We start from the raw sequence: 114,431 nt of genomic DNA, 5'->3' as shown, positions 1-114,431 counted from the left end.
GCGCCGCAGCGCGGGTGAGCCGGCCGGCTGGCCCAGGACGGTGACCGTCCCGCTGGTGACGACCTGGACCCCGACCACCGCCCGCATGAACGTCGTCTTGCCGCTGCCGCTGGGACCCAGCAGCCCTGTGACGGCGCCGCGCGGGACGGCGCAGCTGATGCCGTCGAGCACCCGTCGCCCGCCCCGGTCGACGACCAGGTCGCGGACCGCTATCGCGTCGCCCATCGCGCACCTCCCACGAAACTCATCATCTGTTGAACTCAACGCTAGATGAGATACCGGTGTCTGCGCAATGGTTGACTTCGAGGGCACTCGAACTGGAAGCCTGGACGACGTGGACGTCAGCACCAGAGAGATCACCCTCACGGTCGGTGAGGCCGCCGAACGGGTCGGCCTGACCACCTACACGCTGCGCTGGTACGAGCAGGAGGGACTGGTCGCACCGGTCGGGCGGGACTCCGCCGGGCGTCGCCGCTACACCGCCGGCGACGTCGAGTGGTTGTTCCTGCTCACCCGGCTGCGCCGCACCGGGATGCCCGTGCGCGACATGCGCCGCTACGCCGAGTTGGCCCGGCAGGGCGAGCGCACCCTCGGTGCCCGGCGGGCGCTGTTCGAGGCGCACCGTGCCCGCGTGCTGGCCCGGATGGCCGAGCTGGAGGAGGACCTCACCGTGCTCAACCACAAGATCGACGCCTACCGCCGGGCCGAACTGAAGAACGGGCAGTAGCCTTCGGACCGGACACCAGGTCCGGCAACGGGCATTGCGCCCCGATGGGACGTACGGCACGATGACGCCGTGGGTCACCCTCCGTTACCGGACAGCGGGTTCCTCGAGGACTGGGCCGCGCGGTTGCGGCAGGCCGCCGAGCGGCCGGTCGTCGGCATCCTGCTGCGCGGCAGTCACGCCCGGCGGGCCGCCACCGCCCACAGCGACGTCGACCTAGACGTGCTGGTCGGCGGCGCCCCGTACGTCGCCCGACGGGCGTACCTCGCCGAGACCGCCGGCCGGCTCACCCACGTCTCGGTCGCCGCCCGGGACGTCCGCTCGTGGGTGCACCGGCTCGGCGAGCCGGCCGACTGGGCGTTCGGGCTGCCGGTCGCCGCGCCGGCGCGCCTGCTCTGGGCCGACCCGCACTGGCGGCCCCGCATCGACCTGCCGGTGCTCTGCCAGCCCGCCGAACCGCCCCGGCTGGAGGAGCTGATCGCCACGCTGGGTAAGGCCGCCGCCGCCCGGGCCGCCGGCGACCGCCTCGGCGTCCGGCTCGCGGTGGCCGACCTGGCCCGCCTCTGCCCCTCGGTGCTGCGCCCGGCCAACCCGTCGGTGCGGGTGTCCTCCCGCCGCGCCGCCTTCGCCGCGGCGCTGGAACTGCCGGTCGCCCCGCCCGGCTACCGGGAGGACATGCTGCTCTGCCTCGGGCTGCGCCCGGCCGCCACCGGGCAGCTCTGGGCCGCCGCCGTGCGGCTGGTCGCCGGCACGCTGCCGTTGGTCCGCCCGTACGCCGAGGAGATCGCCGAGGCGGCCGGTACCGACCTCGCCGACGCCCTGGTCGACGGGCGACTCGACCGCTACGTGGCCCAACTGGCCCGGCCCGCCGCCCGCCCGCCGCGGCCCCGTCGGGAGCCGTCGGCGGTGCCCGCGCCGCGTGCCGGACAATGGGTCACTGTGCCCGTACCTGACGCGCCGGTGACCGGCGTCCCCAGCGAACCGACCGGCCCGGCCGCGCCCGTGCCGGCCCGCCCGTCCCAGCTCGACCCGGCCATCGCGGCCCAGCTGCGCCGCACCGCCGACGGGCTGGTCGCCGCCGTCGTCCGTGCGCACGACTCCGGCGAGGTGCTGATGGTCGCCTGGATGGACGACGAGGCGCTGCACCGCACCCTGACCACCGGCCGGGCCACCTACTGGTCGCGCAGCCGTCGCGAGTACTGGGTCAAGGGCGCCACCTCCGGGCACCACCAGTACGTCCGCTCGGTCGCGTTGGACTGCGACGGGGACGCGCTGCTGGTGAGCGTGGACCAGGTCGGCGCCGCCTGCCACACCGGTCACCGGACCTGCTTCTTCACCGAGCTGCCGGTCAGCGGTCCGGAGGCACGGTGAGTGCGCGCAGTGCGGCGCGGCCAAGCCCCGCAGTCGCGAACGAGAGGCGAGCCCAGCCATGACCGACGGCGCCGTGAACCCCGACCTCGCCACCTTCACCGAGCTGGCCGCGCACTGGCGGGTCGTGCCGGTCACCCGGCGGCTCCTGGCCGACGCCGAGACCCCGGTCGGGGTCTACCGCAAGCTCGCCGGTGGGCCCGGCACGTTCCTGCTGGAGTCCGCCGAGCAGGGCGTCGGGTCGGCCGGCATGGCCTGGTCGCGGTACTCGTTCATCGGGGTACGCAGCAGCGCCACCCTCGTCGAGCGCGACGGCGTGGCGACCTGGCTCGGCCAGCCGCCGGCCGGACTGCCCACCGACGGCGACCCGGTGCGGGTGCTGCGGGAGACCGTCGCGGCCCTGGCCGGCCCGGTCGGCGACCCGTCCAGCGGGTTGCCGCCGCTCACCGGTGGCATGGTCGGCTACCTCGGCTACGACCTGGTCCGCCGCTTCGAACGGCTGCCCGAGCTGACCGACGACGACCTCGGCGTGCCCGAGCTGGGCATGATGCTCGCCACCGACCTGGTGGTGCTCGACCACTACGACGGCTCGGCGATCCTGGTCGCCAACGCGGTGCTGCCGCCGCTGGACGACGCCCCGGACCGCGCCGCGCAGGTCGCCGCCGCGTACCACCACGCCGTGGGCCGGCTGGACGCGATGACCACGGCACTGTCCCGGCCCATCCCGCCGATGATCTCCACCGTCGAACGCCCACCGGCCGGTGAGGTGCTCTGCCGTACGCCCGACGGCGGCTACCCGAAGGCGGTGGAGGCGGCCAAGGAGGCGATCCGGGCCGGCGAGTGCTTCCAGATCGTGCTCTCCCAGCGGTTCGAGCGGCCCACCCACGCCGATCCGCTGGACGTCTACCGGGTGCTGCGCACCAGCAATCCCAGCCCCTACATGTACCTGCTGCGGTTCGACGGGTTCGACATCGTCGGCTCGTCCCCCGAGGCGCACCTGAAGGTCACCACCGGCGCGGACGGGGAACGCCGGGCGTTGCTGCACCCGATCGCGGGCACCCGGCCGCGGGGCGACACCGCGGCCGCCGACGCCGGGCTCGCCGCCGAGCTGCTCGCCGACCCGAAGGAGCGGGCCGAGCACGTGATGCTGGTCGACCTGGGCCGCAACGACCTGGGCCGGGTCTGCCGGCCCGGCAGCGTGGAGGTCCCCGAGTTCGCCACCATCGAGCGGTACAGCCACGTCATGCACATCGTCTCCACCGTGACCGGCACCCTGCGTGACGACCGCAGCGCCTTCGACGCCCTCGCCGCGACCTTCCCGGCCGGCACGCTCTCCGGCGCGCCCAAGGTGCGGGCCATGGAGATCATCGAGGAGTTGGAGCCGGTTCGTCGTGGCCTCTACGGCGGCACCGTCGGCTACTTCGGCTTCGGCGGTGACCTGGACATGGCGATCGCCATCCGGACCGCGCTGATCCGCGACGGCCGCGCCTACGTGCAGGCCGGCGCGGGGGTGGTCGCCGACTCGGACCCGGCCGCCGAGGACCAGGAGACCCGCAACAAGGCAGCCGCCGTACTGGCCGCGATCGCGGCCGCCGAGACGTTGCGGCCGGCCCGATGAGCGACGCGACGCAACCCCACGACGGGTCACCGGCGGGGCGGCGTCAGTTGACGTACGCCGTGCTGCTCTGCCTGGCCGGCGCCGGCCTGGCGCTCTGGGCGGCGACCCGGAGCTGGTCGGTGGAGTTGACCGTGCGGCCCGCGCCGCTGCCACCGGTGCGCGACGCCCGCAGCGGCGCGGCCCTGCTGCCCTGGTTGCCGGCGCTGGCCCTGGTCACGCTGGCCGGCGGTGGCGCGGTGCTGGCCACGCGGGGACGGTCGCGGCGACTGCTCGGTGTGCTGCTCGGCGCGCTCGGCCTGGCCGTGGCGGCCGGCGGCGGGTACGGGCTGGTCGCCGACCTCGACGGGGTGGTGAGCCGGCAGTGGCCGGCGCTCTGCCTGCTCGGCGGCCTGCTGGTCGCGGTGGGCGGCGGGTGGACCGCGCTACGCGGTGGCGGCTGGCCGGCGATGGGTGCCCGGTACGAGCGGCCGGCACCGACCGTCACGCAGAGTGCGCAGGAACCGCCCGGTCCGGCCGGCCCCATGGCCGGGCGACGCACCACCGAGGCGTGGGACGCGCTGGACCGGGGCGAGGACCCGACCGCCCGCTGAGTGCCTGGCCGCCGGTGGGCCCGGTGGCTCAACCGACCGGCTGGCGCTCCCGCTGTTGGCGGCGGGCGGCGGCGGCACGGGCGGCGGCCAGTTCGGCCACCAGGCGGTCCAGTTCGGCGCGCCGGTCGGCGCGGGCCCGGTCGGCGCAGACCGCCTCCCAGGCGTTGCCACGTGCGGTGCGCATCCGTCCCTCGCCCACCACGGCCCGCTCCAGCGTGTGCACCACGCCGACGGCGAGCGACGCGACGGTCCGCGAGATGGTGGTCAGCCCGATGCTCGGGTTCGGCTCGGCAATGCTCATTGGTTCACCCCGCACGAGGAGTTGGCGACGGTCGGGCAGGCGCGCCATCGAGTCTGCCCGAGGACGATGCTGGCCGGCTGAGGTTTCGCCGGGGTGACCGCCCGGTCAACTGTCCCGCCTCGGCTCCGGCCGGACACCGGCCGTTCGGCCTTGAGCTTGCTCACAGAATCGACCCACATCACTGTCGTCCTGCGTCGATCCCGGACCGGTGGCATGATCGGTGGGTCGGCTCGGCTCGACCGGGCCCGCCCGGCTCTCGTCGGACGGCGGCGGCCGACACCGGAGGTGGCGCTGCGTGACATCCCGTTCACGGCAAGTCGGCCATTATGCCGCAGCCCTTTTCGTGAGCAGCGCCATACCCCCGGCTCCCGGCGTCGGCCGGCTGCCCCTAGCATCGGCCCATGACACCCGGAGAGGGGAGTCCGCTGGTGACTGCTGAGCATGCGCACGCGGAGGGGGACGAGGCCGGGCAGGCCGCGTCCGTAAGCGTGCTCGACGAGATCCTGGCCGGCGTACGTGAGGACGTCGCCCGACGCCAGGAACAGGTTCCGCTGGAGCGGATCCGTGAGCTGGCCGCGGCTGCGCCGCCGCCGCTGGACGCGTACGCGGCACTGCGTAAGCCCGGCGTGGCCGTGATCGCCGAGGTGAAGCGCTCCTCGCCGTCCAAGGGCCGGCTGGCCGAGATCGCCGATCCGGCAGACCTCGCCGTCGACTACGCGGCCGGCGGTGCGCGGGCGATCAGCGTGCTGACCGAGGGGCGCTGGTTCGGTGGCTCACTGGACGACCTGGCGGCCGTCCGGGCCGCGGTGACCGTGCCGGTGCTGCGCAAGGACTTCGTGGTCTCCAGCTACCAGGTGCACGAGGCGCGTGCCCACGGCGCCGACCTGGTGCTGCTGATCGTCGCCGCCCTGGAACAGAACGTGCTGATGGGTCTGCTGGAGCGCATCGAGTCGCTGGGCATGACCGCGCTCGTCGAGGTGCACGACGAGGAGGAAGCCGACCGGGCACTGGAGGCCGGCGCGCAGGTGATCGGGGTCAACGCCCGTGACCTGCGTACCCTGGAGGTCGACCGGTCGGTGTTCGAGCGGATCGCGCCCGGCCTGCCCAGCAGCGTCGTGAAGATCGCCGAATCCGGCGTACGCGGCCCGCACGACCTGATCCGGTACGCCTCCGCGGGTGCGGACGCGGTCCTCGTCGGCGAGGGCCTGGTCACCCAGAAGAGCCCCCGCGAGGCGGTCGCCGAGCTGGTCAACGCCGGTAACCACCCGGCAACGCCCCGGCCGGTGCGCTGATCCCGCGCCGGTGACGCCACACCGAGAGGATTTCCGATGAGCGCCGACGCGCTGGCCCCGGTGGCCGGCACGCAGCCCGACTCCGCCGGCCACTTCGGCCGCTTCGGCGGTCGGTTCGTGCCCGAGGCCCTGGTGGCCGCGTTGGACGAGCTCGACGGGGCGTGGCGTACGGCGATCGCGGACGAGTCCTTCCGGGCCGAGTTCGGGGCGCTGCTGCGCGACTACGCCGGCACGCCGTCGCTGCTCTACGAGGCCCGGCGGTTCTCGGCGAAGGTCGGCGCGCGGGTGCTGCTCAAGCGGGAGGACCTCAACCACACCGGTGCGCACAAGGTGCGCAACGTGCTCGGCCAGGCGCTGCTCACCAAGCGGATGGGCAAGACCCGGGTGATCGCGGAGACCGGTGCCGGTCAGCACGGCGTGGCCACCGCGACCGCCGCCGCCCTGTTCGACCTGGAGTGCGTGGTCTACATGGGCCAGGTCGACACCGAGCGGCAGGCGCTCAACGTGGCCCGGATGCGGATGCTCGGCGCCACCGTCGTTCCGGTCACCACCGGCTCGCGCACCCTCAAGGACGCGATGAACGAGGCGATGCGCGACTGGGTGGCCAACGTCGACGAGACGCACTACCTGATCGGTACGGCCGCCGGGCCCCACCCGTTCCCGGCGATGGTCCGTGACTTCGTCCGTGGCATCGGCGACGAGGCCCGCCAGCAGTGCCTCGACCTGACCGGCGGGCTGCCGGACGCGGTCACCGCCTGCGTGGGTGGCGGCTCCAACGCGTTGGGCATCTTCCACGCCTTCGTCGGCGACGCGGACGTGCGGCTGTACGGCTTCGAGGCCGGCGGCGACGGCGTGGGCACCGGCCGGCACGCCGCCAGCATCACCGGCGGGTCGTCGGGCGTGCTGCACGGCACGCGCACCTACGTGTTGCAGGACGCCGACGGGCAGACGCTGGAGTCGCACTCCATCTCCGCCGGCCTGGACTACCCGGGCGTCGGGCCCGAGCACGCGTGGCTGCACGACACCGGCCGGGCCACCTACCTGCCGGTCACCGACGACGAGGCGATGGCCGCGTTCGAGCTGCTCTGCCGCACCGAGGGGATCATCCCGGCGATCGAGAGCGCCCACGCGCTCGCCGGCACCGTCGCGCTGGCCCCGAAGCTCGCCGCCGAGCTGGGCCGGGAGCCCACCATCGTGGTCAACCTGTCCGGACGGGGCGACAAGGACGTGCACACCGCCGGCGACTACTTCGGCATCCTCGACAAGGAGCGGTGAGATGAGCCGGATCGGGGTGGCCTTCGACAAGGCGCGGGCCGACGGGCGGGCGCTGCTGGTCGGCTGCATGCCGGCCGGGTTTCCGACCGTCGAGGGCAGCATCGCGGCGATGACCGCCATGGTCGAGGCAGGCGTGGACGTCATCGAGGTGGAGATTCCGTACTCCGACCCCGTGATGGACGGGCCGGTCATCCAGAAGGCCAGTGACATCGCGCTGGCCGGTGGTGTGCGTACGGCCGACACGCTGCGCATCGTCGAGGCGGTCGCGGCCACCGGCGCGCCGGTGGTCACCATGACCTACTGGAACCCGATCGAGCGGTACGGCGTGGACGTCTTCGCCCGGGATCTCGCCGCCGCCGGCGGGACCGGCCTGATCACCCCGGACCTGATCCCCGACGAGGCGGACGAGTGGCTGGCCGCCTCCGACGCGCACGGGCTGGACCGCACCTTCCTGGTCTCGCCGTCGTCCACCGACGCGCGGCTGGCGATGACCGTGGAGCACTGCCGGGGCTTCGTCTACGCCACGGCCGTGATGGGGGTGACCGGGGCCCGGGCGCAGACCTCCGACGCCGCGCCGACGCTCGTCTCCCGGGTCCGCGGGGTCACCGATCTGCCGGTCGGTGTCGGTCTGGGCGTGGGCACCGGCGCGCAGGCCGGGACCGTCGCCGGGTACGCCGACGGGGTGATCGTCGGCAGCGCGCTCGTCCGCTGCGTGCTCGATGCGCCCTCCGAGGCCGACGGGCTGGCCGCCCTGCGCGCCCTCAGCACCGAACTCGCCGAGGGCGTCCGAAACCCCGTCCGCTGACGGCTCAGGCACGGGCCGCGAGCGGCGCGGGCTCCCGGCATGTCTGTCTTTTGGGCGTGATACCTGTGGGTCATATTTATGCCTCACAGGTATCACGCTCGACCTGGTGATGCCCGCCGGACCGGGCACCGGTCCAGTGTGGCCGCCGGACGGTCGCCCAGCGCTCAGGGGCGTAGCGAGGAGTCGGCCGCCACTTCGCCGCGTTGCTCCGGCGGCTGCGCCGCCCCGTTGCCCCCGACGGCCGACCGTCCGTCCGGACCGTCCGCCGGCTGGCCGTCGGAGTCGGCCGCGGGCTCGTCGTCGCCGGGTGCCCACCGGGCGTCGCGCAGCACCCCAGAGCGGCCGGCCACCGCATCGGTGACGGCGGCCCGGGTGAGCGGGGTGACGGCCTCGGGCAGGGTCGCGGGAGCGTGCCAGGACAGCCGGCAGCCCGGAAGGGGGTCCGCGGTCGGTCGGAGCCCGGCCGCGCGGGCCCGGAACACGTGCACGAGGACGTCCGGCAACGGGCCGGCGTGCCCGGCCGGCGTGGCCGCCACGGGGCTGGTCAGGTGGTAGATGCCGACCAGGTCGGCCAGTTCGATGTCCCAGCCGGTCTCGGCGCGGATGTCCCGCAGTGCCGCCCGGACCGGGCTCTCCGCCGGGCGCAGCCGCCCGCCGGGTAACGCGTACCGGCGCTCGCCCCGGCCCTGCCGGCAGAGCAGCACCCGACCGGCGTCGTCGGTGACGACCGCGGCGACCGCCCAGGTGAGCGCGCTCATGGACAAAGAGCCTACGGCGGCGCAAACCAGAAGTCACCGGCATGCGCCCGAAGCGGCCCGGGGTGCCGCTTCGGGGGTGTGCAGCGGTAGCGTGTGCACCCGTGAACCTCGCCTCGCTGTCCCCCCAGGCGGCCCTGCCCAGTCCCAGCACCGCCGTGTGGCAGCTCGGACCGGTACCGATCCGGGCGTACGCACTGTGCATCATCCTCGGCATCGTGCTGGCCTGCTGGGTGACCGAGCGCCGGCTGCGTGAGCGCGGCGTCGCCCCCGGCGCGGTGCTCGACATCGCCGTCTGGGCTGTGCCCGCCGGCATCATCGGCGCCCGGATCTACCACGTGATCACCTCGCCGGAGAAGTACTTCGGCGCCGGCGGTGATCCGATCAAGGCGTTCGCCATCTGGGAGGGCGGTCTCGGCATCTGGGGCGCGGTCGCCGGTGGCGCGGTCGGCGCCCTGATCGCGGCACGGCAGCTGGGCATCCCGTTCGGCGTGGTGGCCGACGCGGTGGCCCCCGGTCTGGCGTTGGCCCAGGCGGTCGGCCGGCTCGGCAACTGGTTCAACAACGAGCTGTACGGCGGCCGGACCACCCTGCCCTGGGGTCTGGAGATCCACCGGATGGATCCGGACAACCCGGGGCACGCGCTGCGCGACGACGCCGGCCAACCGATCCTCGAACCGGGCCTCTACCAGCCGACCTTCCTCTACGAGGCGCTGTGGAACCTCGGCGTGGTCGCCCTGGTGCTCGTCCTCGACCGGCGGCTGCGGCTCGGCCGGGGCCGGGCGTTCGCGCTCTACGTGATGGGCTACACCGTCGGCCGGTTCTGGATCGAGCTGATGCGGACCGACGAGGCGAACCAGATCCTCGGCGTGCGGCTCAACGTCTGGACCGCCGCGCTGGTCTTCCTCGGCGCGTTGATCTACTTCGTGCGGGTCCGTGGCCCCCGGGAGTACCTGATCCCGCTCGGCGCGGCGGCGACGCCGACCCCGCCCACGACGTCCGACCTGTCCCAGGTCGACCTCTCCGAGCGGGAGGCCGGCGCGAAGGCCGCCGCCCCGGAGGGCTACCGCGTGGTCAGCGAGGAGCAGTACCAGGCCTGGCGGGACAGCGGCGTGGTGCCGCCCGAGCCGGCCGCCGACGACGCCCGGCCGGGTGACGGCGAGCCGCTCGACGGGCGGGAAGCCGACGACGCCACGTCGGCCGACGACGGGGACGCCGACGGTACGCCGGAGACGCGCGCCGACCGGGCCGACGCCGCCGGCGTCCGCCCCGCCGACCGGGACAGCTGAGCGGGGGCGGCACCGATGCGAAGCGCGGTGGTGGTCGGCGCAGGAGTCGGTGGCCTCGCGGTGGCCGGCGCGCTGGCCCGCTCCGGGTGGCTCGTCACCGTGCTGGAACGCGCCGAGCGGGTCCGTCCCGAGCCGACCGCCGTGGTGCTCTGGCCCAACGGCGTCCGCGCGTTGCAGTCCCTCGGCCTGGGTGCCGGTCTGGCTGCGATCGCCACCCCGCTGCCCGACGGCGGGGTCCGCCGCCCGGACGGGCACTGGCTGGTGCAGCCCCGACCCGTCCCGGCGGACCGGATGCCGGTGGTGGTGCACCGCGAGGACCTGCACGACGCGCTCATCGCGGGGCTCGGTGACCGGGTGGAGCTGCGCACCGGGGTGACCGTGCGCCACGTCCGGGTCGACCCGGGCCAGCGCCCGGCGGTCGGCGACGGCCGGCACACCATCGAGGCCGACCTGGTGGTCGCCGCCGACGGCACGGACAGCGCCATCCGCCGCCAGCTCGCCCCCGAGTCGGGGGTGGTCAGCTCCGGCTGTGCCGCGTGGCGGGCCGTCATCCCCTGGTACCGGGCACCCCGGCTGCCCGCCGACCAGCCGATCGCCGGGGAGGTTCTCGGCGCCGGGTACCGGTTCGTGGCCGCCTCGCTGGGTGAGCGCGGCTCCTCGGGCGGCTCCACCCGGGGCGGCATCTACTGGGTGGCCACCGCCGCCGGCGCGCCCCGCCCGGAGCCTCCGGAGATCCAACTCGCCCTCCTGCGCCGCTGGTACGCCGGCTGGCCGGACCCGATCGGCGCGCTTCTCGACGCCACCGACCCGACCGACCTGGTGCAGCAGGAGGTCCGCGAACTGCGGCCGCTGCCGCGCGCGTACGGCTTCCCGGTCGGGCCGGGCGGGGTGGTGCTGCTCGGCGACGCGGCGCACGCCATGCCGCCGCATCTCGGCCAGGGCGCCTGCCTCGCCTTCGAGGACGCCGCCACGCTCGCCTCCCTGCTGCGCGAGGCCCGGCTGCCCGACGCCGTGCAGGCGTACGACCGGGTGCGCCGCCCCCGGGCGGCGACCGTGGTCCGGCAGACCCGGCGCATGTCGGCGGTGCTCCAGACGCGGGGCCGGCTGGCGTTGCGCGCGCGGGACGCCGCACTCGGCACGATCAACACGCGCCTGCTCTCCAGCGCCGCCGCGTCGGCCGCGCAGTGGCGCCCGCCAGCCTGACCGGTACGGGCGCGCCGACCGCGGCGACCGGTCAGGGGATGAGGGCCGCGGGTTCGGCGATGCAGGCGGTGCCGATGCGTCGGAAGCCGACCCGCAGGTAGACCCGGGCGATGTCCTCACTGCCCGCGGAGAGGAAGACCAGGTCGGTGCCGGCGGCGCGTAGCTCCCGGGCGAGGGTGGCGGTCAGCGCGGCGCCCAGTCCACGCCGCCGGGCGGCCGGCAGGGTGGCCACTCCGGCGATCTCCGCGACGCCGTCCACCCGCATCGCCATGCCGCTGGCCAGCGCACCCTCGGTCGGCGTGCCCGCCAGCGCGGAGATCCGCCGGCCGTCGGCGATCCGGGAGCGCTCCTCGTCGAGCGCGGCCTGCTCCAGCTCGGTGACGGCGGCGTCCCGCTCGGCCGGGCCGGCGTCGCCCCGCTCCGTACCGGGGGCGGCGAACGACACCGCCGCCACGGCGCGCCGGCCGGCCACGTCGGCGGCGAAGTCGGGTGAGTCCGGCGTCAACACCCGCACCGGTACGTCGGACAGCGTCGCCGGGTCGGGCAGGGCGGCCGGATCGAGCACCATCAGCGGCGCCTCCAGCACGTTCAGCCCTGCCGAGCGGGCCACCGCCAGCAGTTCCGGGGTGGTCTCGTGCACCCACTCGAAGGCTTCCGGCAGACCCAGCTCCCGCTGCCGCTCGCGGACCGACGTCACGTCGGCCAGTGACGGCGGTTCGACGGCGTCGATGCGGGGGCGGGCGTAGAACGGCCAGCCGGCACCGTCGCGGACGAACAGGACGAGCCCGCCGTGCTCCTCCGCACCGGCGACGTCGCGCGGCACCGCGTCGTAGAAGCGTTCCAGCCGGTCGAAGATATCCTTGTTGAGAGGATCCACCGCGCGAGACTACACGTCCCAGACTCTGGACGGTGTGATCAATCTTGAGTGGCCTTGTGCCGCCCGCCCTAACGTAGACTCAACAGACCCACGGGCCGACGTCGTCCCCACCATGATCCAACCTGAGTGACGACAGGAGGCCCGGTGGCCTTTCCGTACCCGCACAGCCCGCAAGCGTCCCCGACGCCCGGCCCCCGCCCACCCGCGCAGGGCCTGTACGACCCGGCCCAGGAGCACGACGCCTGCGGTGTGGCCTTCGTGGCGGATCTGCATGGTCGGCGTTCGCACTCGGTCGTCGCCAACGGGCTCGGCGCGCTCTGCCGGCTGGACCATCGCGGTGCTCGTGGCGCGGAGCCCAACACCGGCGACGGCGCGGGCATCATGATCCAGGTCCCGGACGCGTTCCTGCGCGCCGTGGCGGGCGTCGCGCTGCCCCCGGTCGGCGAGTACGCCACCGGCCTGGTCTTCCTGCCCGACGACGACGCGGCCGAGGCCCGCGCCCGACGGGTCGTCGAGAAGTACGCGCTGGTCGAGGGGGCTGACCTGCTCGGCTGGCGGGACGTGCCGATCGACCCGGACGGGCTCGGCGAGACCGCCCTGGCGGCGATGCCCCGCGTGCGGCAGCTCTTCCTGGCCGCGCACCGGCTCACCGACTCGCCCGCCGGGCCGGCCGGTTCCGCGTTGCGCGGCATCGACCTGGACCGCGTGGCCTTCTGCCTGCGCAAGCAGGCCGAGCGGGAGACCGCCGAGCGGGGCGTGCCGGCGTACTTCCCGTCGCTGTCCAGCCGGACCATGGTCTACAAGGGGATGCTCACCCCGGACCAGTTGCCGGCGTTCTACCCGGACCTGCGCGACGAGCGGGTGGACAGCGCCATCGCGCTGGTGCACTCCCGGTTCTCCACCAACACGTTCCCCTCCTGGCCGCTGGCGCACCCGTACCGGTTCATCGCCCACAACGGTGAGATCAACACGATCCGCGGCAACCGCAACTGGATGCAGGCCCGCGAGGCGCTGCTGGCCAGCCCGGACATCCCCGGCAACATCCGGCGGGTCTTCCCCGTCTGCACCCCCGGCGCCTCCGACTCGGCGAACTTCGACGAGGTCCTCGAGTTGCTGCACCTCGCCGGGCGGAGCCTGCCGCACGCGGTGCTCATGATGATCCCCGAGGCGTGGGAGAACGACCCCGGCATGCAGCCGGACAAGCGGGCCTTCTACCGCTTCCACGCGAGCCTCATGGAGCCCTGGGACGGGCCGGCGTCGGTGGCCTTCACCGACGGCGAGATCGTCGGTGCGGTGCTGGACCGCAACGGGCTGCGCCCGGGGCGCTGGTGGCAGACCGACGACGGGCTCGTGGTGCTCGGCTCCGAGGCGGGCGTGCTCGACCTCGACCCGGCCCGCGTCGTCGCCAAGGGGCGGCTCCAGCCGGGAAAGATGTTCCTGGTCGACACCGTCGCCGGCCGGATCGTCCATGACGAGGAGATCAAGTCGGAGCTGGCCGCCGAGCGACCGTACGGTGAGTGGCTGCACGCCGGGTTGATCGAGCTGGACGACCTGCCCGCCCGCGAGCACACCGTCTACACCCACGACTCGGTCCGTCGCCGCCAGCAGACATTCGGCTACACGCAGGAGGAGCTGAAGATCCTGCTCGCGCCGATGGCCCGCACCGGCGCCGAGCCGCTCGGTTCGATGGGCACGGACACCCCGATCTCGCCGCTGTCCACGCGACCGCGGCTGCTCTACGACTACTTCCACCAGCTCTTCGCCCAGGTCACCAACCCGCCGCTGGACGCCATCCGCGAGGAGCTGGTGACCAGCCTGGTGTCGACCATCGGGCCGGAGGGCAACCTCCTCGACCCGGGCGCGGCGAGCTGCCGGCAGATCGTGCTGCCGCACCCGGTGATCGACAACGACGAGCTGGCGAAGATCCTCTCCATCGACGAGGACGGCGACCTGCCGGGCTTCAAGGCGGTCCGGGTCTCCGGGCTGTACCGCATCCGGGAGGGCGCCGCCGGTATCAAGGCGCGGCTGACCGAGATCTGCCGGCACGTCTCCGAGGCCATCGAGGACGGCGTCCGCATCCTGGTGCTCTCCGACCGGGACTCCAACGCCGACCTGGCGCCGATCCCGTCGCTGCTGCTCACCGCCGCGGTGCACCAGCACCTGGTCCGTGAGCAGACCCGCACCCAGGCGGCGCTGATCGTGGAGTCGGGCGACTGCCGCGAGGTGCACCACGCGGCGGTGCTGATCGGCTACGGCGCGGCGGCGGTCAACCCGTACCTGGCCTTCGAGTCGGTGGAGGACATGATCTCCACGGGCGCGCTGGCCGGCGTCGAGCCCGCTGCCGCGGTCCGCAACTACGCCAAGGCGCTCGGCAAGGGCGTCCTGAAGATCATGTCGAAGATGGGCATCTCGACGGTCTCGTCGTACTGCGGTGCGCAGGTCTTCGAGGCGGTTGGCCTGGACAAGCGGCTCGTCGAGCGCTACTTCCGGGGCACCCCCAGCCGGATCGGCGGGGTGGGGCTGGCCGGCGTGCACGCCGAGGTGGCCGCCCGGCACGCGCTGGCCTGGCCGCCGGCGGGCACCCCGGCGTCCGATCGGCTGGAGGTCGGCGGCGAGTACCAGTGGCGCCGCGAGGGTGAGCTGCACCTGTTCAACCCGGAGACGGTCTTCCTGCTCCAGCACGCCACCCGCAGCCGGCAGTACGACGTCTTCCGGCAGTACACGGCGAAGGTCGACGCGCTCGCCGCGCAGGCCGGCTCGCTGCGCGGGCTGTTCACCCTGCGTACCGGGGTCCGACCGGCCGTACCGATCGAGGAGGTCGAGCCGGCCACCGAGATCGTCAAGCGGTTCGCCACCGGCGCGATGTCGTACGGGTCGATCTCCGCCGAGGCGCACGAGACGCTCGCCATCGCGATGAACCGGCTCGGCGGCAAGTCCAACACCGGTGAGGGCGGCGAGGACGTCGAGCGGCTGCACGACCCGACCCGCCGCTCGGCGGTCAAGCAGATCGCCAGCGGCCGCTTCGGTGTCACCAGCGAATACCTGGTCAACGCCGACGACATCCAGATCAAGATGGCCCAGGGCGCCAAGCCCGGCGAGGGCGGGCAACTGCCCGGCAACAAGGTCTGGCCGTGGATCGCCCGGACCCGGCACGCCACCCCGGGTGTCGGCCTGATCTCCCCGCCGCCGCACCACGACATCTACTCCATCGAGGACCTCGCCCAGCTGGTGCACGACCTGAAGTGCGTCAACCCGGCCGCCCGGGTGCACGTCAAGCTGGTCAGCGAGGTCGGCGTGGGCACCGTCGCGGCGGGTGTCGCCAAGCTGAAGGCCGACGTCATCCTGATCTCCGGTCACGACGGCGGCACGGGGGCGTCACCGCTCAACTCGCTGAAGCACGCCGGCACCCCGTGGGAGCTGGGGCTGGCCGAGGCGCAGCAGACGCTGCTGCTCAACAAGCTGCGCGACCGGGTCACCGTGCAGGTCGACGGCCAGCTCAAGACCGGCCGGGACGTGCTGATCGCGGCGCTGCTCGGCGCGGAGGAGTTCGGCTTCGCCACCGCGCCGCTGATCGTCGCCGGCTGCGTGATGATGCGGGTCTGCCACCTGGACACCTGCCCGGTCGGCATCGCCACCCAGAACCCGGTGCTGCGGGAGCGGTTCACCGGCACCCCGGAGTTCGTGGAGAACTTCTTCCTGTTCCTCGCCGAGGAGGTCCGCGGTTACCTGGCCGAGCTGGGCTTCCGGTCCATCGAGGAGGCGATCGGGCAGACGGAGCTGCTCGACGTGGCCCCCGCGCTGACCCACTGGAAGGCGCAGGGGCTGGACCTGGCACCCGTCCTGCACCTGCCGGAGCTGCCGGCCGGCGCCGCCCGGCGTGGGGTGCGCGCCCAGGACCACGGCCTGGAGCACGCCCTGGACAACGAACTGATCGCGCTGGCCCGTCCGGCGCTGTCCGACGGCGCGCCCGTGCGGGTCGAGGTCGCGGTGCGCAACGAGCACCGCAGCGTCGGCGCGATGCTCGGCGGGGAGGTCACCCGTCGCTACGGCGGCGCCGGCCTGCCCGACGACACCATCGAGTTCGTGCTGCGTGGCACGGCCGGCCAGTCGTTCGGCGCGTTCCTGCCGCGCGGGGTGACCCTGCGGCTGCACGGCGACGCCAACGACTACGTGGGCAAGGGCCTCTCCGGCGGCCGGGTCATCGTCCGTCCGGACGCCGCCGCGCCGTTCCTCGACAACGACGCCGAGCCGGGGCAGCGGGCCGAGGACCAGATCATCGCCGGCAACACCATCCTGTACGGCGCCACCGCCGGTGAGGTCTTCCTGCGGGGCCGGGTGGGGGAGCGGTTCGCGGTGCGCAACTCGGGCGCGGTCGCGGTGGTCGAGGGCGTCGGCGACCACGGCTGCGAGTACATGACCGGCGGGACCGTGGTGGTGCTCGGCGCGACCGGCCGCAACTTCGCCGCCGGGATGTCCGGCGGTACGGCGTTCGTGCACCGGCTGGACCGGGCGCGGGTCAACGCGGAGCTGGTCGACCTGGCGCCGCTGGGTGAGCAGGAGCAGACGCTGCTGCACGAGCTGGTCCAGCGGCACGTGGCCGAGACGGGCTCGGCGGTCGCCGAGGAGCTGCTCAAGCGCTGGCCGGAGGCGGTGGCGGAGTTCACCGCCGTGGTGCCCCGCGACTACCGCCGGGTGCTGGAGATCATGCGGGCCGCCGAAGCCGCCGGCCGCGACGTCGACGACGCGGTGATGAAAGAACTGACACCGTCGGCTCAGCCGGCGATGCCGGTGCCGCCCGCCCCGCGGGTGGCGGCCCAGGAGGTGGCACGTGCCTGACCCGAACGGTTTCCTGCGCTACGACCGGCGGCTGCCGGCGCGCCGCCCGGTGCCGGTGCGGATCAGCGACTGGCGTGAGGTGTACCCGCCGGCCGGCGAGGAACTGGTCCGCGAGCAGGCCACCCGCTGCATGGACTGCGGCATCCCCTTCTGCCACGACGGATGCCCGCTGGGCAACCGGATCCCGGACTGGAACGACCTGGTCCGCACCGGCAACTGGGACGCCGCGGTGGAGTCGTTGCACGCCACCAACAACTTCCCGGAGTTCACCGGCCGGCTCTGCCCGGCGCCCTGCGAGGCGGCCTGCGTCCTGGGCATCGCCGGTGGTCAGCCGGTGACCATCAAGCAGGTCGAGGTGGAGATCGCCGACGCCGCGGCGGCGCGCGGGTTCACACCCCGCCCGGTGCCGGCGCCGTCCGGCCGGTCGGTCGCGGTGGTCGGTTCCGGGCCCGCCGGCCTGGCCGCCGCCCAGCAGTTGGCCCGCGCCGGTCACGCCGTGACGGTGTACGAGCGCGACGACGCGATCGGCGGCCTGCTCCGGTACGGCATCCCCGACTTCAAGCTGGAGAAGCGGCACATCGACGCCCGGTTGGCTCAGCTGACCGCCGAGGGGGTGCGCTTCCGCACCGGGGTGAACGTCGGCGTGGACGTCACCGCCGAGCAGTTGCGTGCCGAGCACGGCGCGGTGCTGCTGGCCTGCGGCGCGTTGCAGGGCCGGGACACCCCGGAGACCCCGGGGCGGGCGCTGCGGGGCGTACACCAGGCGATGGCGCATCTGGTCGCGGCGAACCGCGCGGTCGCCGGCGGGCCCGGCGCCGCGGGCGAGGGCCGGCCGGCGACCGCGGTGCTGCCGGACGGCACCCCGATCGACGCGGCCGGCAAGCACGTCGTGATCATCGGCGGTGGTGACACGGCGGCCGACTGCCTCGGTGTCGCGCACCGGCAGGGTGCCGCCGGTGTGCACCAGCTCGACCTGTACCCGCAGCCGCCGCAGGAGCGCGACGAGGCGCGGGACCCGTGGCCGACCTGGCCGTGGGTGCTGCGCAGCTACCCGGCGCACGAGGAGGGCGGCGAGCGTGTCTTCGCCGTGGCGGTGCAGGAGTTCGTGGACGACGGCACCGGTCAGGTGCGGGCGGTGCGGATCGCCGAGGTGACCGTGGAGAAGCGCGACGGCCGGCGGGTGGTCACCGCCGTGCCCGGCTCCGAGCGGGAGCTGCCGGCGGACCTGGTGCTGCTGGCGATCGGCTTCGAGGGCACCGAGGAGCAGCCGCTGCTGGCCCAGTTCGGGGTTACCCGCAACTCCCGGGGCGCCGTCGATGCCCGCGACGACTGGCAGGCTGACACCGACGGGGTGTTCGTCGCCGGAGACATGCACCGGGGCGCCTCGTTGATCGTCTGGGCCATCGCCGAGGGGCGTGCGGCCGCCGCCGCCATCCACGGCTACCTCGGCGGTGCCGGGGCGCTGCCGGCCCCGGTCGCCCCGGCCGCGCAGCCGCTCGCCGCGCGCTGACCCGGGGCCTTACCTGACGGCTCCACCGGGTGGCCCGGGATGTCCGGCCGGTGCGGCAGCTTTCTGCCCGCCGGCCGGTTTCCCGGTCGGCGGGCAGCGGGCATGGCCGGTGAGGCCACTCACAGATGTGGGTAAATCGGTTTAAGCCGGCAAGACTTGCCGGCTGCGCCGTGTTGGGGCGTGTTGGTTCTGTCGTCAATCGCCCCGGGGGTTTGTCGTGGCCAGAGGTGCCACCTTCGCTGCGCTGCGCCACCGCAACTACCGGATCTGGGCATTTGCCGGTTTTGTCTCGGTCATCGGGACGTGGATGCAGGTGCTCGGTGTCAACTGGTACGTGCTGAAGGAGACCGGCTCCGCGACGTCCATGGGCTTCGCCGTGCTGCTCCAGGCGGCACCCACGCTGCTGCTCAGCGTCTGGGGCGGTGTGCTGGCCGACCGGCTCCCCGCCCGTCCGCTGCTGATCACCGCCCAGGTGGCCCACGCGGCCCTCGCCGCGGGGTTGGCGGCGGTCGCCCTCACCGGCGTCGGCGGCCTGCCGCTGATCTTCGCGATCTCGCTGTGCACCGGCGCCGTCTCGGCGATCGAGGGCCCGGTCATGGGGCGCTGGTCCTCCACCCTCGTGGACCGGGAGACCCTCGGCAACGCCCTGGCGCTCGGCTCACTCACCAACTCCGCCGGCCGCATCCTCGGCATGAGCCTCGGGGCCGTCGTGGTGGCCGCCGTCGGCCCCGCGCTGCTCTTCGGGATCAACGCGGCGAGTTTCGCCGCCGTGGTGGTGGCGCTGTTCGCCGTACGGGCGGGGAGCCTGCGGCACCAGGCGGAGGCGGCGCGGGACGGTGGTGCGACCCACGGGGGTGGTGCCCGGGCCGGGTTCGCCTACCTGCGGCGGCAGCCCGTGCTGCTCCTGGCCCTCGCCCTGTCGTTCGTGCTCGGCAGCCTGGGCCGCAACTACCAGGTGACGATGGCGGCGATGAGCGACGGACCGCTCGCCGCCGGGGCATCCGGCTACGGCTTCCTGTCGACCGTCTTCGCGATCGGGACGGTGGTGGGTGCGCTCGTCGCGGCCCGCCGGCGTGCCCTGGGCTACGGGACGCTGGTCGCTGCGGGCCTGCTGGCCAGCGGCTTGCAGATCGTCGCCGGTCTCGCTCCGGGGACCTGGAGTTTCGCCGCCGTGATCCTGCCGATCGCCGCCGCCGCCGTGGTCATCGACACCACCGTCGGCACCCGCGCCCAACTCGACACCGACGCCGCGATGCGCGGCCGGGTCCTCGCCGCGTTGGCGGTGACCGGCTCGGTCTCCGCCGCGGTCGGCGCGCCGCTGCTCGGCTGGCTCGCCGAACATGCCGGCCCCCGGCAGACGCTCGTCCTGGCCGGGTCCGTCGCGGCCATCGCCACGACGGCGGCGGCCGTGGCGATGGACCAGCAGAGCGTTCGCCGGCTGCGCAGCCGGGTCGCTCTGGCGCTGGCCGCGCCGCCGCTGCGGCGCCCGGTACGGCAGGTGGCGCGCATCGTCCGGCCCGCCGGGGCGGTCGGTGGCGCCCGGCCGACGCCGCGACCGGGGCCGGCGAGCCGGGTTCGGTCGATCCGCCTGGCCCGGGTGTGCCCCGTCTGCGCACCGTCGCCCGCTCGGAGCCGACCGGTGCCGCCGGCCCAGGACGTCCGGCACGGCGCCGGCTGTGTCAGCCCGTGCTGACCGGCCCGGCTCGCGGGCGTGGCTGCCGCTGAGACAGCGGTCACCCCGGTCGGTCGGCGTACGGGACCGAGCGATACGAAGATCATCGTTACGCTGCGATCATGGACATCGAGGAGCGGCTACGGCGTACCCGCCGGTGGCTGTGGATCGTGCTGATCGGGCTCTTCCTGAGCGGGGTGACCGCGTTCCCGCTGGAGATCGAGGTGCGCTGGCTGCTGCGTGCGCTGGACCCGCTCGCCGGCCAACTGCCGGCGCTGGTCGACTGGATTCAACGGGTGCACAGCGGGCTCGTGACGGCCGGCGACGACTATCCGTTCCTGCTCTACGGCACCGACTGGTTGGCCTTCGCCCACCTGGTGCTGGCAGTGGCCTTCTGGGGTCCGCTGCGCGACCCGGTGCGTAACGTCTGGGTGGTGCAGGTCGGCATGATCGCCTGCGCCGGGATCGTTCCCCTGGCGCTGATCTGCGGCCCGCTCCGGGACATTCCCTGGTTCTGGACGCTGATCGACCTCTCCTTCGCGGTCGGCGCGTTCCCCCCGCTCTGGTTCGCCTACCGGCACATCCGTGCCATCGAGGCGAGCACGGCCGAGGCGACCGGTGCGGTGCCGGTGACCGGGTCACCCGCTCAGGCGTCCTGAATCGCGCGAGCGCTCGGCCCGCCGGGCTGGCGGCGGCGCTGACGACGGGAGGCCCGCCACCCATGGGCGGCGGGCCTCCCGGCCGGTGTCGGTGCTCAGTGCATCAGTTGGTGGGCCTCACGGATCTTGGCCCAGGACTTCGGCTCGACCGGCGGGGCCGCCTTGCGCGCGGCTGAGGCCACGTCGGGCCGGCCGGCGGTGAACAGCCAGGTGGTGAAGAGCTCGTCCAGGTCCAGACCGGAGATCCGCTCGGCCAGGGCCTGGAACTGCTCGATCGTGCCGTTGCCGTACCGGTGCTCGCTGGTCCAGGCCGGCAGGATCTCGAAGAACGCGTCGTCGCCGACCGCCAGGCGCAGCTGGTGCAGGGTCATCGCGCCCCGGTCGTAGACGGCGTTGTCGAAGACCCGGCCGGCGCCCGGGTCACCGGGCAGCACCTGCCAGAACTCGGAGTCGGCCGGGTAGCTGGCGTAGGTGAAGTCGAAGACCTCCTGGGCGGTGCCCTCGCCCTGCTCCTCCGACCAGAGCCACTCGGCGTACGAGGCGAAGCCCTCGTTGAGCCAGATGTTGCGCCAGTCGGCAACCGAGACCGAGTCGCCGAACCACTGGTGTGCCAGCTCGTGCGCCACCACGTACGTGTTGGCGCCGCGCCGCCAGAAGCCCGGGCCGTACACCGGTCGGGTCTGCGTCTCCAGCGCGAAGCTGATGCCGTCCACCGGCCCGGCCACGCCGCCCTGCGCCTCGAACGGGTACGGGCCGAAGATCCCGCTCTGCCAGTCGACGATCTCGGCGGTCCGCTCGATGCTGGCCCGGGCGGCCGGCCCGAGCTCGCCCAACGAGGTGCTGTACGCGTTGATCACCGGCTGGCCGCTCGGCGAGGTGTCGGTGACGATGTCGTACTGGCCGATGGCCATGAAGGCCAGGTAGGTGGCGGTGGGGGAGGTGGTCCGCCAGATCCACCGGGTGCGGTTGCCGGCCTCGGCCAGCGGCGGCCGTGGCTGCACGCCGTTGCTGATGACCTCGACGCCGGTGGGCACCGACACGGAGACGTCGAAGGTGGCCTTGTCCAGCGGGTGGTCGTTGCTCGGGAACCACCACCACGCCGACTCCGGCTCGTTGACCGCCAGGGCCCCGTCGTCGGTACGCGTCCAGCCGGTGTAGCCGCCGACCAGCGTCTCCGACGGGATGCCGTCGTAGCGCACGACGATGGTGAGCTGCTGGCCCCGGGTCACCGTGCGGGACGGGGTGACCACCAGCTCGTGCGTGCCCGCGGTGCTGGTGCTCGCCGCCCAGCCGTTGACCCGCACCGACTCGACGTCGAGCAGGAAGTCCAGGTTGAACCGGGACAGGTCCTGTGTGGCGGTGGCGAGGATGGTGGTGGTGCCGGTGAGCCGGTCGGTGGCCGGGTCGTAGCGCAGCCGGACGTCGTAGTGGGAGACGTCGTAGCCGCCGTTGCCGTAGTCGGGGAAGTAGCTGTCGCCCAGGCCTGGCGCGCCGGGTTGCGGCGCGACCGTGACGACGGGCCGGCCCCAGCCCGTGGGAGCGGCCTGGCCGGGGGTGCCGGCGAGCATGGTGCCGGCGGTGGTGAGGGTCAGGGCGGCGGTGGCCGCCGTGAGGACTCGTCGCACGAGGTGGACTCCCTCCATCGGGGTGTTCGCACCGTCAACCTAATCGACAACTGTGAACGTCGCCGACCCGCCGCGCGGCGCATCGACGCTATTCCATTGATGTGAATGTTTCGATAGCATTACTGCCTGGTAACAACCGTTCCACCCCTGGCCACGCGCGCGGTCGCAGGATCCCACCACCCCTGTCCTGTGGAGGTCCGTCATGCCCCACCGCCCGCTGGCCCGCGCCCTTGCCGCGCTGGTCGCCCTCTTCACCGCCGCCCTCGGCGCCGTGCTCGTCCCCGGCACCGCGCAGGCCGCCGCCGTCAACTACGTCGCGCTCGGCGACTCGTACTCCTCCGGCGTCGGCGCCGGCCCGTACGACTGGTCCAGTTGCCTTCGCAGCCAGAAGTCGTACGCCCCGCTCTGGGCGGCCGCCCACGGGGTGACCAGCTTCAGCTTCCCCGCCTGCGGCGGCGCGGTCACCGCGGACGTGCTCAACAGCCAGGTCAACGCGCTCAGCGCCAGCACCACCCTGGTCACCATCACCATCGGCGGCAACGACGCCGGCTTCGTCGACGTGATCACCAGTTGCCGGTTCGGCAGCACCACGTCCTGCACCAACGCCGTCAACACCGCCAAGGCATTCGCCACCACGACGCTGCCCGGCCGGCTCGACGCCACCTACGCCGCCATCCGCAACCGGGCACCCAACGCCCGGCTGATCGTCCTCGGCTACCCGCGGCTATTCGAGACGTCCTCCTGCGGCTGGCTGGCGATGAGCACCTACAAGCGCACCATCCTCAACGAGGCCGCCGATGTGCTCGCCTCGGTCACGGCCGGTCGGGCCACCGCGGCCGGGGCCACCTTCGCCGACACCCGGCCCTACTTCGCCGGGCACGGTGTCTGCGCCGGCGACCCCTGGATCAACGACGTCAGCGGCATCATCGAGGCGTACCACCCGGACGCCGACGGCTACCGGTACGGCTACCTGCCGGCTTTGAACGCGGTCACCGGCTGACCCGCACACACGTCCCAGGCGGTCGACGGTCCACCCCGGACCGTCGGCCGCCGCGCGGCGACCCGGCCCGGTCGCGGCACATCGGTACTGTCCCGGTGTCACCGCCGTCCGTTAGGGTTTCGGCGAACCGGACAGCCGTGGCGTGGGAGGCAGAGCGTGGGCAGGCTCGCGTCGGCGTACGGGCAGGCGGTCACCGCCCACCGGGCGGCCCGGGCCCACCTGGACACCGCCCGGGGCGCGCTCGGCGCGGCACCGGCTCCCGCCGCGCCGGTCGGCGCCGACGAGCTGGTCGCCCGGCTGGCCCAGGTCGGCGGCGCGCTGGCCACCCCCACCCCCGGCGCCACCCCGCTGACCGACGCGCCGACCGCGGTCCGGGTCGGTGAGGCGTCCACTCCCGACGGCGGCTTCCCGGTGCTGCTGCCGCTCGGCGGCGGCCACCACCTGGCGCTCGACACCGATGCCCGGGACCCGCGGGTCGCCGGGCTGCTCCGGGCGCTGGTGCTGCGCCTGGTCGCCACCGCCCCGGCCGGGCAGGTCCGGGTCGCCGGCATCGACACCGCCGCGCTGGGCGCCACCTTCGGCCCGCTGCGCCCGCTGCTCGACGCCGGGGTGCTCGACCCGCCGGCGACCGGCGAGGCAGAGGTGGCCGCGCTGCTGGACGCCGCCGAACGGCACGCCCGCGCCGCGCAGCACGCCGAGCCCGGCAGCCGGCAGCTGCTGGTGGTGGTCGCCACCGTCGCCCCGCCGCCGCGTGAGCTGGCCCGGCTCGCCGCGCTCACCCACGCCGGCCCGGCCGCCGCCGTCTGCGTGCTGCTCGCCGGCCACCCGTCCCGGCTGCCCGGCGAGACCTCGCCGCCGCTGGGCGGCACCACCGCGCTGCGGCTCACCGAGGGGTACGCCCACGTCGGCGACCCGCCCGGCGCCCCGTTCAGCGTCGACGGCAGCGGTCTCGCGGCGCCGGTGCTGCTCGACGGCGACCCGCCGCCGGCCTCGGTGCGCGCGCTCGCCGAACACCTGGGCGAAGCCACCCGCCGCACCGAGGCGCTGCACTTCGCCGACCTGCTGCCCGAGCGGCGCTGGGCCGAGTCCGCCGGCAACGGCCTGCGGACGGTGATCGGCCGCACCGGCCGCGCCCCGGTGACCGTCGCCTTCGACGACGCCACCCCGCACTGGCTGGTCGGCGGGCGCACCGGCGCCGGTAAGACCGTCTTCCTGCTCGACGTCCTGTACGGGCTGGCCGCCCGTTACTCCCCGGCCGAGCTGCAGCTCTACCTGCTCGACTTCAAGGAGGGCGTGAGCTTCACCGAGTTCGTGCCCACCGAGCGGGACCCGTCCTGGCTGCCGCACGCCCGCGCCGTCGGCATCGAATCCGACCGCGAGTACGGCCTCGCCGTTCTCCGCGAGCTGCGCCGGGAGGCACAGCGCCGGGCCACCGCCCTCAAGCGGCACGGCGTCACCAAGCTCGCCGACCTGCCCCGGGACAACCCGCTGCCCCGCGTCGTCGCGGTCATCGACGAGTTCCACGTGCTGCTCGCCGGCAACGACGCGCTGGCCCGCGAAGCCGTCGACCTGCTGGAGGAGCTGGCCCGCAAGGGTCGCTCCTACGGCGTGCACCTGGTGCTGGCCAGCCAGAGCATGACGGGCATCGAGGCCCTCTACGGCCGGGCCGAGGCGATCTTCGGGCAGTTCGCGCTGCGGGTGGCACTGCCCGGTGGCGGCGGGGTGCTCGACCCGCTCAACGACGCCGCCGCGGCGCTGCCGGTCGGCTCCGCCGTGGTCAACACCGCCGCCGGCGCGGTCGGCGCCGACACCGTGCTGCGCTTCCCCGACGCGCACGCCGCCGCCGCCGACCTCGCCGCGTTGCGCCACGAGCTGTGGCAGGCCCGCCCGCCGGGCTCGCGGGCGCCGGCGGTCTTCAAGGGGTACGAGGCGGCGCGGGTCGAGGACGACCCCACCTTCGCCGGGCTGCGCCCCGGTGGCCGGCGCCCGATGGCCCTGGTCGGCCGGACGGTCGACGTGCACGGCACCACCGCGCTGTTCCTGATGGACACCACCCCCGGCCGGCACCTCGCCGTGGTGGGCACCGCGGCGGCCGGCGCCGACGTGCTGCGCGCCGCCACGCTGAGCCTGGCGCGCCAGCACGCCGCAGGCGACGCCCGGTTCCTGCTGGCCTCGCTGGTCACCGCCGCCGACCCGGTCGCCGACGAGACCGAGGCCGCGCTGCGGGCCGCTGGCCACCCGGTGCGGCGGCTCGACGCGGCCGGCCTGCGCGAGCGAATCGCCGCTGTCGCCGACGCATCCGCCGGCCGCGAATACCTCGTCGTGTTCGGGATGGACGCCGCCGCGCCGGTGCTCGGAGCGGCGGACCCGGTCACCTTCCGCTCCGGCCTCGACGACCTGCGCGTCCTGCTGCGCCAGGGGCCCGCGCAGGGTGTGCACCTGCTCGGCTGGTGGCGTGGGCTGCGACGGCTCGCCGACGACCTCGGCGGCACCCAGAACCGCGACGACGTCGCCTGCCTGGTCGCGCTCAACGTGCCCGGGGCCGAGCTGGCCCTGCACCTCGGCATGCACGACCTGGCCTACACGCCCCGCCCCGACCGGGCGCTGCTGATCGACCGGCACGACCAGCGCACCCGGCTGATCGTTCCGTTCGCCCGAGACGAGCACGACCCGGACGGGGAGCACTAGACGTGTCCTTCGAGGAGTACGCGGCGCTGGCCCGACAACTCGCCGAGCAGCGCCGAGCCGGCGAGCGCGACGCCGCGGCCGAGTCCGAGCGCCGCCGCGACCTGCACGCCACCGTCGACTACCTGCACCAGCGGCTGACCGCCCAGGGCCACCGCCTCGACCAGCTCGGCCGTGCGATCGGCATCGACCAGCCGGCGGGTGCGCCGGGGCCGACGCCCGGGCCGTCGGGCACCGCGCCGGGGGCGCATGGGTCGGGGCAGCCGGGCGCCGCACCCGGACCGGGGGACGGGGGATCCGCCGGCGCAGCCGGCGCGCCGGGGCGGGCGGAGGTCGGGGCGTACCCCCAGTTGCCGGCGGGGGAGGCGCGGCTGGCGCTGCCGACGGCGGTGAGCCCGGCGGGCGCCGGTGTGCCGGCGCAGCGTGCGGCGGCGGTCGACCCGGCGGTGGAGCTGGAGCTGGCCCGGCGGATGGCCGACGAGGCGGACCGGCACGGGCAGCAGGCGGAGCTGCTGGCCCAGCGCCCGGCGCTGCTGCCGACGTGGTCACCGCTGGCGCGGGCGGTCGCCGTCTACGCCGGGTGCGGGGCGGCGGCGGGGGTCCTCATGCTGGCCCTGGTGCTCGCCTCCGGGGTCGGCCTGGTCGACGGGTTCACGCTCGGCGCGTGGATCTGCGCCGGGTTGCCGGCGCTGGCGTTCTTCGGGGGATACCTGGTGCTCGGCCAGTGGGGCCGGCCCGCGATGGTCGCCGGCACCCCGCCGCGCTACCTGCCGCTCGGGTTCCTGATCTGCTTCCTGCTGGTCCCGGTCGCGTACTGCGGCTACCTGCTGCTGGTCCGTGGCCTGCGCTGACCGCTCGGTCGTCAGCGTGTCCGTGCCGGGCACTACTCCAGGTGGTAGGTGAGGAGCCCGGTGTCGCTGAATCTCTGCTCGGTGCCGTTGTTCGATGGGCTGAAGACGCGACAGGCGCAGCTGTCAACGGGGTGCTTCGCTGACGCTTCGGCGTAGAACCAGACTTGGCCCACCTGGGCCGTGAACGTGCGACTGGTCCTCGGCGGCACGTCGATCGCCCTGTGTGGCGTGCAGTCAGCGTCGAAGAGCCAGAGCACGTACGGCTCACTGGATGTTGAGGCGGTACCGCGTACCGGGTCGCCCCACCGGTCCGCAGGTATGTCCCGCTGGAAGAGCGCCAACGCCTCCTGACCCTTGATCTGCGCGATGCAGGCCCGAGCGAGCTGCGCCGGAGTTTCCGAGGTCGACCCGGACGCAGGTGTTGCAGAAGAAGACGACCGACTGCTGTGGAGGCTGCCCCACCTGTCACCGGGCGCGATGAAGACCACCAGCAGGACGGCGAGAATCCCGGCGAGGCCGCCGGTCAGCCCTATGACAACTGCCCGGCGACGCCGGCCGGCGGTGTTCGGGGGTGTCTCCTGAGGTGTCACGTCGCGTCACTCCATCCGCTACGTGCCCGGACCGTGCCGGACAGGTCGGGCGGTCAGGCCCCTCCATCCGAGCGCCGGCTGCCGAGCCTACGACGCTTCCCGCTCCACCATCGTCCCGAAACCCGGCAGGCCGGCCTCGTGCTTGATCCTGTGTTCGTTCCGGTGCCGTAGTCTCGCGCCTCGAGCGCTATCGGTACGCGATCCGTCTTCGTGAGGTCGAGGTTCTGGATCGTCACGCCTCAACGTCTCCCGAGCGGCATGTCGAAGGGTTGGTCAGGGAATTGCAGGGACAGATGTCGACCAACGTTGAGCCGGTGCCGGCATGGGGCAGGGCGGCCGTTTCGCCGGTAGACGCCGATGCTGCCGCAGGGACGGCGACGCCCCGCTCCGACCAGGAGCCAGGGCTGTCCGTTGTCGCGGCCTCGCGGCAGGCCGGCCCCGGCCCGGTGGTGGCGGGTTTCGGGTTGATCGCCGTCGGCGCTGTCGCCGGTTGGATGATCTGGCGTAGTGGCGCCTCCGCTGCGAAAATCCAGCCCAAGGACACCACGGGCGTCTTCCTCACCCTGTTGGTCTTCGCCGCGGCGGTCGAGCGGATCCTGGAACCGTTCTCGCGATGGCTGCCGGGACGCGCCGCCGAGGCCACGTTGGCCCGGACGGTCACCGACGTGAACGGCCGGGTCGACGGCCCGACGGAGGCTGACCGCGAGGCGGTCGCCGTGGCCACGGCGGCGGTGGCGCAGGCGAAGGCGAACCGCACGATCGTCGCGTGGGGTCTCGCGAGCGGCTTGGCCACCGTGGCGTCCAGTGCCGGCGGGTTCTACGTCCTGCACGCGGTCGCGGGTGCCGACTGGAACGGGATGGCAGTCTGGGTCGATGCCATCGTGACCGGTGTGATGGTCGGCAGCGGCACCAAACCGTTGCACGACCTGGTCAACCGGGTCCAGAACGGGCCGCCGTCTCCCTAGGGCGATGCCCGAAGCCTGTTGGCATCGTGGATGGGAAGGGGCCTTCCCATCCACGATTCACCGCTCGTGAGCCGTATCCTGCGTTGAGTTGTCCACGGTGTGCGCGGCGGCGGCGAGAACGTCGTCGCGCTCGCTGTCGGTGAGACCTTCGTCTTCGAGCAGGCCGAGCAGCAACACCGTCCGCGCGACGATCGCCGCCGCGCTGTCGGGCACGGGTGCGCGTTCGCCGAGCGCCGCCCAGACCAGCGCCTCGGCCAGCACCGGGTCGACGTCGCGTCCGGTGACGTCGTAGCGTTCCCGCGCGGACGCCACGAACCGGATCACCGGTGCCCGATCCTGCCCGGCGACGAACCGTCGCCGCACCGCCACCAGCAGAGCCCCGGCGAGCAGATCGGCGTACCGCCGCCAGTCCGGCTCGGCGAACCGGCGCAGTCGCCGTTCGTGGCCGCGCAACCGGCCGGTCAGGAGGCCGCGCAGCGTCGCGTGCGGGTCGGTCACCGTCGTCGCTCCCTGATCATCGTGAGTGCCCTCCTGTGTCGCCGTCGCCTGGCCACGAGGATGCGTGCCGCCTGGCAGCCGCGCGCGATCTCCTCGGTGCTGGTGCTGGTGGCGCTCTCGGGTCTTCGGGGTGCGGGCGGTGCCGCCGGCTCGCCCGTCAGCGCCGCCACCGAGCGGTCGATGCGGCAGCCGCCGACCGCGAGCCGGGCTACGACCAGGTCCAGACGGGTGATGGCCGCCGCGAAGTGCCGTGCCGCGACCGCGTCCGCCACGATTTGTGTACGTCGCAGCCGGTCCTCGGTCGCGCCCAACCGCCGGCGGACCCGGGCGGCCAGCGCGGCGGCCCGGTCGGCGGCCCGGTCGGCGTCGACGCGGGCCGCACGCAGGTCAGCGAGCAGCTCACCCGCCGATCCGCCTTCCTTGGGCGCGCCGGCTGGGTCACGGGTTGCGGCCAGGCCGGCGTAGACCAAGGTCAGTGCTCGCCAGCACTCGGTGACCGCGTCCTGCCAGGGCAGCCGTCGGCCAGGCGGCCCCGCGCCGTGCAACTGCGAGCCGGCCCGGTCGGCGGCGGCGATCGTCGCCAGCCAGGCGTCGCGCAGGTCTTCCACGGTGTCTGCGTTCATTCGCCCGCCTCGGCGGTGGACTTGACCAGCAGGGCGAAACGCACGTCGGGGCAGGGATAGTCAGCGCCGCACCCGCAGAGCCAGCGGCGTACCACGCGAGGTGGATGGGCGAAGAGGATGTCGTCGGCATCCTCCACGTCCTGATCGGACACGAGACGGCGGCCTGGACGGTGCTGGGTAGGGTCGTTGGGCTGATCGTCGGGTCGATCGGGCATCGAGGGCTCCCGTCGGTCGGTCTCCTTGCTCATGCTCTTGCGTCGGGGCGGCGTGCGGGCGCGCCCCGGCACGCCCGGCCGGACGGGGGGACCGACCGACCGGACGCTCTCTGCGCGGTGGGAAAGAAACCAACTCCGGGTTTGCAGACCTGGGAGCCGGCCAGAGGGAAGCTTATATAACAGGTCATGTACGCGCAAGCACTGTCCGCACATTGCTTGCTATACAAAGTTGCTCGTGATCGAATGGCGGGGCAGACCTGGGAGACACCAATGCCCGCCAAAGCCAAGTGGGCGCTGATCGCCGACGGCATCCGCGCTCAGATCAAGTCCGGCGAACTCGCGCCTGGCGACAAGTTGCCCTCGACCTCTGAGCTGTGCCGTCAGCACGACGTGTCGGCGATAGTCGTTCGCCAGGCCATCAACGCGCTGAAGATCGAGGGTCTGGTCGAGGGAGTCGGCGGCGTCGGGGTGTTCGTCGCCGAGCGTTGAAGTCTCGGGTCCCCGTCGACTACTTGAGATCTTGAACAGTTCCCGTTTACGGCGAACGGACAGTGCCCAAGATTCACTGTTCTCGGAGTCACGGCTGGGCGATCATGCGGTCGCGCTCAGTGCGCGAATCTCGTACGCTCCCTTGTGGTCTCCGCCGGTGCGGTGGTGGAGGCGATGGTCGACCACGGGGAGGATGCGCGTGAGCGCAGCACAGATCATCGCGAGGTTGGCGGCGGCGTCGCAGAAGCTGGACGAGGCGAAGGCCAAGACCGCTGCGGCAGCGCAGGACGCGGCCGAGGCGCGGGCACTCGTGGCCGGTGCGCTGGAGGGTGTGGCCGCCGGCCCGCTGATCGGCATGATCGACGCGTACCGTCAGGCGCTCGCGCAGGCGTCACAGGGTGGAGACCCGGCCAAGCAGCACGTCCAGGAGACGATCGCCAAGGTCCGCGCGCTGGGAAACTGACCACGGGTGGTGGTAGCCCAACCCACCAGCCACCCGCGACAGTCGACGTTACCTTGAGACCGGCAGTGCCAAGCCAGGCAACAGCCTCTACGCCCAGCGTCAGCGGCCTGTCCGAGGCGTTCCGGGATCTGAGTGCCGCTGAAGCACCGCAACCGACGCGCAGGGAGCGGGTCAGCTCCGAGGCGATCGCGCTCGGTGGTTCGGTAGCTACGACTGCCTGGGCCACCTTCGTCGAGTTTCTGCCGCTCGTACCCAAGGCCATCGGTGGTTTTCTGCTGGCGGGTGTGGCCACGACGGGTGCGTACAAGGCGTGGCAGGCTAAGCATCGAGAACAGGGGAGGCGCGATGAAGATCGATGACCGCACCGAACAGCTCGTCCGCGACACGCTTCACTGGGTGGTGAAGCGGGACTTGGACAAGCTCGACGCTGCGCTGAAGGCGTTCCCCGACGAGACGGCGCGGGAGGCAGCTCTCGCGTTGGTGGTCGCGATTTCGGGCTTCGTTCTCATAGATCTGCACAATGCGAGGCCCACGCCTGACCAGGTCGCTGTGCTGGCCGCGGAGATCGGCCGAATGGAGGCATGGGCATCAGTCACCGCCGATGAAGCGGCTTCCTTCATGAACGCTGTCGTGGCGGGCAGGTCATTGACCGAGCGGTTGGCGTCGGACGACGTTGTGGTGCTGGCGTTCGTCGTTGCGGGCAGCCTGCTCTCCGCGCGTCCGCTGCCTGAGGGACAGTGGTGGTTCAACTACCTGGACAGGGTGGAGGCGGCGATCGAAGCCGCGGGGTGACGCCTGGTCGACCTTGCCGGTGCTGACGCGTGGGAAACACGATTCTTCAGGACGGGCTCAACCAGTCGAGACCTTCAAGTTCGGCATGCTTGCGGGCCCAATCGCCACCGGTCGTGCGGCTTTCAGCGGGTGATGCGGATCGTGTTGCTGAACGGTCCGCCGTCGCAGCCGTCGTCACTACACAGCTCGATCAGTCCGGTGGCCAGCGCCTCACCCTTGTGGAAGGCGGCCCCGCCAGCGTCGGCCAGCACCCGCGCCGTCACGGTCTGAGGCTCACCTGTGCAGTGCAGGGATGTCCAGCCTGACCCGTGCGCCACGATGGTGCCCGACCGCTGCCTGAGGCTCACCTCGGCGCTGCCGTTCGCGCTGACCGGGCATGTGACGGTGAGGGTGACGTCGACGGCGACCCCTCGGGCAACCAGGGTCGCGGACGTGACCTCGACGGGGCCCGCCGCGCTCGCTGGCGTTGGCGCCAGGAACACGACCAGTGACAGTGCCAGCAGTGCGATGGTGGTGACGATGCGGCGCACGAAAGTCCTCCTTGCCGGAGTGAGTGCTTACCTGCGGTCACCATAACCCTCGATGTCTGCGGTGTGTACCAGCCGAAAGCGCTCGGTCACCACCAGGGTGTCGTCGTTCACGGTGAAGTCGGGGTCGCCCAGCTCAGCGCGGACGTCCGCACTGTGCCAGAAGCTCTCGTGCCCGGCCCGCCACTGCGCCACCGTTTCGTCGCCCTCACCCTCGTCGAGGGCGTGCTGGAGGTCCACGTCGGCGAGCCGGACCACCCGAACCTCGGTCAGCTCGATCGCCGCGACCCGCCGGTTCTGGGAGTCCACCACCGCGCACCGTTGGCCGACCGTGGGTAGCGGCTCGTTCTCCCGCTCGTATCCGAGCAGCAGACCGGAGGTCGCCGTCTTGGCGCCGGACAGGATCGCCGCCACCAGTTGATCCCGGAGCGGCCCGGGAAACGCGAACTCCGCCAGTGGAAGACCGTCGAGATCCATGCCGCCGAGGGTACGGCTCGATCCCGCCTCCCTGTCGGCTGCCGGACAGCTTCGAAGCCGCAATTCGCACCCACCGAAATGGCCACTGACCAGGGCTTTTGTTCCGGAGCCCGGGACGTACGGTGAAATAGCGCTTTTGGCGACTATGGTCGCCGGAAGGCGTAGAAATCCGCCTCGGTGCTGCGGCGTCTCCCCTCGATGTTCGGCGCCGGAGGTGCCGCCCGTGACGCTCTACGGATGGGATACCAGTGATTACGACGTCGGCCGAGGGCTGACCCCGGCCCGGGTGGCCGCCGCGTCGGGACTGGGCATCCACTTTCTCACCAGCAAGGGGACGGAACAGTCACCGTCCAGCGTGTTCCGGAGCCAGGGCTGCGGCTGGATCCTCGCCGCCGGCCGCGATGCCGGCATTCCGTACCTGGGGATGTACATCGTGGTCCGCTCCGGCGTGCCGGCGGCCACCCAGGCACAGACCGCGATCACCTACGCGGACGCGAACCTGGCCTGGTGGCGTACCTGGCCCGGCTTCTTCTGGCAGGTCGACCTGGAGCGGTGGCCGTACGACAGCGTCGCACCGTCGGTGGGTGTCCAGGTCGCCACCGAGTTGGAGGCGCGCACCACCAGGGCCGTGGTGATGTACGCCTCCAGGGGCCAGTACGGATCCAGCGAGCTGGGCGGGTTCCCTCGCTGGAACGCGAACTACCCGCACAACCTCGACGAGACCTTCACCGCCGCCTACAACAGGGCCGGCGGGGACACCGGGGTCGGCTGGCAGGCGTACGGCACGCCGTCCGCGGTGCCACGGATCTGGCAGTACACCAGCACCGCGCGGATCGGGGCGCAGCGCACCTGCGACGCGAACGCTTTCCGGGGCACGGACACCGACTTCGCGGTGATGATCGGCGCTACCTCAGCAGGAGGCACGGACGTGCAGACAGTCTCGATCGTCACCATCTACCCCGGCTCCGCGCTCGCGGCGGACGGCGCCTTCCACCCCGTCCGGTGGAGCGACGGCAACACCGCCTACCGGATCACGGCCGCCGGCCTCATCGGTCACCAGTCGAAGATCGACCTGGTGGGTCTGCAGAAGGGCGACCTGGTCCGGCTCCGGGCGGTCTACGGCTTCCCCGGCGTCTCGACACCGACGGTCCAGATGTTGAACCAGCAGACGGTGTCGGTCGACCCGGCCCTCATCGGCGGTGGCTACGTGACGATCAGCGCCAACGAGAACCATCAGGTTCCCGCCGGCACGACGGTCACGTTCGAGGTGGCGGTCACCCCGGCGCCCAACACCGGGGGACGGAACCTGAGCTTCGGCAACGCCACCCGCAGGTCGGTGCTGCTGTTCTCGTAGGGAAGGGCAGGCTGTCCGGGTCATCCGTAGCCGGAGAAGGGGCAGGCAGCACGAGCTGCCTGCCCCTTCTGGTTTGCCGGGTCAGCGGGTCGCGGGCATGGTGGCGAACTCGCCGGCTAGCTCCGACTCGACGATCGTCGCGGTGGACGGCCGGCGACCGGACGACGCCCGCCGGGCGGACGGGACGGCCAGGGCCGCGAACGCGGCGGCGAGGGCGATGGCCGTGAGGACCAGAAAGCCCATCGTGAAGCCAGCCTCCCGGGGCAGGCCGTTGGCCTGCGGGTGGGCGGTGATCACGCCGCTGACCACGGCGGCGCCGATCGCGCCGCCGATGGTGCGGATGTTGGCGTTCATGCCGGTGGCGACGCCGGTCTGGCTGGCGGGCACGCTGGCCACGATCAGGTTGGCCATCGAGGCGAAGGCCAGACCGATGCCGAGGCCGACCAGCCCGCCGGCCACGCCGATCTCCCAGCGCGTGTCGTGCGCGGCGGCCAGCATCGCGGAGGCGGCCACGTTGAAGGCCGCGCCGGTGGCGAGCTGCGCCTTGGCGCTGAAGACCGACTGGAGCCGGCCGGCGACCAGGCCGGCGACGAACATCGCGACGAGCATCGGCAGCATGAGCAGGCCCGCCTGGCTGATGCTGGCGCCGAAGCCGTAGCCGGCGGCGGTCGGGGTCTGCACGAACTGCGGGAGGAACGCGTACACGGAGAACATCGACGCGCCGTAGAGCAGGGCGACCAGGTTGGTGGTCCAGACGCCGGGCAGGCGCATCATCCGCATGTCGATCAGCGGGTTGGCCGAGCGCACCTCGGCGACCAGCCAGCCGATGAACAGCACCACGGCGAGCGCCAGCAGGCCGAGCACCCGGCCGGAGGTCCAGCCCCAGGCCGCGCCCTTGCTGATCGGCAGGAGCAGCGCGACGAGCCAGCCGGAGAGCAGCAGGGTGGCTCGCCAGTCGATCCGCCCGGGGGTACGCACCGGCGACTCGGGCACGAACAGGTGCGCGGCGACGGCGGTCAGCCCCACCACGACCATCGGGATCCAGAACAGCCACCGGTAGTCCAGCGCGGCCACGATCGGGCCGGCGAGCACGACGCCCAGCCCGCCGCCGGCGGCGACGATCGCCGAGATGGCGGCGACGGCGGAGGAGACCCGTGCGGCGGGGAACTCGTCACGGATGATGCCGAACGACAGCGGGAAGACCGCGCCGCCGACGCCCTGCACGACCCGGGCGATGATCAGTACGCCGATGTTCGGGGCGATGGCGGCCAGCAGACAGCCGAGGGCGAGCGCGGCGAGCGAGACGACCAGCATCCGCTCCTTGCCGACCATGTCGCCGACGCGGCCGAGGATCGGCGTGAAGATCGACGCCGACAGCAGGTAGGCGGTCAGCACCCAGGTGACGGTGTTCTGGGAGGTGTGCAGGTCGTGCTGGATGGTCGGCAGCACGGGGGTGATCAGCGACTGGAGCATCGCGAAGAACCCGGCGCCGGCGGCCAGCACGGAGAAGGTGAGCCGACGCGAGCCGCGTCGGGAGGTCACTGCCACGAGAGGAAACTCCCTGATTGCGTACGGAAGGAGGTGTGTCGCCCGTCGTGCGCGGCGGGCAGGGGTGTCGGGTCCGGGCGATCGGGTGGCCAGGCGGATCGGGCGGGTCCCGAGGTAAGCTAACCGGAGGCAAGGCTCCGGACATTCCGGAGGGGTGCCTCCACTACGTTAGCGGAGGGGTGCCTCCGGATGCAACCAAGGTGAGGTGACGCACGTCATGACCAGCGCGGGGCAGGTGCCCGAGGTCTTCGCTCGCCGGCCGAAGCGGGCCGACGCACGGCGCAACTACGACGCGCTGGTGGCCGCTGCCCGCGAGGCGTTCGCCGACAACGGCGCGTCCGCGTCGCTGGAGGACGTGGCGCGCCGCGCCGGCGTCGGCATCGGCACCCTCTACCGGAACTTCGCCAACCGCCGGGAGCTGTTCGAGGCCGTCTACGTCGAGGAGGTCCGGGCGCTCAGCCGCTCGGCCGCCGACCTGGCCGAGCTGCCCCCATGGGAGTCCCTCGTCGCGTGGCTGCACCGGTTCGTCGGGTACGTGGCGACCAAGCGGGCACTCGCCGAGGAGTTGCAGCGCGACTCCGACGTCTTCCGGAGCTGCCGCCTGGAGATCTACGCCGCCGGTGAGCCGATGATGCGCCGCGCCCAGGCCGCCGGGGTGGTCCGCGAGGATGTCAGCTTCGACGACGTCGTGCGGCTGATCAGCGGCCTCACCATGGCCCAGTTCCCGTCGACCGACCAGCGTGACCGGGTGCTCGGCGTGGCCCTCGACGGCCTGCGCCCTCCGGCGACCACCCGCTGACCCTCCGCCGCCCGCGTGTGGCGTCAGTGGTCGACGAGCAGCACCCACTCGTCGTCGAGCCGTTCGACCGTCGTCCCGGCCGGCCAGGCGTGCCCGCCGCCGGCCGCCGCCCGCGCCTGGTCCACCTGCGGCGGTTGACCGAACTCGGCGCCGTCGAACCTGCCCGGCCCGTGGAACCGGGCCCGCCCGAAGTTCGCCGCCCCCTCGAAGCGCGCGTGCTCGAAGCACGCCTCGGCGGCGAACACGGTCCACCGGAAGAGGGCCATGTCGGCGAAGCGGACCGAGCGGAAGCCCGCGTACCCGGCGAACTCGGTGTGCTCCATGGACAGCCCGCCGAGGAAGGCGGCCTGACGGAACCGGGCACCGTCGCCGAAGCGGGTCGCGTCGAAGCTGGTCGGCTGGTGGAAGCTCGCCTGGTGGAATGACGTCGGGCCGGCGAAGCGGGACCGCCGGCAGGACAGGCCGGCGGTGAATGTGGCCCGGTCGAAGCTGGCCTGACCCTCGAAACGGGCGTCGTCCAGCACCACCTCGGCGTCGGCGGTCAGGTCGTCGAAGGTGACCTCGCCGAAGACCGCCCCGAGATCGAGCCGCCCCCGGGCGGTCGCGCGGGCGAAGCGGGTGACGCCGGTGAACACCGCCCCGGTGAAGTTCGCGTCGACCAGCGTGCAGCCCGTGGCGTCGAAGTCGACGAGCCGCGCACCGGTCAGCTCCAGGGTGATCTCCGGCCAGTGGGCCGGGTCGCCCGCGCGCAGGTGCCGGGTCAGCACCCGTTGCGCGGTCCGCCGGACCTCGGTCTCACGCGGGTCGTTGTCCGGCGCGGGCATCCGCAGGTACGCGCAGAGCACCGCCCCGATCGTCGGCCGCTGCGCCGGATTGTCCTGGCCGAGGCGCTCCAGCGCGTGCAAGCCGCCGAGGCGTACCGCCGCGCTGTCGTTGCCGAGCAGCTCCACCGCGCGGGTGTAGAGCTCGGTCAGCCGGCGCTCGGCCGCGTCGTGCTCGGCCGCTCCGGACTGCCGGTCCTGGTGCCGTTGCGCGGCCTCGGCCACCGACTCGGCGTGCGCCTGCACCCGGTCCCGGTGCGACTGGTCCCGGGTGGCGACGCTCTCCTGATGGCGCTGCGCGCGTTCGGCGATCCACTGCCGGCGGGCGGCCAACAGCAGCGCCAGGCCGCCGCCGGTGCCGGCGACCACGGTCAAGCCGGTGCGGATCGCGTCGATGCGCAGCGTGGCGCGAGTGTCCGGCTGGGTGGCGCGGTCGGCCTCGGTGAGCAGCAGGTCCAGCACCAGCCAGCCCAGGGCGGCGGCCAGCAGTAGGCCGACCAGGACCAGCCACCACGGCATCACGCGCAGCGGGCGCTCGGTGGGTTCGTCAGCGGCCACGGCCACAGCATGCCATCCGGGCCGGCCGTCCGAAGTGGAGCGAGTCGATATGCCGGTTTGCACTCCCGCCGGAACAACGGGTTACCGGCGCGTAACAAGTCATTGACGTTTCTAAATTGTTACGGGCATCATCGTCGCACGGTCGACCGGACACCCCCACCCACCTGCCCGGCTCGCCGGGTGCCTCCCCCCGGAGGTGCAGCCATGCTGCTCCGAAAGACCGCCCTCGTCCTGTCCCTCGCCACCGCAGCCCTGCTCGCGTCCACCGCCACGGCGACCGCCGCCCCCGCCGCACCCGAGCCCGCCCCGGTGGCCGTCGCCGCGGCGGCCAACCCGGTCATCGTCGTCGGCGGGCTCAGCGGTGTCGCCGTCGCGTACGAGCCGATCGCCGCCCGCCTGCGCGCCGACGGCTACCGGACCTTCATCTACCAGCTGCCCGGGCTGGGCCTCGGTGACATCCCCACCTCGGCCCGCGCGTTTGCCACCTACGTCGGTCAGGTACGCGCCAGCACCGGCGCGGCGACAGTGGACGTCGTCGCGCACTCCGAGGGCGGCCTGGTCGCCCGCTACTACCTCAAACGGCTCGGCGGCACCGCCACCGTCGGCCGGTACGTCAGCCTGGGCTCACCGCAGTACGGCACCTACGTCGCGAACATCGTGGCGTTCCTGGGCCTCGGCAGCTGCGCCGGCATCGTGGCCTGCCAGCAGATGACGATCGGCTCCGCCTTCCTCGCCGACCTCAACGCCGGCGACGACACCCCGGGCGCGGTGCGCTACACCACCATCCGCACGCTGCAGGACGAGCTGGTCCGGCCGACCGGGAACGCCGCCGTCAACGACGGCGCGACCAACGTGCTGATCCAGGCGTACTGCCCGCTGCGGGTGGTCGGGCACCTCGGTCTGGTGCTCGACGGCACCTCGTACACCATCGTGCGCGGCGCCCTGGTCGACGGCCCGGTGCGGCCCAACTGCCTCGCGCTCTGACCCGGTCGGCGCGGGAGGCCCGGCCGGGGCCTCCCGCGCGCCGTGGTCACCCGCGTCGGGTAGCCGACATCGCGCGGAAACGGTGTGGCAGACATCAGGACCGCTCGATAGCCTGCTCCGGCCGTCCATTCCCGACAGTGGGCGTGGTCACCCCCGAAGGAGCAGCGCGCATGACCGAGCCGCCGGCCGCCGTGCCACCGGGCCAACCGCCGCACGCCGAGCCCCCGGCGGGCACCCCGCCCACCGTGCCGCAGCTCGACGTGCGGGCCGCCGAACCACCCGCGAACCCCGCGCCGGCCGCCACCGGCGGTCTCGCCGACCGGCCACCCGGCTACCCCAACGCGCTGGTCTGGCTGCGCGCCGGCATCCTGCGGGACTGGCGGGGCGTGCTCGGCGCCTTCGTCGCCACGTGGTTCTACCTGCCCGTCGCGCTGCTGCTGGCGGTCTGGGGCGGCCTCACCCTCGCCGTCGTCGGCCTCTTCGCCGGCGGGTTCGGCGTCGATGACCAGGTGCCCTCGGTGCTACGGGACGCCCCGCTGATCGGCCCGCTGACGGAGGCGTTCCTGACCCGCTCCGGTGGGGTGCTCGGCGGCGTCCTCGGCTTCGTCGTCGGGTTCCTGGTCGGCTTCCTCAGCGTGCTGGTGCTGCCCTGGCTGGGCACCTCCGACGAGCCGATCGCGCTGGTCACCGGGCTGGTCGGCACGGTCGTCGCGGCGGCGCTGATCGGTGTCCTCTACACGCTCTACCGGGTGCTGCTGGAGCCGCGCCTGCTGGTGGTCTCCGGTGCTCGCCAGCCCAGCCGCCGGGAGTACGCGCGGCTGCGCCCGGTGCTGGACGACTGCGCCCAACGGCTCGGCCTGCCCACCGTGCCGCGCCTGCTGATGGAGGACGACCCCGTCCTCGGCAACGCCCGCACGTACGCCCGGCACGTGGTGGTCACCACCGCCGTGCTGACCGAGCCGGACGACGAGGTCGCCGCCCTGCTCAGCCACGAGCTGGTGCACTGGCGCACCGGCGACGAGATCACCAGCGCGTTCGTCCGTGGCGTCGGCCTGCCGCTGACCCTCGCGCACGCCCTGCCGACCTGGCTGATGCGCACGTTCCCGCACCCGGCCACCAACCTCGTGGTCTTCCTGTTCTTCTGGCCGGTGCTGCTCACCATGCGGTACCTGGTGCTGCCGTTGCACGCCCGCGACGTCCGGGCAGCGGAGTACCGGGCCGACCTCGGTGCGGTGCTCACCGGGCACGTCGACGGGATGCGACGCATCCTGGAGCGCCGCCTGTCCTTCGAGAGCGGCCGCAGCGGCTGGGACGAGGCGGTCTGCGCGACCCACCCGCCGCACGAGCTCCGGCTCGACGCCCTCGACCGGGCAACGGTGGTCGGTGCGCCGGTCGGGGTGGGCGAGGCGGCCCCGGTCACCGCCGAGCGGCTGTTCGGCCGCTCCGGCCCGGTCGGCACCCGGCGGACCTGGCTGGTGGTCGGCGCCCTGGTGCTGGCCGCCTGCGTCGGCACCGGCGGGCTGAGCGTGGTGCAGTGGGCGTTCTTCCGCTCCCAGGCGGCGATCGACGACTACTTCTCGGCGCTCGCCGACCGGGACAGCGACGCGGCGCTCGGCGTCCTCACCGAGCAGGAGCGGGCCGGCGTGACCGACCGGGGACTCCTCGCCCGGTTGCTGCGCGGGGACGGCTACCAGCCACCCACCGACGTCGAGATCAGCTCGCTGAAGCGCGACGGCGACACCGCCACCGCCACGGTGGCGTACCGGTTGGCCGGCGAACGCCGCACCGTCGACATGACCGTGCGCCGTGCCGAGGACGCCACCGCCGGGCTGTTCCACAGTTGGCAGCTCGTCGGCGGGCTGATTCCGGTCAACGCCCCCGTGGCCGGCCCCGGGGTGCGGCTCAACGGGGTGGAGCTGCCGGTCGCCACCGAGGGGCCCACGCTGGTGCTGCTGCCCGGCGGCTACACCGCGACCGGCCCGTCCGACGCGCTCAGCGAGGTGCCACCCGAGACCCTGCCGATCACCCCGGAACAGACCGAGGGCGCCACCCTGAGACTGGTCCCGGTGCTCAAGCCGGCAGCGGTCGAGGCGGTCGAGGCCCAGGTCCGGACCTGGTTGGACGAGTGCGCCAAGCAGACCGTCGCCGCGCCGCCGGGTTGCCCGTTCGGCTACTTCAGCGGCGGCACCGAACAGAAGGTCACCTGGAAGATCATCGAGTACCCGCGGCTCACCGTCGAGCTGACCGGCCCGGGCACCGCCCAGGTCGGCACGGCGTTCGAGGCCCGGGGCAAGGTACAGGTCAGCGGCACCACCACCTACTTCGGCAGCAGCTCACCGTTCAGCGAGGAGCAGGAGCTCAGCGTCGCCGGCGTCGCCACCGCCGACGGGGACACCATCGCCTTCCGACCCGCCGCCGACTGAGGAGGGAGAGGCCGTGACCGACCACGACGCCGCCGCGCGGCAACCCGTCCGGCTGACCATCAACCCCCGGCACCGACAGCCACCGCCGGTCGCCCTGCTCGACTGGATCCACCGCGACCCGGCGTACCGGCCGGTGGTCCGCCAGGCCGGCGGTGGCGGGGGACGGCCGGGCTTCAGCGACGCGGTGATCATCGCGGTGCTGGCCCAGGGCCTGCTCCCGGGGCTGTTCAACCTGTTGCAGTCCTGGGTCGATCAGCAGCGCACCGAAGCCAGCATCCGGATCCAGGCCGGGGACACCGAGGTGGAGATCCAGGTGAACGGGCGCACCGACTCGGCCCGGTTGCTGACCCAGGCCACCGAGGCGCTGCGGGCCGCCCGCGAGCCCGGCCCGGACGCCGCCGGCTGAGCCGACGGCGCCCGAACCGGCAGGTCAACTCGCCTTCGCCAGCGCCTCGAACTCGTCGTCGGTGAGCCGCACGTCGCCGGCGGCCACGTTCTCCTCCAGGTGCGCCACCGAGGACGTACCGGGGATCGGCAGCATCACCGGCGACCGGCGCAACAGCCACGCCAGCGCGAGCTGCGCGGGCGTCGCGCCGTGCGCGTTGGAGATCGCGTCCAGCGGGCCACCCGGGCGGGCCAGCTCACCGGTGGCGATCGGGAACCACGGAATGAACGCCATGTCGTTGCGCTCGCAGTACTCCAGTACGTCCTCGGCGCTGCGGTTCGCGAGGTTGTACAGGTTCTGCACCGAGACGATGGTGGTGATCGCGCGCGACTCCTCGATCTGCGCGACGCTCACCTCGGACAGTCCGATGTGCCGGATCTTGCCCTCCTGCCGCAACAGCGCGAGCTCGCCCAGCTGATCGGCGAGCGGCACCTGCGGGTCGATCCGGTGCAGCTGGTAGAGCGGGATGGTGTCCAGGCCGAGGTGCCGCAGGCTCAGCTCACACTGCTGGCGCAGGTACTCCGGGCGACCCACCACGCGCCAGTCGCCCGGCCCGGCCCGGGTGAACCCACCCTTCGTCGCGATGACCAGGTCATCGGGGTACGGGTGCAGGGCCTCGCGGATCAGCAGCTCGGAGACGAACGGGCCGTACGAGTCGGCGGTGTCGATGAACGTGACGCCCAGCTCCACCGCCCGCCGCAGCACCCGGAGCGCCTCGGCCGGGTCCTTCGGGTCGCCCCACACGCCCGGCCCGGTGATCTGCATCGCCCCGTAGCCGAGCCGGTTGACGGTGACGTCGCCGCCGATCCGGTACGTGCCGGAAGCCTTCGCGGGTTGTTTGCCGATGTCGGTCGCCATACGCGGATCCCCAATCGTGTCGTCGCGGCGGGGATGGAAACTCCGCCACCAGGTGATCATCCCCCGGAATGCGACGGTCATACCGCGTGTCGGTCGACTGTGTGCCTGGACACGGCTCGATCCGATCGGCGTCGTCGTACCGCTGGCGCCCGCCGTGTCCGATCTGCTACGCCTGATCCCATCGGTGCGGCCGGTCGGGGGAGGCGCGATGTGGCGACGGTTCAGGTCCGACCCGCTGAGTCGGCTGCGGGAGCGGCTGGACGGCTTCGGCGCCACCAGGGACCCCCGCGCGGTGCTCGACTCCGGCGCGATCCGCGACGCCGAGGCGGTCATGGAGCTGGTGACGGCGACGCCGGCCGACGGGCCGCTGGCGGAGCCGGTCGCCGAGGGCATCTTCCTCCTCGCCTGCCTGCACTGGTACCGCTACCAGCTGCTGCCCTCGGGCGAGGACGCCGACGATCTGGGGCAGGCGGTCACGCTCACCGAGGCCCTGCTGCGCATCGCCCCGCAGCTGGTGTCCCCGCCGCTGCTGGCCATGCTGCACACGCACCGAGCGTCACCGCCGGACACCGGCCGGATTCCCGGTCCGCGCGCTGCCGGCGGGTCGCCGCCCACGCCGACCCGGTCCGGTCGCGGCGCCGGGACCGGGACCGGGGCCGGAGGGCGTACGGGCGGGTCGCCCGACGGGGAGGCCGGCGCGCTGTTCGTCGAGGCGGTCATGCTGATGGCCACCGCGGAGAACAACCGCGACTACCGGGGTGCGGATCAGGCGGCGGCGCTGCTGCGGCGGGCGGTGGACGGCACACCCCCGGGTGAACCGGAGCGGCTGCACTACCTGTCCGCCCTCGGCAGGGTGCACCGCGACCAGTTCCAGCACCTCGGCCGGCAGCGTGCCCTGGCGGCCGCGATCGACGCGCACCGGGAGAGCCTGGAGTCCACCCCGGCCGGCGATCCCGAACGTCCGGTCCGGCTGTTCAACCTCGGCAACGTGCTGGGCGACCGGTACGAGGTCGACGCCGCCCCGGGGGACCTGGACGAGTCGATCATCCTGCTGCGGGACGCCGCCCGGGCTGCCGGCGTCAGCCCGTCGGTGCGCGCCATGGCGCGCGCCAACCTCGGGCAGCGGCTGCGGGACCGGTGGCGGCTGCGGCGCCGGCCGGCCGACCTCGACGAGGCGGTCGACGCGTTCGCCGCCGCCCGGGCAGCGGGCGATCCACGGTTCGCCGCGCTGCACGGCACGGCGCTCGCCGAACGGTTCCTGCGCGACCGCGCGCCGGCCGACCGGGATGCGGCGATCGAGGCGTACCGGGCGGCGCTGACCGGGTTCGGCGGGCTCGAACCGGAGTTGGCCGGGACGGCGCGGGCCGGGCTGGCCACGTTGCTCGCCGAGCGGCACGAGGCCGACGGCGACCCGGCCGACCTCGACGCGGCGATCGAGGCGTACCGGGCGGCGGCGGCCGGTCGGGGCTCGGCCCACGGCGGCATGGACCCCGACGAGATACGGCACGCGGTGGCCGCTCTGCTGGTGACCCGGTACGAGCGGTGGCGGCGGACCGACGACATCACCGAGGCGGTGCGGCTGCTCCGCGACGGCGTCACCGTCGCCGGGGAACCGGCGCAACGGGCCCGCCGCCTCGCCGACCTCGGCTACGCGCTGGGCCGCGGGCACGCCGACCTGGGCGGGGTGACCGCGCTGCGGGCCGCCCGGGACGCGTTGACCGAGGCCGAGACGCTGCTCGCCCGCGCCGACCCGCTGCGCCACCAGGTGCTCAACAACCTGGGCAACACCCTGCGCGAACTGTCCGACCTGGCGGGCGAACCGGCGCTGCTGGAGCCCGCCGCCGTGGCGCTGCGGGCCGCGGTTGCCGCCGTCGCACCGGATGCCGTCCTGCTGCCCCGGTACCGTTCGAACCTGGGCCTGGTGCTGCAGGGCCTGTTCGCCTCCACCCAGGACCTGGCCACCCTGACCGAGGCGATCCAGGTGCTGGGACAGGTGACCGGGACCGTGCCGCCCGGGCACCCCGACCGGCTGCCGGCGCTGACCAACTACGGCTCGGCGTTGAACCGCCGGGTGGAGCTCGCCCTGGGCGGCGCGCTGCCCGCCGGTGGTGAGCCCGCCGACGAGGTCGCGGCCGGCATCGCCGACGACTCCGACGCCGCGGTGACGGCGCTACGCGAGGCGGTGGAGCTGGCCGAGCAGGAGTCCGAGCCGGCCGAGTACACCCAGGCGGTCGCCACCCTGGCGCTGGCCCATCTGCTGCGGCACCGCCTGCGCGGCGACCCGGCCGCACTGGACGAGGCGGTCCGGCTGCTGCAACCGTTGAGCGAGCACCAGCCGTCGGCCGGGGGTGACCGGCACCGGATCCTCACCAACCTCGGTAGCGCGTTGCTGCTGCGCTACCGGGCCGGCCGCGACGACGCGGACGCCAGCGCGATGCTGGCCGCCTACCGGGCGGCGGTCGAGGCGCTGCCCGTCGAGCACCCCGCGCGCACCATGTGCCTGAGCAACCTGGCCACCGCCCTGGAAGCCGTCGCGGGCCCCGCCGCCGGCGCTGGTTCCGGCGACCCCTCCGTGCTGGTCGAGGCGACCGCCGCGCTGCGTGCCGCCGCCGCGACGGAGTCCGCGCCGTCGCTGCTGCGGGCGTCGGCGGCCAGCCGGTGCGCCGAACACGCCGCCGCGGCGGGGGACCTGCCGGCCGCGCTCGACGGGTACGCCACGGCCATCGAGCTGATCGACCTGGTGGCCTGGCACGGCATGGACCCCGACGACCAGGCCCGCCTGCTCGGGCTGTTCCCCGGGCTGGCCAGCGACGCGGCGGCGGTCGCCGTCGCGTTCGACCGCCCGGAGCGCGCCGTCGAACTGCTGGAGTACGGCCGGGGCGTCCTGCTGACCCGGGCGCACGACGCGAGCGCCGACCTGGCCGCGCTGCGCGCCCGGGCTCCCCGGCTGGCCGCCCGGCTCACCGACCTGCAGGCCGCCCTCGACGGCTTCGCCACGCCGCCGCCGGTCGCTTCCGTGTCGCCGGTCGACCCGCTGTCCTCCGGCGGCGTGCTGTCACCGGGCGGGTGGGGGAGCGGCGTGGCGTCGGCGGCCGGGTCGACCCCGGAGCAGCGGTACGACCTCGCCACCCGCCGACGCGACCTGCTCGCCGAGATCCGCGACCAGCCGGGCTTCGCCGACTTTCTCCGTCCACCGCCGTTCGCCACCCTGGCCGGGGCCGCTGTCGGTGGTCCGGTGGTGCTGGTCAACGTCGCAGCCCGGCGGTGCGACGCACTGGTGGTCGCCGACGGTCGGGCCACCGTGGTGCCGCTGCCCGGGCTGACCCTGGCCGACCTGGTCGCCCGCACGGCGGGCTTCCTGACCGCGATCGCGGTGCTCACCGGGGCGGCGGCGCCGGACGGCCCCGAGCCGGCGGCACAGCGACGCCGGGCGGCGGCGCGGACGGAGGTCGGCCAGACACTGGACTGGCTGTGGAGGGTGGTCGCCGCACCGGTGCTCGACGCCGCCACCCCCGGGCCGAGGCCGTCGGACGCGTCGACCGTCGACCCGTCCGGCCCCGTACCGGACTGGCCACGGTTGTGGTGGTGCCCGACCGGGCTGCTCACCCTGCTGCCGTTGCACGCTGCCGGCCCGCTCGACGGCGGCGACGGGGTGCTGGACCGGGTGGTGCCGTCGTACACCGCGTCGCTGCGAGCGCTGGGGCACGCCCGGCGCGGCGTTCCGGCCCGGCCCGAGCCGGTCGACTCGGCGCTGGTCGTCGGCATGCCGCAGACCCCCGGCCTGGCCGACCTGCCCGGCGTCGACCGGGAGGTGGAGATCGTCCGTCGGCACCTGCCACGGGTCCGCGCACTGCTCGGCCCGGCGGCCACCCCGGCGGCGGTGCTCGCCGCGCTGCCCGGCCAGCCGGTCGCCCACCTGTCCTGTCACGGCACCCAGGACCTGCGCGCCCCGGCGTGGGGCCGCCTCGCGCTGGCCGGCGGCCCGCTGCACGTACGGGACCTGTGGCGGCCCGCCGGCAGCCCGGCCGCGCTGGCCGTCCTGTCGGCCTGCGAGACGGTGCGCGGCGGCGCGGCCCTGCCCGACGAGGCGCTCACCCTCGGCACCGCGTTCCAGCTCGCCGGGTTCCGGCACGTCATCGGCGCGCTCTGGTCCATCTCGGACGCGTTGACCGTGCGACTCTGCGCCGACCTGTACGCGGGCCTGGCGGTGCCCGGCGGGATCGCACCGGACCGGGCGGCGGTGGCCCTGCACCAGGCGGTCCGCCGGCTCCGCGCCGTCCTGCCCGACCGGCCCGACACCTGGGCCGGCTACGCCCACCTCGGCCCCTGACCGGTGCCGCCACCCGGTGCGGAGTTACCGGGTTGGCCCGGTGGAGACGGCGGCTGGCGGATCGTGGCGGGCGGGCGCGTACCAGGTCACGCCCACCGCGGCGACGAGCAGCGCGGTGCAGAGCAGCACGAGCCGTACCCCGGTCCGCAGCGACCGGACCGCCGCCATCGCCTCCAGGTGGTCGCCGAGCGGGGCCGGCGGAAGCGCCGCCACCGGGGTCACCGCCAGCCGGCCGTGCGCCGCGCGCAGCAGCGCCAGCGCCCCGCCCACGCCCGCCAGCAGCGCGGCGAGCAGCAGGACCCCCACCAGCGCACCCCACCCCGGCGCGAGCGTCGTGACGTCGGTGCGCCCCCGGATCAGGCTGAACCCGACGAGCGCCACCAGCAGCCCGCCAAGGCCGTTGCGCCAGGCCACCGCCGCCGCGCGGACCCGCTCCAACTCGCCGCGCAGCAACCCGGCCAGCTGCTGCGCCCGGTGCAGGTCGTCGACGGTCGCGGGCGGCCCCGGGCGGAGCCGGATCACGCCTCGACCTCCAGCCGCAGCGTCCAGTACGCGCCGCAGCCGCGCAGCCCGGCGGGGCGCGACGGATGGTCGGCCTCGCACTCGCAGAGCACCGTCCGGTAGCCCGGGTCCGGGGCGGCAGCCGGCGTCTCCCGCCGGAACAGCTCGTCGACCACTGTGCTGGTGGTCGTGTGGTCGCAGCGGGGGCACCGCCCGCTGAGCAGCACCGCGAACCCGAACTCCCGCACCGTGAAGCCCGCCGCGGCCTGCGCCGCGTACGCCTCGTCGGTGACCTCGACGTACGGCAGCGTGCCCGCCGCCGCTTCGTCGTCGCGCATCCCGACCTCCCACCGCCGCCGTCCGGACCGTCCACCGTAGTCGGTGCCGCCACCGGCTCGCCCGACGTGTCGGATGGCCACCAGCGGCCTGATCGTCGGGGGGCGGCCACCGCGTCGCGCGGCCCGACCGGGGCCAGTTGAGCGGAGCGACAGGTGCGACCGCCACCGGCGTGCGACGCTGGGCGCGTGCCGGTGACGCCGGTCCGGGCAGCCGGGCCGGTGGGTTCCCGGCCGACGGCGGAGGGAGCACCCATGGCGGGAGTGCCGCAGGTCGACTTCGCGCTCGACACGTACGAGTGCGTCGTGATCTATCCCGGCGCGGCCGGACGGGCCCTGCCCCCCGAGACCGTGCAGCGGTTGCAGGCCGAGCACGCCGAGCACATGCAGGCGTTGCAGCGCCGCGGGATCATCCTCGTCGCCGGCTCGATCGACGGGACGACCAACAACCCGGAACCGCCGATCGGTTTCGGGCTGGCCCGCACCGGCAGCGTCGAGGACGTGCGCAGCGTGCTGGAGGCCGACCCGGCGGTGCAGGCCGGGCTCTACCGGCTGGACGTGCTGACCTTCCTCTGCCCGGCGGGCTCGTTGGAGTTTCCGCTGGCCAAGGCCCAGAGCTGACCGATCGAGCCATCGGCGCCTGTCGTGATGGTGACGGCGGTCGGCGGCCCGCCGGTGCTACGGTCGCGCCCACCGAGGACCGCCGTCGGGGCGCACCCCGCGTCGTCGACCGGCCCCGGTCGAGGAGTCGCCATGAGCTCCGCCGCCACCCCCGATGTCGCCTCGGCCACCGCCCGGCTGCGCGCTCTGCTCGGTGACCGGCTCCACGAGCCGGGCGATCCCGGGTTCGTCGCGGCCACCCGCCTGTGGAACGCCGCCGTGGAGCGTGCGCCCGCGCTGGTCGCCCGGTGCCTGGACGTCGAGGAGGTCGCCAGCGTCGTCGGTATCGCCGCCCGCTGCCACCTGCCGCTGTCGGTCCGCTCCGGCGGGCACGACTGGGCCGGCCGGGCGCTGCGTGACGGCGGCCTGGTGCTCGACCTGACCGGCCTGCGCGCGGTCCAGGTCGACCCGGACGCGGCCACGGTGACCGTGGCCGGCGGCGCGACCGCCGGCGACCTGCTGACCGCCGCCGGCCCGTACGACCTGGTGGTGCCCACCGGGGTGGTCCGCGACGTGGGAATGGCCGGGCTCACCCTCGCCGGCGGGTACGGCCCGCTGTGCGGCCGGTTCGGTCTGGCCCTGGACAACCTGATCGGGGCGGAGGTGGTTCTCGCCGACGGCCGCCGGGTCACCGCCGACGCCGACCACGACGCCGAGCTGTACTGGGCGCTCCGCGGTGGCGGCGGCAACCTGGGCGTCGTCACCGCGCTGCGCTACCGGGCGCACCGGCTGCCCGCCGTCCTGGCCGGCATGATCATGTTCGCGCTCTCCGAGGCGCCCGCCGTCCTGCGCGGGTACGCCGCCCTCCTCGCCGAGGCCCCGGACGAGCTCACCGTGATGGCGGGTTTCCTGCCCGGCCCGGCCGGCGAGCCGGTGATCTTCGTCTGCCCGTTCTACAGCGGCACGGACCTGGACCTGGGTCGCCCGTGGGTGGACCGGCTGCGCGCGCTGGGCGTTCCGCTGCTCGACCAGGTCGGCCCGCTGCCGTACGCGGAGGCGCTGCGGATGTTCGACGGCGGGATGGTCGACGGCAACCACTACCTGCTGCGGACCCGTTGGCTGCCCACCCTCACCGACGGCGCGGTCGACGTGCTGGTCGACGCCGCCCGGCAGGTCAGCTCGCCGTTCTCCGCGCTGGCCCTGCACCACTTCCACGGCGCGGCCAGCCGGGTCCGGCTCGCCGACACGGCGTTCGGCCTGCGCGCGGACCACCTGCTGACCGAGATCATTGCCGTGTGGCCGCCGGGCGGGGTCGTGGGGCCGCACCGGGACTGGGCCGAGCGCACCTCGGCGGCGCTCGCCCCGCACGCCCTGCCCGGTGGCTACCCCAACCTGCTCGCCCCGGAGGAGACCGACCGGGTCCGGTCGGCCTACGGCGCGAACTGGGCGCGGCTGCGCCGGGCCAAGCGGCGCTACGACCCGCGTGACCTGCTCACCGCGGTGCCCACCCTGCCGCCGGTGGGGCACGCCGGGTGAGCGGCCGGCGGGAGCACCCCGAGGGTGTGCGGCGGCAGAGGCGTACGATTCCCGGCGCGCGGTCGCCGATGCCCGTCGCCACAACGTTCCCGGTGCGGTTCCGCCCGCCGGCCCGACGCGCACCGCGCGTCGTTGGACAACTGTTCCGCTGCCTGCAAGGGGTCGGCCCCGAGTCCGACCTGAAGGAGAGACTAGCCTGATGGGCGTGACACGCCGCGCGAAGATCGTCTGCACTCTTGGTCCCGCCACCTCGTCCCCGGAGCGCATCCGGGGCCTCGTCGAGGCCGGCATGAACGTGGCCAGGCTCAACTTCAGCCACGGCAGCCACGCCGACCACGAGGCGGTCTACCGACTGGTCCGGGAGGCGTCCGAGGCGGCCGGTAAGCCGGTGGCCGTCCTCGCCGACCTCCAGGGTCCCAAGATCCGGCTCGGCAAGTTCGCCGACGGCCCGCACGAGTGGCGCACCGGCGACTCGGTCGTGATCACCGGCGACGACATCATCGGCACCAAGGAGCGGGTCTCCTGCACGTACACGAGGCTGCCGCACGAGGTGAAGCCCGGTGACCGCCTGCTGATCGACGACGGCCGGGTCGCCGTCGAGGTCACCGACGTCACGGGCAACGACATCCGCTGCCTGGTCACCGAGGGTGGGCCGGTCTCCAACAACAAGGGCGTCTCGCTGCCCAACGTGGCGGTCAGCGTGCCGGCCATGTCGGAGAAGGACGCCGAGGACCTGCGCTTCTCCCTGGGGCTCGGCGTCGACCTGGTCGCCCTCTCCTTCGTCCGCTCGGCCGAGGACATCAAGCTCGTGCACGGCATCATGGCCGAGGAGGGCGTGTTCCGGCCGGTGCTGGCCAAGGTCGAGAAGCCGGAGGCGGTGGAGCACCTCGAGGCCATCGTGCTGGCCTTCGACGGCGTCATGGTCGCCCGTGGTGACCTCGGTGTCGAGATGCCGCTGGACCAGGTTCCGCTGGTGCAGAAGCGGGCCGTGCAGCTCTGTCGGGAGAACGCCAAGCCGGTCATCGTGGCCACCCAGATGCTCGACTCCATGATCGAGAATTCCCGCCCCACCCGGGCGGAGGCCTCCGACGTGGCCAACGCGGTCCTCGACGGCGCGGACGCCGTGATGCTGTCCGGCGAGACCAGCGTCGGCAAGTACCCGGTCCTGACCGTCAGCACCATGGCCAAGATCGTGATGACCACCGAGTCCGGCTCGATCGGCGTGCCCCGGTTGCAGCACGACCCGCGCACCCACGGTGGCGCGCTCACCGTGGCCGCCTCGTCGATCGCCCGCGCCATCAACGCCAAGGCGCTGGTCGCCTTCTCGCAGACCGGCGACACCGTCCGTCGGCTGTCCCGGCTGCACTGCGACCTGCCGCTGCTGGCCTTCACCCCGGTCCCCGAGGTGCGCAGCCAGCTCGCCCTGACCTGGGGCGTGGAGACCTTCCTGATGCCGTTCGTGCAGCACACCGACGACATGTTCCGCCAGGTCGACGAGGCGCTGCTCGGTCTCAACCGGGCCAACCCGGGCGACTACGTGGTGATCGTGGCGGGCAGCCCGCCCGGCACCCCCGGCTCGACCAACACGCTGCGCGTACACCAGCTCGGCTCGCTGGTCGACGCGGCGTCGGCGCGGGCGCTGCAGTGAGCGACAGCCCGGTCGCGGTCGGCCAGGCGGCGGTGGACCAGCTCCTGGAGGTGCTCGACCTCGACCCGACCGGGGAGATGACCTTCCGGGGGATGAGCCCGCCGGTCGGTCCGCAGCGGGTGTACGGCGGCCAGGTCGCCGGTCAGGCCCTGGTCGCCGCCGGCCGCACGGTCGACCCGGAGCGGTTCGTGCACTCGCTGCACGGCTACTTCGTCCGGCCGGGCGACCCGGTCGAGCCGATCGAGTACCAGGTGGAGAACATCCGCGACGGCCGGTCCTTCTCCGTCCGCCGCGCGGTCGCGCTCCAGCACGACAAGCCGATCTTCTTCATGTCGGCGTCCTTCCAGCGGGCCGAGGAGGGTCTGGACCACCAGGCCCCGGCCCCGCTGGAGGTGCCGTCGCCGCAGGACGTGCCGACGATGACCGACCGGCTGTCCCGCTACCCGGAGCGGCTGGGCATCTGGGGTCAGATCCCGCGTCCGATCGACGTGCGCTACGTCGGCGAGCCCGGCTGGGTCCGCCCCGGTGACCGGCCCGCCGACCCGCACCAGCGGGTCTGGATGCGCATCGACGGCAAGCTGCCGGACGACCCGCTGCTGCACGCCTGCGCGCTCACCTACGCCTCGGACCTCACCCTGCTGGACTCGGTGCTCTCCGTGCACGGCGAGGTGTGGGGGCCTGGCGGTGTGGTCGGTGCGAGCCTCGACCACGCGCTCTGGTTCCACCGGCCGTTCCGCGCCGACGAGTGGTTCCTCTACGACTGCTGGAGCCCGTCGGCGTCCGGCGCGCGAGGGCTGGCCACCGGCCGGATGTTCACCACCGACGGCCGGCAGATCGCCAGCGCCGTCCAGGAGGGTCTGCTGCGCCGCGTCGGCGCCTGACGCTGTCGGTCATCCCCGCCGGGTGCTCACCCGGCGGGGATCACTGTCCGGACGCTGGTGTCACGGCTGATGGATGGCCTCGCCGGCGATTTCGATCTGCACCGTCCTGCCCACCAGAACTCCGCCACTTTCCAGCGCCACGTTCCAGAGCAGGTCGTAGTCCTCGCGGTTGATGTCGGCCGTCGCGCTGAATCCGAAGATGTTCTGCCCGTACGGATCACGACGGGCGCCACCGAAACTCACCTGAAGGTCGACCGCCCGGGTGATCCCCTTGATTGTCAACTCACCGGTGAGCACGAATCGGCCGGGAGTGGGCTCTGGCTGCGGGGGCACATTGTGACGTCTGCCTCGTGCGCCGAGACGGTGGTTTCGTAGCCGGGCCCACTGGAAGATCGGGTCCTCGTTGCCCTTCCAGTTGATGCCCGTGCTTCGATATTCGAGAGTGGGATAGCGCTCCACGTCGAGGAAGTCGGCACTCATCAGATGCGTGTCCCGGTCGACGCTGCCGGTGGTGATGCTCGCCGTCTGGATGGTCGCGGTCACCGAGGAGAGCAGGGGATCCTCGGCCACCGAGATCTGGGCCGTCGCCTCGGCGAACTCGCCGCGTACCGGGCTCACCATCATGTGCCGGGACAGAAAACCGATCCGCTTGTGCGCCTGATCGAGACGATAGGTGCCGGCCGCCGGGATGGTCATTCCATCCCAGGTGCGTGTCGCGATATCGGTCATCGTGTTGCCTTCCCCCCGAGCTGCACACGGGTGTTTATCAATATCTGCCGGAGCGTCGCGCAAACGGTCAGACAGTCGCACTTCACGCCCAGCATAGGGACGCTCCCGAGCGGCGTTTCGGGCCCCACCTAACGGTGGTTCATGACGCACTTCACCATTCCTGGACGCCCGGTGGCGCCGCGTACGAACAAATGCGGTTGTCGTCGATGCGTGGCCGATCGGCCCAGGGTCGCCCGTCCGGCTGGCCGGGCGGAGGGCTAACCTTGCCGGCATGCGCCTCTCCGCCCGGGTCGACTACGCCCTCCGTGCGGCCGCCGAGCTCGCCGCGACGGCCAGTGGCCCGGGGCGGGGCCGGCCGGTCACCGCCGAGCAGATCGCCCGGGCGCAGGAGATCCCGCCGAAGTTCCTGGAGAGCATCCTGCTCCAACTGCGTCGGGGTGGCATCGTGCACGCGCAGCGCGGCCCGGAGGGCGGCTACTGGCTGGCCCGCCCGGCCGAGGAGATCTCGCTGGCCGACGTGATCCGGGTGATCGACGGGCCGCTCGCGCACGTACGCGGACAGCGCCCGGAGCAGCTCGGCTACCACGGTCCGGCACGGGCGCTCCAGGAGGTCTGGATCGCGCTGCGCGCCAGCGAGCGCGAGATCCTGGAGTTGGTCAGCGTCGCCGACGTGGCCGCCGGCACGCTGCCCGCCCGGGTCACCGAGCTGGCGGCCGACCCGCGCGCCTGGATCTGACCGCCGGCGTCCCACCCACCGATCAGACCCTTGACCCGGGCCTCTCCGTGCCGCATTGTCGACCAAGTCGGTAGGAGAAGCCGAAAAGTCAGGGGGCGCTCGTGCGCAAGCTGCTGGTCCTCGCTCTGGTCGGGCTCGCCGCGCAGCTCGTCGACGGCTCGCTCGGCATGGCGTACGGGCTGACGTCGTCCACCCTGCTGCTGGTCGTCGGGGTTTCCCCGGCCGCCGCCTCCGCGTCGGTGCACCTGGCCGAGATCGGCACCACGCTCGCCGCCGGGGTGGCGCACTGGCGGTTCGGCAACGTCGACTGGCGGGTGGTGACCCGCATCGCCCTGCCCGGCGCGATCGGCGCGTTCGCCGGCGCGACCCTGCTCAGCTCGATCTCCACCGAGTCGGCCGCGCCGTGGATGGCCGGCATCCTCTTCACGCTCGGCGCGTACCTGCTGGTGCGCTTCGCCCGACCGCTGCGAACCAACCGGGCCGGCGGGCGGCTGCGCGGGCGCTTCCTCGGCCCGCTCGGCCTGGTCGCCGGCTTCGTCGACGCCACCGGCGGCGGGGGCTGGGGCCCGGTGGCCACCCCGGCGCTGCTGGTCTCCGGTCGGATGGAGCCGCGCAAGGTGATCGGCTCGGTGGACACCGCCGAGTTCGTGGTGGCCGGCTCGGCCAGCGTCGGCTTCCTGATCGGGCTGGGCACCGAGGGGTTCCTGCTGCCCACCGTGGCCGCCCTGCTCATCGGAGGGCTCATCGCCGCCCCGCTGGCCGCCTGGCTGGTGCGCATCGTGCCGGCCCAACTGCTCGGCGCGGCGATCGGTGGCGTGATCGTGCTGACCAACGCCCGCACCCTGATCCGGTCCGCAGGGCTGGACGGCCCGGTCCGCCCCGTGCTCTACGCCGTCCTGGTCGTCGGCTGGGTGGCCGCACTCGTGCTGGCCGTGCGGGCGCTCCGGCCCACCCGTAAAGCCGTCACCGTTTTGCCGTCGCCGGCCGCCGTCGAGCCGGCCGGCGCCCCGGTCCGGACCTCCGCCGGGCCGGGCGCCGCCGGCGACGCCGCGCCGGTCAGCCTGACCACCGTCGGTACGCCGACCGCCCGTTGACCCTGGCCAGCACCCGGGGCCGGCTCCGCCAGTTTGGCCGTTTCAGGAAGCCCGCCACGGTCCGGCGGCACCAGAGGGGGACACCTCCGCTCTCCGGTGCGATACCTCTGAGTCATCAATATGACGCACAGGTATCGCGCTCGCGGGAGTGAGCCGGACGCGACGGGCGGCGGTCAGCGGGCCAGCAGTTCGTCGGCGGTGTCGACGAGCAGCGTCCACGCCTCGTCGACGTGCCGCTCGATGGTCTGCGGTGAGCCGACCGCCAGTCGCAGCGTGTACCGGCCGGCGACCCGGGTGTGCGTCAGGTGGACCCGCCCGCTGCGGTTGATCCGGGCCAGCAGCTCGGTGTTGGCGTCGTCGTCGGCGCGCAGCCGGAAGCAGACCAGCGAGAACGGGTGCGCCGCGGCCAGCTCGAACCGGTCGTCTGCCCGGATCCGGTCGGCGAACCGGGCGGCCAGCGCCACCCCGGAGCGGATGTGCGCCCGCAGCCCCTCCACGCCGTACCAGCGCAGCACGAACCACAGCTTCAGCGCCCGGAACCGGCGGCCCAGCGGGACCTGCCAATCCCGGTAGTCGATGACCGCGCCGGACTCGCTGGCCGCGTTGCGCAGGAACTCCGGCAGCACGGTCAGCGCCTCGACCAGCTCGCCGCGGTCGGCCACCCAGAACGCGTCGCAGTCGAAGCCGGTGAGCAGCCACTTGTGCGGGTCGAAGCAGTACGAATCGGCGTACTCCAGACCGTTGTGCGACCAGCGCAGCTCGGGGCAGACGGCGGCGGCGCCGGCGTACGCGGCGTCCACGTGCAGCCAGATCCCGTACTCGGCGCAGACGGCGCCGATCTCCGCCACCGGGTCGACGGCGGTGGTGGAGGTGGTGCCGATGGTGGCCACCACGATGGCGGGCACGTCCCCGGCGGCGAGGTCGGCCTCGATCGCCGCTCGCAGTGCGGCCGGCCGGAGCGCCTGGGTCTCCGGGTCCACCTCGATCGCGCGGACCCCGTCGCTGCCCAGCCCGGCGATCCGCGCGGCCTTCTCGATGGAGGAGTGCCCGTGTGTGGAGGTGTAGGCGCGGTAGCGCCGGTCGATGCCGGTCTCGCGCCAGCGGCCCCCGCTGGCCCGGTGCAGCGCGGCCAGGGTGGCCACCAGTGTCGCCGAGGAGGCCGAGTCCTGGATGACACCGCCACCGGCGCTGGTCGAGCGGAACCGCGACGGAAGGTCCAGCAGTTGCGCCAGCCAGTCCATCAGCACGGTCTCCAGCTCGGTACAGGCGGGGCTGGTGGCCCAGAGCATGCCCTGCACGCCGAGCCCGGAGCTGACCAGGTCGCCGAGCACGCTGGGGCCGGAGGTGTTCGCCGGGAAGTAGCCGAAGAACCCCGGGTGCTGCCAGTTGGTCAGCCCCGGTACGACGATCGCGTCCAGATCGGTGAGAACCGCCTCGACGGGTTCGCCGGCGGTGGGCGGCGTGGCCGGCAGGGCGGCTGCCACGGTGCCCGGCGGGTCGGACGGAGTGACGGGTCGCTGCTCCAGCGTCGCCCAGTAGTCGGCGATCCAGTCCACGACGGCGTGGCCAGCGCGACGAAACTCGTCGGGGGTCATGTGGGCAACCATCCGACGAGTCGATCAGGTGCGCCCGCCTCGGGGCAAGACGTCAGACAGGCCAGCATCGATAACACACAAGGTGCCGTATCGCCACCCCCGGTAACACGAAATCGGCGTCGCGGGCCTGTTGACCTAGCAATCCCCAGCTACTAGGTTCGATGGCTCGGGGGATTTGATGCATGGAAGGTGGACAATCAGTGAAGGTGGCATCCCGGAAGGCTGTTCGGCTGGCGATGGCCGGATTCCTGACGAGCGTCGCGGTGGCCGGTACGACGTTGACCGGGGCTGGCCCCGCGTTGGCGGGTAACTGCTCAATTGCCGGTTGCGGAGTGGTGCGCAACGACTCGGCACACCCGGTGACAATTGCGGACTGGTGCGACGGTGCCGGTTCCTGTGGCACGTCCTACCTGCTCAAGCCGGGTGAGGTCTCCACGAAGTACAAGAGGGACACGGACACGTTCGCGCTGCAGTGCACCGGTAACTACTACCGTTACTACGGTGATCTGCTCCAGACGTCGGCCGCCTACAAGTGGATTCGCATTTCTGACGGCAATTCTGCCCGCGTCGTCAACCAGAACTGCTGATTCGGTAGGCGAACCCAGGCGCCCGGCCCGGCGGTGAATACACCTACGGGCCGGGTCCCGCCTTTCCTGCCGATCTGGCGAGCTGGTGCGGCGTGCGGCAATGTCGGTCGATCCGCCGGCAATTCCGCAGGCGCTCAACGGGACGGCGGACGTCGATGTTGCGCGGCGGAAAGCGCTTGCCTTACGATGCGCCTTGAGTCGGATCCGTGAGTTCCAGGGCGTTCAACCCCGATCAGATCGCCGCTCGTCGCGGTCGCGGCGGACGAGTCCACCGTGCCTACCGGGCAGGCCGGAGGACGCGCGGCGATCACCGGATCCCCGGAGGCAATTCATGCACCCGTCCAGACAGCGGATGACCCTGCTCGCCGCCATGACCGTGACAGCCGTCGCGGCCGGCGTCGTCGGTGCGGTCGTCGCCTCGGCCGCCGCCAGCGGCTGCCGGGTCGACTACCAGGTCACCAACCAGTGGCAGGGCGGCTTCGGCGCCACCGTCACCGTCACCAACCTCGGCGACCCGGTCACCGGCTGGGCCCTCACCTGGTCGTACGGCGCTGGCCAGCAGGTCACGCAGGCGTGGAACGCGGGCGTCGGCCAGTCCGGCGCCCAGGTCACCGCGCGCAACGTCGACCACAACGCCGTCATCGCCACCAACGGCACCGCGGCGTTCGGCTTCAACGCCTCGTGGACCGGCAGCAACCCGGCGCCGACCAGCTTCACACTCAACGGCGTCACCTGCACCGGAGCCGCACCCACCACTCCGCCGCCGAGCACCCCGCCGCCCACCACCGCACTGCCGCCCTCGGCTGGGGCCCTGCAGATGGAGGACCTGGACCGGGGGCTGGTCAGCGTCCGCTCCGGCAGCGGCAACCTGGTCTCCTGGAGGCTGCTCGGCACCGAGACCTCCGGCGTCGCGTTCAACCTCTACCGGGGTTCCACCCGGGTCAACGCCAGCCCGATCACCGGCGCCACCACGTACCTCGACAGCGGTGCGGCGGCCGGTTCGGCGTACACCGTCCGCGCAGTGGTGGGCGGCGTCGAGCAGGCCGCGTCGGCACCCGCCCTCCAGTTCGGCGCCGGCTACCTGGACGTGCCGTTGCAGGTGCCACCGGGCGGCAGCACCCCCAGCGGGGAGAGCTACACCTACAGCGCAGGCGACGCCTCCGTCGGCGATCTCGACGGCGACGGACGCTACGAGATCGTGCTCAAGTGGGAGCCGTCGAACGCCAGGGACAACTCCCAGTCCGGCTACACGGGTGTCGTCTACGTCGACGCGTACACCCTCGCCGGGGCCCGGTTGTGGCGCGTCGACCTGGGCCGCAACATCCGCGCCGGCGCCCACTACACCCAGTTCCAGGTGTACGACTACGACGGCGACGGGCGGGCCGAGGTGGCCATGAAGACCGCCGACGGCACCCGCTCGGGCACCGGCCAGGTGATCGGTTCCGCCTCGGCGGACCACCGCAACTCCGGCGGCTACGTGCTCGCCGGCCCCGAGTACCTGACCATGTTCGACGGACAGACCGGCGCCGTGCTGTCCACCGTGAACTACGACCCGCCGCGCGGCACGGTGTCGTCCTGGGGTGACTCGTACGGCAACCGGGTGGACCGGTTCCTCGCCGGCACCGCGTACCTGGACGGGCAGCGCCCCTCCCTGATCATGGCGCGGGGCTACTACACCCGTGCGGTGATCGCGGCCTGGGACTTCCGCGACGGCACGCTGCGCAGGCGCTGGACGTTCGACTCGAACGCCTCCGGCAACGGCGCCGCCGCGGGTCAGGGCAACCATCAGCTCTCCGTCGCCGACGTCGACGGCGACGGCCGCCAGGAGATCGTCTACGGTGCCGCCACCATCGACGACAACGGTCGGCTGCTCTACTCGACGGGCAACGGGCACGGTGACGCCCTGCACGTCGGCGACCTGGACCCGAGCCGTTCCGGCCTGGAGGTGTTCAAGGTCGACGAGGACGCGAGCAAGCCCAGTTCCTGGTTCGCCGACGCCCGTACCGGTCAGATCCTCTGGTCCACGCCGGCCTCCGGCGACAACGGCCGCGGTGTCTCGGCGGACATCTGGGCGGGCAGCCCCGGCGCGGAGTCGTGGTCGTCGGCGGTTGCCGGGCTGGCCAACACGCGGGGGCAGAACGTCGGCCGCAAGCCGTCGTCGGCCAACTTCCTCGCCTGGTGGGACGGCGACCCGGTGCGGGAACTGCTCGACGGAACGAAGATCGACAAGTACGGCACCAGCGGTGAGACCCGGCTGCTCACCGGCAGCGACGTGGCGTCCAACAACGGCACCAAGTCGACGCCGGCGCTCTCCGGGGACATCCTGGGCGACTGGCGCGAGGAGGTGATCTGGCGGAGCACCGACAGCCGGGCGTTGCGCATCTACAGCACGCCCGTCCCGACCAGCACCCGGATCCACACCCTGATGCACGACCCGCAGTACCGGGTGGCGATCGCCTGGCAGAACACCGCCTACAACCAGCCGCCGCATCCGGGCTTCTTCATCGGCGACGCGATGGCCGCCCCACCCACCCCGAACATCTACCTACGCTGATCTGACCCTGGTGGTGCCGATCAGGGTCGCCTAGGGTGGCAGGCACCGGGCCGCAGCCGCGGAATCCGCTCAGCTCCGGCCCGGTGCGCCACACCGCGGCATTCCCGACCCGTCCCGACCGGGGATGCCGTACCACCACCGGCACCTACGTTAGGCACCGTCAGGGTCGCGGCGGTGACGCTGACGTGAAGATCGTGTTTCAGGCGTCCCGACGCAGGCCGCCCGCGACCTGCTCGGCGATCAGCTCGTACGAGCGCACCCGGTCCTGCACGTCGTAGACGAGCGTGGTCAGCATCAGCTCGTCCGCGCCGGTGCGTTCCTGCAGGTCGGTCAACTGCTGGCGGACCGTCTCCGGTGAGCCCATCGCCTGACCGTCGCGGCGCTGCAGCACGAACTCCCGCTCGATCTCGGTGTACGGGTACGCCGCGGCCTCTTCGGGCGTGGACAGGGGCTCGGGCCGGCCGGAGCGCAGCTTCAGGAACGACAGGGCGCTCGGCCCGGCCAGCCATTCGGCCCGCTCATCGGTCTCCGCGCAGACGGCGTTGACGGCGACCATCGCGTACGGCTTGTCCAGCCACTGTGAGGGCCGGAAGTTCTGCCGGTAGAGCGCGAGCGCCGGCAGCGTGTTCGCCGAGCTGAAGTGGTGCGCGAAGGAGAAGGGCAGGCCGAGCAGGCCGGCCAACTGCGCGCTGAAGCCGCTGGAGCCGAGCAGCCAGACCGTCGGCTGCTCACCGTGCCCCGGGGTGGCGATGATCTGCCCGGGCCGCTCCCCGCTGAAGTAGTTCATCAGGTCGGCCAGCTCGCGCGGGAAGCCCTCGGCGGAGAGCCCCTCCATGGTGCGGCGCAGTGCCAGCGCCGTCACCTGGTCGGTGCCGGGCGCCCGGCCGATGCCGAGGTCGATCCGCCCGGGGTGCAGCGCCTCCAGGGTGCCGAACTGCTCGGCCACCACCAGCGGCGCGTGGTTGGGCAGCATCACCCCGCCTGAGCCGAGCCGGATCGTGGAGGTGTTCGCGGCCAGGTGGGCGAGCAGTACGGCCGGTGCGGAGCTGGCGATCGCCGGCATGTTGTGGTGCTCGGCTACCCAGAACCGGTGGTAGCCCAGCTCCTCGGTGCGGCGGGCCAGCTCGGTGGTGGCCTGCAGGGCCGCGCCGGCGGTGGTGCCCTTGGCGACCGGGGCAAGATCAAGAACAGACAACGGTACGGTGATCACAAGGTCAGCCAACCCGCCGCTGGCCGGCTTTGTTCCTCCTGGCCGGCATTGTCGCCCGACTCACCCGCCCCGCCGTGGCTCAGCCCATCCCGCGGGCCTGTTCGAAGATCAGGCTGGTCTGGGTGTGCTGGACCACCGGATCGACGGCGAGGTGGTCGAGCACGAAGTCGCGCAGCGCGTCCCCGGACGCGGCCCGCACGTGCAGCACGTAGTCCTCCGCACCGGCGACGTGGAACACCGACACCACCCCGGGCAGCCGCACCGACCGGGCCCGGAACGCGTCCACCGCGGCCCGCTCGTGCGCGGTCAGCCGCACCGACACCAGCGCCTGCAACGGCAGGCCGAGCGCTGCCGGATCCACCTCGGCGTGGAAACCACGGATCGCACCGCGCTCGCGTAGGGCCCGGGTGCGGGTCAGGCAGGTCGACGGCGCCACCCCCACCCGTTCGGCGAGGGCGTTGTTCGGTAGCCGGCCGTCGGCGGCCAACTCGGTCAGGATCGCGCGGTCCACCTCGTCCAGGGCGGGGTGCGGCCGCACATCGTTCGGCTCAGGGGGCACCCCACCATCTTCGTCCGAACCTCGCAATAAAACCAGAGCCTCAGACAGAATTATCTTCCATCTCATTGCCCTTCTGCCGGGAGATGTTCGACGCTACCGCCATGACAACGGTGGACACCCGGGCCGTGCACGCCGGCCGCGACGACCTGCGAACGCTCGGCGTGCACGTGCCGCCGATCGACCTGTCCACCACCAACCCCCTGCCGTCGGTCGAGGACGGCGGCAACGCCTACGAGCAGCTCGCCACCGGAGGCCTCCGCCCCGTCGAGGGCGGCTCCGTCTACCAGCGCCTGTGGAACCCCACCGTGGCCCGCTTCGAGACCGCGCTCGCCGAGCTGGAGGGCACCGCGCAGGCGGTGGCCTTCGCCAGTGGCATGGCCGCCCTCACCGCCGCCCTGCTCGCCGCCGGCCGGGACGGCCGCCGGCATGTCGTCGCCGTCCGACCGCTGTACGGCGGCACCGACCACGTGCTCGCCACCGGCCTGCTCGGCACCACCGTCACCTGGGCACGTCCCGACGAGGTCGCCGCCGCCGTCCGCCCGGACACCGCGCTGGTCATCGTCGAGACGCCCGCCAACCCCACCCTCGACCTGGTGGACATCGCCGCCGTCGCCACCGCCGCCGGGGACGTCCCGCTGCTGGTCGACAACACCGTCGCCACACCCGTGCTGCAACGGCCCGCCCGGCACGGCGCCGCCCTCGTGCTGCACAGCGCCACCAAGAGCATCGGCGGGCACGGCGACGTGCTCGCCGGCGTCATCGCCTGCGACGCCGAGTGGGGCGCCCGGTTGCGCCAGGTCCGCGCGGTCACCGGCGCGATCCTGCACCCGCTCGGCGGCTACCTGCTGCACCGCGGGCTGCAGACCCTGCCGCTGCGCGTCCGCGCCCAGCAGGCCAACGCCGAGAAGCTCGCCGGCTGGCTCGCCGAGCACCCCGCCGTACACCGCGTGCACCACCCGTCGGTGCACGACCCGGCGGCGTTGGTCGGCCGGCAGATGGCCGGCCCGGGCAGCCTGCTCGCCTTCGAGGTACGCGGCGGCGCACCCGCCGCGGCCGCCGTCGCCGGCGCCTGCCGGTTGATCACCCACGCGGTGTCCCTCGGTGGCGTGGACACCCTCATCCAGCACCCCGCCTCGCTCACCCACCGGCCGGTGGAGGGCGACGCGAAGCCCGTCGGTGGTCTGCTGCGCCTCTCGGTGGGGCTGGAGGACACCGAGGACCTGCGGGCCGACCTCGCGCAGGCGTTCGCCGCGCTCGGCTGACCGGTCGAGCCGTCGGGGTCAGGTCAGGTCCCGGCCGGCCAGCACCCGTCGGGGCGAGCCCTCCCGGGCCACCCGCAGCATCGCCCGGCCGAGTCGGTCGGTGCTGGTCACCTGGTTCGGGAAGAGCCGGCTCACCACCGGGAACAGCGGGCTGGTCACCGCGTAGAGCGCCTGGTACCAGCGCGTCCGCGACGCGGCGCCGTGCGTCGGCTGGATGAAGCCCGGCCGGGCAGCGTAGCCGTTGGGCAGCAGGTCGAGGACCGCGTTCTCGGTGCGGCCCTTGACCCGCGCCCACATCACCCGGCCCCGCTCGGTGGAGTCGGTGCCGACGCCGGAGACGTAGACGAACGTGACGCTCGGGCTCACCTCGGCCAGCAGGCGCACCGCCGCGAGCGGGTAGTCGTAGCTGACTGTGGTGTACGTCGTCTCGTCGAGGCCCAGCGAGGAGACGCCCAGGCAGTAGAAGCAGGCGTCGACACCGGTCAGCTCGTCGCGGACCGCGTCCAGGTCGCCGACGTCGGCGACGGTGAGCTCGCGCAGCTTCGGGTGCCGCTGCCCGGTCGGCGTCCGGCCGACGGTCAGCACCTCCCGCACGTCGTCGGCGAGCAGGCACTCCCGCAGCACGCCCTGGCCGACCATGCCGGTCGCGCCGAAGATCACCACGCGCATCGGTTCCACTCCTGTCGTCGGTCTCGTCAACCGGGGCGTCCCGGCCTGGACAAGCGTCCCAGGCCGCACCCCCGTCAGTTGATCGACTCGTCTTCGCTGATGTCGGGGCATCCCTGACGCTGCGACCCCGCGAGATCAGGGAAACCAAGTCGATCATGGACAGTCTGCCGGCTGAACCCGTGATCCCGCAGGAACCTGCATCCCGAACCTCAGGGGTGGTCACGACTTTGGGCCGACGTGGCGGTCCAGCGCGGCGACGGCCGCCCGTCGTGCCACCGACAGCGAGTTGGGCCGGTTCATCCGCCAGGCGATGCCGAGCAGGTCGAGCGCCCACTGGCAGAGCCCCATGATGTCGGCCGACTCGTTGCTGAACATGTACCTCGGGTAGACGTACACCTTGCCCCGCACCGTCACACGATTGGCGAACCGGCAGCCGTCGGAGTGGAACAGGCCGCGCAGGAAGTCGCCGGGGTGACGTTCGATGATCGTCCGCTGCCAGTCGGCGAGGACGATCGGCCGCTCGTGCTTCTTGCCGGGGCCGTGCTGGGGAAGCAGGCACGGCCAGTGCACACCGTAGCTCTGCACGTTCACGCAGCCCTGCTGCTGGACGCGCTGCACCTTCGTGGCAAGCACCGCGCGCATTGCCGTGTCGCACTCGGCGATCAGGCCCGGCCAGGTGTTACTGCACGAGATGCGGAGGACCGGCACGCGCGCCGAGGTGACCAGGTGGCCGTCGCCCAGGTAGAGGCCCAGGAGGTAGGCGTAGGCCGGTTCGTCTGTCGGGTTGTCGACGTCTTTCCGACAACGGAAGCACCGCAGAGCCGTCGGCCGCATGAGAGGTGCGGGGCGATCGCGACACCAGTGCCGGACGGTGTAGTAGGGGAGTCGCACGCGGCGGGCGACGTCGGCGATGGTGGCCCCGGACGAGTAGAGCAAACGAGCGTGAGCTCGGATTTCGGGCGGGTGCATGACGCCATCTTCGAACACGCGTGCGTCAATTTTGGTGCCCCCGGTGGGACTCGAACCCACACTGTCGGAGGTTTGAGCTCCGTCTCTCTTCCGGTTGGAGTACAGGGGCCTCCGTAATTCGACCTAGACAGGTTACCCACTACGCTGAGGGCGGTGACACCCGGCTAGGCCAGTGTCGGGTTCTGACTGGTGGGGGTAGGGCTGGTGGCCGAGATGCCGACGGATGCCGAGCGTAGGCGCGTACTGATCGCCGAGGACGAGGCGCTGATCCGGCTGGACCTCGCCGAGATGCTGGTCGAAGAGGGCTACGAGGTGGTGGGGGAGGCCGGTGACGGCGAGACCGCCGTCCGCCTCGCCGAGGAGCTGAAGCCCGATCTCGTCATCCTCGACATCAAGATGCCGATCATGGATGGGCTGGCCGCCGCCGAGCGGATCGCCGGTGCCCGGATCGCCCCGGTGATCATCCTGACCGCGTTCAGCCAGCGTGACCTGGTGGAGCGCGCCCGGGCGGCGGGCGCGATGGCGTACCTGGTGAAGCCCTTCCAGAAGAGCGACCTGGTCCCGGCCGTCGAGATCGCGTTGTCGCGCTACTCGGAGGTCGCCGCCCTGGAGGCGGAGGTCGCCAGCCTGACCGACCGCCTGGAGATCCGCAAGACGGTGGAGCGCGCCAAGGGCGCGTTGATGACCACGTACGGGATGACCGAGCCGCAGGCCTTCAAGTGGATCCAGCGCACGGCGATGGACCACCGGATGACCATGAAGGAGGTCGCCGAGCGGATCCTCGCCGAGACCGCCGGCGGCGAGGTGGCGCAGCCGACCGTGTGACCAGTCCGGCGGGCTCCGCGTCCGCCGACGGATCGATAGCATCACCTGCGTGTCCGTCCGGCGTGGGGTCGCGGTGCTCGGGGTTGTCGTCACGCTGCTCGCCGGCTGCCGGTCCGCCCGCGACGAGAGCCCTCCCGAGCCGGTCCGGCCGCGGTGGCAGGCATCCGATCTTCCGGCACCGCCGGGCGCCCCGGGCCGACTCGTGGTGCGCGACGCGGCTGCCTGCGCGGGCCGGTGGTATGTGGTCGGCGCCGTCGCCGGCCCCGACGGCTCGACCCGGCCGGCCGCGTGGCGAAGCACCGACGGCCGCAGCTGGTCGCCGCTGCCGCTGCACCCGATCAGTTACTACGGTGAGCGAGCGATCCTCTACGCCGTGGGCTGCCACGAGGGCCGGGTCGCGGTCATCGGGGCCAGGGCCGGCGGCGCGCACGGCAATCCCCGGGTACGGACCTGGCGGCAGGACGCCGACGGCGGCCTGACCGAGGTGCCGGCGGAGTTCGAGCTGTACGGCGGGCCGGACGCGGTCAGCGCGAGCCGTATCGCGGGCGGCGGCGACGGCTGGTTGATCGCGGGTGCCCGCACCGGCGGTGCGTCGGTCTGGCACTCCCCGGACGCCGCCGACTTCCAGCTCGTCGACCAGGCCCCGGCGCTCGCCAGTGAACCTGCCCTGACGACGCTCGCCACCGACGCGCTGGCGGCGGCCGACGGCTGGTTGGTGAGCGGCGCGGGGCGCCCGGCGGGTCGAGCCGACCGTGATCCGTTTGTCTGGTTCTCCGAGGACGCCCGGGCGTGGACGCGGGTGGCGCTCCCGGCGACGGGCGAGGACGAGGTCGTGCAGCGCCTCCTGCGGGTCGGTTCCGTCGTGTACGCCCTGGGAGTGCGGGGGAGCGCCTTCCAGGCGTGGGCGCGCGAAACCGGGGCCGCCGGTGCGGACGCGGCGACGACCGCCGGTGAGTGGCGGGCGGTCGGGCGGTTCGGTGCGACGGGCACCGGGGCGGTGGCCGGGGTGGAGGCGGTGGCCGGCGGTGGTGGCGAGCTGCTGGCGATGACGGTGGGGGCCCGCGACCATCAGCTGTGGCGGTCCGCCGACGGTGGCACCACCTGGGCGTCGGTGACCCTGCCGATCGATGTTTCCGCTGGTGGGGACACGTCCGCGACGGTCGCGGTGCTCGATGGCCGGATGCTGGTCGCCATCGACGGCGGAACGGCGGCCGCCGTCTGGTCCGCGCCTGTGCCGACCACCAGGTGAGACGCGACGTGGGTGGATGTGACGTTTAAACGCGAGTTGCGCCGCCGCGGGTAACGGTTGAGTCAATGCCGCCTACGACACCTTACGGTGAGTAGTGCTTGTGGGATAACGTCCCGCCCCAGACCGGGTGAACGGTCCGGTTCGTTGCCGCCTCGGCTCTCAGCCAGGCGGCACCGGACTTCTGGACGGAGGAGGGTTCCAGCCTTGAGGCAAAACTTCGTGCGCGTCCTCGGCAGCGTCGCCATCGCGGCGCTCATTGCCGGCGGCGCCAGCGCATGCAAGCAGGACGAGGGCACGTCGGGTGGTTCCGCCAACAAGGCGTGCGACCTGAAGATCGGCTTCTTCGGGGCACTCTCCGGCGCCGACGCCGGCCTGGTGACCCCGATGAAGCAGGGCGCCGATCTCGCCGTGGAGAAGTACAACGCGGAGAACGCGGACTGCAAGGTCAGCGTCCAGGCGTTCGACTCGCAGGGCAAGGCCGACCTTGCCGGTGGTCTGGCGACCAGCGCCGCCGCCGACAGCAAGATCGTCGCGATGATCGGCCCGGCGTTCTCCGGTGAGAGCGAGGTCGCGCTGCCGATCTTCGACACCGCGGGCCTGTCCGTCATCACCCCGTCGGCGACCCGCCCGAGCCTGGCGACCAAGAACTGGAAGGTCTTCCACCGGGGCGTGGGTAACGACTTCTCCCAGGGCCCGGCCATCGCCAGCTACATCAAGAACGTGCTGAAGGCGGAGAAGGCGTTCGTCATCGACGACCAGTCGGCGTACGGCGCCGGCCTCGCCGACGAGGCCAAGAAGGTCCTCGGCACCACGATCATCGGCACCGACAAGGTTGTCGACAACGCGCAGGAGTTCGGCGCGCAGATCTCCAAGGTGAAGACCAGCGGCGCCACCGTGCTGTTCTACGCCGGCTACACCGAGGAGGCCGCGCCGTTCCTCAAGCAGCTGCGCGCTGCGGGCTGGACGGGCACCTTCATCGGTGGCGACGGCATCAACGACGCCAACATGCTGTCGGTGACCGGTCAGAAGGACGTCGAGGGCACCATCTCCACCTGCCCGTGTGGCCCGGCCACCGCGGCCAAGGGCACCTTCGTGACCGACTTCAAGGCCAAGTACAGCGTCGACCCGGGCGTGTACGCGGACGTGTCGTTCGACCTGGCCAACATCTACCTCGAGGCGATCAAGGCCGGCAAGACCAGCCGGGCCGACATCCAGGCCTTCCTCTCCACCTACAACAAGGCCGGTTCCGCTTCTGGCGTGACCTACAAGTGGGAGCCGAACGGCGAGCTGGACCCGGCGCAGGTCAAGGTGTGGGCCTTCAAGGCGACCGCCGGTGCCTGGGCTCCGGAACTGGAGATCCCGAAGGCCTGATCCCGTCGGGGGTCACACAGGTTTGAGGGCGTGACGAAAAGAGTTGTTCCGGTGCGGTCGGGGTGCAACCCCGGCCGCACCGGCTCGACGCAACACCCTTCGGAGCATCGGTGGACTTTGCAGAACTCGTCCGGGGCTTCCCGGAACTGACCACAACCGGGTTGGTGCAGGGTGCGATCTACGCGCTCATCGCCCTCGGCTACACCCTCGTTTACGGCGTACTCCGCCTGATCAACTTTGCGCACTCCGAGGTCTTCATGATCGGCACGTTCGGTGCCATCTGGACCTGGGCGGTGTTCGGGCTCGACAGCAACAGCGGCGCCCCCTCGGTGCCGAAGGCTCTGCTTCTGATCGCTCTCGCGATCGTGGCCGCCGCACTGCTCTCCGGCAGCGTCGCGCTGCTGATTGAGGTTACCGCCTATCGGCCGCTTCGGCGGCGAAACGCGCCACCGCTGGCCTTCCTCATCACCGCCATCGGCGCCTCGTACGCCCTGATGGAGCTCATGGGGACGCTGACCCAGCGTCGTCAGGTCGGCGCGCCCGCCCTGCTCCCCACCAAGACGGTGATCAGCATCGGTGGCTGGAGCATCACCCCGGTGCAGTTGCTGACGCTCGTCGTGGCCGTGCTGATGATGGTCGGGCTCGACTGGTTCGTGAACAAGACCCGGTTCGGCAAGGGCATCCGCGCGGTCGCGCAGGATGCGAACACCGCCGCGCTAATGGGTGTCAACAAGAGCCGCGTGATCGCGCTGGTCTTCGTGCTGGGCGGCCTGATGGCCGGTGTCGCCGCCGTCTTCAGCGACATGAAGAGCGGCAACACCCGGTACAACATCGGCTTCCTGCTCGGGCTCAAGGCGTTCTCGGCCGCGGTCCTGGGCGGCATCGGCAACCTGCGGGGCGCGGCCATCGGTGGCCTGCTGCTCGGCCTGGTGGAAAACTACGGATCGGCGCTGTTCGGCTCACAGTGGCGCGACCTCATCGCCTTCGTCGTGCTGATCGTCCTGCTGATGTTCCGGCCGACCGGTCTGCTGGGTGAGTCGTTGGGGAGGGCGCGAGCATGACCGCTCTGCGAGAACGCTGGCATTCCGCCTCGAGTGCCGTCGGCCGGAGGGTGGACGGGCTGCCGAAGTCCGCCCGGATCACCGGTCTGCTGGCCTTCATTGCCTTCCTCTACGTTCTGCCGAACAAGTGGTTCTACGAGTACCTGAACATCCCCGGTGTGTGGATTCCGCTCTACACGACCCGCAACGACATGGCCGCGGTGCTGTTCTACTGCGCCTGGATCGCGCTGCTCTCCCTCGGCCTCAACGTGGTGGTCGGCTACGCGGGTCTGCTCGACCTCGGCTTCTTCGGCTTCTTCGCCGTCGGTGCGTACACCGTGGCGTTGTTGACGTCGCCGGAGAGCAAGCTCATCACCGAGTACAACTGGTTCGAGAGCCCGTGGCCCTGGTTGGTCACGGTGCCGATCGCCATCTCCCTGGCGCTGCTGTCCGGTGTGCTGCTGGGTGCGCCGACACTGCGATTGCGGGGCGACTACCTGGCGATCGTGACGCTCGGCTTCGCCGAGATGATCCGGATCATCGCCAAGAACCAGGACTGGATCCTCAACGGCGACCGCGGTATCCCGCAGGTGGGGCACCCGCCGGGCAAGTACCCGGACGGGTCGGCCATCTTCCAGTTCGAGTTCAAGCCGTACTACTGGCTGCTGCTCACCGTGATCATCGGCGCTGTCTTCCTGATCCGGAACCTGGCGAACAGCCGGGTCGGCCGGGCCTGGATCGCGATCCGTGAGGACGAGGACGCCGCGGAACTGATGGGCGTACCGACCTTCCGCTTCAAGCTCTGGGCGTTCGCCATCGGCGCGGCGGTCGGCGGTCTGTCCGGTTCGCTGTGGGCTGGTCAGGCCAACTTCGTCAACTCCTCGACCTTCTCGCTGGAGAACTCGATCCTGGTGCTGGCGGCGGTCCTGCTCGGTGGTGCGGGCAGTATCGGTGGGGCACTGCTCGGTGGCTTCCTGGTCATCTACATTCCGGAGTGGCTGCGGTCGGTGGGTGACGTCTTCGGTCTGCCCGAGGTGGCGACCGTCTTCGGTAACGACATCGACGTCAGCCCGACGTCGCTGCGGTACTTCATCTTCGGGATCCTGCTGATCATCGTGATGATCTTCCGGCCGCAGGGCCTCTGGCCGAACCGGCGGCGGGCCGCCGAGCTCAAGGACCGGCAGAAGGAGGTGGCTGTCGTTGAGTGAGCCACGGATGGGTAGTGCGCGCGACGTCACCAGCGAGCGCGACATGGCGATCGACGCGCGGACGACGGTGGGTAGCCCGCCGGAGACGCCGTCGACGCCGGACGAGGGGACCGTCGAGCCGACCCCGACGGACGGCCGCAAGCCGCTGCTGGAGGTCGACCACGTCACGCTGCGCTTCGGCGGCGTGGTGGCCCTCAACGACGTCAACTTCACCCTCTACGAGGGCGAGATCCTCGGGCTGATCGGCCCGAACGGGGCGGGTAAGACCACCTGCTTCAACGCGATGACGGGCGTCTACGCCCCGACGACCGGGCAGATCCGGTTCCGGGGCGAGAAGGTCAGCGGCCGTAAGCGATTCCAGATCACCAAGCTGGGCATCGCGCGGACCTTCCAGAACATCCGGCTGTTCCCCGAGATGACGGCACTGGAGAACGTCCAGGTCGGCGCGGACGCGAACCACAAGACCAGCGTCCCCAGCGCGTTGCTTCGGCTGCCGCGGCACTGGCGGGAGGAGCGGCAGGGCCGGGAGAAGGCGCAGGAGCTGCTGGACTTCGTCGGCATCCAGGGCAGGGCGGGCGACCTCGCCCGCAACCTGTCCTACGGTGACCAGCGTCGACTGGAGATCGCGCGGGCCCTGGCCACCGATCCCACGCTGCTCTGCCTCGACGAGCCGGCCGCCGGCTTCAACCCGGCCGAGAAGGTCGCCCTGCTGCAGCTGATCCGCAAGATCCGCGACTCGGGGGTCACCGTCCTGCTGATCGAGCACGACATGCGACTGGTCATGGGCGTGGTGGACCGGCTGGTGGTGCTGGAGTTCGGGCAGAAGATCGCCGAGGGTTCGCCGGCCGACGTGCGCAACGATCCCAAGGTGATCGCCGCCTACCTGGGAGGTGTCGAGGATGCTGCTTGAGATCGAGAACCTGAAGCTGCTCTACGGCCGCATCGAGGCGCTGCACGGCATCAGCCTGCACGTCGACCAGGGCGAGATCGTGGCGCTCATCGGCGCGAACGGTGCCGGCAAGACCACGACCATGAAGGCGATCTCGGGACTGCACGCCATCTCCGGCGGCAGCATCCGGTTCGACGGCACCGACGTGAGCCGGCTCCGCGCCGACCTGCGGGTGATCCGGGGGATCGGGCAGTCACCCGAGGGGCGTGGCGTCTTCCCCGGCATGACCGTGCTGGAGAACCTGGAGATGGGGGCGTACACCCGCCGGGACAAGGCCGACATCGCCAAGGACCTCGCGATGGTCTTCGAGCTGTTCCCGCGGCTCGCCGAGCGCCGCAAGCAGGCCGGCGGCACGCTCTCCGGCGGCGAGCAGCAGATGCTCGCGGTCGGCCGGGCGCTGATGACCCGTCCGAAGCTGCTGCTGCTGGACGAGCCGTCGATGGGTCTGGCGCCCAAGTTGATCCAGCAGATCTTCGAGATCATCACCCGGATCAACGAGCAGGGCACCACCATCCTGCTGGTCGAGCAGAACGCGCAGCAGGCGCTCTCCCGGGCGCACCGTGGGTACGTGCTGGAGACCGGCCGGATCGTCAAGGAGGGCACCGGCCAGGAACTCCTGCACGACCCGGCGGTCAAGGAGGCGTACCTCGGCGTGGCCTGAGCCACCCGTCCGGCGGCCGGCCATCCCCTCGTGGGGTGGCCGGCCGCCGGCGTTCGCACCGGCTGTCCGTTCCGGCGTCGTTCGCCCGGTGCCGCCACCCAGGGATGTCGGTGCGACGGACTAGAGTCGCTGCCGTGACAGCTACGACTCCGCGCCTGCTCCTCGTCGACGGACACTCCCTGGCATACCGGGCGTTCTTCGCCCTGCCGGTGGAAAACTTCTCCACCACGACGGGTCAGCCGACCAACGCGGTGTACGGCTTCACCTCGATGCTGATCAACGTGCTGCGCGACGAGCAGCCGACCCACATCGTCGTCGCCTTCGACGTCTCCCGCCGTTCCTTCCGCACCGACCGGTACGCGGAGTACAAGGCCGGCCGCAGCGAGACCCCGACCGACTTCAAGGGTCAGGTCAGCCTGGTCAAGGAGGTCCTGGCCGCGCTGCAGATCCCGGTGGTGGAGATGGAGGGCTACGAGGCCGACGACGTCATCGCCACGCTCGCCTGCCAGGCCCGCGATCAGGGCATGACGGTGCTGATCAGCACCGGTGACCGCGACGCGTTCCAGTTGGTCGGCGACCAGGTCACCGTGCTCTATCCGCGCAAGGGTGTCTCCGACCTGGCCCGGATGGACCCGGCGGCGATCGAGGCGAAGTACGGCGTCGGCCCGGAGCGCTACCGGGACCTGGCCGCGCTGGTCGGCGAGACCAGTGACAACCTGCCCGGCGTCCCGGGTGTCGGCCCGAAGACGGCAGCCAAGTGGATCACCACCTACGGCGGGGTGGAGGGCGTGATCGCCCGCGCCGACGAGATCAAGGGCAAGGCCGGCGACAGCCTGCGCGAGCGGCTCGCCGACGTGATCCGCAACTACGAGATCAACTGCCTGGTCTCCGATCTTGAGCTGCCGCTGCGCCCGGAGGACACCCGGTGGACGGGCTGGGACCGGGAGGCCGTGCACCAGGTCTTCGACACCCTCGAGTTCCGCATCCTGCGGGACCGGCTCTACCAGTACCTGGAGGCGGTCGAGCCGGAGGCCGAGTCCGGCTTCGACCTGACCGGCGAGATGCTGACCGAGCCGGGGGCGCTGAGCGGCTGGCTGTCCGCGCACGCCCCGACCGGCACGCCGGTCGGCATGGCGGTCAAGCTCGACACCGGCCCCAACCGGCGGCACACCGCCTCCATCACCGGGCTGGCGCTGGCCACCGCCGGCGGGGCGGCGGCCTGGGTGGACCCGGTCCGGCTCGACGCGGCCGACGAGGGCGCGCTGGCCGGTTGGCTGGCCGACGAGCAGCGGCCCAAGGTGCTGCACGACAGCAAGCCAGCCGTTCTGGCCTGCTCGGCGCACGGCTGGGAGCTGGCCGGCATCGTCCGCGACACCCAGATCGCCGCATACCTGGCCCGACCCGACCAGCGCTCCTACGACCTGACCGACCTCGCGCTGCGCTACCTGCACCGGGAGCTGCGGGTCGACGCGCCGGAGACCGGCCAGCTCACCCTCGACGGGCTCGGTGACGAGGGCGTGGCCGAGCAGAACCTGATGCTCCAGGCCCGGGCCACCCTCGACCTGGCCGACGCCATCGACGCCGAGCTGTCCCGTGACGGCGAGCAGTCCGCCCGGCTGATGGCCGGGGTGGAGCTGCCGTTGATGCGGGTGCTGGCCGGCATGGAGCGCACCGGCATCGCCGCCGACACGCACTATCTGTCCGAGTTGGAGGCCCACTTCGCGGCCGAGGTGAAGGCCGCGGCGCAGGGCGCGTACGAGGCGGTGGGTCGGGAGTTCAACCTCGGCTCGCCCAAGCAGTTGCAGGAGATCCTCTTCACCGAGCTGGGCCTGCCCAAGACCAAGAAGATCAAGACGGGCTACACCACCGACGCCGACGCCCTGCAGTGGCTCTACGCGCAGAACCCGCACCCGGTGCTGGCCCACCTGCTGCGCCACCGCGACGTGGCCAAGCTCAAGTCGACCGTGGACGGGCTGCTCAAGTCGGTCTCCGACGACGGCCGGATCCACACCACGTTCAACCAGACGGTCGCGGCCACCGGGCGCCTCTCCTCCACCGAGCCCAACCTGCAGAACATCCCGATCCGCACCGAGGAGGGCCGGCGCATCCGCCGGGCCTTCGTGGTGGGTGAGGGCTACGAGTGCCTGCTCACCGCCGACTACAGCCAGATCGAGATGCGCATCATGGCGCACCTCTCGTCGGACGACGCGCTGATCGACGCGTTCAACTCCGGCGCCGACTTCCACGCCGCCACCGCCTCGTCGGTCTTCGGGGTGCCGCTCGACGAGGTCACCCCGGACCAGCGCCGCAAGATCAAGGCCATGAACTACGGCCTGGCGTACGGGCTGAGCGCGTTCGGGCTGTCCCAGCAGCTCGGCATCGGCACCGAAGAGGCACGCGGGCTGATGGAGAACTACTTCGCCGGCTTCGGCGGGGTGCGCGACTACCTGCACCAGGTGGTCGCCCGGGCCCGCCAGGACGGCTACACCTCGACCATCCTGGGTCGTCGCCGCTACCTGCCCGACCTCGGCAGCGACAACCGGCAGCGCCGGGACATCGCCGAGCGGATGGCGCTCAACGCCCCCATCCAGGGCTCGGCGGCCGACATCATCAAGGTGGCGATGCTGCACGTCGACACCGCGCTGGGCGAGGCCGGGTTCCGCTCCCGGATGCTGCTGCAGGTGCACGACGAGTTGGTCTTCGAGGTCGCACCGGGCGAGCGGGAGGCGCTGGAGGCGCTGGTCCGGCGGGAGATGGGCGAGGCCTACCCGCTGTCGGTGCCGCTGGAGGTGTCGGTCGGCGAGGGCCGCGACTGGAACAGCGCCGACCACTGACCGTTGTCGCCGACGGGGTGACGGCGCGGGTCAGCGGCCGGGTCCCCGGCGCTCCTTCGGCGGGGTGCCGTGCCGGTCGAGGGCGCGCCGGGACGGGCCGCCCGGGGGCGGCAGCGGACCCTTGAGGGGGTCGTGGCCCCAGTTCATCAGCGACCAGCGCCACTTGGTCTCACGGACGTCGCCGGAGGGGCGCTGCGCCATGTGCCGGCGTACGTAGCCGACCACCTTGCGCATGTGCTTGTAGTCGCCCTCGGACAGGTCGCCACGCTTGCGGCGCAACAGGTCGATGATCTTCCGACCGGACTCGTGGCCGACCGACTCGCCGCCGCCGGAGCGGCCGCCCTTGTGCCAGCCGACCTGCTTCGACTCGTCGCTCTCCAACCACTTCGACAGCTCGCCGGGCTTCATGTTCACCGCGTCGGTGAACTCCCGGTAGGTGTCCTGGCCGTCGTCACCCCTGCTCACGGCGCAGCACCTCCGGGCGGTGGGCCACGTCGCGGCCCGAGTCGTCGTTGCGGATCCGGTACTGCGGCTCGTCCTCCGTCGCGTTCACGGCGTGCCCGCGTACGTGCGTCCGGTCGGTCAGCTTCTCCTTGACCACGCCGTGCGCCCGGCCGCTGTGACTGGCCCAGGAGACGTGGTCACCCGCGCGGAATTCCCTCTGCTCGGCCATACGCCCTGGCTACCCGTGCCTGCCTCGGCAAAACGGCTGGTCCCGGGGAGGGCGCTACGGGGTGATCTCGCCGATCGGCAGCTTGATGTCGAAGGGATCGGACAGCTCGATCACCTCGGCGCTGTCGGTCACCACCTCGTACTGCCGCTCACCGCCGGGCCCCACCCGGTCGCCGATCCGGTACGCGTACACGTGCACCGGGTCCTGCTCGATCCGCCAGTAAAGGGGATGCCGGCGGCGGCGTACTCGCCGGGCTTGGCGAATCGGTCGATCCGCCGGGTGCCCGGCGAGACGATCTCCACGGCGAGGCCGACGTCCGCCGGTCGCAGCATGGACCGATCGGACGGCACCTCGGCGCGGCACAGCAGGACGTCCGGCTGACGGCTGGTGTTGGCGCTGAGCCGGACTCCGACGGCCTGGGCAGCACGGAAGCCTGCCGGTGCGTGGGAGCGTAGCCACAACCAGAGAAGGCCGCAGATGTCCTGGTGGCCCAGGGTGGGGGAGGGTGTCACCTGGATGACTCCATCGACGAGTTCGATGCGGGGGGCGTCATCCGGCAGGTTGAGCAGATCCTCGACCGTGTAGTCGGCGCGCTGTTGCCGCATCGGGTCCGGACACCAGGGGCCAGGTGGTGTCCGGACGGGCTCCGCGCTCATGGGGCGAGCCTACCGCCCGTCGATGGGGTGGGGGCCGCACCGCGAGTGCGACGCGGTCATTCGGCGGGCTTCTCGGTGACGAAGATGGCGGTGCCGGGGAAGAGGCGTCCGCGTAGCGGGCTCCACTGTCCCCAGATTCCCTCGTGCCCCGCCGGCCACTCCGGCTCCACCAGGTCCAGCAGCCGGAACCCGGTGCCGACCAGCTCGCGGATCCGGTCGCCGAGGGTGCGGTGCTGCTCGACGTAGGTGGCCACGCCGGATTCGTCCTGCTCGACGTAGGGGGAGCGGTCGAAGTACGAGTGGACGGCTCTCAGCCCGCCCTCGCCGGGGTCGTCGAGGAAGATCCAGCGCATCGGGTGGGTCACCGAGAACACCCACCGGCCGCCGGGGCGCAGCACCCGATGCACCTCGGCGTGCAGGGCCGCGGAGTCGTCCACGAAGGGGATCGCGCCGAACGCGGTGCAGGCCAGGTCGAACGACCGGTCGGCGAACGGCAGGGCGAGGGCGTCGGCCTGCACCAGCGGTACGCGTACCCCGGTGCGGTCGGCGGCTTCCGCGGCGTGGCGCAACATGCCGGCGGACAGGTCGAAGGCGACCGGCTGGGCACCCTGGGTTGCCAGCCAGCGCGCGGCGGCGGCGGCACCGGAGCCCACCTCCAGCACCCGCCGCCCGGCCACGTCGCCGAGCAGCCGGGCGTCGGCCTCGCGCAGACCCTCTGGGCACCAGACGAAGTCGACGTCGCCGAGGAACGCGCCGTGCTCGGCCTGGTAGTCGTCGGCGTCGGTGTCCCACCAGCCGCGGTTGGCCCGTCGAGCCTCGGCGTCACCCACCCGGCGCCGGGTCACCCGGCTGTCGTCATCCACGCGCTCACGCTAGGCCCCGCCGAGGTTCCTGCCGCGGTGGGCCGGGCCGACCCGCCGGCCCCGCTCGCGCCGCCGGACGCGCCATCCGTGACGTGGTGCCGGAGGGGCCGATGTGACGCAGGAGACAGCAGGGGTGGTTTCCGGGCGATTGTTCGGCTTTCGCAGGTCATCGCATGCCGAGAAGCCGGGAGGGCTTGCACGCTGTGGTAATGCGCACGGTAGGCTAGACGATGCGCTCGCGGATCGTGTGTCTCGGCAGGGAGCAGGTGCGCGGTCGACGGAGTCACATCATGATCCCACTGTGATCGTTCGGTGTGCCCGGCGACGGATCCGCTGGCGCGAACAGGTCACTGCGACACCAGCCTGCTGTGACAACCCATCCGACCGGAGCAACCGCCCACATGACGAGCAGCATCGAGGCCCCCTCGAGCGCCACCCGGGTCACCCACGACGATCTCGGTTCCGAGGAGGCTTTCCTCGCCGCGATCGACGAGACCATCAAGTACTTCAACGACGGCGACATTGTCGAAGGCACCGTCGTCAAGGTCGATCGGGACGAGGTCCTGCTCGACATCGGCTACAAGACCGAGGGTGTCATCCCCTCTCGTGAGTTGTCGATCAAGCACGACGTGGACCCCGCCGAGGTTGTGACGGTTGGTGACCACATCGAGGCCCTGGTCCTCCAGAAGGAGGACAAGGAGGGTCGTCTGATCCTCTCCAAGAAGCGGGCACAGTACGAGCGGGCCTGGGGCACGATCGAGAAGATCAAGGACGAGGACGGCGTCGTCCGCGGCTCGGTCATCGAGGTGGTCAAGGGTGGCCTCATCCTCGACATCGGGCTGCGCGGCTTCCTGCCCGCGTCCCTGGTCGAGATGCGGCGCGTGCGCGACCTGCAGCCGTACGTCGGGCGTGAGCTCGAGGCCAAGATCATCGAGCTGGACAAGAACCGCAACAACGTGGTCCTGTCCCGCCGGGCATGGCTGGAGCAGACGCAGTCCGAGGTGCGCACCGAGTTCCTCAACAAGCTGCAGAAGGGCCAGGTCCGCAAGGGCGTCGTGTCCTCGATCGTCAACTTCGGCGCCTTCGTGGACCTCGGCGGCGTCGACGGTCTGGTGCACGTCTCCGAGCTGTCCTGGAAGCACATCGACCACCCGTCCGAGGTCGTCGAGGTGGGCCAGGAGGTCGAGGTCGAGGTCCTGGACGTCGACCTGGACCGCGAGCGCGTCTCCCTGTCGCTGAAGGCGACCCAGGAGGACCCGTGGCGGCAGTTCGCCCGCACCCACGCGATCCAGCAGATCGTGCCGGGTAAGGTCACCAAGCTGGTTCCGTTCGGTGCGTTCGTCCGGGTGGACGACGGCATCGAGGGCCTGGTCCACATCTCCGAGCTGGCCGAGCGCCACGTGGAGATCCCGGAGCAGGTCGTCCAGGTCGGCTCCGAGGTCATGGTCAAGGTCATCGACATCGACCTGGAGCGCCGCCGGATCTCGCTGTCGCTCAAGCAGGCCAACGAGGGCTTCGTCGAGGGCGAGGAGCACTTCGACCCGACCCTCTACGGCATGGCCGCGACGTACGACGCCGAGGGCAACTACATCTACCCGGAGGGCTTCGACCCCGAGACGGGCGAGTGGCTCGAGGGGTACGACAAGCAGCGCGAGACCTGGGAGAACCAGTACGCCGAGGCTCGTCTGCGCTGGGAGGCCCACACCAAGCAGGTGCAGACCTCTCGGGCCGCCGACGCCGAGGCCGCTGCCAACCCGACTCCGGCCGTTCCGGCCGCCGCCGGTGGCGGCACCACCTCCTCGTCCAGCCCGGCCCCGAGCCGGCAGGCCGAGGAGCCGGCCGGCACGCTGGCCACCGACGAGGCGCTCGCCGCTCTGCGGGAGAAGCTCGCCGGCGGTAAGTGACCCGCTGAACGACGAAGGGCCCCGTCCCCGCGATCTTCGGATCGCCGGGGGCGGGGCCCTCGCCGTACCCCGGGCGCTCGCCGCGCGCACGGGCACCGGGTTGATTCGGTCCGCCCCGGGGGTGGTTTGGCGACGGGGCTCGTGATCCGGTTGACTGGTCCGGTGCTGAGGGTGGGGTTGACCGGCGGTATCGGGTCGGGCAAGAGCGCGGTGGCCGCGCGGCTGGTCGAGCGGGGTGCGGTGCTCATCGACGCCGACCGGGTGGCCCGGGAGGTCGTCGCACCGGGCAGCGAGGGCCTGGCCGAGATCGTCGCCACCTTCTCCGAGAGGGTGCTGGACGCAGACGGCGCACTGGACCGCGCCGCACTGGGCGCGGTGGTGTTCGCCGACGAGACGGCCCGTCGACGGCTGGAGGCGATCACCCATCCCCGGGTCCGTGCCCGCACCGCCGAGTTGGCCGCCGCGGCGGCACCCGACGCGATCGTCGTGAACGACGTACCGCTGCTGGTCGAGGTGGGTCTCGCGCCCACGTACCACCTGGTGGTCGTGGTGCAGACGGCCGTGGCGACCCGACTGGAACGGCTGGCGCGCGACCGGGGAATGGACCGCGCGGAGGCCGAGCGGCGGATCGCCGCGCAGGCCGACGACGCGCGCCGTCGCGCGGCGGCGGATGTGGTGCTGACCAACGACGGAAGCCTGGCGGAGCTGCACGCCGCCGTCGACACGCTCTGGCGCCAGCGACTGCTGCCCTACGAGCACAACCTGCGGGAGCGGCGGGTGGTCCCGCCGGGCCGGGTCGACCTGGCCGAGACCAACCCGAGCTGGCCGGAACAGTACGCCCGGCTGGCCGCGCGGATCCGGCACGCGCTCGCCCCGGCCGACCTGCGGATCGACCACATCGGCGCGACCGCGGTGCCGGGCCACGCCGCCGAGGACGTCATCGACGTGCAGGTGGCCGTCCCCAGCCTCGCCGACGCCGACGGGGTGCTGGCCGACCGGCTGGCGAACGCCGGGTTCCCGCGGGTGCCGGGGCACTGGTGGGACGATCCACGCCCGGCCGGCAGCGGCCGGTGGGAGAAGCGGCTGCACGGCAGCGCCGACCCGGCCCGCCCGGTGCGCCTGCACGTGCGGGCGGCCGACTCGCCGGGCTGGCGGTACGCGTTGCTGATGCGCGACCACCTGCGCGCCGACCCGGATCAGCGGGCCGCGTACCTGCTGCTCAAGCGGGAGCTGGTCGACGCCGCACCGGATGTCGGCGGAGTCGGTACGGCCCGGGATCCCTGGTTCGACGAGGAGTACCTGCGGGCCGAGCAGTGGGCCGCGCAGACCGGCTGGCGGCCCTGAGAAGCGCAGGTCACCGTGTGGTGGCGCCGGCCGGCCGGGTGGTGGCCGCGGGGCGGGGCGCCGGGGCGAGGCGGGGCACCGAGGCGGGGCTGAGGTCCAGCTGCGCCCACGCACCGGGGTCGGTGTGCAGTTCCAGCCGGCGTAGCGACCCGCCCCGGTCGATCCAGTAGCGCAGCCGCGCGTCGGCCGTGCGCAGCTCGACGACGTCCACGGTCCGCCCGCCGGCGACGTCCTCCCGTATCCGCGCGGCCCCGCCGCGCGGGCCGGACGAGCCGGCGGCCAGCGCCGCGTCGACCAGCAGACCGAGGTCGTCCGCTCCGGGCCGGCTGAACCGCCACGTGCCCGTGGGCGGCGTCAGCGGCGGCCGACCGGGCGTCTCCGCGGTGCCGCCGCCACCCGCCGTGGCCGGCACGTCGGCCCTGGCCACGCCGGTGGGATCCCGCCGCAGCAGGGTCCGGCGATCCGGGACGCCGAGGTCGGCGACGGCCAGGTACGCGGTGCGGGCGGTCCAGCTCAACCAGCCGGCGCCCCGCAGGTTGGTGTCCGTGCCCGTCGGCGCGGTCAGCGTCAGCGCGGCGCCGCCCTGGGCGCGCAGCCGGGCCGGCAGCCGCTCCAGCCGGTCCTGCTCGGCGTCGGTGAGCGCGCGGGGCAGGCCGGGTCGTCCACCGAGTGCGTCCACCGGTCGTAGCGTCGGGCGGTCAGCCCGGTTGACGGTCACCGTGACCGCACCGACGCCGGGCAACCCGACCACCAGCTTGTGCAGCCGGGCGTCCTGGTCGAGCCAGTAGCGCGCCTGCCCGTCGGCGTCGCCGCCCGCCCGTCTGTCGCCGGTGGCCGGTGACGTCCCGCCGGGTAGCGGTGCCTCGACGACGTCCACCGGCCCGGCCGCGACGGTGTCCCGGGCCAGCCAGCGGGCGCCGCTGTCCCGCAGCGCCTGGGCCGGGTCCGGACGGTCCGCGGCGAGGCCGAGGAGCAGGTCGAGCACGGGTACCAGGCGCGCGTCGGGCGCCGGGCGGTGCAGCCGCCAACGGTCCGGCGGGGGCACCAGCGGTGGCGCCGCCGGAGTGGGCACCGCCGCCGGGTCCGGTCGGATCACCAGCACCGGACCGGCACGTTGCAGCAGACCGCGTTCGGCGCCCGCGCCCGGACCACCCACGTCGAGGTAGAGCAGCGCCCGGGACCAGTCCACCCACCCGACCAGCTCGGTGCGGGCGGCTCCGGCGCCGACCGTGACACGGACCCCGGCGCGCAGGTCCCGCAGGTTGGTGACCCGCATGGCCGCCAGCCGCTCGCCCTCGGCGATCGTCAGCGGCCGGGCCGCCTCGGGTGGGTCGGGTGCCCAGCTCAACAGCCCGAGCACCAGCCCCGTCGCGGACGCCACCGCGGTCAGGCCGAGCAGCATCAGCACCGTGCGTCGGCGACGGCCGGCCGGGGTTGGACCGGCGGTGTCGGCGGCGCCGGCGGGGCTGTCGGTGGCGCGGTCGGAACCGGCTCGGTGGTCCGTGCCCGGCCGGTCGGTGGGCGCCGATCCGCTCGGGGTGCTGGCGGTCCGGCCGGTGGTGCCGGCCGGACCGTTGCGGTGGCGACCGGTGGATCGGCTGGCGGCCCGGGTGCCCGGCCGGTTCGTGCCGGGTCGGGGCTTGCCCCCGGGATCGGTGTCGGGTGCCGGCTCTGGAGAGGTGTCCACGGATGTGAAACGGGCGGGGTGGCACGGGGGTGACGAGCAGGGGCGCTCGCGGCGGCCGGTCTGCGCCTCGAGCGCGACCACACCGGTGCGCACGCCGGACGGTGCCGGGTGCTGCGACCGCAGTGCCGGGGGCGGCCGGCCGTGATGACGGCCTGGCCACCGGCCCGGTCGGCCGCCGCGAGCGGCCTACAGCGAGAGCCTAGCGCCGGTGACATGGGCCACACAATGGAAATATTGAAGCTGATCACGTACCCGCCGTGCAGGCCGTTCCTGTCGGACCTCCGGCGTACCGTTGACGTCATGGCGCTCGACATTCCCCGGCTCGACGGCCGCTTCCAGGTCGTCAGCGAGTTTCAGCCGGCCGGCGACCAGCCGGCCGCCATCGACGACCTTGAGCGTCGGGTCCGGCGCGGCGACCGTAACACGGTGCTGCTCGGCGCGACCGGCACCGGCAAGAGCGCCACCACCGCGTGGCTGATCGAGCGGCTGCAGCGCCCGACCCTGGTGCTCGCCCCGAACAAGACGCTCTGCGCGCAGCTGGCCAAGGAGTTCAGCGAGCTGCTGCCCGACAACGCGGTCGAATACTTCGTCTCGTACTACGACTACTACCAGCCCGAGGCGTACATCCCGCAGACCGACACCTACATCGAGAAGGACTCCTCGATCAACGAGGAGGTCGAGCGGTTGCGGCACTCGGCGACCATGTCGCTGCTGACCCGCCGCGACGTGGTCGTGGTGGCCACCGTGTCGGCGATCTACGGCCTCGGCACGCCGGAGGAGTACCTCGACCGGGCGATCCGCATCGGTGTCGGCCAGGAGCTCGACCGCGACCAGTTGCTGCGGCGGCTCGTCGACATCCGCTACACCCGCAACGACATGGCCTTCCAGCGGGGCACCTTCCGGGTCCGGGGCGACACGCTGGAGATCATCCCGGCGTACGAGGAGCTGGCCGTCCGCGTCGAGATGTTCGGCGACGAGGTGGAGAAGCTCTACTACCTCAACCCGCTCACCGGTGACGTGGTCCGCGAGGTCGACCAGCTGGTGATCTTCCCGGCCACGCACTACGCGGCCGGTCCGGAGCGCATGGAGCGGGCGATCCGCGACATCGAGGCGGAGCTGGCCGACCGGCTCGCCGAGCTGGAGCGGCAGGGCAAGCTGCTCGAGGCGCAGCGGTTGCGGATGCGCACCACCTACGACATCGAGATGATGCGGCAGGTGGGCTTCTGCTCCGGCATCGAGAACTACTCGATGCACATGGACGGGCGGTTGCCCGGCAGCCCGCCGCACTGCCTGCTCGACTACTTCCCGGACGACTTCCTCACCGTCGTCGACGAGTCGCACGTGACGATTCCGCAGATCGGCGGCATGTACGAGGGTGACGCCTCCCGCAAGCGGATGCTCATCGACCACGGCTTCCGGCTGCCCAGCGCCGCCGACAACCGGCCGCTGCGGTTCGACGAGTTCCTGGAGCGGGTCGGCCAGATGGTCTACCTCTCGGCGACCCCCGGGCCGTGGGAGCTGGAGCAGGCCCAGGGCGAGTTCGTCGAGCAGGTCATCCGGCCCACCGGCCTGATCGATCCGGAGGTCGTGATCAAGCCGACCAAGGGCCAGATCGACGACCTGATGCACGAGATCAAGCTGCGCACCGACCGGGACGAGCGGGTGCTGGTCACCACGCTGACCAAGAAGATGGCCGAGGACCTGTCGGACTACCTGCTCGAGAACGGCATCCGGGTGCGTTACCTGCACTCGGAGGTGGACACGCTGCGCCGGGTGGAGCTGCTGCGCGAGCTGCGCAAGGGCGACTACGACGTGCTGGTCGGCATCAACCTGCTCCGCGAGGGCCTGGACCTGCCCGAGGTGTCGTTGGTGGCGATCCTCGACGCCGACAAGGAGGGTTTCCTGCGCAGCGGCCGGTCGCTGATCCAGACCATCGGGCGGGCCGCCCGTAACGTCTCCGGTCAGGTGCACATGTACGCCGACAAGATCACCCCGTCGATGGCGGCGGCGATCGACGAGACCGATCGGCGGCGGGCCAAGCAGATCGCGCACAACGAGGCGCACGGCATCAGCCCGGAGCCGCTGCGCAAGAAGATCCACGACATCCTGGACGACATCTACCGCGAGGCGGAGGACACCGAGAACTCCCGCGTCGGCGGTGCGGTGCGCCAGCTCTCCCGGGGCAAGGCGCCGGTCAAGGAGACCCGCAGCCGGAGTCGGGCGGGCGCCACCACCACCTCACGGGAGGGGATGGCCCGTGCCGACCTCGCCCAGCTCATCCAGGAGCTCAACGACCAGATGCTGGCCGCCGCCCGCGAGCTGCAGTTCGAGCTGGCGGCCCGCATCCGCGACGAGGTCTCCGACCTGAAGAAGGAACTGCGCGGCATGGATGCCGCAGGCGTGAAGTAACGAGCCGCCCCGGCGGCCTCCCACCTGCGCAAATGGCAGGTGCGGTCGGGTTCTGGTGGCCGTCGGGGCGATCCGTCTGATTGCGGTGCGCGAGCGAGCTATTGCACTGGGTGATCGTCCTGCGTACTCTCCCTCGGTGGGGAGGCGGGGATGCCGTTGCCAACGAGTCCTGTCATTCGACGTGTGCGGCTCGGTGCCGAGCTGCGTCAGCTACGTCGGCGCGAGGCGCTGACCTTGGAGCAGGTCTGCGACCGGCTGGGTTGGGCCTCGACGTCGAAACTGTCCCGGATCGAGCTGGGCCAGAGCCGCCCGGACCTCGCCGACGTGCTCGATCTGCTGGACGTCTACCAGGTGCCGTCGCCGGCCCGGGACGCGCTGATCGTGATCGCGCGGGACGCGGCCACCAGTCGCGCCTGGTGGAAGACCCTGGGTGAGATGAGCGAGCGGCAGCGCACGTACGCCGAGCTGGAGGCGGGTGCCGCCCACATCGTCGAGTACCAGCCGGCGGTCGTGCCGGGGCTCCTCCAGACGCCCGCGTACGCCCGGTTCCGGGTGGCCGCCGGTGCCCTGCTCACGCCGGAGATCGACATCGAGGCCGAGGTGCGTGCCCGGGCGTTGCGGCAGGAGGTGCTGCGCCGGGCCGACCCGCCGCGCTACACGGCGGTGCTCGCCGAGGCGGCCTGCGACCTGGGCGACCTGCCGGTCCCGATCTGGCGTGAGCAGCTGCGCCACCTGGTCGCCGTGACCGGGCTGGCCCACGTGACGGTCCGACTGTTGCCGCGCGGGGCGGCGGCCGACGGTGGCCTGCACGCGCTCACCCCGTACTCCTGCTATGCCTTTCCCGACCCGGCGGACCCGCGGACGGTGATGCTGGAGGCGTTGACCACCGACGTCCGCCTGGCCACCGTGCTGGACGTCGACCGGTACGAGCGGATGACCGAGGCGCTGCTGGCCGCGGCGTTGTCACCGGAGGAGACGGTCACCGCGCTGGCCCGCCGCGTGGGGGAATGAGCCCACGGCCCGCCCGCGCGGCCACCGGGCCCGGCGCCCCCGAGCCCGTCGGGACCGGCGGCCGGCGCGTGCGGTGGGCACGATAACCGCGCGGTACGACAGTGCGCTCAGGCCGGTACGTCGATGAAGTGCTCGACCAGGGGCGGCCCGGCGAAGTGCGGCCCGATCAGTGCCCGCCACTGCTCGAACCGCTCGGTGGCCCGGAAGTTGTCGGTGTGCGCCTCGACCGAGTCCCACTCGACGAGCAGCACGAACCGGTTCGGGGACTCGATGCCCCGGGTCATCCGCACCGACCGGCAGCCGGGCGTCCCGGCCAGCACCGGGTGACCCTGGGCGTACGCGGCGGCGAACTCGTCCTCGTGTCCGGGCAGTACGTCGATCAACGCGACCTCAAGCACCATGCCGGAAGCCTCCCACGGCGGGTGGGTCCGGCGGTCTCGTGGGGTCTGTTCCGGTGTCGACAGTGGCGTCGGGGTGGGTGACGCGCTGCGGGCTCCGGTTGGCCACTCGCCGCACCAAACTCACACTAGCCTCCTAGGACGGCGGACGGGGTGTGCGGTGCCCTATTCCCCGTCTCCGAGTGGGCGGGCACACCGGCTGCCCGGGGTGCGATCACACGGCGTGGTGGGGGAGAATGGTGATCGAGGAGGGGAGTATTCCCTCGCGACGGAGTCGTCAGCACGGTCGGCCGCCGGTCATCGGCGTCCCCGACCCGGCGCCGTCGGTCGCCGTCCCGCTCGTGCGGGCCGGTGGCGGAAGAGACCTCCGACAGTCACCAGAGTGAGCGTCAGCGGCACGCCGGGCCCCGCAGGGGCGTACGGTGTGCCCGACGCCGCGTGTCTGCCGGAGGAATGAACGTTGGACGTGTCCGGATTGGTGTGGGCGGGGACCCTCGTCGCACTGACTGCGGTTCTGCTCGTCGACCTGTTGATCATCGGTCGGCGCCCGCACGAGCCCAGCGTGCGCGAGTCGAGCCTCTGGGTCGCCTTCTACGTCGGCCTGGCCCTGCTCTTCGGCGCCGGCGTCTGGCTGACCTCCGGGGCCAGCGCGGCCGGGCAGTTCTACACCGGCTGGCTCACCGAGTACAGCCTCTCGGTGGACAACCTCTTCGTCTTCGTGATCATCATGGCCCGCTTCGGGGTGCCCCGGCAGTACCAGCAGAAGGTGCTGCTGGTCGGCATCGTGCTCGCGCTGGTGATGCGTGGTGGCTTCATCGCCGCCGGCGCGGCCCTGATCTCACAGTTCTCCTGGGTCTTCTACATCTTCGGCGCGTTCCTGATCTACACGGCGGTCAACCTGGCCCGGCAGGGTGAGCCGGACGAGGACGAGTTCTCGGAGAACCTGCTGATCCGGTGGAGCCGCAAGGCGCTGCCGATCTCCAAGGACTACGACGGCGCGAAGCTGACCACGCACTCGGCCGGGCGACGGCTCTTCACCCCGATGCTGATCGTCATGATCGCGATCGGCACCACCGACCTGATCTTCGCTCTGGACTCGATCCCGGCGATCTTCGGCATCACCCAGGAGCCGTACCTGGTCTTCACCGCCAACGTCTTCGCGCTGATGGGTCTGCGCCAGCTCTACTTCCTGCTCGGGGGCCTGCTCGACCGGCTGATCTACCTGAGCTACGGGCTGGCCGTGGTGCTCGGCTTCATCGGGGTCAAGCTGGTGCTGGAGGCGCTGGCCGACAACAACCTGCCGTTCATCAACGGCGGGGAGCACGTGGGGTGGGCGCCGCACATCCCGATCTGGCTCTCCCTGCTGGTCATTCTCGGGACGCTGCTGATCGCCACGGTCGCCAGCCTGATGAAGTCCGCCCGGGACCGCCGCCGCGAGCTGGCCGAGGCCCGGCGCTGAATCGTCACCGGCCGGGTGCGGGGACGCGCCCGGCCGGGGTCAGACCCGGTGCGCGCCGACCAGGGTCGCGGTCCGATCGGCCGGCATCGGCTCCTCCACCACCCGCCGCCGCCGGTAGCAGGCGTGCAGCATCCGCCGGTTCTCGTGGTCGCCGGGAACGGCGGTGACGATCCCGATGTGGTGGATCTTCCGGCCGGGACGGGCGAAGAAGTAGAGGTCGCCGGGACGCTCCGCGCCCAGCGGCAGGGGAGTGGTCGCCACCGCCTGATCGTCGGCGTCGCGGGGCAGCAGCACCCCGAACCGGCGCCAGGCCAGGTGCACCAGGCCGGAGCAGTCGATGCCGTACGCGGAGAGCCCGCCCCAGACGTAGACCACGTGCAGCAGCCGCTGCGCCACCGCCAGCACGGCGGCGGCGCTGGGCGGCTCGGCCGGTGCCGGGACCAGTTGACCGTCGGGCAGCCAGAGCGGCGTGGCGTGGCCGGGGACGTGCACCGGCTGCCAACCGTCGCGCACCGGGCCGGCAGGGACGAGCCGGGTGCCGACGACCACGCCGGGCAGCACCACCGGCCCGTCCGGTGCGGCGCGCAGCGCGACGGCCGTGGCGTCCACCACCAGCGGGGTCCCGGTGACGGTCGGGTCGGCGGGGATCAGCTGGTCGGCGGGTAGCCAACCCGGGTAGCCGCGCGGGTCCAGCTTCGCGGCCGGCTGTTCGACGGCCACCACCCGGGCCCACCCGTCCGGGCGCAGCTCGCTGATGAGAACCCGTTCACCGAGCAGCAGTTGGCTCAGCACGCAGTCGCCGACCTGCTGGTCGGTGTCCAGGCCGGAGACCCAGGCGGGGATGTCGGCGCGGGCGGTGAGCGCAGGCCGGTCGACGGGGCGGACAGCCTCGGGGGAGGTCCAGAGCGTCGCCACCGCGACCCGGACGACGGCCTCGCGGCCCGGTTGCAGCTCCACGTCAACCCCCAGCTCGTGTCGGCCGTCCTCCGCAAACACTATGAAAGAAACCAACAATCATCAACTGCGAGGCTGCATATTTGCTTCAGTCAGGCCCGAGATGCCCAGGCCGGGAGCGTCCGGCAGCACCACGGTGGCCCCCTCGTATCGGATCCCACCCTGCACCGGCGACCAGGCCAGCCACCAGGCGGCGTCCAGGTCGGCGACGGCCGTGGTGCCGTACGCGGCGACCAGGCTCGCGGCCGCGCCGATGCCCACCTGACTCTCCATCATCGACCCGACAACCGTGCCGAGGCCGTGCGCGGCGGCCAGCTCCAGCAGGGTGCGCGCCGGGTGCAGCCCGCCGCACTTGGCCAACTTGACGTTCACGAGGTCGGCCGCCCGCCGGCGGATCACCTCCACCAGGTCACGAACCCCGAAGACCGCCTCGTCGGCCAGGATCGGCACCGACACCCGGTCGCTGACCCAGGCCATCCCGTCCAGGTCCCAACGGGCCACCGGCTGCTCGACCAGCTCCACGTCGAGCCCCGCGTCCTCGATGCCGCGGATCACCCGGACCGCCTCCCGGGGCGTCCAGCCCTGGTTCGCGTCGAGCCGGATCCGGGCACCGGCGCCGACCGCCGAACGGACCGCCCGCACCCGCTCCAGGTCACCGGCCGCGTCCGTGCCGACCTTCAACTTGAGCACGCCGAAACCGTCGGCCTGTCGCTGCCGCGCGGCCGCCGCCAGGTCCACCGCGTCGCCCGCGGCCAGCGTGACGTCCGTGGGGACCCGCAGCGAGGTGCCACCCAGCAGCCGCACCAGGGGTACGCCCAGCCGCTGGGCGACCAGGTCGTGCAGGGCCACGTCCACCGCGGCCTTCGCCGCCTCGTTGCCCACCACCGCGCGCTGCACCTCCGCGCAGCGGGTCACCAGGTCGTCCGGGTCGCGCCCGGTCAACAGCGGCCCGAGGAGTTCCCGCACGCAGGCCTGGGCGCCGGCCACCGACGCGCCGGTGACCTGCCAGACCTGCGGCGCCTCGCCGAAGCCGGACCGGCCGTCGGCGTCGATCAGCTCGACGACCAGCGTGTCCACTGTGGTGGTGCGGCGCAACGCGGTGACGAACGGGGTGTGTAAGGGGGCGGAAACCCGGTGGGTGCGTACCGCCGAGATCGTCATGTGGGGCACCCTATACGGAGGCACGCGGCGGGAGGGGAGACCGGATGACCGGGCGGGACTGGGAGCTGGTGGGCGCGCCGAACGCGCGTGACCTGGGTGGCCTGATCGGTGCGGACGGCCGACGGGTACGCGCCGGACGACTGATCCGTACGCCGGCGCTGGGCCGCCTCACCGACGAGGACCTGCCGGTGCTGGCGAAGCTCGGGCCGGCCTGCGTGGTCGACCTGCGCGACGGCTCGGAGATCGCGGTGGCCCCGTCGGACCGGCTGGTCGGCGAACCCAGGGTGGTGCACCTGCCGGTGCACGATCCGGAGCACCCGGTCTTCACGTACGTCTCGGCGGTGCTGCTCGGCCACGACCTGAACGCGTACGCCGAGCTGGCCCGGCAGGGCACGGCGGGAGCGATGGCGGAGATCTACCGCTGGTTCGTCACCGGGGAGTCGGCACGGGCCGGCTTCGCCGAGGCGGTGCGGCTGGCCGCCCGACCGGAGAACCTGCCGCTGGTCTACCACTGCTCCGCCGGCAAGGACCGCACCGGCTGGCTCACCGCCATTCTGCTGACCGCGCTCGGCGTTGACGAGGCCACGATCCGCGCCGAGTACCTGCGCAACAACCCGCTGACCGACAGCCTGCGCGCGGTGATCGTCGAGGCGATGCGGCGGCGGCAGCCCGAGCTGGACGTCGACGCCGTGCTGCCGGTGCTGGAGGTCCGCCCGGAGTACCTCGACGCCGGCTACCAGGAGGTCCGCCGGGTGCACGGTTCGTTCGACGGCTACCTGCGCGACGGGCTCGGGCTGACCGAGGAGACGCTCACGGCGCTGCGGGCGCAGTTGCTGGAGTGACCGGCACGCCGTCCGGCCTACCGGTGCGGGCGGCCCGACCGAGGACGATCAGCGCCTGGCCGGCGGCGTAGCTCGCCATCACCAGGACCGGCGCGCCGGGTGGTTGGGCCATCCCGGCGACCCCGGCGGCGATCACCATGTCGGAACCGAGGAACAGCGCGGCGCCGAGACCGACCCGCCAGCCCTGGGTGGCGGCGGTGCTGGCCATCGCGGCGAGCGCGAGCGCGTAGCCGGCCACGGGCACGGCCAGCCCGTCGTCGGCGAGCCCCGCCCACATCCAGGTCAGCGCGACGACGGTCAGCACCGCGTACCCCAGCGGGACCGCGACCAGCGGTGTACGGCGCAGCGCGGTCGCGGCGCCGTGCCGGGTGAACGCCGCGAGGTAGCACAGGTGCGCGGCGAGGAAGCAGGCCATGCCGGCCATGAACCAACCGGTGCCGTCGCCCAGCAGCGCCACGTCGCCGCCGGTGGAGAAGGCCAGCGCGGCGAGCACCAGCCGGTCCGGGCGGGCGCCGCGCTCGGCGGTGGCCCGCCAGAGGTACGCGGCCAGCAGCGGCATCAGCAGCGGCTTCGTGAGCAGCTCGGCCACGCCGTTGTCGGTGGCGTTGGCCAGCAGGTTCGCCACCGTCACGGCGAGGAAGGTGGCAAGGAGGACACGACTGCGGGGCATCGGCGGGCTCCGGGGTGGGGGGTGCGAGCAGCCTAGCCGGAGTCGACCGGTCAGAGCTGGTGGCGGGCGGCCCAGACCCGCGCCGAGACGTTGGCGATCAGGCGGCAGGCGTCGTCCTCGACCTCGTCGCCGCTCGGGCCGCCGTCGGCCAGCTCGGTGGTGGTGCAGACCGCGATCAGGTACGGCGGGGCGTCGTCGGGCAGAACCACCCCGGCGCCGTGCCGGACGCCGCGTACCCAACCGTTCTTGTGTGCGATCCGGGTGCCCTCGGGCAGGCCGGCGGCCAGGTCCTCGCGGTGCTCCTGCGCGAACAGGACGTCCAGCATGGCCGCGCAGCCAGCCGGCGAGGCGAGGCATCCAGGGCTGCTGGCCCCGGTGGCCAGGGCGCCGAGCAGAGCGGCCAGGTCGGCGGCGGTGACCAGGTTGGTGATGCCGGCCTCGCGGGCGGCGAAGTCCTCGATGCCCCGGCCGGTGATGCTGTGCCGGGCGCCGGCCAGCGCCCACGCCTGGGCGACGGCGGGCAACCCCACATGGCCGATGACCAGGTTGGTGGCCAGGTTGCTGGACCGCACGATCATCCGTTCGGCGAGCCAGCGCAGCGGCGCCGTGCCACCCACGCGCTCCCAGACGGCGTCGTCGTTGTCGTAGTGCGGGGCGCAGGAGAACCGGGGCGCGCCGGGCTGGGCCGAGTCGAACTCGTTGACCACCGGGACCGGGGCGTCCAGCTCCAGCGTGCCGGCGTCGGCGGCACGGTACAGGGCGGCGAGCACCGCCACCTTCATGGTGCTGGCGGCGTAGTGGGCGGCGCCGGCGTGGCGGGTCCAGGTCGGCGGCGCGTCGAGGCGGCCCACGTACGCCGAGACGGTGCCGGGCACCTTGTCCAGGTGGGCGTCGAGATCATCCCAGGTCATGCCGGTGACCGTAGCCGATCGTTCGACGGGGGATAGCGACGTACCCCCGCCGGAAAGCGGACGGGCGCGCCGGCCGCAAGCGGCCGACGCGCCCGGTCCCGGGTGCTGGTGGGTCAGCCGGCGTGCTTGCGGCGGGCCGCCGCGCGACCGCGCAGCTGCTGGTCGAGCACGACCTTGCGGATCCGGACGGCGGTCGGGGTGACCTCGACGCACTCGTCCTCGCGGCAGAACTCGAGAGCCTGCTCCAGCGACAGCTTGCGCGGCGGGATCAACTTCTCGGTCTCGTCGGAGGTCGACGCCCGCATGTTGGTGAGCTTCTTCTCCTTGGTGATGTTGACGTCCATGTCGTCGGAGCGGGAGTTCTCCCCGACGATCATGCCCTCGTACACCTCAGTGGTCGGCTCGACGAAGAGCTGCCCGCGCTCCTGGAGGTTGATCATCGCGAAGGCGGTGACCGCGCCGGCGCGGTCGGCGACCAGCGAGCCGTTGTTGCGGGTACGCAGCTCGCCGAACCACGGCTCGTAGGACTCGAAGACGTGGTGCAGGATGCCGGTGCCCCGGGTGTCGGTGAGGAACTCGGTACGGAAGCCGATCAGGCCCCGGGCCGGGACCAGCCACTCCATCCGGATCCAGCCGGTGCCGTGGTTGACCAGCTGCTCCATCCGGCCCTTGCGGGTGGCGAGGAGCTGGGTGATCGCGCCCAGGTACTCCTCGGGAGCGTCGATGGTCAGCCGCTCGACCGGCTCGCAGGTCTTGCCGTCGATCTCGCGGGTGACCACCTGCGGCTTGCCGACGGTCAGCTCGTAGCTCTCCCGGCGCATCTGCTCGACCAGGATGGCCAGCGCCAGCTCACCACGGCCCTGCACCTCCCAGGCGTCCGGCCGCTCGGTGGGCAGCACCCGCAGCGAGACGTTGCCGATCAGCTCCTTGTCGAGGCGGTCCTTGACCATCCGTGCGGTGACCTTGGAGCCCTTGACCCGGCCGACCAGCGGCGAGGTGTTGGTGCCGATGGTCATCGAGATGGCCGGCTCGTCGACGGTGATCAGCGGCAGCGCCACCGGGTTCTCCGGGTCGGCCAGCGTCTCACCGATCATGATCTCGGAGATCCCGGCGACCGCGATGATGTCGCCGGGGCCGGCCGACTCGGCCGGCTTGCGCTCCAGGCCCTCGGTCATCAGCATCTCGGAGATGCGGACCCGCTGGGTGCTGCCGTCGGTGCGGCACCAGGTCACCGTCTGGCCCTTGGTGATGGTGCCCTGGCGGACGCGGCACAGCGCCAGCCGGCCGAGGAACGGCGAGGCGTCGAGGTTGGTGACGTGCGCCTGCAGCGGCGCGCCGTCCTCGTACGCGGGAGCCGGGATGGTGTCCAGCAGGGTGCGGAACAGCGGCTCCAGGGAGGTGCTGTCGTCCGGCACCGAGCCGTCGGCGGGCTGGGTCAGCGAGGCGATGCCGTCGCGGGCGCAGGCGTAGACGATCGGGAAGTCGATCTGCTCCTCGTCGGCGTCCAGGTCGAGGAAGAGCTCGTAGGTGTCGTCCACGACCTCCTTGATCCGGGCGTCCGGACGGTCCACCTTGTTGATCACCAGGATGATCGGGAGTCGCGCCCGCAGCGCCTTGCGCAGCACGAAGCGGGTCTGCGGCAGCGGGCCCTCGCTCGCGTCGACCAGGAGCACCACACCGTCGACCATGGTCAGGCCGCGCTCCACCTCGCCACCGAAGTCGGCGTGGCCGGGGGTGTCGATGATGTTGATGGTGACCGGGTCCGAGCCGTCGGCCGGCAGGTAACGCACGCCGGTGTTCTTGGCCAGGATCGTGATGCCCTTCTCCCGTTCCAGGTCACCCGAGTCCATGACCCGCTCGGTCGTCTCACCCCGGGCGCCGTACGCGCCAGCCTGCCGCAACATGGCGTCGACCAGGGTGGTCTTGCCGTGGTCGACGTGAGCGATGATGGCGACGTTGCGGAGGTCGGTGCGAAGCTGCATACCCTCTATCCTTCCGCCTGCGCTCGCGCAGGCTGCGTCGGGGTCACCCCCAGGTGCCCCTGATCTCTGGTGAAACTGCTGTCCGGGTCGTTCCCCCGGCTGGCATGCTGACTCCCGTGTCCCGGGGGCCTGAGTGCACGACCTGCTGACCTTGGTGCAGGGTCTGCCCACCCTGTGGATCTACCTGGTCGCCGCGTTGATCGTGGCGGGCGAGACCGCGGTGATCTTCGGCCTGCTGGTGCCGGGTGAGGCTACCCTGCTGCTCGTCGGCTTCCTCACCTACAACGGTACCTTGCGGCTGGGCCCGGCGTTGCTCACGATGATCGTCGCGGCGGTGCTGGGCGACGGGCTGGCGTTCCGCGCCGGACGGCGGTACGGCCCACGGCTGCGTGCCGGGCTGGGCCACCGCGTCGGGCCCGCGCGGTGGAGCCGGGCGGACGCCATGCTGGCCCGACTCGGTGGTCGGGGCGTGTTCGCCGCGCGCTGGGTGGCTTTCGCCCGCACCCTGGTGCCCCGGCTGGCCGGGGCGGCCGGCATGCCGTACCGGCGGTTCGCGCCGTGGAACCTGGCCGGCGTGGTGACCTGGGTGGGCGGGTCGGTGCTGCTCGGTCACCTGGCCGGTGAGTCGTACGACACTGTCTCCCGGTTGCTGGGCCGGGCCACCGGCGCGGCACTGGTGCTGTTGGCCGGCCTGCTCGCGGTGGTGCTCGCCGGCCGGTGGCTCGGCCGTAACCCGGATCCGGCCCGGTCCCTGCTCTCCCGGGCCGGCGCGCTGCCCCCGGTGCGCTGGCTCAGCGCCCGCTACGGGGTGCTGTTCTTCCTGGTGGCCATGCGGATCGGGCCGGCCTGGACGCTGCTGCTCAATCTCGCCGCGGGGCTCCTGCTGCTCTTCGCCGCCGGGCTCGCCATCGCCGGCCTGCTCGCCGTCGGCGTCCGCAACAGCGGGCTGGCCGCGCTGGACGGGGCGATCGGGGACTGGTTCGCCGCCCGGCGGACACCGGGTGCCGCCGACCTCACCATGGCCGTGGTGTCGGTGCTGCGCGGGTGGGTGCTGATCGTGCTGGTGGCGGTGGTGGCGGCGGTGCTGGCGTGGCGGAACCGCCCCTTCAGGGCGGACCTGCTGAGCGTGGTGGGCACGGTGGGTGCGTTCGTGCCGCTGCTGGTGCTGGCCGTGGTGGCCGAGCTCACCGGTTCGCCGGGGGCCGGCCCGAACGGCGGCGAGTCGGTGCCGTTCCCGACGCAGAACGCGGTGGTGGCGGCCAGCTTCTGCACCCTGGCCTGGCTGGTGTCCCGGGGCACCCGGTGGCCGGTGGCGGTGGCGGCCTGGACGGCGGCCGCCGCGGGCGTTCTCGGGGTCGGTGGCGCGCGGCTCTACCTCGGGCTGGACACGGCCAGCGGGACGGCGGCGGCGGTGCTGCTCGGGGTGCTCTGGACGGTGGTGTTCGTGGTCGCCTGGGCGACCCGCGACCGGGCCGTGGGGGATCGGGAGCAGCCGGCGGACCAGGTCCGGCCGCCGTCGCAGGGGCCTCGTCGCCCCGTCGAACCTTGCTAGTGTGCGGCGACGATCACACGGGGAGGTACGGATGCATCGACGGACCGGTCGGATGGGCGCCGCGGTGCTCGCCGGGCTGCTGCTGGCGGGCACGCTGGTCGGCTGCGGCGCCACCGGAGGGCAACCCCAGGACCAGGCCGCGCCGGTCGCGGTCACCGAGGGGCCGGCGGAGGCACTGGCCGACGCCCCCGTCGACGAGACCACCGGGGAGCCGAGCCCGTCGGCGGCCGGGGCGGCGACGACCGACCCCGCTCCGAAACGCCTCGCGTCGCCGAGCGCGGCAACGCCCATGGAGGCGGCCCGCACGGCCAGCGTGGCGCCGAGGCCCCGCCTGGTGCCCCGGCGGCCCACCGAGACCTGGGGTCCGCCGCCACCGCCGCGTCCCCGGGCAAGCCCCTGCGTGCCCAGCTACCGGGGCACCCAGGCGACCCGGGCCGAGGCGAAGGCGGCGCTGACCAACGCCGCGGAGCGCACCTACTGGCCGGTGTCCGCCCCGAGCATCAAGATCCCGCTGAACCTGGTCAAGGCCACCGCCTGGCAGGAGAGCGGCTGGCAGTCCAACATCTACGCCTGCGACGGCGGCGTCGGGCTGATGCAGGTGATGCCGGACACCGCGACCTGGATGAACCAGCGGTTCGAGCAGAACTACGACCTGCACAACTACCAGGACAACGCGTACCTCGGCGGCACGTACCTGGCCTGGCTGACCAAGTACATCGGCGACATGTACTTCGAGGCCGACTACCGGCTCGACGCGGCCCTGTGCACCACCCAGCTGAACTCCTGCCTGCTCAACGCGGTGATCGCCGCGTACAACTTCGGGCACGGCGCGGTGGCGCAGGAGGGGAAGCCGCTGGCCATCCCGAACCCGTCGTACGTGTACAACGTGCGGGCGCTGATGACCGAGTGCGTCTGCCTGGCGTACTGAGCACGCCGACCGACGGGGGCGGTGGCCGGGGGAGACCCGGCCCCGCCCCCGTCGTCGTGCCGGTCAGTGCCGGGAGGCAGCCGGCTCGTGCGACACCGGGGTGTCGGCCACCCGATCGCGGGCGATCCGGCCGGGCCACCAGAAGCGGTCGCCGAGCATGAACGCGAGCGCCGGCACCAGGACCGTGCGCACGAGCAGGGTGTCCAGCAGGACGCCGATGCAGACGATGATGCCGATCTGGGTCAGCGTGATCAGCGGCAGCACGCCGAGGACGGCGAAGACCGCGGCCAGCAGAAGACCGGCACTGGTGATCACCCCGCCGGTGACCCGCAGCGCGGAGAGCATCCCGTCCCGGGTGCCGGCGGCGCGGGCGTCCTCCCGGGCTCGGGTGACCAGGAAGATGTTGTAGTCCACGCCGAGTGCCACCAGGAACACGAAGGCGAGCAGCAGCACACCGCTGTCCAGCGCCGGGAAACCCAGCACGTGGTCGAAGAGCAGCCACGCCGCACCCAGGCTCGCGAAGAACGACGCGATGACGGTCAGCACCAGCAGCACCGGTGCCAGCAGACCCCGCAGCAGCAGTACGAGCACCGCGCCGACCAGCAGCAGGATGATCGGCAGGATCAGCCGCAGGTCCCGGTCGTTGGCCTCCTCCGAGTCGTAGGTGGCCGCGACGGTGCCGCCGACGATGGCCCCCGACGGCGCGTCGGCGCCGTCGACCGTTGGGGGAGCGGAGCCGGGGACCGCGGCGACCGCGTCGCGCAGCGCCTGGATCGTCCGGTCGGCTGCGGCGGTGCCGGGTTCGGAGGCCAGCACCACGTCGACCTGGGCGACAGCCTGGCCGGCGTCGCCGGGGCGGGCCGAGGCGACCCCCGGGACGGCGGACGCGGCGTCGGTGACCGCCCGCGCCGCCGTCGGGGTGGTGAGCACGGCCACCGGCTGGGTGGCGCCGGCGGGGAACGCCCGGGCGAGGGTCTGGGCGCCGACGACCGCCTCGGGCTCGGCCCGGAACTGCTCGGTCTCGGACAGGCCGGTGCGGATGCCGAGCCCGCCCAGCGCCAGACCGGCGAGCAGGAGCGTCGCCAGCACCGCGACCGGCACCGGGCGGCGCTCCACGGCGGTGCCGAGCCGGCCCCACAGCCGACCCTCGCGGACCGGCCCACCGACCCGGGGTACGAACGGCCAGAACAGGCCGCGGCCGAAGAGCACCAGCACGGCGGGGAGCACGAACAGCGCCGAGAGCATGGCGAAGACCACCCCGGTCGCGCAGGCCACGGCCAGTGCGCGGTTCGTCTCCTGCTCACTGAGCAGCAGGGTGAGCACGCCGAGCACCACGGTGCCGCCGCTGGCCAGGATGGGCTCGACCGTCCGGCGCAGCGCAGAGCGCATCGCCCTGAACCGGTCCTCCTCGCGGCGCAACTCCTCCCGGTAGCGGGCGATGAGCAGCAGGGCGTAGTCGGTGGCGGCGCCGAAGACCAGCACGCTGGCGATGCCGGTGACCTGGCCCTGCTGGAGGGTGATGCCGACGGCCGGCACGATCGTGTCCACCGCGCGCAGGGTCAGCTGCTCGGTCGCCGCGACCACGGCCAGCGGCACGATCCACAGAAACGGGCTGCGGTAGGTGATCAGGAGCAGCAGCGCGACCACGGCGGCGGTCACCGCGAGCAGGGTGATGTCGGCGCCGTCGAAGACCGAGGAGAGGTCGGCGGTGAACGCGGGGGCGCCGGTCACCGCGACGGTGAGCCCGCCGGGCAGGTCCGTCAGTGTGGCGCGGAGCTGGCTGATCGTCTCGGTGACCTGGTCCTGCCCGCCGGCGGTGCTCAACGGCACGGCGACGAGCGCCACCGTGCCGTCCGGGGAGATCTGGGCGGGGCTGACAATCCCACCCACCGCGAAGCGGCTGAGGTCTCCGGAGCGGGCGGCGACGGCGTCCCGGTCGGCCTCGACCAGCGCGCCCCCGTCGGCGCGGCTGACCACCACGATGGCCGGCTGCACCTCACTGGACGGGAGTTGGTCCTGCAGCCGCTCCACCTGCGTCGACTGCCACCGCACGGACAGCCCGCTGGCGGAGACCGGCGCCGGGTTGTCCGGTCGGGGCAGCCCGAAGACCGCCGCGCCGACGACGACGGCGGCGGCCACGGTGAACCAGGCGGCCATCCGGCCGCGGGCGACTCTGGTGAAGACAGACATCAGGTGACCTCTGGGTCCTTCGAGTGCCAAGTATCTCGACAATCGAGATTATCGACGCCTGTTCTATGCTGCAACCCGGGGGACCGACGATGGGAAGAAGCGGCTCGACGTGGCCACTCACGGCATGTACCGGCGGCGCGACACGCGCCGCGAGCAGTTGGTCGCGGAGATCACCAACAACCTCCGGCGCTACTCGGTGGACGCCCAGCAGGTGGGCCACGCCTTCGCCAACCTGCACGGGCTCAACCCGACCGACCTGCAGGCGCTGATCGCCGTGATGGACGCCGAGCTGCTCGGTGAGCCGATCACGCCCGGCCGCCTCGGTGAGCAGCTCAACATCTCCTCCGGCTCGGTCACCGCCCTGATCGACCGGCTCGAGCGCGCCGGCCACATCCGCCGCGACCGGGACACCGCTGACCGGCGCAAGGTGCTGCTGCACTACGCCGACCAGGGAGCCGCCCTGGCCATGCGGTTCTTCCAGCCGCTGGGCACCCGTACCGACGAGGTGATGGACCGGTTCGCCGACGACGAGCTGGAGGTGGTGCACCGGTTCATGACGGAGATGAGCGAGTCGTTGCGCGCGCACCGCGACTCGGTGCGCGCAGCGCGGCCCGGGTCGCCCCGCCGCCCGACGGGCTGACCGTGCCGCACCGGCTCCTCGCCCGCCTCGCCGGCGCCGCGCTGCGCCTGCCCGCGACCCGCCCCGGCCCGGTACGGGTCACCCGCGACATCCCGGTCCGGGTCCGCGACGGCGTGGTGCTGCGCACCGATCACTACGCCCCGGCCGTCCCGGACGCGCCCACCGTGCTGATCCGCACCCCGTACGGGCGGGGTGGACCGTTGCGGCTGCTCGGCCGGCTGCTCGCCGCGCGTGGCCGGCACGCGGTCATCCAGTCCTGCCGGGGCACCGGCGGCTCCGGTGGGACGTTCGCCCCGCTGGTGCACGAGCGCGACGACGGGCTGGACACCCTGGACTGGCTGCGCCGCCAACCCTGGTGGTCCGGCGCGCTCGGCATGTTCGGGGTCAGCTACCAGGGCTTCGCCCAGTGGGCGCTGGCCGCCGACGCCGGCGACGAGCTGCGCGCGATGGTCGCGGTCGTGACCACCTCGGCCACCCGGGACTCGACGTACGCGGGGGAGTCCTTCGCCCTGGACACCGTCCTGACCTGGGCGGAGCTGCTGCACGCGCAGACCGTGCCGTGGCTGGCGCGGCAGTGGGAGCTCAAGCGTGGGCAGCCCCGACTCGCGGCCGCGCTGGAGCACCTGCCGCTGGCCGGTGCCGACCGGGTGGCCACCGGGGTGACCATCCCGTTCTTCCAGGAGTGGCTGCGCCACCACACCCCGGACGCCGCGTACTGGCGGAGGAGGGTCTTCGCCGACCGGGTGGCCCGGGTGCGGGCGCCGGTGGTCATGGTCACCGGCTGGCACGACATCTTCCTGCCCGCCCAGCTCGACGACCACGCCACCCTGCGTGCCGCCGGGGCCCGGCCACGCCTGGTCATCGGCCCGTGGACGCACGGCAGCCCCGGCCTGTTCGTCGCCGCCCTGCGGGAGGGGCTGGCCTGGCTCGACGAGCACCTGGCGGTGCCGGCCTCCGCGCGCGACCGGCCGCCCCGCGTCGGGCCGTCCCCGTCGGCTCCGGTCCGGCTGTACGTGAGCGGCCCCGGCGGCGGCTGGCGGGACCTGCCGGACTGGCCTCCGCCGGCGGTCGAGACCGCCTGGCACCTGCACCCGGGCGGCGAGCTGGCCACGCGCCCGCCGGTCGCATCGGCGCCGGACGAGTTCCGGTACGACCCCGGCGACCCCACCCCGTCGCTGGGCGGGCCGCTGCTCGTGGCGCAGCGGGCCGGCCCGGTCGACAACCGGCGCGTCGAGGCCCGACCCGACGTGCTGACGTACACCAGCGCCCCGCTGGCCCGGCCGGTCGAGGTGATCGGCCCGGTGCGTGCCGAGATCCACGTCCGCGCTGAGCTGCCCTACCTGGACGTGTTCGTCCGACTGTGCGACGTGGACCCTCGCGGCCGCTCCTGGAACGTGTGCGACGGCCTGGTCCGGGTCACACCCGATCGCTTCGCGGCCGACCCGTCCGGGGTCCGCCGGATTCCGGTGCCACTGTGGCCGACCGCGTACCGGTTCGGCGCCGGGCACCGTCTGCGGGTGCAGGTGGCCGGTGGCGCCCACCCGCGCTGGGCGCGTAACCCCGGCACAGGGGAACCTCTCGGTACGGCCGTGACGCTGCGTGCCGGCCGGCAGCAGATCCTGCATGACCCGGCGCACCCCTCGGCGCTGCTGTTGCCAACCGTCCACTCTGGCTCCGAGCGGGCTCCAATCTGAACTGATCCTCGCTGAGCTGGGCATTCATCCAAAACGCGGGCTATCGTTGGGTCAACGCCCGGCGCTGTGCACCAGTAGGCCGGGCTCGTCCGCAGCCCTGCACCGCGTACGCGGTGTGATGTCGTGCCCGGTCCCCACCCATGGAAAGGGGGACCCCATGACCCGGGCCCCGGCGAACCTGTTGGCCGTCCGTACCCTGCTGCTGACGCACCTCGACAACGCCCCCGGGCCGGACGACCTGGACCCGGCGGAGGTCGGCATCGTCGGCGATCCGGCGCACCGTGGCGGCTACCACTGCGGATCGGATCGGGTGGTCACCAACGACTACTCGGTCGTGGAGTCGCCCCGGGACCGCGCCGGCCTGACCCTCGACGCGGCGGCGCTGGACGTCGGCGGTTTCGAGGTCCGCTCCGGTGGCGGGACGCACACCCTGCGCAGCTTCTCGCTCTGGTGTGTGGGGCAGTGCGCCGCGAACGCGGCCGACACCCGGGACATCCGCGAGATCATCTACAGCCCCGACGGTACGACCGTGAAGCGGTGGGACCGGCTCGGCAAGCGCACCAGCGGCGACAGCTCGCACCGCTGGCACACCCACTTCAGCTTCTTCCGTGACGCCATCAAGGCCGGTCGCGACCAGCGGCCGTTGTTCCGCCGCTACCTGAGCTCCATCGGACTTCTGGAGGAGAACGACATGACCCCCGAAGAACACGCCTGGCTGGCCACCGTCCACCGGAACCTGACCGTGCTGGACGGCCGCAACCCGGTCGGGCAGATCTACACCCGGATGGCGTTGGGCGAGGACGCCACCGTCGCCAACTACGCGCCGGCGCACCCGACGCTGAAGTCGATCGCCGCCCAGGTGACCGCTCTGCAGAGCGCGCTGACCGCGCTGTCCGGCCGGGACTTCACCGACGAGCCGGCGATCATTCAGGGCGTACTCGCCGGGCTGACCCCGGAGAAGATCGCCGCCGCCATCCCACCGACCATGGCCAAGCAGGTCGCCGACGAACTGGCGCGCCGGCTGGTCGCCTGACCCGCCGGGCTCGCCGGCCGGCCCGAACCGGCCAGTCCGCGGCGACTCTTGGGCAATAACTGTTGCGCAACAGCCATTGCGGATGGCAGGGTCGGTGGCATGGAGAGACCCGACGTACGCCAGGTCACCGACTCGCGGGTGCTGGCCGCCATGGCCCACCCGCTGCGCCGCCGCCTGATGGACGTGCTCAAGGTGCACGGGCCCTCGACCGTCGGCATGCTCGCCGAGCGCACCGACCAGGCGCCCGCGAACGTCAGCCACCACCTCAAGGTGCTCGCCGCCGGTGAACTCGTCACTGAGGCCCCCGAACTGGCCCGGGACCGGCGCGAGCGGTGGTGGCGGCTGGTCACCAGGGGGCTGCGCTGGTCCAACGTCGACTTCGACGCCGACCCCGCGGCACGGGCGGTCGCCGACGCCGCCACCTCGCTCAACCTGGACCGGCACGTCGCCCTGGCCCGGGCGTGGCACGCCGCCGACGAGGCGGCGCAGGCCGCCTGGCAGGACGGCCCGTTCTCCACCGACAAGTGGCTGCACCTCACTCCCGACGAACTCGCCGAGCTGAGCCGCGAAATGATCGACCTGCTGGCCCGCTGGGCCGACCGGCCGCTGCCTGACGACGGCCGCGAACGGCAGCCCGTCTTCGTGTTCGCCCACGGCATTCCGGCCCGGCCGTGACCACGGCCACCCGCACCGATCCGACCCCGGCCCGGCCGGCCGGCGGTCTCCTGCGGCACCGGGACTTCCGGCTGCTCTGGGCCGGCCAGGCCGTCAGCAGCATCGGCAGCAACGTCACCACCGTCGCCCTGCCGCTGGTCGCCGTGGCCGTGCTCGACGCCGGCACCTTCCAGGTGGCGGTGCTCACCGCCGCGGCCTGGCTGCCCTGGCTGCTGATCGGCCTGCCGGCCGGCGCGTGGGTGGACCGCCTGCCGAGCCGACCGGTGATGGTCGTCTGCGACGTGCTCTGCGCGCTGGCCTTCCTCAGCGTGCCACTGGCCGCCGCGCTGGACCGGCTCACCGTCTGGCACCTGCTGGTGGTCGCGCTCGGCGCCGGCACCGCGCGGGTCTTCTTCGAGACCGCCGACCAGGTGTACCTGCCGGTCGTGCTGCGACCCGAGCAGCTACCGGAGGGCAACGCGAAGCTGCACGCCACCCAGACCGTGAGCTACGTCGTCGGGCCGGGCCTCGCGGGCCTGATCGCCCAGCTCACCGGGGCGGTCGCCGCGCTGCTGCTGGACGCGCTCACCTTCCTGCTCTCCGCGGCCTTCCTGCTGCGGATCCGCACCGTGCAGCCGCGCACCCGGCGGGCGGAGACGTCCCGGTCGCTGCGCCGGGACATCGCCGAGGGATTGCGCTTCGTCGCCCGCGACCCGTACCTGCGGGTGCTGTCGGTCTTCGGCGCGGCCAGCAACATCGGGCTGATCGGCTACCAGGCGGTCCTCGTGGTCTTCCTGGTCCGCGAGCTGCGGCTCGCGCCGGGCCTGGTGGGCATTCTGATCGCGGTGATGAGCGCCGGGGGGATCGTCGGTGCGTTGCTGGCCACCGCGCTGGCCCGGCGCTTCGGCACCGCGCGGGCCATGCTGCTCGGTGCGGCCCTCACCGGCCCGCCAGCGCTGCTCATCCCGCTGGCGGCGCCCGGTGCCGGGCTGGTCTGGCCGGCCCTCGGCGGAGTGCTGATCGGCCTCGGTGTGGCCATCGGCAACGTGGTCAAGGGCAGCTTCCGGCAGACCTACACGCCGCATCACCTGCTGGGCCGGGTGACGGTGAGCATGCAGCTGCTCAACTACGGCACCATCCCGGTGGCCGCCGTGCTGGCCGGCGCGCTCGGCGCGCGGTACGGCGTCGGCACGGCGATCGGGGTGATGACCAGCTGGCTGGCGCTCACCCCGTTGATCCTGCTGATAGGGCCGCTCCGGCGGCGGCGGGACCTGCCCGCCGCCCCGGCGGCGTCTTGAGTGCACTGCGGCGGTGGCCGTCGACCGGCCGCCGCCACCGGCACGGAGCTACATCGGGCGGACGTTGTCCGCCTGCGGACCCTTCTGCCCCTGGGTCACCTCGAACTCGACCTTCTGGCCCTCGTTGAGCTCCCGGTAGCCGCTCGAAGCGATGGCGGAGTAGTGGACGAACACGTCCGGCCCTCCACCGTCCTGCTCGATGAAGCCGAAGCCCTTTTCCGAGTTGAACCACTTAACCGTGCCGGTTGCCATGCATCTCTCCCTGTTCAAAGCGGCTGACCCTCGGCGTGTGGCCGATGATCGCCCGTACCTGTCCGACAGTAACGGGCAAAACCCGGATCCGCCGGCCGAAGTGCCGTAGGAACTCGGGTGAACTCTACGTGGCGCGATGCGAAACGCGCCCCCGCCACCCGTCACTGGGGCATGCTTGGCCCCGATGAGAGGTGCCGCAGCCACCGCGCTGTCCGAGCTGGAGCGCGAGATCGACGCGCCCGGCGACGGCCTTGACCGGCTCCGGTTGGTGCCCACCCCGTTCGTTCCCGAGGTGCGGCTGCACCTGGCCGAGGACGCGATCGTCTGGTGGGCACGCATGGAGGCCGCCGCCGGGCACACCCTGGCGCCGCCGTACTGGGCGTCCGCCTGGGCCGGAGGTCAGGCCCTGGCCCGCCACCTGCTGGACCATCCCGAACTGGTCGCCGGGCGGCGGGTGCTCGACCTCGCCGCCGGGTCCGGGCTGGTGGCCATCGCCGCCGCGCTGGCCGGTGCCGCCGAGGTGGTCGCCAACGACATCGACCCGTACGCCGTCGCGGCCGTCACGGTCAACGCGCGGGCCAACGGGGTCGCCGTCGACGCCACCGGAAGTGATCTGCTCGACACCGGAGACGCGGAGGCGGACGTGGTCCTCGCCGGCGACGTCTTCTACAGCCGCGCACTGGCCGACCGGATGCTGCCGTTCCTGCAACGGGCCGCCGCCGGCGGTGCCGACGTGCTGGTGGGGGACCCCGACCGGGGGCACCTGCCGGCGGACCGGCTGACGGTGCTGGCCGACTATCCGGTGCCCACGACGGAACCGTCGGTCGACTCGTCGCTACGCCGGGTGCTGGTGCTGCGACCCGCCTGAGGCGCGGCCGATCTCAGGGGCGACCCCGAGGTGGATACCAGGGGCCGCTGGGGGATGCGACCGGATGTCCAGGGTGGTGTGTCGGCCATAGCGTACGGGGCATGACGCAATGGCTCGCCGAGGTCGGAGACCTGCCCATCCTGCTGCTGATGGGAGCACTCGGGCTGGTCATGCTGTTCGACGCCGTACCCCTGCTGGGGGTCCTGATCCCCGGTGACGTGGCGATCCTGGCCGCGGTCGGCGTGGGTCGCCCGGCCACGGGGCTGGCGACCTTCACCGCGGTGCTGGTCGGCTGCCTGGCCGGATGGTCGCTGAGTTTCCTGGTCGGTCGCCGGTACTCCGAGCGGCTGCGACACAGCCGGGTCGGCGACTGGATCGGCGAGGCACGTTGGACGGCGGCGGAGGGGATCCTGCGTCGCGGTGGCGGCCGGATGATGGTGGTCGCGCCGTTCCTGCCGGTGTTCAACGCGCTGCTGCCGCTGGCCGCGGGCGGGCTACGCATGTCGTACCGGCGGTTCCTGGGGTGTGCGGCGCTCGGCGCGACGGCCTGGGCCGGTCTCTACCTCGCGCTGGGCACCGCGTCGCGCTCCCTGGCGGGGCTGCTGCCGGGGGAGTCGAGCCCGCTGCTGGTCACCATGGGCGTCGGGCTGGTGCTGGCCGCCGTGGTGTTGCTGGGCACCCGGCGCAGGCTCCGCGCGGTCGCCGGCCCGCCGGCGCCCTGACCGGATCGGCCGACCGGCGGGCGGGGGTGCGCCCGGGTGGTCGGGTGGGTGGTGCGGGGCCGGCCGGGGGGCCGGCCCCGCTCGGGTCACCAGCCTCGGGCGCGCCACTGCGGCAGAGCCGGGCGCTCCGCGCCGAGGGTGCTGTCCTTGCCGTGCCCCGGATAGAACCAGGTGTCGTCGGGCAGCTTGTCGAACACCTTTTGCTCGACGTCGTCGATCAGCGCGGCGAAACGCTCCGGGTCCTGGTCGGTGTTGCCGACCCCGCCGGGAAAGAGACTGTCGCCGGTGAACAGGTGCGGGGTCCCGTTCGGGTCGCGGTAGAGCAGCGCGATCGAGCCCGGGGTGTGCCCCTTGATGTGGATGACCTCCAGGGCGCAGTCGCCGACCGGCACGGTGTCGCCGTCGGCGAGCCGCTCCGCCTCGATCGGCAGCCCGGCCGCGTCGTCGGCGTGCACCAGCGTCCGGGCGCCGGTCTTGGCCACCACCTCCTCCAGCGCCACCCAGTGGTCCATGTGCTGGTGGGTGGTCACCACGGCGGTGAGACCGGCGTCGCCGATCAGGTCCAGCAGCCGGGGTGCCTCGTTGGCGGCGTCGATCAGCACCTGCTCGCCCGTGGCCGTGCAGCGCAGCAGGTACGCGTTGTTGTCCATCGGGCCCACCGACAGCTTGCTGATGGTGAGGCCGTCCAGCTCCCGCACCGCCGGCGTGCCGCCGGGGGTGACGTCTCCGCTGTATGTCATGACGTGTCTATATCCATTCCGGTGGAGTAGGCAGGGGACCGTCGGGAGTGACGGCGAGCGCGTCGCCGCCGTCGCGGCCGATCAGCCAGGCGGCGAGGTCGGGTGCGGGGCCGGTGACGGTAGGGGCGCCGGCCCGCTCCCCGATCACCAGCTCGTGCTTGCTGCCGTCGAAACGCAGCACCATCGACGGTGGTGCCGGCAGGTCGGCGTGATGGGCGGCCACCTCGCGCAGCAGCCGCTGGGCGAACGTCTCCGGCCAGTCGGCGGGCCGGTAGGCGGCGGCCAGGTCGACGTGGTGCACCTCGATCTCGCGCAGCCGGCCCCAGACGAGCAGGGCGGCGGGCCACGGGCCCCGGCGGGTCTGCACCGTCGCCGCCCACGCCTGCACCGTCATGGCGGCGACGGCCTCGGCGAACCGGTCCGCACTGCGCCGTAGGTCGTCCAGGTGCTCGGCGGCCGGCCGGCCCGCGCCGGCCTCGATGTCGGCCGCGCGGGCCGCGGGGGAGGCGTACATGGGCACCGGCTCGCCGGTGCGGGCCGCGGTGAGCAGGTTGACGAAGCCGTCGGCGTTGCGCGCCAGATGGGCCAGCACGTGGCCGCGCGTCCAGTCCGGCAGCAGCGACGTGGCCGCCAGGTCCGCGGCGTCGAAGGAGGCCGCGGTGCGGAGCAGCCGACTGGTCGCGTCGTCCACCTCGCCCATCAGCAGCAGTGGGTCGGTGGTCACGCGTCGACCCTAGCGGTCCGCCGTCGCGTCGTCGCCGGGGAAATCGCTTTCGGCGCGTCGGCGCGCGCCCTACCGTCGGCGCATACGCGGTACCGGGACGTCGGAGGGGGGTGGTGACCATGCCGGCCGTGGCACGCGTGTTCCGCCATCACCAGCTTCGACACCGATGAGGACGCCATGACGATCGATCTGACCGCCCTCGGCTGGGACGCCGAGTGGGCGGCGTACGCCGCGCGGCGCGGCGAGCACCGACCGGGCCGGGTGGCCCGGGTGGACCGGGGGGTCTGCACGGTGCTCACCTCGACCGGCCCGGTCCGGGCCAGCCTGGGAGGGCCGGTGCTGGTCGCCGCCGCCCGGGACCCCTCCGCGCTGCCCTGCGCCGGGGACTGGGTGCTGCTCGCGCAGTGGCCGGACGGCCGGACCACCGCGGAGGCGGTGCTGCCCCGGCGGGCGGCGCTGATCCGCCGTACCGCGGGAAAGGACGCCAGCGGCCAGGTGCTGGCCGCCAACCTGGACGCCGCCGCCGTCGTGGAGCCGGTGCACCCGGAACCGGACGTCGGCCGGATCGAGCGGCTGCTCTCCCTGGTCCACGAGTCCGGGGCCCGGCCGCTGGTCGTGCTGACCAAGGCCGACCTCGCGGCCGACCCGGCCGCGCTGGCCCGTCAGCTCGCCGCCGTCGCCCCCGGAGTGCCGGTGCTGCCGGTCAGCGCCGAGCGCGGCGCGGGGCTCGACCCACTGCGCGCGGAGGTGGCGCCCGGCCGCACTCTGGGCCTGCTCGGGCCGTCCGGCGCGGGCAAGTCGAGCCTCGTCAACGCTCTGGCCGGTGCGGTGATGATGCCGACCCAGGCGATCCGCCGGGTCGACGGCAAGGGCCGGCACACCACCACCTGGCGGGCACTGGTGCCGATCCCCGGTGGTGGCGCGGTGATCGACACTCCCGGCGTGCGAGCGGTCGGCCTGCTGGACGGCGTGGCCGGGCTCGACCGGGCGTTCGCCGACATCGCCGGGCTCGCCGAGGGGTGTCGGTACGCCGACTGCGGGCACGACGGCGAGCCGGCCTGCGCGGTCGGGGAGGCGCTGCGTACCGGGGAGCTCTCCACCCGGCGGTGGGAGAGCTGGCGACGGTTGCAGCGGGAGGTGGCCCAGGAGAGCCGGCGGCGGGAGGCGCGGCTGGCCGCGGAGCGGCGCGGCGGCTGGCGCTCGGCGCGGCGTCGGGCGGCCCGACCGCCGACGCCCGGCGGTTACTGACCGGCCGCGGCCGACCGGGCTGAGCTGGGGGAATGTGCGGGCGCGGGAAACTGTCGTACCTCGGGGCTAGAGTTGCCGAGGCGTGTTTTCCGCGCCCGCACCACCGCTCAAAATCACCCCAGAGCGGGACAGATTCTCCGCTTCATCTTCATCCGGGAGTACACGGACCGTGGCCGACCGACTGATCATCCGTGGCGCGCGCGAGCACAATCTGCGTGACGTCAGTCTCGACCTGCCCCGGGACGCGCTCATCGTGTTCACCGGGCTGTCCGGGTCGGGCAAGTCGAGCCTGGCCTTCGACACGATCTTCGCCGAGGGGCAGCGACGCTACGTGGAGTCGCTCTCCTCGTACGCCCGGCAGTTCCTCGGCCAGATGGACAAGCCCGACGTCGACTTCATCGAGGGGCTGAGCCCGGCCGTCTCGATCGACCAGAAGTCGACCTCGCGCAACCCGCGTTCGACGGTCGGCACCATCACCGAGGTCTACGACTACCTCCGGCTGCTCTACGCCCGCATCGGCGAGCCGCACTGTCCGGTCTGCGGCGAGCGGATCTCCCGGCAGAGCCCGCAGCAGATCGTCGACCGGGTCCTCGCCATGGCCGAGGGCACCAAGTTCATGGTCCTCGCCCCGGTCATCCGCGGCCGCAAGGGCGAGTACGTCGACCTCTTCTCCGAGCTGCAGGCCAAGGGCTACGCCCGGGCCCGGGTCGACGGCGTGGTGCACCCGCTGACCGAGCCGCCCAAGCTCAAGAAGCAGGAGAAGCACACCATCGAGGTGGTGATCGACCGGCTCACCGTCAAGCCGAGCGCCAAGCAGCGGCTGACCGACTCCGTCGAGGCCGCCCTGGGCCTGTCCAGCGGCCTGGTGCTGCTCGACTTCGTCGACCTCCCCGAGGACGACCCGGACCGGGAGCGCCGCTACTCCGAGCACCTGGCCTGCCCCAACGACCACCCGCTCGCCATCGAGGACCTCGAGCCCCGGGTCTTCTCCTTCAACGCGCCCTACGGCGCCTGCCCGGAGTGCACCGGCCTGGGCACCAAGAAGGAGGTCGACCCGGAGCTGCTGGTGCCCGACCCGGAGCGCAGCCTGCGCGAGGGCGCCATCCAGCCCTGGTCCACCGGCCACAACCTCGAATACTTCCTCCGTCTGCTGGAGGCGCTCGGCGAGGCCCAGCACTTCGACGTCGACACCCCGTGGCGGGCGCTGCCCGCGCGGGCGCAGAAGACGATCCTGCACGGCTCCGACGACCAGGTGCACGTGCGCTACCGCAACAAGTACGGCCGCGAGCGCTCCTACTACACCGGCTTCGAGGGCGTGGTGCAGTGGATCGAGCGCCGGCACTCCGACACCGAGTCCGAGTGGTCGCGCGACAAGTACGAGGGCTACATGCGCGACGTGCCGTGCGCGGCGTGCGGCGGCGCCCGGCTCAAGCCCGAGGTGCTCGCGGTGACCCTGGCCGGCAAGAGCATCGCCGAGGTCTGCAACCTGTCCGTGGGGGAGTGCGCCGAGCTGCTCGCCGGCATCGAGCTGACCGACCGGCAGAAGATGATCGCCGAGCGGGTGCTCAAGGAGATCAACGCCCGGCTGCGGTTCCTGCTCGACGTCGGCCTGGACTACCTCTCCCTGGACCGGCCGGCCGGCACCCTCTCCGGCGGCGAGGCGCAGCGCATCCGGCTCGCCACCCAGATCGGCTCCGGCCTGGTGGGCGTGCTCTACGTACTCGACGAGCCGTCGATCGGGCTGCACCAGCGCGACAACCACCGGCTGATCGAGACCCTGATCCGGCTGCGCGGGCTGGGCAACACGCTGATCGTCGTGGAGCACGACGAGGACACGATCCGCACCGCCGACTGGATCGTCGACATCGGCCCCGGCGCCGGCGAGCACGGCGGCGAGATCGTGCACAGCGGCTCGGTGCCGGCGCTGCTGGAAAATCCGGCCTCGGTCACCGGGGCGTACCTGTCCGGGCGCCGGTCGATCCCGACACCGCAGAAGCGCCGCCCGCAGACCAAGGACCGGGAGCTGGTGGTGCACGGCGCGCGCGAGCACAACCTGCGCAACCTCACCGTCTCGTTCCCGCTGGGCCAGCTGATCGCGGTCACCGGTGTCAGCGGCTCGGGCAAGTCGACGCTGGTCAACGACATCCTGTACGCGGTGCTGGCCAACCAGATCAACGGCGCCCGGCTGGTCCCCGGCCGGCACACCCGGGTCGGCGGCCTGGAGCACGTGGACAAGGTCGTCGGCGTGGACCAGTCGCCGATCGGTCGGACGCCGCGATCCAACCCGGCCACCTACACCGGGGTCTGGGACCACGTCCGCAAGCTCTTCGCCGAGACCACCGAGGCCAAGGTGCGCGGGTACGGTCCGGGCCGGTTCTCGTTCAACGTCAAGGGCGGGCGCTGCGAGGCGTGCTCCGGCGACGGCACCATCAAGATCGAGATGAACTTCCTGCCCGACGTGTACGTCCCGTGCGAGGTCTGCAAGGGCGCCCGGTACAACCGGGAGACCCTGGAGGTGCACTACAAGGGCAAGACCGTCTCGGACGTGCTGGAGATGCCGATCGAGGAGGCCGCCGAGTTCTTCTCGGCCATCCCGGCCATCCACCGGCACCTCAAGACGCTGGTCGACGTGGGCCTCGGCTACGTCCGTCTCGGTCAGCCGGCGCCGACCCTCTCCGGCGGCGAGGCGCAGCGGGTCAAGCTCGCCTCCGAGCTGCAGAAGCGCTCCACCGGGCGGACGGTCTACGTGCTCGACGAGCCGACCACGGGCCTGCACTTCGAGGACATCCGCAAGCTGCTGATGGTGCTGGAGGGGCTGGTCGAGAAGGGCAACACCGTGATCACCATCGAGCACAACCTCGACGTGATCAAGACGGCCGACTGGCTGATCGACATGGGTCCGGAGGGCGGCCACCGGGGCGGCACCGTGTTGGCCACCGGCACCCCCGAGGAGGTCGCCGAGGTGCCGGAGAGCCACACCGGGCAGTTCCTGCGCCAGGTGCTCAAGCTCGACGGCGAGGCCAAGGGCGCGGCGGCGGCAACCAGCCGGGCCGCCCAGGCCAACGGCGTCACCAAGACCCGGGCACCGCGCAAGGCCCGCGCCGTCGCGCGCTGAGCTGACCAGCAGAAACGCCGGCGGTGCCCGATCGGGCACCGCCGGCGTTTCCCATTTCCTGGGTCGAGACCATGCCACCGTGAACCATCCGGCACAGTTGCCCGTGTTGACGAGTGTGGCCGGGTGATCGGGACCGGCGCAGCAGCCCAGAGAGAGGCGAGGCATGAGTGACGATCAGGCGCTGACCGGGCCGGGTACGCAGACCCGTCGGACCCTGCTCACCGGTGTCGGGGCGATCGGCGCAGCCGTCGTACTGGCCGCCTGCGGCAGCGACGACACCGGCGGTGGCGACGGCGCCGCCCCCACCAGCGGCGGCCCGGCGGTGCCCAGCACCGGAGACGCCGGTGGCGGCGACCGGCAGGGCGCCCAGTCCCTGGCAACCACCAACGACATCCCGGTCGGCGGCGGCAAGATCCTCAACGCCGAGGGCGTGGTCATCACCCAGCCCACCGCCGGCCAGTTCAAGGGCTTCGGCGCGATCTGCACCCACCAGAACTGCCCGGTGACGAACGTCGACGGCGGCACCATCAACTGCACCTGCCACGGCAGCAAGTTCTCCATCGAGGACGGCTCGGTGAAGGCCGGCCCGGCCACCAAGCCACTGCCGCCCAAGAACATCAAGGTCACCGGGGACCAGATCTCACTGGCCTGACCGGCCGGCCTGGCCGGGGCGTCCCGATCGACCGAGGCCCGGCCCCGTCGGTCGGGCCTCGCGGCTCAGCCGCTTGATCGACTCGCGTTCCGGCAAGTCGGGGTGTTCGGCGGCTTCCGACACGCCGACTTCCCGGAAGCCGAGTGGATCTGCCGGACCAGGCTGCTGTCGGAGGGCCGGACTAGGCTTGGCGGCGTGGCTGACCCCTCGACCTACCGTCCCGCACCCGGCACCATCCCGGAGTCACCGGGGGTCTACCGCTTCCGCGACGGCACCGGCCGGGTGATCTACGTCGGCAAGGCGAAGAACCTGCGTAGCCGGCTCAACTCCTACTTCGGCGACATCTGGAACCTGCACGAGCGCACCCGGCAGATGGTCACCAACGCCGAGTCGGTCGACTGGATCACCGTCGGCACCGAGGTCGAGGCGCTCCAGCAGGAGTTCACCTGGATCAAGCAATACGACCCGCGGTTCAACGTCCGCTATCGCGACGACAAGTCCTACCCCTACCTGGCCGTCACCCTCGACGAGGAATACCCACGGCTGCAGGTGATGCGCGGCGCCAAGCGCAAGGGGGTGCGCTACTTCGGGCCGTACTCGCATGCCTGGGCGATCCGCGAGACCCTCGACCTGCTGCTGCGGGTGTTCCCCGCCCGGACGTGCTCCGCCGGGGTGTTCAAGCGGGCCGGCCAGGTCGGCCGCCCCTGTCTGCTCGGCTACATCGGCAAGTGCTCGGCGCCCTGCGTCGGCACCGTCTCCGCCGACGAGCACCGGGCCATCGTCGACGACTTCTGCGACTTCATGGCCGGGCGCACCGACACGATGGTCCGCAAGATCGAACGCGAGATGACCGAGGCGAGCGAGCAACTGGAGTTCGAGCGGGCCGCCCGGCTGCGCGACGACGTGGCCGCGTTGCGGCGGGCCATGGAGAAGCAGACCGTGGTGCTCGGCGACGGCACCGACGCCGACGTGGTCGCGTTCGCCGACGACCCGCTCGAGGCAGCGGTGCAGGTGTTCCACGTCCGCGACGGCCGGGTCCGCGGCCAGCGGGGCTGGGTGGTGGAGAAGACCGAGGACCTGACCACCGGCGACCTGGTGCACCACTTCTGCACCCAGGTGTACGGCGGCGAGCACGGCGAGGCCGACGTACCCCGGGAACTGCTGGTCCCCGAGCTGCCCGCGGACGCCGACGCGCTGGCCGACTGGCTCTCCACCCACCGGGGCAGCCGGGTGTCGCTGCGCGTGCCGCAGCGCGGAGACAAGCGTTCGCTGATGGAGACGGTGGAGCGCAACGCCAAGGACGCGCTGGCCCGGCACAAGCTCAAACGGTCCGGTGACCTGACCACCCGGGGCAAGGCGCTGGACGAGATCAGCGAGGCCCTGGGCATGCGCACCTCGCCCCTGCGCATCGAGTGCTTCGACATCTCGCAGATCCAGGGCACCGACGTCGTGGCCAGCATGGTGGTCTTCGAGGACGGGCTGCCCCGCAAGAGCGAGTACCGGCGGTTCATCGTCCGGGGCGCCACCGACGACCTCTCCGCGATGTCCGAGGTGCTGCGCCGTCGCTTCGCCCGCTACCTGGACGCGCGATCGGAGACCGGCGAGGTGGGAGTGGAGTCGGCCGACGACCCGGAGGCCCCCACCGACGCTCAGGAGCCGCAGATCGGCGCACTCGTCGACCCCACCACCGGCCGGCCGCGCAAGTTCGCGTACCCCCCGCAGTTGGTGGTCGTGGACGGCGGCGCGCCGCAGGTCGCGGCCGCCGCGCAGGCACTCGCGGACCTGGGCATCGACGACGTGGCGTTGTGCGGGCTGGCCAAGCGGCTGGAGGAGGTCTGGCTCCCCGACGACCAGTTCCCGGTCATCCTGCCGCGTACGTCGGAGGGGCTCTACCTGCTGCAACGGGTCCGCGACGAGGCGCACCGCTTCGCCATCACCTTCCACCGGCAGCGCCGTTCCAAGCGGATGACCGAGTCGGCGCTGGACCACGTGCCCGGTCTGGGGGAGGTGCGCCGCAAGGCGCTGCTGCGGCACTTCGGCTCGCTCAAGCGGCTCTCCGCCGCCACGGTCGAGGAGATCACCGAGGTGCCCGGGGTGGGCCGGCGCACGGCCGAGGCGATCCTTGCCGCGCTCGACAAGGGCACCGGGGTCGTCGAGGGCGCTGAGGCGAGTTCGTGAGCCCGCCGCCAGTCGGTACCGCCACCACGCGCTGACCGAAGGTGGACGGCGTGCCCAGAGGCGGCTGGCCCGCCGATGGGTGCGACACGTCGGCTCATGATCGTGCTCGATCCCGGATTTAGTGGCCTCGTTCGGCCCGAATGGGGCCTGTGTCCGGAATCGAGCACGATCTTCACCGGGTGGTCGCGCGGTCTGCGGGGCATTGGGCCGGCGGTGCGCTCCGCGGCCGGCCTGGCGGCCGTGGGGGCGTCTCGTCCGCTGACGTGGTGGGCAAGATGCTGTGCACTTTCCGGGAAGGTGTTGCCTCGGCGCGTGGGCAGGCAGCACTTTCCCGGAAAGTGCGCGGATCTTGGGACCCGGTCGGTCCGGCGCGGGGAGCGTGCGCTGTCCGGTTCGGGACCTGCCGGTGACGGCTTGTCTGTCGGGTTTGTGGCGGGCCGTCCGGTGGGCGGGGCCACTCTCGGGGTGGAATCGGCGCCGGGTCGGGGTCGTTATACCTGGCATGCGACCGTGGCCCCCCGGCCCGGTCGGGGGCAGCCGCCGGGAACACCCGCCAGGCCGCCTCCGTTACATCCCCCGTAGCCAAGCGCCGGCCGCCCCGGGAACACCCGCCAGGCCGCGACGGTTACATCCCCCGGACACCCGAGCAGGCCCCGAGCCGCCGGGCAGATCCGCCCCCTTTCTGAACTTCCCGCGCAACCCACCCCCTTGCACGTTCGGGTT

Annotated in this window: 100 protein-coding genes, 1 tRNA gene and 1 pseudogene (1 of these 102 running past the window's edge); 63 read left to right on the top strand and 39 right to left on the bottom strand. The window is 72.7% G+C overall.

Going from position 1 to position 114,431, the window contains the following annotated elements; all coding sequences use genetic code 11:
- Window positions 1-225, bottom strand: partial view of an ABC transporter ATP-binding protein gene (locus tag ACTWLT_RS20095; protein WP_445319716.1) — the 5' portion only. Its footprint begins 534 nt before the window's first position; 225 of the gene's 759 nt are visible here — the first part of the coding sequence; its start codon is at window positions 223-225; its stop codon lies beyond the left edge, outside the window.
- A gap of 67 nt (window positions 226-292) precedes the next feature.
- Between ACTWLT_RS20095 and ACTWLT_RS20090 the strand changes: the two genes are divergently transcribed.
- The 5 genes and pseudogenes from ACTWLT_RS20090 to ACTWLT_RS20070 all read left to right on the top strand — a co-directional run bounded on the left by ACTWLT_RS20090 (window position 293) and on the right by ACTWLT_RS20070 (window position 4,300).
- Window positions 293-727 carry a MerR family transcriptional regulator gene (locus ACTWLT_RS20090; RefSeq protein ID WP_445319715.1) on the top strand — a complete coding sequence of 145 codons (435 nt, stop codon included), beginning with the start codon at window positions 293-295 and terminating at the stop codon, window positions 725-727.
- A 69-nt stretch (window positions 728-796) separates the two neighbouring features.
- Window positions 797-1,477, top strand: a pseudogene (locus tag ACTWLT_RS20085) (nucleotidyltransferase domain-containing protein); the annotation flags it as partial.
- A gap of 186 nt (window positions 1,478-1,663) precedes the next feature.
- Window positions 1,664-2,095 carry a phosphoribosyl-AMP cyclohydrolase gene (hisI, locus tag ACTWLT_RS20080; protein WP_445319746.1) on the top strand — a complete coding sequence of 144 codons (432 nt, stop codon included), beginning with the start codon at window positions 1,664-1,666 and terminating at the stop codon, window positions 2,093-2,095.
- A gap of 58 nt (window positions 2,096-2,153) precedes the next feature.
- A complete protein-coding gene (locus ACTWLT_RS20075) occupies window positions 2,154-3,710 on the top strand; it encodes an anthranilate synthase component I (protein WP_252418425.1) in 1,557 nt (518 codons plus the stop codon).
- Window positions 3,707-4,300 (top strand): Trp biosynthesis-associated membrane protein, encoded by a 594-nt coding sequence (locus ACTWLT_RS20070; protein WP_445319714.1) that lies wholly within the window; start codon window positions 3,707-3,709, stop codon window positions 4,298-4,300. Before ACTWLT_RS20075 ends, ACTWLT_RS20070 begins: the two co-directional genes overlap by 4 nt.
- A 28-nt stretch (window positions 4,301-4,328) precedes the next feature.
- On the opposite strand, the gene ACTWLT_RS20065 is transcribed toward ACTWLT_RS20070, so the two are convergent.
- Window positions 4,329-4,601, bottom strand: a complete 273-nt coding sequence (locus tag ACTWLT_RS20065) for a hypothetical protein (RefSeq protein WP_252418423.1) — start codon at window positions 4,599-4,601, stop codon at window positions 4,329-4,331.
- 488 nt (window positions 4,602-5,089) lie between these two features.
- Between ACTWLT_RS20065 and trpC the strand changes: the two genes are divergently transcribed.
- Genes trpC through trpA form a run of 3 tightly spaced genes read left to right on the top strand, consistent with a single transcriptional unit; the run spans window position 5,090 to window position 7,973 of the window.
- Window positions 5,090-5,893, top strand: a complete 804-nt coding sequence (gene trpC, locus ACTWLT_RS20060; protein WP_172862221.1) for an indole-3-glycerol phosphate synthase TrpC — start codon at window positions 5,090-5,092, stop codon at window positions 5,891-5,893.
- A 36-nt stretch (window positions 5,894-5,929) separates the two neighbouring features.
- The gene (trpB, locus tag ACTWLT_RS20055; RefSeq protein WP_445319713.1) at window positions 5,930-7,168 is read left to right on the top strand and encodes a tryptophan synthase subunit beta; all 1,239 of its coding nucleotides are present in this window, start codon (window positions 5,930-5,932) and stop codon (window positions 7,166-7,168) included.
- A gap of 1 nt (window position 7,169) precedes the next feature.
- Window positions 7,170-7,973, top strand: a complete 804-nt coding sequence (gene trpA / locus ACTWLT_RS20050; protein WP_252418421.1) for a tryptophan synthase subunit alpha — start codon at window positions 7,170-7,172, stop codon at window positions 7,971-7,973.
- Window positions 7,974-8,137: 164 nt separating this feature from the next.
- Here trpA and ACTWLT_RS20045 read toward each other — a convergent pair whose 3' ends face one another.
- Entirely contained in the window at window positions 8,138-8,731 is a 594-nt protein-coding gene (locus ACTWLT_RS20045; RefSeq protein ID WP_445319712.1) for an NUDIX hydrolase, read from the bottom strand.
- 101 nt (window positions 8,732-8,832) lie between these two features.
- Here ACTWLT_RS20045 and lgt point away from each other — a divergent pair, with 101 nt between their 5' ends.
- Both lgt and ACTWLT_RS20035 read left to right on the top strand, forming a co-directional pair.
- Window positions 8,833-10,017: a prolipoprotein diacylglyceryl transferase gene (gene lgt / locus ACTWLT_RS20040; RefSeq protein ID WP_445319711.1), complete on the top strand. Its 1,185-nt coding sequence runs from the start codon at window positions 8,833-8,835 to the stop codon at window positions 10,015-10,017.
- A gap of 15 nt (window positions 10,018-10,032) precedes the next feature.
- Entirely contained in the window at window positions 10,033-11,220 is a 1,188-nt protein-coding gene (locus ACTWLT_RS20035) for an FAD-dependent oxidoreductase (protein ID WP_252418418.1), read from the top strand.
- Window positions 11,221-11,251: 31 nt separating this feature from the next.
- Here ACTWLT_RS20035 and ACTWLT_RS20030 read toward each other — a convergent pair whose 3' ends face one another.
- Window positions 11,252-12,097, bottom strand: a complete 846-nt coding sequence (locus ACTWLT_RS20030; protein ID WP_445319710.1) for a GNAT family N-acetyltransferase — start codon at window positions 12,095-12,097, stop codon at window positions 11,252-11,254.
- 144 nt (window positions 12,098-12,241) lie between these two features.
- Here ACTWLT_RS20030 and gltB point away from each other — a divergent pair, with 144 nt between their 5' ends.
- The 4 genes from gltB to ACTWLT_RS20010 all read left to right on the top strand — a co-directional run bounded on the left by gltB (window position 12,242) and on the right by ACTWLT_RS20010 (window position 20,774).
- The gene (gene gltB, locus ACTWLT_RS20025; protein WP_445319709.1) at window positions 12,242-16,933 is read left to right on the top strand and encodes a glutamate synthase large subunit; all 4,692 of its coding nucleotides are present in this window, start codon (window positions 12,242-12,244) and stop codon (window positions 16,931-16,933) included.
- Window positions 16,926-18,443 (top strand): glutamate synthase subunit beta, encoded by a 1,518-nt coding sequence (locus tag ACTWLT_RS20020; protein WP_445319708.1) that lies wholly within the window; start codon window positions 16,926-16,928, stop codon window positions 18,441-18,443. Before gltB ends, ACTWLT_RS20020 begins: the two co-directional genes overlap by 8 nt.
- A 217-nt stretch (window positions 18,444-18,660) precedes the next feature.
- Window positions 18,661-20,136: an MFS transporter gene (locus tag ACTWLT_RS20015; protein WP_445319707.1), complete on the top strand. Its 1,476-nt coding sequence runs from the start codon at window positions 18,661-18,663 to the stop codon at window positions 20,134-20,136.
- A 101-nt stretch (window positions 20,137-20,237) separates the two neighbouring features.
- Window positions 20,238-20,774 (top strand): hypothetical protein, encoded by a 537-nt coding sequence (locus tag ACTWLT_RS20010; protein WP_445319706.1) that lies wholly within the window; start codon window positions 20,238-20,240, stop codon window positions 20,772-20,774.
- A gap of 95 nt (window positions 20,775-20,869) precedes the next feature.
- Here the strand turns inward: ACTWLT_RS20010 and ACTWLT_RS20005 are convergent, their stop codons facing one another.
- Window positions 20,870-22,417 carry a M1 family metallopeptidase gene (locus ACTWLT_RS20005; protein ID WP_445319705.1) on the bottom strand — a complete coding sequence of 516 codons (1,548 nt, stop codon included), beginning with the start codon at window positions 22,415-22,417 and terminating at the stop codon, window positions 20,870-20,872.
- A 184-nt stretch (window positions 22,418-22,601) separates the two neighbouring features.
- Between ACTWLT_RS20005 and ACTWLT_RS20000 the strand changes: the two genes are divergently transcribed.
- From ACTWLT_RS20000 to ACTWLT_RS19990, 3 genes are all read left to right on the top strand, one after another.
- Complete coding sequence (locus ACTWLT_RS20000; protein ID WP_252418412.1) at window positions 22,602-23,399, top strand: SGNH/GDSL hydrolase family protein; 798 nt, start codon at window positions 22,602-22,604, stop codon at window positions 23,397-23,399.
- 156 nt (window positions 23,400-23,555) lie between these two features.
- Window positions 23,556-26,087: an FtsK/SpoIIIE domain-containing protein gene (locus ACTWLT_RS19995; RefSeq protein ID WP_445319704.1), complete on the top strand. Its 2,532-nt coding sequence runs from the start codon at window positions 23,556-23,558 to the stop codon at window positions 26,085-26,087.
- A gap of 2 nt (window positions 26,088-26,089) precedes the next feature.
- The gene (locus tag ACTWLT_RS19990; RefSeq protein WP_445319703.1) at window positions 26,090-26,935 is read left to right on the top strand and encodes a hypothetical protein; all 846 of its coding nucleotides are present in this window, start codon (window positions 26,090-26,092) and stop codon (window positions 26,933-26,935) included.
- 32 nt (window positions 26,936-26,967) lie between these two features.
- On the opposite strand, the gene ACTWLT_RS19985 is transcribed toward ACTWLT_RS19990, so the two are convergent.
- Window positions 26,968-27,525, bottom strand: coding sequence for a hypothetical protein (locus ACTWLT_RS19985; RefSeq protein ID WP_445319702.1), 558 nt, complete (start codon window positions 27,523-27,525; stop codon window positions 26,968-26,970).
- Window positions 27,526-27,818: 293 nt separating this feature from the next.
- Between ACTWLT_RS19985 and ACTWLT_RS19980 the strand changes: the two genes are divergently transcribed.
- Entirely contained in the window at window positions 27,819-28,490 is a 672-nt protein-coding gene (locus tag ACTWLT_RS19980) for a hypothetical protein (protein WP_445319701.1), read from the top strand.
- Window positions 28,491-28,547: 57 nt separating this feature from the next.
- On the opposite strand, the gene ACTWLT_RS19975 is transcribed toward ACTWLT_RS19980, so the two are convergent.
- The 3 genes from ACTWLT_RS19975 to ACTWLT_RS19965 are packed head-to-tail and all read right to left on the bottom strand — an operon-like array spanning window position 28,548 to window position 29,748.
- The gene (locus tag ACTWLT_RS19975; RefSeq protein ID WP_445319700.1) at window positions 28,548-28,988 is read right to left on the bottom strand and encodes a hypothetical protein; all 441 of its coding nucleotides are present in this window, start codon (window positions 28,986-28,988) and stop codon (window positions 28,548-28,550) included.
- On the bottom strand, window positions 28,985-29,611 hold the full coding sequence (locus tag ACTWLT_RS19970; RefSeq protein ID WP_445319699.1) for a hypothetical protein: 627 nt from the start codon (window positions 29,609-29,611) through the stop codon (window positions 28,985-28,987). The genes ACTWLT_RS19975 and ACTWLT_RS19970 overlap by 4 nt, the downstream gene beginning before the upstream one ends.
- A complete protein-coding gene (locus ACTWLT_RS19965) occupies window positions 29,608-29,748 on the bottom strand; it encodes a hypothetical protein (protein WP_445319698.1) in 141 nt (46 codons plus the stop codon). The genes ACTWLT_RS19970 and ACTWLT_RS19965 overlap by 4 nt, the downstream gene beginning before the upstream one ends.
- A gap of 321 nt (window positions 29,749-30,069) precedes the next feature.
- On the opposite strand from ACTWLT_RS19965, the gene ACTWLT_RS19960 reads away from it, so the two are divergent.
- The 3 genes from ACTWLT_RS19960 to ACTWLT_RS19950 all read left to right on the top strand — a co-directional run bounded on the left by ACTWLT_RS19960 (window position 30,070) and on the right by ACTWLT_RS19950 (window position 31,570).
- On the top strand, window positions 30,070-30,315 hold the full coding sequence (locus tag ACTWLT_RS19960) for a winged helix-turn-helix domain-containing protein (RefSeq protein WP_088949319.1): 246 nt from the start codon (window positions 30,070-30,072) through the stop codon (window positions 30,313-30,315).
- A 199-nt stretch (window positions 30,316-30,514) separates the two neighbouring features.
- Entirely contained in the window at window positions 30,515-30,778 is a 264-nt protein-coding gene (locus ACTWLT_RS19955; RefSeq protein WP_121657199.1) for a DUF6244 family protein, read from the top strand.
- A gap of 345 nt (window positions 30,779-31,123) precedes the next feature.
- The gene (locus ACTWLT_RS19950; RefSeq protein ID WP_445319697.1) at window positions 31,124-31,570 is read left to right on the top strand and encodes a hypothetical protein; all 447 of its coding nucleotides are present in this window, start codon (window positions 31,124-31,126) and stop codon (window positions 31,568-31,570) included.
- A 122-nt stretch (window positions 31,571-31,692) separates the two neighbouring features.
- On the opposite strand, the gene ACTWLT_RS19945 is transcribed toward ACTWLT_RS19950, so the two are convergent.
- The gene (locus ACTWLT_RS19945) at window positions 31,693-32,100 is read right to left on the bottom strand and encodes a hypothetical protein (RefSeq protein ID WP_445319696.1); all 408 of its coding nucleotides are present in this window, start codon (window positions 32,098-32,100) and stop codon (window positions 31,693-31,695) included.
- Window positions 32,101-32,127: 27 nt separating this feature from the next.
- Complete coding sequence (locus tag ACTWLT_RS19940; RefSeq protein WP_445319695.1) at window positions 32,128-32,574, bottom strand: ASCH domain-containing protein; 447 nt, start codon at window positions 32,572-32,574, stop codon at window positions 32,128-32,130.
- Between the two features lie 223 nt (window positions 32,575-32,797).
- On the opposite strand from ACTWLT_RS19940, the gene ACTWLT_RS19935 reads away from it, so the two are divergent.
- Window positions 32,798-33,928: a hypothetical protein gene (locus ACTWLT_RS19935; protein ID WP_445319694.1), complete on the top strand. Its 1,131-nt coding sequence runs from the start codon at window positions 32,798-32,800 to the stop codon at window positions 33,926-33,928.
- An 81-nt stretch (window positions 33,929-34,009) separates the two neighbouring features.
- On the opposite strand, the gene ACTWLT_RS19930 is transcribed toward ACTWLT_RS19935, so the two are convergent.
- A complete protein-coding gene (locus tag ACTWLT_RS19930; protein WP_252418402.1) occupies window positions 34,010-35,476 on the bottom strand; it encodes an MFS transporter in 1,467 nt (488 codons plus the stop codon).
- A 205-nt stretch (window positions 35,477-35,681) separates the two neighbouring features.
- Here ACTWLT_RS19930 and ACTWLT_RS19925 point away from each other — a divergent pair, with 205 nt between their 5' ends.
- Window positions 35,682-36,275 (top strand): TetR/AcrR family transcriptional regulator, encoded by a 594-nt coding sequence (locus tag ACTWLT_RS19925; RefSeq protein WP_445319693.1) that lies wholly within the window; start codon window positions 35,682-35,684, stop codon window positions 36,273-36,275.
- Window positions 36,276-36,298: 23 nt separating this feature from the next.
- On the opposite strand, the gene ACTWLT_RS19920 is transcribed toward ACTWLT_RS19925, so the two are convergent.
- Window positions 36,299-37,654, bottom strand: a complete 1,356-nt coding sequence (locus ACTWLT_RS19920; protein WP_445319692.1) for a pentapeptide repeat-containing protein — start codon at window positions 37,652-37,654, stop codon at window positions 36,299-36,301.
- A gap of 204 nt (window positions 37,655-37,858) precedes the next feature.
- Between ACTWLT_RS19920 and ACTWLT_RS19915 the strand changes: the two genes are divergently transcribed.
- The 3 genes from ACTWLT_RS19915 (at window position 37,859) to ACTWLT_RS19905 (ending at window position 41,467) form a co-directional block, all read left to right on the top strand.
- Window positions 37,859-38,638 (top strand): esterase/lipase family protein, encoded by a 780-nt coding sequence (locus tag ACTWLT_RS19915; protein ID WP_445319691.1) that lies wholly within the window; start codon window positions 37,859-37,861, stop codon window positions 38,636-38,638.
- A 170-nt stretch (window positions 38,639-38,808) separates the two neighbouring features.
- Window positions 38,809-41,061, top strand: coding sequence for a M48 family metalloprotease (locus tag ACTWLT_RS19910; protein WP_445319690.1), 2,253 nt, complete (start codon window positions 38,809-38,811; stop codon window positions 41,059-41,061).
- Between the two features lie 13 nt (window positions 41,062-41,074).
- Entirely contained in the window at window positions 41,075-41,467 is a 393-nt protein-coding gene (locus ACTWLT_RS19905) for an effector-associated constant component EACC1 (protein ID WP_445319689.1), read from the top strand.
- Between the two features lie 24 nt (window positions 41,468-41,491).
- On the opposite strand, the gene ACTWLT_RS19900 is transcribed toward ACTWLT_RS19905, so the two are convergent.
- Window positions 41,492-42,364 (bottom strand): aldo/keto reductase, encoded by an 873-nt coding sequence (locus ACTWLT_RS19900; protein WP_445319688.1) that lies wholly within the window; start codon window positions 42,362-42,364, stop codon window positions 41,492-41,494.
- Window positions 42,365-42,572: 208 nt separating this feature from the next.
- Here ACTWLT_RS19900 and ACTWLT_RS19895 point away from each other — a divergent pair, with 208 nt between their 5' ends.
- Entirely contained in the window at window positions 42,573-46,694 is a 4,122-nt protein-coding gene (locus ACTWLT_RS19895; RefSeq protein ID WP_445319687.1) for a CHAT domain-containing protein, read from the top strand.
- Window positions 46,695-46,718: 24 nt separating this feature from the next.
- Here the strand turns inward: ACTWLT_RS19895 and ACTWLT_RS19890 are convergent, their stop codons facing one another.
- Together ACTWLT_RS19890 and ACTWLT_RS19885 are read right to left on the bottom strand one after the other, a co-directional pair.
- The gene (locus ACTWLT_RS19890) at window positions 46,719-47,216 is read right to left on the bottom strand and encodes a hypothetical protein (protein WP_445319686.1); all 498 of its coding nucleotides are present in this window, start codon (window positions 47,214-47,216) and stop codon (window positions 46,719-46,721) included.
- Window positions 47,213-47,533 (bottom strand): hypothetical protein, encoded by a 321-nt coding sequence (locus tag ACTWLT_RS19885; RefSeq protein ID WP_445319685.1) that lies wholly within the window; start codon window positions 47,531-47,533, stop codon window positions 47,213-47,215. The genes ACTWLT_RS19890 and ACTWLT_RS19885 overlap by 4 nt, the downstream gene beginning before the upstream one ends.
- A 252-nt stretch (window positions 47,534-47,785) precedes the next feature.
- On the opposite strand from ACTWLT_RS19885, the gene ACTWLT_RS19880 reads away from it, so the two are divergent.
- The 4 genes from ACTWLT_RS19880 (at window position 47,786) to ACTWLT_RS19865 (ending at window position 52,195) form a co-directional block, all read left to right on the top strand.
- The gene (locus ACTWLT_RS19880) at window positions 47,786-48,151 is read left to right on the top strand and encodes a YciI family protein (protein ID WP_252418392.1); all 366 of its coding nucleotides are present in this window, start codon (window positions 47,786-47,788) and stop codon (window positions 48,149-48,151) included.
- A 132-nt stretch (window positions 48,152-48,283) separates the two neighbouring features.
- Window positions 48,284-49,666 (top strand): FAD-binding oxidoreductase, encoded by a 1,383-nt coding sequence (locus tag ACTWLT_RS19875; protein WP_445319684.1) that lies wholly within the window; start codon window positions 48,284-48,286, stop codon window positions 49,664-49,666.
- Between the two features lie 199 nt (window positions 49,667-49,865).
- Entirely contained in the window at window positions 49,866-51,314 is a 1,449-nt protein-coding gene (gene pyk, locus ACTWLT_RS19870; protein WP_252418390.1) for a pyruvate kinase, read from the top strand.
- The gene (locus ACTWLT_RS19865) at window positions 51,311-52,195 is read left to right on the top strand and encodes an acyl-CoA thioesterase (protein ID WP_252418389.1); all 885 of its coding nucleotides are present in this window, start codon (window positions 51,311-51,313) and stop codon (window positions 52,193-52,195) included. The genes pyk and ACTWLT_RS19865 overlap by 4 nt, the downstream gene beginning before the upstream one ends.
- A gap of 60 nt (window positions 52,196-52,255) precedes the next feature.
- On the opposite strand, the gene ACTWLT_RS19860 is transcribed toward ACTWLT_RS19865, so the two are convergent.
- The gene (locus tag ACTWLT_RS19860) at window positions 52,256-52,924 is read right to left on the bottom strand and encodes a YceI family protein (protein WP_445319683.1); all 669 of its coding nucleotides are present in this window, start codon (window positions 52,922-52,924) and stop codon (window positions 52,256-52,258) included.
- A 271-nt stretch (window positions 52,925-53,195) separates the two neighbouring features.
- Here ACTWLT_RS19860 and ACTWLT_RS19855 point away from each other — a divergent pair, with 271 nt between their 5' ends.
- Window positions 53,196-53,660 carry an RrF2 family transcriptional regulator gene (locus ACTWLT_RS19855; RefSeq protein ID WP_252418387.1) on the top strand — a complete coding sequence of 155 codons (465 nt, stop codon included), beginning with the start codon at window positions 53,196-53,198 and terminating at the stop codon, window positions 53,658-53,660.
- 101 nt (window positions 53,661-53,761) lie between these two features.
- The gene (locus ACTWLT_RS19850; protein ID WP_445319682.1) at window positions 53,762-54,754 is read left to right on the top strand and encodes a sulfite exporter TauE/SafE family protein; all 993 of its coding nucleotides are present in this window, start codon (window positions 53,762-53,764) and stop codon (window positions 54,752-54,754) included.
- Window positions 54,755-54,927: 173 nt separating this feature from the next.
- On the opposite strand, the gene ACTWLT_RS19845 is transcribed toward ACTWLT_RS19850, so the two are convergent.
- The gene (locus tag ACTWLT_RS19845; protein ID WP_445319681.1) at window positions 54,928-56,349 is read right to left on the bottom strand and encodes a pyridoxal-dependent decarboxylase; all 1,422 of its coding nucleotides are present in this window, start codon (window positions 56,347-56,349) and stop codon (window positions 54,928-54,930) included.
- Between the two features lie 200 nt (window positions 56,350-56,549).
- Between ACTWLT_RS19845 and ACTWLT_RS19840 the strand changes: the two genes are divergently transcribed.
- Window positions 56,550-56,936: a hypothetical protein gene (locus ACTWLT_RS19840; RefSeq protein ID WP_445319680.1), complete on the top strand. Its 387-nt coding sequence runs from the start codon at window positions 56,550-56,552 to the stop codon at window positions 56,934-56,936.
- A 331-nt stretch (window positions 56,937-57,267) separates the two neighbouring features.
- The gene (locus tag ACTWLT_RS19835; protein WP_445319679.1) at window positions 57,268-59,490 is read left to right on the top strand and encodes a rhamnogalacturonan lyase family protein; all 2,223 of its coding nucleotides are present in this window, start codon (window positions 57,268-57,270) and stop codon (window positions 59,488-59,490) included.
- Between the two features lie 199 nt (window positions 59,491-59,689).
- On the opposite strand, the gene ACTWLT_RS19830 is transcribed toward ACTWLT_RS19835, so the two are convergent.
- Window positions 59,690-60,700 carry an LLM class flavin-dependent oxidoreductase gene (locus tag ACTWLT_RS19830; RefSeq protein ID WP_445319678.1) on the bottom strand — a complete coding sequence of 337 codons (1,011 nt, stop codon included), beginning with the start codon at window positions 60,698-60,700 and terminating at the stop codon, window positions 59,690-59,692.
- Between the two features lie 79 nt (window positions 60,701-60,779).
- Window positions 60,780-61,259 carry an Lrp/AsnC family transcriptional regulator gene (locus tag ACTWLT_RS19825; protein WP_410810866.1) on the bottom strand — a complete coding sequence of 160 codons (480 nt, stop codon included), beginning with the start codon at window positions 61,257-61,259 and terminating at the stop codon, window positions 60,780-60,782.
- An 83-nt stretch (window positions 61,260-61,342) separates the two neighbouring features.
- Between ACTWLT_RS19825 and ACTWLT_RS19820 the strand changes: the two genes are divergently transcribed.
- Complete coding sequence (locus ACTWLT_RS19820; protein ID WP_445319677.1) at window positions 61,343-62,521, top strand: trans-sulfuration enzyme family protein; 1,179 nt, start codon at window positions 61,343-61,345, stop codon at window positions 62,519-62,521.
- 18 nt (window positions 62,522-62,539) lie between these two features.
- Here the strand turns inward: ACTWLT_RS19820 and ACTWLT_RS19815 are convergent, their stop codons facing one another.
- From ACTWLT_RS19815 to ACTWLT_RS19805, 3 genes are all read right to left on the bottom strand, one after another.
- A complete protein-coding gene (locus tag ACTWLT_RS19815; RefSeq protein WP_445319676.1) occupies window positions 62,540-63,190 on the bottom strand; it encodes an NAD-dependent epimerase/dehydratase family protein in 651 nt (216 codons plus the stop codon).
- A 219-nt stretch (window positions 63,191-63,409) separates the two neighbouring features.
- On the bottom strand, window positions 63,410-64,219 hold the full coding sequence (locus tag ACTWLT_RS19810; protein WP_445319675.1) for a transcriptional regulator: 810 nt from the start codon (window positions 64,217-64,219) through the stop codon (window positions 63,410-63,412).
- Window positions 64,192-64,268, bottom strand: a tRNA-Leu gene (locus ACTWLT_RS19805). Before ACTWLT_RS19805 ends, ACTWLT_RS19810 begins: the two co-directional genes overlap by 28 nt.
- Before the next feature lie 95 nt (window positions 64,269-64,363).
- On the opposite strand from ACTWLT_RS19805, the gene ACTWLT_RS19800 reads away from it, so the two are divergent.
- From ACTWLT_RS19800 to polA, 8 genes are all read left to right on the top strand, one after another.
- The gene (locus ACTWLT_RS19800; RefSeq protein ID WP_445319674.1) at window positions 64,364-64,984 is read left to right on the top strand and encodes an ANTAR domain-containing response regulator; all 621 of its coding nucleotides are present in this window, start codon (window positions 64,364-64,366) and stop codon (window positions 64,982-64,984) included.
- A 49-nt stretch (window positions 64,985-65,033) separates the two neighbouring features.
- Window positions 65,034-66,233, top strand: coding sequence for a hypothetical protein (locus ACTWLT_RS19795; RefSeq protein ID WP_445319673.1), 1,200 nt, complete (start codon window positions 65,034-65,036; stop codon window positions 66,231-66,233).
- 204 nt (window positions 66,234-66,437) lie between these two features.
- Window positions 66,438-67,604 carry a branched-chain amino acid ABC transporter substrate-binding protein gene (locus tag ACTWLT_RS19790; protein WP_445319672.1) on the top strand — a complete coding sequence of 389 codons (1,167 nt, stop codon included), beginning with the start codon at window positions 66,438-66,440 and terminating at the stop codon, window positions 67,602-67,604.
- A 110-nt stretch (window positions 67,605-67,714) separates the two neighbouring features.
- Window positions 67,715-68,665 (top strand): branched-chain amino acid ABC transporter permease, encoded by a 951-nt coding sequence (locus ACTWLT_RS19785; RefSeq protein WP_252418376.1) that lies wholly within the window; start codon window positions 67,715-67,717, stop codon window positions 68,663-68,665.
- Window positions 68,662-69,852, top strand: coding sequence for a branched-chain amino acid ABC transporter permease (locus ACTWLT_RS19780; protein ID WP_252418375.1), 1,191 nt, complete (start codon window positions 68,662-68,664; stop codon window positions 69,850-69,852). Before ACTWLT_RS19785 ends, ACTWLT_RS19780 begins: the two co-directional genes overlap by 4 nt.
- 7 nt (window positions 69,853-69,859) lie before the next feature.
- Window positions 69,860-70,762 carry an ABC transporter ATP-binding protein gene (locus ACTWLT_RS19775; RefSeq protein WP_445319671.1) on the top strand — a complete coding sequence of 301 codons (903 nt, stop codon included), beginning with the start codon at window positions 69,860-69,862 and terminating at the stop codon, window positions 70,760-70,762.
- Window positions 70,752-71,462 carry an ABC transporter ATP-binding protein gene (locus ACTWLT_RS19770; protein ID WP_252418373.1) on the top strand — a complete coding sequence of 237 codons (711 nt, stop codon included), beginning with the start codon at window positions 70,752-70,754 and terminating at the stop codon, window positions 71,460-71,462. Before ACTWLT_RS19775 ends, ACTWLT_RS19770 begins: the two co-directional genes overlap by 11 nt.
- 134 nt (window positions 71,463-71,596) lie before the next feature.
- Complete coding sequence (polA, locus tag ACTWLT_RS19765) at window positions 71,597-74,296, top strand: DNA polymerase I (RefSeq protein ID WP_445319670.1); 2,700 nt, start codon at window positions 71,597-71,599, stop codon at window positions 74,294-74,296.
- Window positions 74,297-74,326: 30 nt separating this feature from the next.
- Here polA and ACTWLT_RS19760 read toward each other — a convergent pair whose 3' ends face one another.
- From ACTWLT_RS19760 to ACTWLT_RS19740, 5 genes are all read right to left on the bottom strand, one after another.
- Entirely contained in the window at window positions 74,327-74,761 is a 435-nt protein-coding gene (locus tag ACTWLT_RS19760; protein ID WP_445319669.1) for a DUF3140 domain-containing protein, read from the bottom strand.
- A complete protein-coding gene (locus ACTWLT_RS19755) occupies window positions 74,748-74,969 on the bottom strand; it encodes a hypervirulence associated TUDOR domain-containing protein (protein WP_252418370.1) in 222 nt (73 codons plus the stop codon). The genes ACTWLT_RS19760 and ACTWLT_RS19755 overlap by 14 nt, the downstream gene beginning before the upstream one ends.
- Window positions 74,970-75,023: 54 nt before the next feature.
- Entirely contained in the window at window positions 75,024-75,167 is a 144-nt protein-coding gene (locus tag ACTWLT_RS19750) for a hypothetical protein (protein ID WP_445319749.1), read from the bottom strand.
- Window positions 75,098-75,574: a Uma2 family endonuclease gene (locus ACTWLT_RS19745; RefSeq protein ID WP_445319745.1), complete on the bottom strand. Its 477-nt coding sequence runs from the start codon at window positions 75,572-75,574 to the stop codon at window positions 75,098-75,100. Before ACTWLT_RS19745 ends, ACTWLT_RS19750 begins: the two co-directional genes overlap by 70 nt.
- Before the next feature lie 107 nt (window positions 75,575-75,681).
- Entirely contained in the window at window positions 75,682-76,488 is an 807-nt protein-coding gene (locus tag ACTWLT_RS19740; RefSeq protein ID WP_445319668.1) for a class I SAM-dependent methyltransferase, read from the bottom strand.
- 401 nt (window positions 76,489-76,889) lie between these two features.
- Here ACTWLT_RS19740 and rpsA point away from each other — a divergent pair, with 401 nt between their 5' ends.
- Together rpsA and coaE are read left to right on the top strand one after the other, a co-directional pair.
- Window positions 76,890-78,392, top strand: coding sequence for a 30S ribosomal protein S1 (rpsA, locus tag ACTWLT_RS19735; RefSeq protein ID WP_252418367.1), 1,503 nt, complete (start codon window positions 76,890-76,892; stop codon window positions 78,390-78,392).
- A gap of 162 nt (window positions 78,393-78,554) precedes the next feature.
- On the top strand, window positions 78,555-79,736 hold the full coding sequence (gene coaE / locus ACTWLT_RS19730; protein ID WP_445319667.1) for a dephospho-CoA kinase: 1,182 nt from the start codon (window positions 78,555-78,557) through the stop codon (window positions 79,734-79,736).
- A 10-nt stretch (window positions 79,737-79,746) separates the two neighbouring features.
- Here the strand turns inward: coaE and ACTWLT_RS19725 are convergent, their stop codons facing one another.
- Window positions 79,747-81,423: a hypothetical protein gene (locus ACTWLT_RS19725; protein WP_445319666.1), complete on the bottom strand. Its 1,677-nt coding sequence runs from the start codon at window positions 81,421-81,423 to the stop codon at window positions 79,747-79,749.
- A 300-nt stretch (window positions 81,424-81,723) separates the two neighbouring features.
- Between ACTWLT_RS19725 and uvrB the strand changes: the two genes are divergently transcribed.
- Window positions 81,724-83,832 (top strand): excinuclease ABC subunit UvrB, encoded by a 2,109-nt coding sequence (uvrB, locus tag ACTWLT_RS19720; RefSeq protein WP_252418365.1) that lies wholly within the window; start codon window positions 81,724-81,726, stop codon window positions 83,830-83,832.
- A 150-nt stretch (window positions 83,833-83,982) separates the two neighbouring features.
- On the top strand, window positions 83,983-84,843 hold the full coding sequence (locus ACTWLT_RS19715; protein ID WP_252418364.1) for a helix-turn-helix domain-containing protein: 861 nt from the start codon (window positions 83,983-83,985) through the stop codon (window positions 84,841-84,843).
- Between the two features lie 107 nt (window positions 84,844-84,950).
- Here the strand turns inward: ACTWLT_RS19715 and ACTWLT_RS19710 are convergent, their stop codons facing one another.
- Window positions 84,951-85,244, bottom strand: coding sequence for an antibiotic biosynthesis monooxygenase family protein (locus tag ACTWLT_RS19710; protein WP_252418363.1), 294 nt, complete (start codon window positions 85,242-85,244; stop codon window positions 84,951-84,953).
- Between the two features lie 457 nt (window positions 85,245-85,701).
- Here ACTWLT_RS19710 and ACTWLT_RS19705 point away from each other — a divergent pair, with 457 nt between their 5' ends.
- Window positions 85,702-86,700: a TerC family protein gene (locus ACTWLT_RS19705; RefSeq protein WP_252418362.1), complete on the top strand. Its 999-nt coding sequence runs from the start codon at window positions 85,702-85,704 to the stop codon at window positions 86,698-86,700.
- Window positions 86,701-86,739: 39 nt separating this feature from the next.
- Here the strand turns inward: ACTWLT_RS19705 and ACTWLT_RS19700 are convergent, their stop codons facing one another.
- Both ACTWLT_RS19700 and ACTWLT_RS19695 read right to left on the bottom strand, forming a co-directional pair.
- Window positions 86,740-87,657, bottom strand: coding sequence for a C40 family peptidase (locus tag ACTWLT_RS19700; protein WP_445319665.1), 918 nt, complete (start codon window positions 87,655-87,657; stop codon window positions 86,740-86,742).
- A 60-nt stretch (window positions 87,658-87,717) separates the two neighbouring features.
- Window positions 87,718-88,815 (bottom strand): mandelate racemase/muconate lactonizing enzyme family protein, encoded by a 1,098-nt coding sequence (locus ACTWLT_RS19695; RefSeq protein ID WP_445319664.1) that lies wholly within the window; start codon window positions 88,813-88,815, stop codon window positions 87,718-87,720.
- Window positions 88,816-88,859: 44 nt separating this feature from the next.
- Between ACTWLT_RS19695 and ACTWLT_RS19690 the strand changes: the two genes are divergently transcribed.
- Window positions 88,860-89,657 (top strand): tyrosine-protein phosphatase, encoded by a 798-nt coding sequence (locus ACTWLT_RS19690; RefSeq protein ID WP_445319663.1) that lies wholly within the window; start codon window positions 88,860-88,862, stop codon window positions 89,655-89,657.
- Here ACTWLT_RS19690 and ACTWLT_RS19685 read toward each other — a convergent pair.
- From ACTWLT_RS19685 to typA, 3 genes are all read right to left on the bottom strand, one after another.
- Entirely contained in the window at window positions 89,626-90,327 is a 702-nt protein-coding gene (locus ACTWLT_RS19685) for a lysoplasmalogenase (RefSeq protein WP_445319662.1), read from the bottom strand. The genes ACTWLT_RS19690 and ACTWLT_RS19685 overlap by 32 nt on opposite strands.
- 50 nt (window positions 90,328-90,377) lie before the next feature.
- A complete protein-coding gene (locus ACTWLT_RS19680) occupies window positions 90,378-91,238 on the bottom strand; it encodes a serine hydrolase (RefSeq protein WP_445319661.1) in 861 nt (286 codons plus the stop codon).
- A gap of 113 nt (window positions 91,239-91,351) precedes the next feature.
- Window positions 91,352-93,220 carry a translational GTPase TypA gene (gene typA / locus ACTWLT_RS19675; RefSeq protein WP_445319660.1) on the bottom strand — a complete coding sequence of 623 codons (1,869 nt, stop codon included), beginning with the start codon at window positions 93,218-93,220 and terminating at the stop codon, window positions 91,352-91,354.
- Window positions 93,221-93,353: 133 nt separating this feature from the next.
- Here typA and ACTWLT_RS19670 point away from each other — a divergent pair, with 133 nt between their 5' ends.
- Both ACTWLT_RS19670 and ACTWLT_RS19665 read left to right on the top strand, forming a co-directional pair.
- The gene (locus ACTWLT_RS19670; protein ID WP_445319659.1) at window positions 93,354-94,772 is read left to right on the top strand and encodes a DedA family protein; all 1,419 of its coding nucleotides are present in this window, start codon (window positions 93,354-93,356) and stop codon (window positions 94,770-94,772) included.
- Between the two features lie 31 nt (window positions 94,773-94,803).
- Complete coding sequence (locus ACTWLT_RS19665) at window positions 94,804-95,700, top strand: transglycosylase SLT domain-containing protein (RefSeq protein WP_445319658.1); 897 nt, start codon at window positions 94,804-94,806, stop codon at window positions 95,698-95,700.
- 63 nt (window positions 95,701-95,763) lie between these two features.
- Here the strand turns inward: ACTWLT_RS19665 and ACTWLT_RS19660 are convergent, their stop codons facing one another.
- On the bottom strand, window positions 95,764-97,890 hold the full coding sequence (locus tag ACTWLT_RS19660; protein ID WP_445319657.1) for an MMPL family transporter: 2,127 nt from the start codon (window positions 97,888-97,890) through the stop codon (window positions 95,764-95,766).
- A 124-nt stretch (window positions 97,891-98,014) separates the two neighbouring features.
- Here ACTWLT_RS19660 and ACTWLT_RS19655 point away from each other — a divergent pair, with 124 nt between their 5' ends.
- The 5 genes from ACTWLT_RS19655 (at window position 98,015) to ACTWLT_RS19635 (ending at window position 103,209) form a co-directional block, all read left to right on the top strand.
- A complete protein-coding gene (locus ACTWLT_RS19655; protein ID WP_445319744.1) occupies window positions 98,015-98,530 on the top strand; it encodes a MarR family winged helix-turn-helix transcriptional regulator in 516 nt (171 codons plus the stop codon).
- A gap of 2 nt (window positions 98,531-98,532) precedes the next feature.
- Entirely contained in the window at window positions 98,533-100,224 is a 1,692-nt protein-coding gene (locus ACTWLT_RS19650) for a CocE/NonD family hydrolase (protein WP_445319656.1), read from the top strand.
- A gap of 157 nt (window positions 100,225-100,381) precedes the next feature.
- Window positions 100,382-101,257, top strand: a complete 876-nt coding sequence (locus tag ACTWLT_RS19645; protein ID WP_445319655.1) for a hypothetical protein — start codon at window positions 100,382-100,384, stop codon at window positions 101,255-101,257.
- A gap of 99 nt (window positions 101,258-101,356) precedes the next feature.
- The gene (locus ACTWLT_RS19640; protein ID WP_445319654.1) at window positions 101,357-101,932 is read left to right on the top strand and encodes an ArsR/SmtB family transcription factor; all 576 of its coding nucleotides are present in this window, start codon (window positions 101,357-101,359) and stop codon (window positions 101,930-101,932) included.
- Window positions 101,929-103,209, top strand: coding sequence for an MFS transporter (locus ACTWLT_RS19635; RefSeq protein ID WP_445319653.1), 1,281 nt, complete (start codon window positions 101,929-101,931; stop codon window positions 103,207-103,209). Before ACTWLT_RS19640 ends, ACTWLT_RS19635 begins: the two co-directional genes overlap by 4 nt.
- Window positions 103,210-103,257: 48 nt before the next feature.
- On the opposite strand, the gene ACTWLT_RS19630 is transcribed toward ACTWLT_RS19635, so the two are convergent.
- Window positions 103,258-103,461, bottom strand: coding sequence for a cold-shock protein (locus ACTWLT_RS19630; protein ID WP_007462771.1), 204 nt, complete (start codon window positions 103,459-103,461; stop codon window positions 103,258-103,260).
- Window positions 103,462-103,645: 184 nt separating this feature from the next.
- Here ACTWLT_RS19630 and ACTWLT_RS19625 point away from each other — a divergent pair, with 184 nt between their 5' ends.
- Entirely contained in the window at window positions 103,646-104,329 is a 684-nt protein-coding gene (locus ACTWLT_RS19625; RefSeq protein WP_445319652.1) for a class I SAM-dependent methyltransferase, read from the top strand.
- A 101-nt stretch (window positions 104,330-104,430) separates the two neighbouring features.
- Entirely contained in the window at window positions 104,431-105,051 is a 621-nt protein-coding gene (locus ACTWLT_RS19620) for a DedA family protein (protein ID WP_445319651.1), read from the top strand.
- A gap of 86 nt (window positions 105,052-105,137) precedes the next feature.
- Here the strand turns inward: ACTWLT_RS19620 and ACTWLT_RS19615 are convergent, their stop codons facing one another.
- On the bottom strand, window positions 105,138-105,791 hold the full coding sequence (locus tag ACTWLT_RS19615; protein WP_445319650.1) for an MBL fold metallo-hydrolase: 654 nt from the start codon (window positions 105,789-105,791) through the stop codon (window positions 105,138-105,140).
- A 7-nt stretch (window positions 105,792-105,798) separates the two neighbouring features.
- Entirely contained in the window at window positions 105,799-106,515 is a 717-nt protein-coding gene (locus ACTWLT_RS19610; protein WP_445319649.1) for a maleylpyruvate isomerase family mycothiol-dependent enzyme, read from the bottom strand.
- Window positions 106,516-106,692: 177 nt separating this feature from the next.
- On the opposite strand from ACTWLT_RS19610, the gene rsgA reads away from it, so the two are divergent.
- The 4 genes from rsgA to uvrC all read left to right on the top strand — a co-directional run bounded on the left by rsgA (window position 106,693) and on the right by uvrC (window position 113,708).
- A complete protein-coding gene (gene rsgA / locus ACTWLT_RS19605) occupies window positions 106,693-107,763 on the top strand; it encodes a ribosome small subunit-dependent GTPase A (protein WP_445319648.1) in 1,071 nt (356 codons plus the stop codon).
- 169 nt (window positions 107,764-107,932) lie between these two features.
- On the top strand, window positions 107,933-110,878 hold the full coding sequence (gene uvrA / locus ACTWLT_RS19600; RefSeq protein WP_445319647.1) for an excinuclease ABC subunit UvrA: 2,946 nt from the start codon (window positions 107,933-107,935) through the stop codon (window positions 110,876-110,878).
- A 163-nt stretch (window positions 110,879-111,041) separates the two neighbouring features.
- Complete coding sequence (locus ACTWLT_RS19595; protein WP_445319646.1) at window positions 111,042-111,530, top strand: Rieske (2Fe-2S) protein; 489 nt, start codon at window positions 111,042-111,044, stop codon at window positions 111,528-111,530.
- A gap of 195 nt (window positions 111,531-111,725) precedes the next feature.
- On the top strand, window positions 111,726-113,708 hold the full coding sequence (gene uvrC / locus ACTWLT_RS19590) for an excinuclease ABC subunit UvrC (protein ID WP_445319645.1): 1,983 nt from the start codon (window positions 111,726-111,728) through the stop codon (window positions 113,706-113,708).
- Window positions 113,709-114,431: the final 723 nt, after the last annotated feature.

It is taken from the genome of Micromonospora yongxingensis (assembly GCF_052601155.1).
Note: the sequence above shows the minus strand (reverse complement) of the source record. Positions and strands in the feature narration are given on the sequence as shown.

What these genes read in the sequence shown, in the direction of transcription:
- trpA (WP_252418421.1), top strand. Translation starts at nt 7,170, where the DNA reads ATGAGCCGGATCGGGGTGGCCTTCGACAAGGCGCGGGCCGACGGGCGG.
- ACTWLT_RS19620 (WP_445319651.1), top strand. Translation starts at nt 104,431, where the DNA reads ATGACGCAATGGCTCGCCGAGGTCGGAGACCTGCCCATCCTGCTGCTG.
- ACTWLT_RS19815 (WP_445319676.1), bottom strand. Translation starts at nt 63,190, where the DNA reads ATGCGCGTGGTGATCTTCGGCGCGACCGGCATGGTCGGCCAGGGCGTG.
- ACTWLT_RS20000 (WP_252418412.1), top strand. Translation starts at nt 22,602, where the DNA reads ATGCCCCACCGCCCGCTGGCCCGCGCCCTTGCCGCGCTGGTCGCCCTC.
- ACTWLT_RS19665 (WP_445319658.1), top strand. Translation starts at nt 94,804, where the DNA reads ATGCATCGACGGACCGGTCGGATGGGCGCCGCGGTGCTCGCCGGGCTG.
- ACTWLT_RS19900 (WP_445319688.1), bottom strand. Translation starts at nt 42,364, where the DNA reads ATGGCGACCGACATCGGCAAACAACCCGCGAAGGCTTCCGGCACGTAC.
- ACTWLT_RS19940 (WP_445319695.1), bottom strand. Translation starts at nt 32,574, where the DNA reads ATGGATCTCGACGGTCTTCCACTGGCGGAGTTCGCGTTTCCCGGGCCG.
- ACTWLT_RS20010 (WP_445319706.1), top strand. Translation starts at nt 20,238, where the DNA reads ATGGACATCGAGGAGCGGCTACGGCGTACCCGCCGGTGGCTGTGGATC.
- ACTWLT_RS19910 (WP_445319690.1), top strand. Translation starts at nt 38,809, where the DNA reads ATGACCGAGCCGCCGGCCGCCGTGCCACCGGGCCAACCGCCGCACGCC.
- ACTWLT_RS19780 (WP_252418375.1), top strand. Translation starts at nt 68,662, where the DNA reads ATGACCGCTCTGCGAGAACGCTGGCATTCCGCCTCGAGTGCCGTCGGC.
- ACTWLT_RS20075 (WP_252418425.1), top strand. Translation starts at nt 2,154, where the DNA reads ATGACCGACGGCGCCGTGAACCCCGACCTCGCCACCTTCACCGAGCTG.
- pyk (WP_252418390.1), top strand. Translation starts at nt 49,866, where the DNA reads ATGGGCGTGACACGCCGCGCGAAGATCGTCTGCACTCTTGGTCCCGCC.
- trpB (WP_445319713.1), top strand. Translation starts at nt 5,930, where the DNA reads ATGAGCGCCGACGCGCTGGCCCCGGTGGCCGGCACGCAGCCCGACTCC.
- ACTWLT_RS19855 (WP_252418387.1), top strand. Translation starts at nt 53,196, where the DNA reads ATGCGCCTCTCCGCCCGGGTCGACTACGCCCTCCGTGCGGCCGCCGAG.
- ACTWLT_RS19690 (WP_445319663.1), top strand. Translation starts at nt 88,860, where the DNA reads ATGACCGGGCGGGACTGGGAGCTGGTGGGCGCGCCGAACGCGCGTGAC.
- ACTWLT_RS19625 (WP_445319652.1), top strand. Translation starts at nt 103,646, where the DNA reads ATGAGAGGTGCCGCAGCCACCGCGCTGTCCGAGCTGGAGCGCGAGATC.
- ACTWLT_RS19685 (WP_445319662.1), bottom strand. Translation starts at nt 90,327, where the DNA reads ATGCCCCGCAGTCGTGTCCTCCTTGCCACCTTCCTCGCCGTGACGGTG.
- ACTWLT_RS19595 (WP_445319646.1), top strand. Translation starts at nt 111,042, where the DNA reads ATGAGTGACGATCAGGCGCTGACCGGGCCGGGTACGCAGACCCGTCGG.
- ACTWLT_RS19640 (WP_445319654.1), top strand. Translation starts at nt 101,357, where the DNA reads ATGGAGAGACCCGACGTACGCCAGGTCACCGACTCGCGGGTGCTGGCC.
- ACTWLT_RS19820 (WP_445319677.1), top strand. Translation starts at nt 61,343, where the DNA reads ATGTTCGACGCTACCGCCATGACAACGGTGGACACCCGGGCCGTGCAC.
- ACTWLT_RS19755 (WP_252418370.1), bottom strand. Translation starts at nt 74,969, where the DNA reads ATGGCCGAGCAGAGGGAATTCCGCGCGGGTGACCACGTCTCCTGGGCC.
- ACTWLT_RS19680 (WP_445319661.1), bottom strand. Translation starts at nt 91,238, where the DNA reads ATGACCTGGGATGATCTCGACGCCCACCTGGACAAGGTGCCCGGCACC.
- ACTWLT_RS20045 (WP_445319712.1), bottom strand. Translation starts at nt 8,731, where the DNA reads ATGAGCGCGCTCACCTGGGCGGTCGCCGCGGTCGTCACCGACGACGCC.
- ACTWLT_RS19880 (WP_252418392.1), top strand. Translation starts at nt 47,786, where the DNA reads ATGGCGGGAGTGCCGCAGGTCGACTTCGCGCTCGACACGTACGAGTGC.
- ACTWLT_RS20005 (WP_445319705.1), bottom strand. Translation starts at nt 22,417, where the DNA reads ATGGAGGGAGTCCACCTCGTGCGACGAGTCCTCACGGCGGCCACCGCC.
- ACTWLT_RS19660 (WP_445319657.1), bottom strand. Translation starts at nt 97,890, where the DNA reads ATGTCTGTCTTCACCAGAGTCGCCCGCGGCCGGATGGCCGCCTGGTTC.
- rpsA (WP_252418367.1), top strand. Translation starts at nt 76,890, where the DNA reads ATGACGAGCAGCATCGAGGCCCCCTCGAGCGCCACCCGGGTCACCCAC.
- typA (WP_445319660.1), bottom strand. Translation starts at nt 93,220, where the DNA reads ATGCAGCTTCGCACCGACCTCCGCAACGTCGCCATCATCGCTCACGTC.
- ACTWLT_RS20065 (WP_252418423.1), bottom strand. Translation starts at nt 4,601, where the DNA reads ATGAGCATTGCCGAGCCGAACCCGAGCATCGGGCTGACCACCATCTCG.
- ACTWLT_RS19715 (WP_252418364.1), top strand. Translation starts at nt 83,983, where the DNA reads ATGCCGTTGCCAACGAGTCCTGTCATTCGACGTGTGCGGCTCGGTGCC.
- ACTWLT_RS19710 (WP_252418363.1), bottom strand. Translation starts at nt 85,244, where the DNA reads ATGGTGCTTGAGGTCGCGTTGATCGACGTACTGCCCGGACACGAGGAC.
- ACTWLT_RS19860 (WP_445319683.1), bottom strand. Translation starts at nt 52,924, where the DNA reads ATGACCGATATCGCGACACGCACCTGGGATGGAATGACCATCCCGGCG.
- ACTWLT_RS20090 (WP_445319715.1), top strand. Translation starts at nt 293, where the DNA reads ATGGTTGACTTCGAGGGCACTCGAACTGGAAGCCTGGACGACGTGGAC.
- rsgA (WP_445319648.1), top strand. Translation starts at nt 106,693, where the DNA reads ATGACGATCGATCTGACCGCCCTCGGCTGGGACGCCGAGTGGGCGGCG.
- ACTWLT_RS19655 (WP_445319744.1), top strand. Translation starts at nt 98,015, where the DNA reads ATGTACCGGCGGCGCGACACGCGCCGCGAGCAGTTGGTCGCGGAGATC.
- ACTWLT_RS19885 (WP_445319685.1), bottom strand. Translation starts at nt 47,533, where the DNA reads ATGCGCGACGACGAAGCGGCGGCGGGCACGCTGCCGTACGTCGAGGTC.
- ACTWLT_RS19980 (WP_445319701.1), top strand. Translation starts at nt 27,819, where the DNA reads ATGTCGACCAACGTTGAGCCGGTGCCGGCATGGGGCAGGGCGGCCGTT.
- ACTWLT_RS19950 (WP_445319697.1), top strand. Translation starts at nt 31,124, where the DNA reads ATGAAGATCGATGACCGCACCGAACAGCTCGTCCGCGACACGCTTCAC.
- ACTWLT_RS19645 (WP_445319655.1), top strand. Translation starts at nt 100,382, where the DNA reads ATGACCCGGGCCCCGGCGAACCTGTTGGCCGTCCGTACCCTGCTGCTG.
- ACTWLT_RS20035 (WP_252418418.1), top strand. Translation starts at nt 10,033, where the DNA reads ATGCGAAGCGCGGTGGTGGTCGGCGCAGGAGTCGGTGGCCTCGCGGTG.
- ACTWLT_RS19615 (WP_445319650.1), bottom strand. Translation starts at nt 105,791, where the DNA reads ATGACATACAGCGGAGACGTCACCCCCGGCGGCACGCCGGCGGTGCGG.
- ACTWLT_RS19960 (WP_088949319.1), top strand. Translation starts at nt 30,070, where the DNA reads ATGGCGGGGCAGACCTGGGAGACACCAATGCCCGCCAAAGCCAAGTGG.
- ACTWLT_RS19835 (WP_445319679.1), top strand. Translation starts at nt 57,268, where the DNA reads ATGCACCCGTCCAGACAGCGGATGACCCTGCTCGCCGCCATGACCGTG.
- ACTWLT_RS19915 (WP_445319691.1), top strand. Translation starts at nt 37,859, where the DNA reads ATGCTGCTCCGAAAGACCGCCCTCGTCCTGTCCCTCGCCACCGCAGCC.
- uvrB (WP_252418365.1), top strand. Translation starts at nt 81,724, where the DNA reads ATGGCGCTCGACATTCCCCGGCTCGACGGCCGCTTCCAGGTCGTCAGC.
- ACTWLT_RS19775 (WP_445319671.1), top strand. Translation starts at nt 69,860, where the DNA reads ATGGGTAGTGCGCGCGACGTCACCAGCGAGCGCGACATGGCGATCGAC.
- ACTWLT_RS19630 (WP_007462771.1), bottom strand. Translation starts at nt 103,461, where the DNA reads ATGGCAACCGGCACGGTTAAGTGGTTCAACTCGGAAAAGGGCTTCGGC.
- ACTWLT_RS19745 (WP_445319745.1), bottom strand. Translation starts at nt 75,574, where the DNA reads ATGCGGCAACAGCGCGCCGACTACACGGTCGAGGATCTGCTCAACCTG.
- ACTWLT_RS19875 (WP_445319684.1), top strand. Translation starts at nt 48,284, where the DNA reads ATGAGCTCCGCCGCCACCCCCGATGTCGCCTCGGCCACCGCCCGGCTG.
- ACTWLT_RS19895 (WP_445319687.1), top strand. Translation starts at nt 42,573, where the DNA reads ATGTGGCGACGGTTCAGGTCCGACCCGCTGAGTCGGCTGCGGGAGCGG.
- ACTWLT_RS19770 (WP_252418373.1), top strand. Translation starts at nt 70,752, where the DNA reads ATGCTGCTTGAGATCGAGAACCTGAAGCTGCTCTACGGCCGCATCGAG.
- ACTWLT_RS19970 (WP_445319699.1), bottom strand. Translation starts at nt 29,611, where the DNA reads ATGAACGCAGACACCGTGGAAGACCTGCGCGACGCCTGGCTGGCGACG.
- ACTWLT_RS20070 (WP_445319714.1), top strand. Translation starts at nt 3,707, where the DNA reads ATGAGCGACGCGACGCAACCCCACGACGGGTCACCGGCGGGGCGGCGT.
- ACTWLT_RS19695 (WP_445319664.1), bottom strand. Translation starts at nt 88,815, where the DNA reads ATGACGATCTCGGCGGTACGCACCCACCGGGTTTCCGCCCCCTTACAC.
- ACTWLT_RS19845 (WP_445319681.1), bottom strand. Translation starts at nt 56,349, where the DNA reads ATGACCCCCGACGAGTTTCGTCGCGCTGGCCACGCCGTCGTGGACTGG.